The sequence below is a fragment of the Tenacibaculum aquaeponti genome, from assembly GCF_052084715.1.
GTDB lineage: Bacteria > Bacteroidota > Bacteroidia > Flavobacteriales > Flavobacteriaceae > Polaribacter.
Window position 1 is genome coordinate 1574558 of record NZ_CP197288.1, and the last position, 115343, is coordinate 1689900.

Below are 115343 nucleotides of genomic sequence, written 5' to 3' on the forward strand. Positions count from 1 at the left end.
AGAAAAAATTGGAGAAAATCTAAAAAAAGAACTTTTAGGATTTCAAGTTAGTATTCATACTATCGAGCCTGAAATAAATATAGTTAAACTAATAACAGACGAGGAAATTATAAGTAACCAAGACTTCTTCGAACAATGCGCAAAAGATTATAGAGAATTAGGAAAAGATTTACTTTTTAAACTAATTAATAAGCTTAAATTAAAATTGAATGAAGATTTTCCTTTAGACACTTTTAACGTACTAAAATCTGGAAAAAAACAAATAGGAAAAGTAGAAAATTGGAAATACTTTATACACGGGTTTCATTGTGGATTTGAAAATAAAACGACAAAACAAATTATAGAGGTCCCGTTAGTTTTCGGATTAGAATTTGGAGATTTAGATCCATACTTTTTTACAAAATATATTAAATCCACGCCTAACTACAAGCCTTTACCTGTTGAGATTTATGAAGATTATGCTGATGGAGTTAGAATAAACGAGAAAATGATTGCACTCGGCAAATTTGAACGAATAAGCTCAAATGTTGAAAACCATTTTGGAATTGTAGTAACTGATAGAGAAAAAGTAAATATTAAGTCTTTTGAAGAATTGGAAGAACAGTACGAAAAACAAAATAGACAAGTGGAAAACTCTAAATTTAATGTTTGGAAATTCCTTAGACTGAAAAAATAAAACGAACACACAACACGGTGTGTAATTAATAAGATTAAATTTCCTCAACAGAAATTCAATCTTATTAATTATCTTTCCACATCAACGGAAAAGAACTCTCGTCCTTTTCTCGAAAAAACATACATATAAAACATTACAAACAAATCAAATGAAGAAATATAACTTTATGTTAATGCTAATTATAATGATAGGAACTCTATCTTGTTCAACTGAGGAAAACGAATATAGTTCAAATCAAGAATTATTGATAGGGAAATGGAAAAGGTTTAAATATGGTAAAATATGTTCTTCAGGTAGCGAAAATGTAAATGAATACTCAGTATGTCAACAAAAGGGAACGATCACATTTAAGGAGGATGGAACATATATTGATGAGCCGTACATTTTTTATAATAATGTTTGTGAGACAGACGGCATATATAAAGGAAAATGGGAAATTATAGATGGAAATCTGTACATAACAAATGAAAATATGACACCTGAAAAGGTCGATTATTTTAAAATATCTATTAATTTTTTAACAATTGGTTCTAGTTCTTCCCCTTGTGACAATGAAACTTCTAATTCTATAAATTATAGAGAATTTATAAGGATGGAGTAATAATTTGTAACAAAATGTATAATTAATTATCAGGTTTGGTTCACTCTAGAAATTCATCGAAAAAAATAAATATTAATAATTTTAAGTTCCTTTTGGTAAAAATCGCATCTAATCATACACAAAACGTTGTAAAAAATTTAACCTAAGTATTAATGTTCTGGAATAAAAAGAAAAAATTACCTATTACTGAGGAAGACAAAATTTGGGTTGATGAAGACTTAAATTGGTTAAAAACAGAATTTGGTCACGATCATTTTATGGAAATCCGAACAATTACTCCAACAAAGGATTTTTACGAACGAACTTTTGATGGGACAGAAAAAGATGCTGAATTTATCCTTGAACGTACAATGGAATTAATGAATATCCAAAATGTGGATATAAATCTAGAGTTTTTTTCTGACTCACCTATAGAAATGGCTGATGGAACTATTTTAACAACACCAGCAGATTTGGACGGAAGTTGGGAAAGCGCAAGTGGAACTTATGAACAAACAGAAAACGGAACTATAATTTCAATTGAAATAAGACAGTTAAAAAACCCTATTTCTTTAATTGCAACAATTTCTCATGAATTAGCTCATCAAATTTTACTTGGCGAAAAACGAATTGAAGAGAATGACGAATACTTAACTGACCTTACCGCCATTGTTTATGGGTTTGGAATCTTTATTGGAAATTCTCAATTTAATTTTTCGTCATTTAGTACGAATGGAGGATTTGGATGGCAATCAAGTAGCCAAGGATATTTACCTCAACAGATAATCGCCTATTCAATGGCTTGGTTATCGAAAAATAGAAATGAAAAAACCGATTACAGCCAATATTTGAATAAATCAATGAAAAAATATTTTGATCAAAGTTTTGAATGGTTGATTGAAAATGAAAGATAAAAAACTGATCTAAAAACACTTTTGAAATTAATTATTGTTACTATTATATTTATTCACCTACTTCTTAGTTAATTTTAATTTCTCAGTTTGTCATCTATTTACAAGTTTTGTATTTTAATCAACAAAAAATTCATAAACAAAACTCTTAATATTAAAAAAACTTAAAAAATAACTAATGGAAAAAATTATTTTGGGAGGAATGATAATTGTAATTATTTATCAGATTTACTCCACACACAAAAATGTAAATAAGCTAGTTAACCAAATTGAAGAATTAAAAGATAAAATAGACTATTTGCAAAACAAGAACTAAAAATCTTTTGATGAATTTTGAAAATGAAAACAGATTTTTTAACCGACTGTTATCCTCAATTTGAAAAAGAACTTCTTCAAGAAATTGAAAAGTATGCTCAATTGAAAACCTTTAAGGTTAATGAATTTATTGTAAAACAAGGACAATACATAAAATATTTACCTATAATTAAAAATGGATGTATTAAAGTATATTGCTATGAAGAAACAAAAGAATTTTTACTTTATTTCATAGAATCTGGAGAATCTTGTATTTACAGTTTTGCTCATGTAAACAATAATTCTAAAGCTGATTTTTCAGCAATTGCTGAACTAGATAGCACTTTATTATTACTCCCTATTGAAAGAGTTAGACTTTGGATTAAGAAATTTCATTCCCTAAACAATATTATTCTTAACAATTACCAAAAACACTATCAAAAACTCTTAGATTCAACAAAACAAATTATATGTTTTAATTTAGAAGATAGATTACTAAATTATTTAAGGGAAAAATCCGGAATATCTAAAACTAAACTTTTGAATATTTCTCATCAAGATATCGCTAATGATTTAGGAACTTCTAGAGAAGTTATTTCTCGCTTATTAAAAAATCATAAACTCTCTAACTTCATAAAGCAAGAAGGAAGACAATTAAAAATTTTATAAAGTAACATATATCACTGTTTTAAAAATACTACACTAATACTTTTGTTAACTATAATTTTAAAACACTACAACATGTTAGATCAAAAAGAAGTTTGGCTTAATACTCTAAAAACAAGTACACCTCAAGAAGGATTTGAATTAGCTATTAAACTTTCAAGAATGGGTGTAAAATCTACTCAACCTAATATAGAAATATTAAAAAGTTTAAGACCGAAATATGCAAATGATGCTTTAGGTTTAACAACTGCCTCGCAAGTTATTGCTCTAAATTTTCAAACTGTTTCTGCAGCAAATAATTATTGGAAATAAAACAATATTATACAAATAATTCTTTTTTTGATATTTACTCAGGAAAAATGAATATCTCAGTGAAAAAGTAGAAATACAAATAAAAAACTTAAATTAATATGAGCGGAGTTGAGAAATTTTAACTCATAAATTATAAAGCTTATAATTTCTCTCTCCCTTATTTACTTGTTAGTTACAAATCTTATATTTAATCGTTGTAATCATACAATGGAAATAAAACTTCAAGTAAATGACTATAAAATTAAACTTTCTCATTTTTTTAAACACGCTAGTTTTATTTATCTCTTGTTATGAACAAATAGATGAAAAACAAGAAAACACAAGCTAAATTAAAAAAGGTAATATAGCCTCTCAGTTTGGAAATAACATAATGGTTATTTATCAAGATAAGAAGAATATTTATTGGTTTGGTAGTTGAGACAAAGGGATTTATAAATATGATGAAAAAACATTACTTTATTCTCAATTTATAAGGATAGAAAAGGAGATCTTTGGTTAGGAACATACAAAAATGGAGCATTCAAATTCAATAATAAAACATTTGAAAAATTCACAATATAACCAATAAGAAAAGTTCAATAAAACAGATCAATATTTGAGATAAAAATTACAAACAACTTGAAATTAAAATATAATACATTCTTAGGAACAACAAATGAAAAATTCCATTTAGATTTTTGTTCTGTATCTATAGTTAATTATAACAAACCTGTTTCAGAAGAATGGCACTCTCATGAAAACATACACTTATCATTAATTCTACAGGGAGGGAATTTAGAATCTCGAAAACAAAATGAATCTCAAGTTTCTTCAGGAAAAATAATAGCTTATAATGAGGGGGAAATTCATAGAAATAGATTTACCGCATTCCCTTCAAAAAATCTTAATTTAGAATTTGAGAATAGTTTTTTTTCTAAAAATGATTTAAATTTTAATGATTTAAAATTATTAGACAACAAAAATGTTGAAGCCTATCTTGAATTAATAAAAATCTATAACGAGTTACATGTAAATGATGAGTATACTATAGATTCAATTAAACTATCCTTAAAATCTATATTTTCTAATAAAAAAACATCTCCCAAAAAACCCGATTGGATAAAATATCTGAAAGAAATAATTGAAGATCGTTGGAATGAATTTATTCCCTTAAATGAACTTGCTCTGATTTTAAATGTACATCCAGTAACAATTTCTAAATATTTTAAAAAATACTACAATGGTTCTTTAGGAGACTACATGAGAAAAATCAAGGTTAAAAAAGCACTGCATTATTTATTTCACACCAACATGTCTATTACAGAAATAGCTTTTAAATGTGGCTTTTCAGATCATAGTCATATGATTAGGATATTTAAATTATACACCGGATATAACCCTAAAAGTATTCGGAAATTTTAGTTTTTAAAAAAGAGGCTAATTTCATTCTATTTTAAAAAAAACAAGAGACTTATTTTGCAATTAAATTTTTCATCAATTAATTTAATATCAATATAAGTATGCGAAACATCTTCTTTAACTCAAAGGGTAAAATACGACCGATATGGCGTTTATTTATTTTTTTGCTTGTTGTTTTTTTAATGAATATTCCTTTACAAATAGGGCTTCAAAAAATTTTAAACCAAAGTCTTTTAAGAGGTTATTTATCAGCCTCAATATATTTAGTATGCATTTTATTCAGCTTATTTATACAAATAAAATTTCTTGATAAATCTTCATTTAAGAAATACGGTTTAAATATTAATAAAATATGGATACAAGAATTTTTAATAGGAATCGTGATTCCTTTAATCCAATTATCTATATTTTCTTTACTAATGTATAGTACTGGTAATTTAAAAATTATCGATTTTTTCACTACTAACTCATCTGAATATTCTTTTGATTTTTCTTTTTGGGAGGGAATATTTTCTGAAATATTTGGTTTAATTATTGGAAGTAGCGTAGAAGAAATATTTTTTAGAGCTTTTCTATTTTATATCTTTTATGAAGCATTACAAACGATTAAAAAAGATCCTTTTAAAAGAGCTTTTATAATACTCTTTGCTATTGCTCCTTTGTTTGGTCTTGCACATATTGAAAATGAAGGTGCAACTACAATCTCAACTATAAACCTTGGACTTGATGCAATAATAATGTGTTTACCATTCTTAATAACAGGAAGATTAGGTATGTCTATTGGCATGCATTTTTCATGGAATCTTCTACAAGGCGTTATTTTTGGCTTTGCTATTAGTGGTAATATTGCTAAAGCCTCAATAATTAGCGTAGAAATGCCTAACAATTTACTAACAGGAGGAATTTTTGGACCAGAAGGGAGCATCATATTTGTTCTATTAGATATAATAGCTCTTATTTTAATTTTATACTGGAAACGAATTAAAAATTATAATAGTTTCATAAATCCGTATATCATAAAACAAAATTCTAAATGAGATGATAGTCTTTCAATTCGAAAATTGAATTATAAATAACATAAAACCTAAGTAATAACTTTAATTACCTTTAAAAGAGCCTATTAACTTAATTTCAAAAAAAATCTTAATAATAAAGAAACTATAACTTTATATTTACAGAGCTAACTACAATTCATTTAGAAACGATTCTAATTTCAGGCATTACTATTAAATTTATATAATAAATCATATTAAAAAAGTAACATAGAAAAAACAAAATCTTAAAAATGAGAATTAAAAAAACAATAACATTATTTTTTTTATCATTAATATCACTTTGTATAACTTGTTGTAACCCCAAAGAAAAAAGTACTAAAGAATCATCGCCAGCAAATAAGACAGCCTCAATACAAGGAACTTGGAAATTAATTTCAGGAACAACAATAAAAGGTAAAGATACCATAGTAACAGATTATACTAAGGGACAAGAAATGATAAAAATCATAAATAAAACACATTTTACTTTTTTAAGGCATGATTTAAAAAAAGGAAAAGATAGTACTGCGATATTCGTTGCAGGTGGAGGGAAATATTCTATTAAAGGTAAAAAGTACATCGAAAATCTTCAATATTTTAATATAAGAGAATGGGAAGGAAATACTTTTGAATTTGAGTATACAATAAATGTTGACACATTGGTAACACAAGGAATTGAAAAAATTGAAGAGTTAGGTATAAACTATTATAATATTGAAAAGTACCAAAGAATTAAAAATTGAAATTAAATAAACTCTATATCTGTTTTTTAAATAAAAACATCTAATTAACTCAAAATTATTGTCTACAAAAGCAAAAATGAATCTAGTAACAAATTTTATAAAAAAAATAGATCAACAAAATTTATGGGACAATGAATTGGTATTAAACCGTAATGAATATTTAAAAGTTAAAGGTAGTATAGATACAAACCTATATTTTATTGTCAGTGGAAGTTTAAAAATATATGTAGTAGAAGAATTTGAGGAAAATATAATTAGGTTTGGTTATACAAATAATTTTATTGCCTCTTTAGATTCTTTTATTAATGAAAAACCTTCAGATTTATACATTCAAGCAATAAAAAAAACAGAACTGAAAGTAATTAAAAAAACTACATTCATGAGCTTTATTGAAAGCTCTACAGAAAACACAAAAACGTGGCACTTAATACTTCAAGATTTAATATTACAACTCATGGAACGAGAAAGAGACATTTTAACTTCTTCTCCAAAAGAAAGATACAAAAGAGTTTTAGCCAGAAGTCCACAATTATTTCAAGAAATCCCTAATAAACATATAGCTTCTTACCTAAGAATGACACCAGAAACATTATCTAGAATAAAAAAATCTTAATTTAAATCAATGTTTTCATAAATAGAAATAATGATTTTTGAGAAAAAAACAATGGTAATAAACTCTGAAAAATTAATCACAGATTTAATAGGAAAAACTAAAAAAAACATCAAAACTGCCGAAAAATTCAACAATCTTCATATCGAAAAATTAAACTGGAGATTCGATAAAAATAGTTGGAGTATTTTAGAATGTTTTGAACATTTAAATTTATATGGAGATTTTTATATCCCTGAAATTCAAAAAAAAATTGATAGCTCGACAACTAAACCTAAAGAGAATTTTAAATCTGGAATTTTAGGTAATTATTTTGCAAAAAGCTTGCAACCAAAAGAGGAACTTAATAAAATGAAAACTTTTAAAGATAAAAATCCTATTGGGAATGAATTAAATAATCATACTATAGAACGTTTCATTTTACAACAAGAACAAATATTAAAACTTCTAAATAAATCAAAAAAAATCGATTTAAATAAGATAAAAACAGCAATAAGTATATCAAATTTAATCAAATTAAAAATCGGAGATACATTTAGAGTTCTTATATACCATAATGAAAGACATTTAATACAAGCTAATAATATATTATTAAAAATTAATTGTTAAATAATATCTTTTCTCTAATATTGATAAAATTAAAAATCAATAGAATACTTATTTAATGAAAAAGGAAATAGAATACTATTTTGACATGTTCATGCTGCAATTCCCACATATGAGTTTAGAAGCAAGAAAATTCACTCGTTCAATTTTAAAAATAAAAAAATATGACAAAAAAGATTTTGTTTATAAAAATGGTGATGTACAAAAAGAAATAGGTTTTATATGCAATGGCCTTGCTAGAAAATATTATATAGATGATAAAGGAAATAAAATAACAACAGGATTTATAAACGAGAAAGAATACGCTATAGATTACCCTTCTTTTATTAGACAAATAAAAACAAAATATTACATAGAATGTTTAGAGCCATCTATTCTAGTAGTCTTATCTTATGAGAAACTTCAAGAAGCTTATTCTAAATATAAAGATAGCGAGATGTATGGAAGGCTTGTTGCAGAACAAGTTTTAATAAGAGAAATTGATAGAGTTGAAAGTTTCTTATTCGAAACAGCTGAAGAACGTTATTTAAATTTCATTAACAAAAATAAAGATATCATTAATAGGATTAGCCTAACTCATTTGGCTTCTTTTCTAGGTATAAAAAGACAATCATTAACTAGAATACGCAGCAAACTTTCAAAAAAATAATTATGACACTTATGTGTCAGGTTCAAATTAAAATTAATTTTCATTTTTGAAGTATCAAATATTAAATACAATTAAAGTGAAATCAAATATTATTCAAAAAGCCTTATTAGTCTTAATTTTATTGATATTGTCTATAGTTTCTAATGGACAATATGCTGTCTTTTTCGCCATATGGTTTTTTACAGCTCTATTACTCTTTGCTGTTAGAAAATTAAATAGATGGCAAGGTTTTTTACTCGCTTTTTTAGTTATAGGTTCAGGTTATTATATTGGATTTGATGTAGTTCCTTTTTTACCTGTTACAATATCACTTATTATTTCTATTATTTTTAGTGTTTTTGCTAGTTTACCTTATTTAATTGATTCCTTTTTTTCTAAAAAGAGAGATTCTTTTTTAAGTACATTAATATTTCCTACATCTGTAGTTATATTAGAATATTTGTATCATAAAATTAATCAATATGGAACTTGGGGACATTTCGCATATTCTCAACAATCACAACATATTCTACTACAATCTATTTCTATTTTAGGAATGGGATACATTACTTTTCTAATTATGTGGTTTGCATCAGTTAGCAATTGGATATATGAGCAAAGAAGCAAAAAAGAAAACGTAAAAAAAGGAATCCTAATATATAGTTTAGTTATTAGTATAACCTTTATATATGGCGGTTATCGTACAAATTTTCAATCAAGCAACAATAAAACTGTAAAAATAGCATCTATTTCTGCATTAGATAATCTCGCAGTTAGTTTTGATATAGGCGGATTTAAAAAACAAGAAACAAAACATGAAACTAGAACTGAAGCTAAAAAACAAACCACAAAATTAAATCAATATTTATTCGACAAAAGTATTGAAGAAGCTGAAGCTGGAGCCAAAATAGTTTTTTGGGCTGAAGGTAATGCTGTTATATTAAAAGAAGACGAACAAAATCTCTACAAAAAAGCAAGTTTAGTAGCTTCTGATAAGAAAATTTATTTAGGATTAGGTCTTGCAGTTATCAATCATACTAAAGCGAAATTTCTTGAAAATAAATTTGTTGTTTTTAACCCAAATGGAGAAAAGGTTATTGATTATTGGAAAGGCATTTCTGTTCCTGGAGCTGAAGCCCCTATTAGTGACAATAAATATACAGGAATACAAAAAATAGAAACAGAATATGGGATCATCGGTGGAGCAATTTGTTTTGACCTAGATTTTCCTAATTACTTAAAACAAGCTAAAGGTTCAGATATTTTCTTAGCTCCAAGTAACGATTATAGAGAAATAGATCCTATTCATACAGATATGGCAAAATTTAGAGCCATTGAACAAGGGTTTAACTTAATACGACAAACTAGTAATGGTTTATCAATAGGAACTGACTATACAGGAAAAGTAATTAGTCAAATGGATCATTTCACTGATAATAAAAAAATATTAATAACTCAACTACCAACAAAAGGAGTAAAAACTATTTACTCGAAAATAGGAGATTCATTTATTGCTTTATGTTTCTTAATATTAATTTCAGTTATTATCTTACTAAAAAGGCAACCTCTAAAAACTAACTAAAAAATTATAACAAGTAACTAATAAGATATTATTTGGACTTACCTCCTACTTTAGTATATTAAAATTTAATCGAAAATAAATCAGTAACTTTCTCAAAATACATCTATAAAAGTACTTATAGTAACTAAAAACAGAAAATGCTAAGATTTATATACACATGCTTAATCTTAATTTTTACAATTTCATGTAAAACAGAGAAGCACAAGGTAACAACTAAGAACAATGAAATCATTTCAGATATAAATACTGAAAAATATATATCTTTTATTTCAAAAATTGACACAGTTTTTAATTCTAATGCACCTAAAAGAATAACAAGAAATATCAAATTAGATCATGAAGGAAATCTTTTAATTGCTGCTTACGACGATATCATTAGATATAATGGTAAGTCTTTTACTCGATTGAAAAAGCCAAAAAAATTAGAAAGTTGGTATGCTTTTGATGTTTTAGAAGATCGTAAAAAAAACATTTGGATTGCAAGTGATCAATTAGGAGCATTTCGTATAGATTCTAAAACAGGAACTGTAACTAATTTTACAACGAAAAATGGTCTTGGGCATTTGAGGAACATGTGTATTTATGAAGATAAAGCAGGAAATATATGGATAGGCGGACAAGGAGGTTTAAGTAAATACGATGGGAGTCGCTTTGTAAATTTTACAACTGAAGATGGTTTACCTCATAATGATATCAATACTATTTTAGAAGATACTAAAGGAAATATTTGGTTTGGTACTAGAGGAAATGCAGGATTTTATGATGGCAATACTTTTTCCGAAATAATAAATAATGAAGGAAAACCTTTTTTTAATGTATGGTCTATAATTGAAGATAATTCTAAAAATATTTGGTTAGTAGATAGTAGTGGTTTATGGAAGTACAACAACAACTCTTTCAATTATGAATTATCTGATGTATGGAAAATTTATGAAGATATTAAAGGTCATTTTTGGTTTACTGGTATGCCTGAAAAAGGAGCTTCTAGCCTAAAAAAAACAGAGATCAATTCTATTACAGGTCAAAAATTAAAACTAATCGATATTTTCAAATCAGAAAAAATGCTTTTCGGTATAGTAGACGACAAAAAAGGGAATTTATATATAGGTGGAGGAAATGGAATTTGGTTATACGATGGAAAAACTATAAAATATTACACCGGAATAAAAATAAACAAATCTACTAGATAAAAAATAATGAAAAACGATTTCACATTTATAAAAACAAATAGAAAATTCATCAAAATAAAATTTGAAGAAATTGCTTACATAAAAGGGTTAGGCAACTATGTCGAAATCGTAACGATTAACAAACAAAAGTACATATATTATAAGTCATTAAAAGAACTTATAGAAAACCTACCTAATGAATTTTTAAGGATTCAAAATTCTTATATAGTAAATCTCGTTACAATTGATTCATATCAAGACAATCAAATTGTTATTGGAGAGTTCAAAATTTCAGTAGGAAAATCGTATCGTGAATGTTTAAAAGAAACTATAGAAAAACTTTTATTATAAACATAACAAAATACTACTTCTAAATAAAAAGTACATACAAAGAAATAGAAATATTGTTATTAAAAAGAAGAGTAACTTTTTTTGAACTATTGTTTAATAAAAAAATAAAAGTATGAAACCTGTTATTCAATTAATAATTTTAATTTCACTTCTTACAATGTCAAATAACACAATAAATGCGCAAACAAAGTATCCTTTACAGAAAGATGTTTCAACAATTTCTGGATTAATCAATGCTACTTACGAAGTAGTTTCTGGACTTAAAGGAGAAAAAAGGCAATGGGAAAGAGATATTTCATTACATCACCCAAAAGCTATTTACTCTTATAAAAACAATGATGGTTCACAATTAACCATTTCTGTTAGTGATTTTCATAAAGAAACTCAAGAATTGGTGATAAAATCTGATTTCATTGAATATGAAATAAATAGAGAAGTTAAAATATTTGGAAATATTGCTCATGTTTGGAGTACTTATGAAACAAAGTTTAAAGTTGATGGCCCTGTTGAAAGAAGAGGCATAAATAGTATACAATTAATTTATGAAAATGAAAGATGGTGGATCATCTCTTGGGTTTTTGATAAGGAAACAAACGAAAATAAAATTCCTAAATCTTATGATAAAAACTAAAAAAAGGAAATGCAAACTGTTGAAGAAATTTTAAAACTCAAAAAAGTAAAAAATACAGCTGTTCGTTCTATTGTATTAAAACATCTATTAAATCAGCAAAAAGCACAATCTTTAAAAGACATAGAAACTGCTTTAATACATACAGACAGAAGTTCTATCTTTCGAACTTTAAAAACTTTTCAAAAAAACGCTATAATACATAGTATTGAAGATGGTTCGGGCACAATAAAATACGCTGTTTGTGCTGAAGGATGCAACTGTGAACTTGAAGATTTACATTACCATTTTTATTGTTTAAACTGTGATAAAGCTTTTTGCCTTTTTGAAATTCCAATACCAAAAATAAATCTCCCTAAAAACTTTAAACAAACGCAAGCTAATATGGTTATAAAAGGTTTTTGCGACAAGTGTAGTTAATAAAAACTTTGCAATGGAGTTGCACGAAAAGCAAGATACATTTGTAATATATTTTAAAACTATATTATGAAATTTTACACTTCCATTCCTAAAAAATTAAAACCATATTTTAATAATGAAATAAAAAAATATAAAATCGAGTATTCTAATAATCATTTAGAAAAAGCTTGGTTTCATTTAGAAAGAGCTCATATAATAGGCCAAAAATTCCCTTTTCAACATACTTATGTTCATTGGAAAATGTTAGAATTCGGCTTTAAGATTAAAAGTTTAAAAGAGATTAAAGGACAAATTTTTCGTTTAATTTTTGGAGGTATCAAATCATTTGTTGGTAAAATCCCAATTGGTAACCCTGGAGGTTCAAATGTTTCAGCATTACAATCATTTCCAATTGATGAAGATTTGCATATTATTTTCACTAAAGCTGGAATTAAAATATAAAAGCTATTGAAATGTATAAAACAGTTTTTAAAATAGCTAAAATGGATTGTCCGTCAGAAGAAAATCTAATCCGATTAAAATTAAATCATATATCTGGTATTGTCAACTTAGAATTTGATTTAAAAGACAGAAAACTAACTGTTTTCCATAATGAAAAAACTGACCTCATTGAAAAGTCTATTATTGAACTTAAACTTGGCGGGAAAAAAATTTCTACTGAACAAACAAATCAGATAACGTTTAAAAAAAAATCAAGTCAACGAAAGCTACTCTTTACAATTCTTGGGATAAATTTTATTTTTTTTCTAATTGAAATGACATCAGGAATAATCTCTAAATCAATAGGATTAATAGCAGATAGTTTAGATATGCTTGCCGATAGTTTTGTTTACGGAATCAGCTTACTTGCTATTGGTAAAAGTATACTAAGAAAAAGATTCATTGCCAAAGTTGCTGGATATTTTCAAATCATTCTTGCCTTTATTGGACTCGTAGAGGTTTTAAGAAGGTTTTCAGAAGCAACAAATTACCCTAATTATACCACAATGATAATTATTTCTTGTTTCTCTTTAATTGCAAATGGAATTTGTCTCTACCTCTTGCAAAAATCTAAAAGTAAAGAAGAAATACATATTAAAGCAAGTCTTATTTTCACCTCAAATGACGTAATAATAAACTTAGGAGTTATTTCTGCTGGCTTTTTAGTTTACTGGCTTAACTCTAATAAACCTGATTTAATTATTGGAATTATAATTTTTACTTTAGTAATAAGAGGAGCTATTAGAATATTAAAACTTTAAATAACATCTATGCTTTAAAAAAAAGATAGTTTCTATTTTTTTGTATTAGCAGAAAAACTTATTAATAAATTTATATTGAAAAACACCATTGAAAACATCTGAACGTATCATGAAACTATTAAACAAAGTTATTTATACTCTTATTATAGTTACATTTATTTCATGCAAAAAAGAAGCTAAGTTAAATTCTGATACAGATTTTATTAGTAAGTTAACTACTTTAGAAAAATTTAAAAATCATGAAAAGAGAATAGATTCTTTAAAAAAAACAGGAATGAAAATAGATATCAGTTTTAGTATTGTACAAAAATCCTTTTTCCCTGAAGATACATTAAAGAATATTTCTATAGCATTAGTAAATGAAAATTTTGGATTTGCTTCTAATCCTCTATTTATTGTTAAATATGATAATGATATAAAAGAAATTATATCAGTTAAAGATAATTAACAAAAATGAAATCCATTTTGAGCTTATAACATAACGAAAAATGACGACAATTACATTACCTGATGAATTTCAATCTGAAAACTCACAATCTATTCAGATTTTTGATTATCAGAATTCTCAAGAAATATTAAAACAAGAAATTATTTTAAATCAAAATACTTTTAGTTTTTTATTAGATGGAATCAAGGAAGTGTTTTTTGATAATACTACTTTATCAATTAATAAATCAGAATTCTTAATTATGAAATCGGGGCATTGCTTAATGACAGAAAAACTTTCTGAAGTTAAAAATTATAGGAGTTTACTTTTATTTTTTTCAAATGAAATACTCTTGAATTTCATTCACAAAAATAACATTGATCCTAAAAGGTTTTCAAAACAAAAGTCTGTCTATTCTTTTAAATACGATGATTTTATTCGAAGTTTCGTAAAAAACCTAGAAGATATTTCAAAACTTTCTAATCCTGTAAAAAATAAATTACTTCAACTAAAACTAGAAGAAATCTTAGTATATCTAACTGAAATATATGGTACAGATTTTCTATTTTCTCTGACCATAAATAGCGATAATATCACTCAAAAATTCATGAAAACTGTAGAAAGTAACAAACTAAACAAATTAACATTAAAAGAGTTAGCTTTTTTATGTAACATGAGTATATCTACATTTAAAAGAGAATTTGAAAAACATTATTCAGAGTCACCTATTAAATGGTTTCAAAATAAAAGATTAGAACACGCTAATTACTTACTTCATAAAAAACGCAAAAATCCATCTGTAATTTTTAATGAAGTTGGTTATGAAACTTTATCAAGTTTTATACAAGCATATAAATCCAAGTATGGGGTCACTCCTAAACAACATCAAAATAATTGAACTTTTGTCAACACTTTTTGAACGTTTCTCTAAATTAAAAAAGAGATTATAAATTTAATTTTGTCTTTGTAATTTAAAAAACAATTAGATGAAAACAATAAATTTATTCGTAGTATTATTTTTTCTAATTTCAACAACAACCTATGCTCAAAAAACCTTTACCCTATCTAGTGATGATTTAGGTGGTGAGGCTACTAAAGCTCAAGAATTTAATGGATTCGGGTGTTCAGGAGAAAACCAATCACCACAATTATCATGGAAAAACGCTCCAGAAGGCACAAAAAGCTTTGCTATAACAATGTACGATCCTGACGCTCCAACTGGTAGCGGATTTTGGCATTGGGTAATGTTTGATATTCCTGCCGATGTAAATGAATTGGTAACAAACGCAGGAATAACTTCTCTTAAGTTAGCGCCTAAAAAAGCAATTCAAAGTATTACAGATTACGGAATTAAAGGCTTTGGTGGTCCTTGTCCACCGAAAGGACATGGGTTTCACCAATATATCATTACTATTTACGCATTAAAAACTGACACTTTAGGACTTAATGAGAACACAAACCCTGCTGTAGTTGGTTTTTATCTTTGGAATCAAACATTGGCAAAAGCTAGTATTATTGCATATTATAAGAGGTAAAATTTAACCAAGCAAAACATAAATTGCGATTTGAATATAAACTCGAATCGCTTTTATAGTTTAAAAATCGTGTTCTTAAATCAAAAAATAACTAAAAAACTTGAAAAGTCTCATATAAGAATAATAAGGAATTAAAAATCAGCTATTATTAGGTTTAGTATTTAGCCATAATTACAATTTTATGGTAGTATCTCATAAACTGTGTAAGTTTTAAAAATATCGGGGTTGAATTCAACCCCGATATTTTTTTTAAATAATTAATTTTAAAATTTTACGCAAAGATGAAACCAGAAGATTTATTAAACGATGACTTTTTAAAACAATTCAGTAACGGTTCAGAATTAACTAGTTTTCTAGAAGAGCTTCATAAACGTGGTATAGAAAAGATTCTAGAAGGAGAATTAGATGCTCATTTAGACTATGAAAAACATAAGAAAAGTAGCACTGGGAATGTTCGCAACGGATATTCTAAAAAGAAATTAAAAACCTCACTAGGCGAAACAGAGATACAAGTTCCTAGAGACAGAGAAGGCAGTTTTAACCCTATGCTTGTCAAGAAAAGAGAAAGTACCTCTGATGGAGTTGAGAATATCATCATATCCCTATATGCCAAGGGAATGAGTACTAGTGACATTGAAGATCAAATAAAAGAACTTTACGGTTTTAATATCTCTAGTTCTACTATATCTCGAATTACAGATAAAATCACCAATGATATAATAGCTTGGAAGAATAGACCATTAGAAGCTACTTATTTAATTGTTTGGATGGATGGTATTGTTTTTAAAGTTAGAGAAAACTCTAAGGTTATCAATAAAACCATCTATATGGCAGTAGGCTTAAGAACAGATGGTAAGAAAGAAGTGCTAGGCTTATGGTTGGGTAAAAATGAATCGTCTGCTTTTTGGATGACCGTATTAACCGACATTAAAGCTAGAGGAACTCAGGATATATTGATAACAGCTACCGATAATTTAAATGGCTTTACTGATACTATAAAAACAGTTTTCCCTAATTCTACTACTCAAATATGTGTAGTTCATCAAATTAGAAATTCTTGTAGATATGTCGTGTGGAGAGATAAAAAAGCTTTTACTCTTGACATGAAGCAAATCTACACAGCGCCCACTAAAGAAGCCGCTAAAGCAGCTTTAGAAGACTTTAAAATCAAATGGAACTCAAAGTACTCTTATGCCATAAAAAGCTGGGAAAATAACTGGGATGAACTTACGGTGTTCTTTGACTTCCCTGTTGAAATTAGAACTATAATTTATACCACAAACCTAATCGAAAATCTAAATGGGAAAATTAGAAAATACACCAAAAATAAACTCTCATACCCAACAGATGAAGCTGTAATTAAATCTGTGTTCTTGGCTTTAAGACAGAGTACAAAAAAATGGACAATGCCCGTTAGAAACTGGGGGATTATTCTTAACCAGTTTTTGGCTATATTTGAAGACAGGATTAAGATTTAAAACCTTAACCCTGATATTTTGAACTTACACACTTTTTGGGATAGTGTCAATTTTATCATGATCTTTTCATACTTTAAAATTTTAAATTTTGCGGACTTTATTAATATGTTACCCTTATTATTTTTATCCCTTTTTGTAAGGCTTTTATTCAGACATAACAGATTCAATTCTTAAATAATCTCTTAAACTTGGGTCAACAAATCTCTTTTCACCAGTTTCTTTGATTTCTATTTTATTAAAATCATGATTTTTAAAAAACTGGCTATCAAATAAGTCGTGCACGTTAAATCCGAAAACATCCAATTCTCCAACTAAATGAATACACTCGTACTTATCAGTCAATTTTTGCTTTATAATTACATAATTTCCAATTGAGTTAAATAAAGAAGAATATCCAATACAATTGGCTTTTCCAAATTCAGAAACCAAATTCGGATCACTTGAAACCTTTTTAAATGTAAATTTTAGTTTTTCACTCGTTATTCTATTACTCAATGCAATTATTTCTTCAATACTCAGTTTTTTTCCTTCTATTTGGTTATCAATTTCATTAATCAAATTTTGGTTCGTCAAAGTAATACTGTTTCGAACTTCAATTTTTGAATAATTAACAAAAGTTCGATATAGAAATCCACGAAACAAGACTAAGAGAATAATTAAAATTCCGAAATATTTGATAATTTTCTTAAATCGATTCATTTTTATAATGACTTACATTTTCTTTTTCACACTACAAGTAAATTGATTATAGTGAAAATATTATTATACAACCCAAGTTTTACTGAAACAGACCTACAACACTCATAAAAAACCACTTACAAGCAATAGAACACAAAATAAATTAAATTTCTATTTAGCTAAACACTTTGAATTTTCATAAGATTAATGAATTAATCATTACAGGTTGCGCAACTGATTTCTGTGTAGAATCTACGATTCAATCGGCACTTACAAAAGATTATCATATTACTGTAATTGAAGATGGACATACAACTGGAGAAAGACCTCAACTAACTGCTAAACAAGTAATAGATCATTACAATTGGGTTTGGAAAAATATGATTCCAACAAAAGGAAAAATTCAAATAAAGAAAACAGAGGCATTAACAACAATATTTCAAAGTATATAATTGAGAATTAAAACATCTTGTTATAACAATAATTCAATACATTTATACAAATAAGCTTCGAAACAAAACAACCAATAAAACTATGAGAATATTAATTTTAGCTTTAGTCTTAATATCCAATCTTGGATTTTCACAAAATAAACGCACGGACTTAAACTTTACTACTAAATATTTTGATGCTGTTGATAAATGGGTGGCATTTCCTAATAAAGATATCGATTCTTCTTTTGCTTATGGATTTATTTATTTGGACAACCAAGCTGGTTTCACTTTCAATTATGAAGATCGATTTAAAATTGAAAACGGAACTTTAAAAAAAGTAGGAAATAACTTACAAACTGGTGCTGTAAAATATCGCATCGATACAAATGCTAATCCGGTTTCAATTTTAACAAAAGAACAAATTGAAGATTTGAATTTACCTGATACACCAGAATGGTTATCGGTTTATAAACAAGGATCTGAAAACGTTGGTTATTTAAAAAACGAAGGATACCATTATAATCATGCTGGAGCTTGTGAACGCGCTTTATTACCTTTATTAAAAGCCTATAAAATAAAGCCTCATTTCGAAGGTCTTGAGTTTGAATTATCTTACGCTTACAATCATTTGAAACAGTACAAAAAAGCAATTCCTATTTTAGATAAAGCAATTAAAAACAATCCTAAAAACTTCTATTTTTATAGAGAATTAGGTTTTTCTTATGTCAATCTTGATCAAGTAAAAAAAGCTGAAGAAATATATTTAAAAGGAATTTCAGCATCAGATAACGATTTTGAAAAAAGTGAAATGGCTATAAATATGGCACAAGCTTTTTTTAAATTAAAAAATAGAACAAAGTTTGATGAATGGGCTAAGCTGACAAAAAAGTATGCTAAAAAAGACTCGAATTATATGCAATACATCGAGTATTTTGAAAAGAATTGGGATAAGAATTAAAATTACTTTTTCTAATGACTAAACTAAATGTTGCTCATTTTTTAGGAGTTTATCAAATGAGGAAAAAGATGCATGAAGATGGAATAAATAACCCTAGTGAAGAATTCAAAAAGTTCACTAGAGATTTCGTCGAAAAATTATCTAAAATGCCAATGGAAGAAAAAATGAGTTGTAAAAATGGTTCATTTTTCGATTCTAAAGGAAATGTTATTGCAAAACTGCCTTTAAAATAAAATGATTTATCATCTTTCAGTTGAAACTAAAACTGTAATTTGTTGGTTTATTAAAGTTTAATTCATGAAAATAGTTTGTATTTCAGATACGCACGGACTTCACAAATCGGTATCATTACCAAAAGGTGACATGATTATTCATGCTGGTGATGTAAGCAACCGTGGAGAAAAGCATGAAGTTCTAGATTTTCTGAATTGGTTTAAAGCGCTTGATTTTAAACACAAAATATTTATCGCTGGTAATCATGATTTTTTCTTTGAAAAAGCGAGTCCTGAAGAAATTGAAGAACTTATACCTTCCAGTATTATTTATCTTAATGATTCTGGTATAACTATCGAAGGAATCAATATTTGGGGATCGCCTATCCAACCTTGGTTTTACGATTGGGCTTTTAACCGACAAAGAGGTGAAGAAATTCAAAAACACTGGGATAAAATTCCAGAAGAAACAGATATTTTAATAACTCACGGTCCTGCCTACGGAGTTCTTGATTTAACCAATAAAGATGAAACAGTCGGCTGTGAAAACTTACTGAACACAATTAAAAAAATTAAACCTAAAGTTCATTTAGCTGGACATATACATGAAGCTTACGGAACTACTAAAAAATTTGGTGTAAATTTTATTAATGCCAGTATACTAAACATTAGATATGAAGTTACAAATGCACCAATAACAATCGAATATTAAATTATTATGAATAGAATTACAGTTTTTTGCGGTTCAAGTTTTGGAACCGATACTGAATTTAAAATTCAAGCAAGAAAGCTTGGTAATCAATTAGCTCTTGAAAACATCGAACTTGTTTACGGCGGAGCAAATGTTGGATTAATGGGTGAAGTAGCCAACGGAACTTTAGAAAACAAAGGAAAAGTAATTGGCGTTTTACCTAAGTTTTTAGCAACAAAAGAAATTGCGCATACCGAATTAACTCAGCTTATTTTGGTGGAATCTATGCACGAAAGAAAAACAAAGATGAATGATCTTTGCGACGGAGTAATTGCTTTACCTGGTGGTTTTGGAACTCTAGAAGAACTTTTTGAAATGTTAACTTGGGGGCAATTAGGTCTTCATAAAAAACCTATCGGAATACTTAATAGTAACGGATATTACAATGAGCTTATCTCTTTTTTAGATACTATGGTTACAAAAGGGCTTTTAAAAGAAGTAAATAGAAATATGGTTTTAGTTAGTAATGATGTTGATGATCTACTTAGCAAAATGAAAACTTATAAAGCTCCAACAGTAGAAAAATGGATTACGAAAAAAACACTTTAAAAAAATCAACAAAAGAAAAACAGCGAACATTATTATTGGGGTGATCAATGCAGCGGATGGCATTTAGTAAAGTCTAAAAATTTAAGCATTATTGAAGAACTCATGCCTCCGAATACTAAAGAACAAAAACATCATCACAAAAAAGCGCAGCAGTTCTTTAGAATTTTAAAAGGAATAGCAACTTTTGAAATTGAAAGTTCCATTATTATAGTTGAAAGTGGAGAGGGAATTCATATACCGGCAAACGTAAAACATAGAATTTTGAATCAACAAAATAAAAATTTAGAATTCATCGTAATCTCTCAACCAACAACTCGTGGAGATCGCTATAATGAAGTGGATTAAAAATAAATATGTATGTTTGAAAAATAAAAATTGATAAAATAAGTCAAATTTGTGTCAAACTTATTTCAGGACGAGACATAAATATAATATAAATTGTAGCGTAAGATTTACGAATCTTAAATATTGAAATTGAAAAAAATAGAAAAACATATAAAATTTCTTATTTCCTTCCTTCTGATTTTCAGTCTGACGGTAACAGAATGTTCTTCTATATCTACTCCAAATAATAATCCTAGTTATTTTCAAATTTCTTTCGCAAAAAAGCAAAAGAAATTAACTTATGAATATGCTAAATACAATACTAATAATAAGCAATTATTAGTAGATTATTTCCTTGAAAAATTTCTTATTTATCTTAATTTCAAAGAGATTCATAACTTTTCAACTAAGAAGATTTTAGATGTACAACATTTTGAATTTCTAAAAATTAGTCATGCAATTTATAAGCAAACTTTTCTAATCAAAAAGTTTATATCTAACCATCAAATTTCAAGTTTATACATAGCATAGCAGACTTCTAGTTTCTATGCAATATGCAATCTCATTGCATCGGTGATAAAATAAATTTCTAACCTTTTATCCTGAAAAAATGTATAACTCAAAAAATAAAAAAAACGTAAGAAAAAACAATTCATTAATTCATCGAATTAAAAGAAGAATAGCTTTAATTATAACTGCATTCATGTTAGGCATGGCTAACGCTATGCACGATGAGGATAAAATGATTTATGGAAATAAACACAGAATTGAACAAAAAAAGAAAGATTAACACATCTCAATAATAATTAATAATATCTATTTTAATTACTTTTATATTTCTAAAACCTACTGAATGAATATTTCTTTCAAACTAATTATACCTCAACAAATAAATTCTGTTTTAAAGCTATTTAAAGAAACAGCTGAAAAGATTCATCAAAAGAATATAAATCACTGGCAATACTGGAAAAACCCACCTATTGAAAAAATTAATTGGGTGAAAGAAGGAATTCAAAATAAAGAATTCTTTTTCATTGAAAATGGAGATGAAAATATGGGAATGGTTAGAATTATGACTAAAGATATTTTGTATTGGGGTGAACAAGAAGCTCCTGCTAAATACATTCACTCATTAGTAATTAGAGAAAAATATAATGGTAAAGGATTAGGTGCTATAATTATTCAACAAATTAGTGATCAAGCTAAAAAAGAAAACTATAATTACCTCCGTTTAGATGCTGATAGTAATAATAGTAAACTCTGTAGTTATTATGAAAATTTAGGTTTCAAAAATGTAGGAACTAAAAAAGTGGCCTTATCTACAAATACTCTTTATGAAAAACACTTGATTTAAATGATAAAAAGCTAATTAAAAAACTGTAACAAGCTAAAAATTAAAGCGTCATACAAAAAACATTAATTGCTAGACTATGACTTCTGCTAACGAAAAAACTTCTAATTATCGCTATTTCCTTTTTGACTTAATTATTTACCTGAGTGTAATGTTCTTGATAAGAGAAATATACTTTGAAAAAGTTAGTTTTATTGTTAATGGATTATTCTGGAGTTTTTCTACTTTGGCAATCGCTATTTGGCGAATGAGAGTTCGTAATATTTCTTGGTCTGACATAGGACTTAAAAAACCTGAAAGTATTCAAAAAACTATTTTCGTTACCATTGGTATTTTAATTAGCATTGTAATATCTATAATGGTTTTTGAACTTATTAAAGATCATCTTCCATTTTCTATTGAAGAAAAAAACTATGGTGAAAATTCCGCTTCCAAATTTGGAAATTTGAAAGGAAACTGGGTACTATTTTTTACGATTATTCCAGCTGTATTAGTGGAATCTATGCTAGAAGAGTTATTAGACCGAGGTTTTTTAATTAATTGGTTCGAACGTTTATTTTCAAAAACTACTGTAACTACAATTTTAGCCGTTCTTCTTCAAGCATTAATTTTTGGCTTCAGACATTCTTATGACATATCAGATCGATCTATAAGAGTAGCTATAATTGGGTTGATAATGGGAATTGCTTATGTTAAGTTCGGAAGAAATTTATGGCCTTTAATTATTGCACATTGTATTTTAAATACTATGTCGATGATAGACAGGGTAGGTTAATTTAAACTGAAATTGTTATGTAATAAACAAAGCTTTAGTAAAAAAACTAATCTTAGTATTTTTATCAAAAAATTCAACTAAAAATGAATAATCCTATAGTTATACTTTGTGCTATCATTCTAATTTATTTTGTAATTGCTACATTTTTAAAAAATAAAAAAAAGCATCGACGAAAATACTCTTTAGGTTTACAATCTGCTGAAGAAATTGAAAATTGGATAAAAAACAAAAGCTATGATAAAATAGAAAATCATATTCGAAATCAAGCATTGAATGATATTACTCAAATCGTAGATCATTTAGCTTTATCGCTTAATGAAGAAGATATTACAACTTGGCATACTAGTGAGGATACCGATTTTTCTAAACTTACTTTAGGTGTTTTTTACTTACACTTAGCTTGGATTGCTAGAAGTCATAAATTAGCTAAAGATGTTTCTGAAAAAAATGCAGAAAGTTTTTTCGAATATTTAATAGAAGCTAAAGAAATCTTTAGTGAAATTCCTGAAAACTCATTTTTTACTCCAGAATTAAACGCTAGAGAAATTCGCTTATATATGAGTTTAAACAATAGTCATTCTGCAACCAATGCTTTTCATAAAGTTTCAAAAAGTAATCCAGAATTAATTTGGCCTTATTTACATTATACAGAATTCATTCAGCCAAAATGGGGTGGTGATGTAGAAGATTTATTAAATTTTTATGAAAATTTACCAGATCATTTCTTAATTCGATCTATAGTAGAACTAAAATTTATTATGGATTCAATTATTATGGATGATAACTATTTCAAAAAATACAATGCTAATGTTTACAATTTTGCTCATGATAAAGTAATAGCTATAGATAAAGAATTTGACAGCACAAATGTTACCTCTGTTCATAAATACATTTTATTTAATTACATGGAAGCAGTTTGTGAACAATTAAATCTTAATAAGCTTCAAAAAAAGTACAAACGTTTAATGGACAATAATTATACGATTTTTCCATACGGCTTAATTCAATAAGTATTTTTTCAGAAGTATTACTTAAACATAAGTAACTCTCAGGTTTATCATTTTAATTACATTTACAATCCTAAAAAGAAAGCATAGTTATAGTGAGTTTATTTAACTATATCAAAAGAAAATTAAAGAAGAAATCGATAAAGAAAACTTTTAAAGAATACGGTTATGAAATAAAAGATTTTCTTGTATCTCCTTTGGATCATATTCAATATGCACAATGGTTACATCCTTTAGAAAAACCTAAAAAGATTTCGATAGAAAATATTAACTTTTATAAATCTATCACAACTAAAAACAGTTTTATTATAGATATTGGTGCTCATACCGGAGATACAACAATTCCTATGAGTTTAGCCGTTGGTAAACAAGGAAAAGTTTTAGCTATAGAACCTAATCCTTATGTATTTAAAATTTTAAAAAAGAATACTGAACTCAATCCTCAATTAACAACCATAATTCCCGAATGTTTTGCTGTTACAGAAAAAGAAGGCACATTCGTTTTTAACTATAGTGATGCTTCTTTTTGTAATGGCGGTTTTTTGTCTCAGATACAGAAAAAAGAACACAAACATAACTATACATTAGAAGTTAAAGGAAAAAATCTATACAATTATTTAACCCAAAAATATACTACTGAACTTCAACAATTAAGTCTAATCAAAATTGATGCAGAAGGTTACGACAAAGAAATTTTAAAAACTATTCCAGATATTTTAAATACCTATAAACCTGCATTAATGGTAGAATGTTATCGATATTTAGATAGAGAAGAAAGAGACGATCTTTTTAATACTTTATCTAATCATGGTTATCTTATTTTCTCTATCGAGAATTTTGAATCTTTAGATACTTTAAAAGAAATTAAAAGAGAAGATATGATGTACAAAAAACATTTTGAGATTCTTGCTTTACATCAAACTAAAAAAGATCACTATAAATTTCTGAATTAAATTACTTAAAAAGTGACTCTACATAAAAATCATACATTAAACTCTACTGATAAATTAACGCTTTTAGCTAAAGAATTCAATATTCATTCTTGGAATGAATTAACCTCGTTTATTGCAAATTTACCCTATGGTAGAAATGAAAATAGACATGATTTTTCTTTAGTTTTATCTGAAAAAAAAGGAAGTTGTAGTTCTAAACATGCACTTTTAAAAGCTTTAGCAGATGTAAATCAGATTCCTAATGTTAGTTTGATCCTAGGAATTTATAAAATGAATCATAAAAATACTCCTGGTATTGGAAATGTATTAGCAGAAAATAATCTAGACTTTGTACCTGAAGCACACTGTTATTTATCTATACAAGAAAAACGTTTTGATTTCACATCTAGCTCATCTTCAATTACAAGGATTGAGAATGATATTCTTTCAGAAATTGAAATTACTCCAAATCAAGTTGCAGAATACAAAGTTCAGTTTCATAAAGAGTATATGAAAAACTGGGTTAAAAAGAATAATATACCTTTTGATTTTGAAACCGTTTGGAAAATACGAGAACAATGTATTTATAATTTATCTCAGTAATTAATTATATTTATCATAATTAAACTGTTATGGAAATAATTATTACAAAAGGAAGAGATCGAAATACCTTAACATGTCAAAGAGAAAATAAGACTTTTACAAGCTATAATTTAGGTCCGAATCTTCCAAATCATGATATAGCTCATTATGTCATCGAAAAAAAGTTTCAATTCAATAAAGGTTTTTACGGTAATATAAAATCAGGAATGTCTATTGAAGAATTATCTGATAAAGAAATTATTAAAAACTTAGAGCAAGAAGCTTTATTAGCTGAAATCATGACAAGAAATTTACAAGCTATCGGTTCTGGTGCCGCTAAAATTGATGACTATATTTCTTTAGTTACTTGGGAAGCAAATAATTTAAATAATGTTCAAATACCTGAATTAAATCTTAAAATCATTGAAGAGTTAAAAATAGAATTTGATCATTTATGTACTCAATGGGAAGCCATTTCTGAAGGAGATCAATTGAAATTATTTTTTTGAAACAGTAATTTAATTTCAACAATACAGTTTTTTAATATCATTTCTCATCTAAAAAACAATAACATAAACACTTGTTTCAGAAAGTAAAAGTTACAACATAACATTTTTGAAAAAACTAATTCCCCAATAATTAAAATAAAACTATAAACTTACTTTGGTAAAAATTCTAATTTGTTTTTTGATTTTTGAATCTCTTCTTGATTCAATTTCATTTTGATATACTTTCCTTCTAAATATTTCTGTGCTTGATCTTTATAATAAGGACTAAATCTATTTCCACTCTGTCCTGTTGGTAAGATTGAAATACTATTTTCAATATCTGAAAAATCAATAACTCTTCGAGTTGATGGACCTCCAATTACTTTATATATACCTGAAGCATTTAACCTAAAAATATGATTATTAATTACCTCGTTTCCTCCATTAGTTTCAAATGGACCAACATTAAAAAACTCACGTAATAAACCTCCAGCTTTTCCTATAGGATGTTTATGTTCTACAGATAAAACTCGTTTCCATTTCCAAGTATTAAGATCTGTTCCTAATTGTTTCTCTAAAAAGGCAACCGCTTCTTTTAACGATGCTGTTACAATCTGTTTCTTATCTTCTTTTATTTCTTTTGTATTTATGTTATCCCACCAAACCGAAGCTTCTCTATTCATCTGAATAGCAATCATTTTCTTTTGTAATGGTGCGCCGTCTAAAAACTGTAAAAAAGCTTTTTCTCCTAATTCATCTTCATATGTGTTTTCTAAAAACTGATAAATAAACTTTGTATAAATTGTTGGAGCCACACTTTCTTTATAATAATTACCATCCCAAGCTGTTAAAAATTGAACCGCTTCTTTTTCTTTGGTATTTAAATCGTTTTCAGAAATACTTTTTAATGCTTTATGAATAACTTCTTTAACAACTAGAGAGTTAACATTATTCATCATTCTTGATACGTCTTCTTTTGTAAATTTCTCTTTTTCTTCAATATAAGTTACAATACGTTTTGCTCTATCTTCAGGTAAATAATATCCTGGATATAATTTTCCTGCTACAGAATCTGGCTGATTATTTGCAGAATATACATAACCCCAATCTGGATTTATTGCTTGCGGATTTTCTCCAAAATTCAAGAAATTAATAATCTCGTCTTTTCCTGTAGTTCCATCTAAATAAACTTTGGTATTTAAACTATCTCTAAACTGATATAATTTAGCGGCTCCAAACCAAGCGACGTTATCTTTTGCATCTCCGTACATTACATTTAAACCTGGAGCATGAATTTTAGAAACTCCTCTTTTAAATTCACTTAAAGAATTCGCATGAGACATTTCGTAACACACATCTAACAACTGATTAGGTAAATGTGTATAAATCCACTTCATTGCTATTGGACGTTCATCTTGAATTTGTTCTACAATATCATTCATGATAGGTCCATGTTGACTTACTCTAACTTGAAAAGTACTATCCTTCTCTTCCTTAACTTTTATTGTTCTTGAATACGTTTTGTAATTTTTATATCCATCAACAGTTTTATATTGATTTTGATTCTCCGGATGATCTTTTTCTATATAAAAATCAACATCATCATTTTCTAACATTGTTAATCCGTAAGCAAAATTTCTATTATGTCCTAACAAAGGAAAAGGAGTTAATGCTAAATTGAATCCATACAATTCAAAGTCAGGTGTTTTAATATGACTTTGATACCATACAGAAGGTTGAGAAAAGTTAATGTGTGGGTCGTTAGCAAAAATAACTTTCCCATTTTTAGTTTTCTTCGGTCCTAAAACCCATGAATTACTTCCTATAAAACTAGGCACAGGTAACTTTTCATAAATTTTATTAATTGCCGCAGTCATTTGAGCTTGTACAACTGGTTTTCTCGCATTTTTTATTAACTGACCATGTTCCGTTTGAATGCCTAGTTCAGCCAAATAATCAACTCCTAAATTCTGTTTAATTTCATTTAATAACGGATCTGTTTTATGTGCTGCAGCGAAACTAAAAGCCATGTAGCCAAAAACATTATACATGTCTTTTAATGTATATTCTTCTTTTTCAACACCCACTAAATGAAATTCTAACGGAGTAGTTCCTTCTTTTATAAATTGATTAATTCCTTTTAAATAAGCTAATGCTAATTGATAAGCTTTAGAATTCTTATCTAAATTATGAATCGTTTTAACTGCAGCTTCTTCAATACCTAAACTTCCAAAAAACTTATCTGCTCTTATTAATTCTTTGCCAAAAATTTCACTTAATCGTCCAGCAGCAATTCTTCGAATAACTTCCATTTGCCATAATCGATCTTGAGCATGTACATAACCAAAAACTTGGTAAGCATCTTCTTGATTCTGAGCGTTAATGTGAGGTACTCCTGCTTCATCATAAAATACAGTTACTTTGTCTTTTAAACCTTCAACAGAAACTTCTCCTTGGTAAGTAGGTTTTTGAAGATTACTAAAAATAAAATACCCTAAAACAAGTAAGGATGTGATTATTAAAAGAAAAAAAACAAGTTTTTTAAGTACTTTCATTTGTGCTAGTTTTTTATCAAATATAAAGGTTTTAAATTTGTACTTTTGAATACATAAACAAACGTCTAGATGAAAAAAATTCAAATGGTTGACTTACAAAGTCAGTATCAAAAAATTAAAGATATTGTAGATACTTCAATTCAAGAAGTATTAAATTCTTCAGCTTATGTGAATGGTCCTTATGTAAAAGAATTTCAAGCTGACTTAGAAAAATATCTTGACGTTAAACACGTAATTCCTTGTGCAAACGGAACTGATGCGCTACAAATTGCAATGATGGGACTTGGATTACAACCAGGGGACGAAGTTATCACTGCTGATTTCACCTTTGCTGCAACAGTAGAAGTTATTGGTTTATTAAACTTAACTCCTGTTCTAGTTGACGTTGAACCAGATTCTTTCAATATAGACATTGAAGCACTAAAAAAAGCAATTACTCCTAAAACAAAAGCTATTGTTCCTGTACATTTATTTGGACAAGTAGCGAACATGGAAGCTATTTTAGAAATTGCCAAAGAACATAATTTATTTGTTATTGAAGATAACGCTCAAGCGATTGGAGCTAATTATACTTTTAAAGACGGAACAAAGCAAAAAGCTGGTACTATAGGTGATGTTGGTACAACTTCTTTTTTCCCATCTAAAAACTTAGGTTGTTATGGTGACGGAGGTGCAATATTTACAAATGATGACGATTTAGCTCATATCATCAGAGGAATTGTAAATCATGGAATGTACAAACGTTATTATCATGATGTGGTTGGTGTAAACTCTCGTTTAGACAGTATTCAAGCGGCTGTTTTAAAAGCTAAACTTCCAAATTTAGATGCGTATTGCAACGCAAGGAGAGATGCTGCTAGATATTATAACAATGCGTTTGCTAGTAATGAAAATATCATCACCCCTACCTCTTCATCTTGTGGAAGTATCTGTGATACATGCGATTGTCATGTTTTTCATCAATATACTTTACAAATTACAAATGGAAAAAGAAATGAATTACATCAGCATTTGTTAGATAATAATATTCCAAATGCAATTTATTATCCTGTCCCATTACACAAGCAAAAAGCATATGCAGACGAACGCTATAATGAAGAAGATTTCACGGTAACAAATAAATTAATAGATACAGTTATTTCGCTTCCTATGCATACAGAATTAGATGAAGAACAATTAGCATTCATCACAAAAACTGTAAACGATTTTCTAAAATAAAATGAAAAAGATTCTTGTTACTGGCGGCTTAGGTTTTATAGGTTCCCATACTGCTGTTGAATTACAAAATTCAGGCTTTGATGTTATTATAATCGATGATTTATCGAATGCCAGAATAGAAGTATTAGAAAATATCGGAAAAATCACAGGTAAAGTTCCAGAGTTTTTTCAACTAGATCTAAAAAAGAAAGCAGAAGTAACAGATTTTTTTGAGAAAGTTCATGTAGATGGTATTATCCATTTTGCTGCTTACAAAGCAGTTGGGGAAAGTGTACAAAAACCTTTAGATTATTACGAGAATAATATTGGTAGTTTGGTATACATTCTTCAGGAAATGAGAGATAGAAATTTAAATAATTTCATTTTTAGTTCTTCTTGTACAGTATATGGACAAGCAGATGAACTACCAATAACTGAAAATGCTCCAATTAAACCTGCAGAATCTCCTTACGGAAATACCAAACAGGTTGGAGAAGAAATTATACAAGATAGTTGTAAAGCAAATGGCTTAAATGCCATTGCTTTACGATATTTCAATCCGATTGGTGCTCATGAAAGCGCTAAAATTGGAGAGCTTCCTTTAGGTGTTCCTCAAAATTTAATTCCATATGTAACACAAACTGCCGCTGGAATTAGAGAACAATTATCAATTTTTGGTGATGATTATGATACTCCTGATGGAACTGCCATTCGCGATTATATTCATGTTGTTGATTTAGCTAAAGCACACATTGCTGCTTTAAATCGTTTACTACATCAGAAAAATGAAACAGCTTTTGAAGTCTTTAATGTAGGAACAGGAAAAGGTAGTTCTGTTTTAGAAATTGTTAAAGCTTTTGAGAAAGCTACCAATCAAAATTTAAACTACAAAATAGTTGAGCGTAGAGCTGGAGATATTACAGCGGCTTATGCCGACACAAATATTGCTAACGAGAAACTGAATTGGAAAACAGAGAAAAGTTTAGAAGAAGCTCTGTTATCTGCTTGGAAATGGCAGAATACTCAATCTTAAAATTTAGAGAAAATATTAAACTTTTGTTAACTAGTTTGTTATTTCTAACCAATTGTTTAGTTTTGTAAAGTAAATGGCCCGAAAAAAAGAATACATAGAATCTGAAGTAATCGATAAAGCAATGGAACTATTCTGGAAGAATGGTTACGAAACTACTTCTATGCAAATGCTTGAGAAACAAATGGGCATTAATAAATTTTCTATTTATTCTAGTTTCGGAAGTAAGAAAGGTGTTTTTCTAGAATGTGTGAAATCTTATAGAAAAAAGCTTTTAGCTATTACAGATAAATTAAAAGATTCAAATAATGGTATCGTAGGAATCAAAGAATATTTCTATGATTTTTTAGAATTTGCAAAAGATAATAATGACTTTATAAAAGGATGTTTAGTTACCAATGCTGCTAATGAACTAAACGAAGATTCTGATCCGGTAATTAAAAATCAATTATCAAACTTCACTAAAGAAATAAGAAGTTTATTCGAAAATAATATTCGACAAGAAACTGGTTTTACCGAAGTACAAATTCAAGAACAGTCAGATTATTATATTGTTTCTATGTTCGGTTTATCTTCAGCTTCTAGAGTATTTAATAGACACCAATTAGACATTTTTATAGAAAACATTTTTAACAACACATAATTTTTTTAACCAATAACTAACCGATTGTTTAGTTATAAAAATCAATTTTAATATGAGTACATTAACTGTTCACACTATCGAAACTGCTCCTGAAAAAAGTAAAGGACAATTAGAAGAATCTGTAAAAGCATTTGGTATGTTACCAAACTTACATGGTGTATTAGCAGAATCTCCTGCTATTTTAGAAGGATATAAAACATTACACCATTTATTCTCTACACAAACAGCTTTTGACGCTGAAGAATTAACTGTAGTTTGGCAAACTATAAATGTAGAGCATGAATGTCATTATTGTGTTCCAGCACATACAGCTATTGCACATATGATGAAAGTTAATCCTGAATTAATAGATTCGTTAAGAAATAAAAGTGCTATGCCGAATGCTAAATTACAAGCATTATACGATACAACACTTATTATCTTAAGAAACAGAGGAAACATCTCTAAACCAGAATTAGATAAATTTTATGAAGCTGGTTATACGGAAAGACATGTTTTAGAAATTATCTTAGGACTTTCACAAAAAGTAATTAGTAATTATGTAAACCATATTGCAAATACTGAAGTAGATGAACCTTTTAAAAAATTCATGTAGATAAAAAAACTTGATTAGCAATAAAAAGAGACGATTAATAATAATCGTCTCTTAAACTTTTAACAAACTTTAGGGAATTTAGCCCATACTTCATTTTGTATCTTTAAGCCTTAATTTAGAAATGTAATCATGATAAAAAAATTAACTTGGGGATTCCTATTTTGCATTTTAATAGGCTGCACTTCTTCTGAACAAAAGCCTCAAAAAGTCGATTTAAAAATAGATTATGAGAAAATAACATTAGATAATGGTTTAGATGTTATTTTTCATGTAGACAAATCTGATCCTGTTGTTGCCGTAGAACTTATGGTTCATGTTGGTTCTGCAAGAGAAATAGAAGGTAGAACTGGTTTTGCTCACCTTTTTGAACACTTATTATTCTTAGAATCGGAAAATTTAGGTAAAGGTGGACTTGATAAAATGAGTGCACGAATTGGTGGTTCTGGTGCTAATGGATCTACTTCAAGGGATAGAACAAATTATTTGCAAACTGTTCCAAGCGATGCTTTAGAAAAAATGATTTGGGCAGAAGCTGATAAATTAGGCTGGTTTATTAATACAGTTACAGATCCTGTTTTAGCGAAAGAAAAACAAGTTGTAAAAAACGAAAAAAGACAAAGTGTTGATAATAGACCTTATGGACATAGACAGTATGTAATTGGAAAGAATTTGTATCCAAAAGATCATCCATACAATTGGCAAGTTATTGGTTCTTTAGAAGATTTACAGAATGCTACTTTACAAGATGTAAAAAACTTCTTTAAAAAATGGTATGTTCCTAATAATGCTACCTTAGTTTTATCTGGTGATTTAGATGTTACTCAAGCTAAAAAATGGGTTCATAAATATTTTGATGAAATTCCTAAAGGTGAAACAATTGCTCCGATTCAAAAAAGACCTGGAATTGTTAAGGAAACTAAACATTTAGTTTATGAAGATAATTTTGCTCGTTTACCAGAATTAACGTTAACATGGCCAACTGTAGAACAATACCATGAAGATGCATATGCTTTAGATATTTTAGCCGACTATTTAAGTAATGGAAAAAAAGCTCCTTTAAATAAAGTTTTGGTTGATGATTTAAAATTAACATCAGGAACAACAATGTTCAATTTCAATTCTGAAATTGCAGGCCAAACTCAATTGATTGTTAGAGCTTTCTCTAACACAAAATTAAATAAAGTTCAAAAAGGAATTTATACAGCATTTGCTGATTTTGAACAAAATGGAATTCCTCAAAAAGATTTAGATCGTATTAAAGCTGGTTTAGAAACAGATTTTTATAACAGTTTATCTAGCGTTCTTGGTAAAGGTTCTCGTTTAGCTTCTTACAATACATATACCGGAGATCCAGGATATGTGACGAAAGAATTGAATGAAACATTAGCTGTTACTACTGCAGATGTAATGGCTGTTTACAACAAATATATAAAAGACAAAAACTATATCGCTACTAGTTTTGTTCCAAAAACTCAACAAGAATTAGCTTTATCAAACTCGGTAGAAGCTAATGTAATTGAAGAAAAAATAGTTACCGGTGCAGAAGAATCATTCGATTCATCAATAGCAGCAACTTATGAAAAAACACCTTCATCTTTTGATCGTTCTATTGAGCCTCCATATGGAAAAGCTCCAGAATCAAAAACTCCAAATGTTTGGAAAGATGAATTAAAAAACGGATTAAAAGTATTTGGAATTCAAAGTGATGAAGTTCCATTAGTACAATTTAATTTTGTTATTGAAGGTGGACAATTACTTGAAAATATGGACAAATTAGGTGTTGCAAATTTAACAGCTAGTTTATTAGAAAAAGGAACTAAAAATAAAGATGTAAGTCAGTTAGAAGATGAATTAGCTCAATTAGGAGCATCTGTAAGTATTTTTGCTACTAAAAACAACATTCGAGTTTTTGGTAATACCTTAAAACGTAATTACAAGCAAACATTAGCTTTAGTTCAAGAAATGCTTTTGGAACCAAGATGGGATGAAGCTGAATTCGAGTTATTAAAAAAAGGTGCAATTACAAATTTAAGATCACAAGAAGCTAGTCCGACTTCAATAGCTTCTAATCAATATAATGCACTTATTTATGGAAAAGATAATATCCGATCTAAAAATGTATTAGGAGATGTAAAATCTGTTGAGTCTATTACAATCGATGATTTAAAAGCCTATTACAATAATTTCTTTTCTCCTTCAATAACTACAATGCATGTAGTTGGTGATATTGATAAAGAAAATATTATGGCTTCTTTACAAGAACTTGATACAAACTGGGCTGCTAAAGAAGTTACTATTCCAAGTTTTAAAACTCCTGAAGCTCCTGAAAAATCTACAGTATATTTCTATGATATTCCAAATGCTAAGCAATCTCAATTACGTTTTGGAGCACCAGCTTTAGCTTTTAATGATGCGGATTATTATCCTGCTACTGTTATGAATTATATTTTAGGTGGTGGTGGATTTGCTTCTCAATTAACACAACAATTACGAGAAGGAAAAGGATACACTTACGGAGTAAGATCTGGTTTTTCTGGAGGAAAAGATAAAGGTGCATTTACTATTGGTAGTGGAGTTCGCAGTAATGTTACTTTAGAAGCTTCTCAATTAGTAAAGCAAATTTTAGAAAACTATGCTCAAAATTATTCTGAAAAAGATTTAGCTACAACTAAAGGTTTCTTAATTAAAAGTAATGCGAGAGCTTTTGAAACTATGGGAGCTAAACTGAGAATGTTAGAAAATATTAGCACATATAATTTAACTAATAATTATATGAAGGATAGAGAAAAAATAGTTTCTGAAATGACTATTCCTAGAATTCAAGAATTAGCAAATCAATATGTAGATCCGAATAAAATGATTTGGTTAGTTGTTGGAGATGCAGAAACACAACTAAAAAGAATGAAAGAATTAGGTTTTGGAGAACCTGTGCTTTTAAATAAACTTGAAGAAAAAGTAAAACAGTAACAATAAAAAAAGGCTGATTAAAATTAGTTTCAATCGTCATTCTGAATTTATTTAAGAATCTCACTCAAAAGTAATCGTACGATTATAATGAGAACCTGAAACAAGTTCAGGTCGACGCAAATTAAATTTTTAATCAGCCTTATTTTTTATTATTCTCCGAAGCTTGCTCCACTAGCAGCTACACTTCTATCAATCTTACGCATTAAACCTTGTAAAACTTTTCCAGGACCAACTTCAATCACTTCAGTTGCTCCATCGGCAATCATTGCTTGAACACACTGTGTCCATTTTACAGGTGCAGTCAATTGCGCAATTAAATTTTCTTTAATCTCGTTAGGATCTGTAATTGCTTTTGCAGCTACGTTTTGATACACTGGGCAATTTGGTGTATTAAAAGTAGTTTCTTCGATAGCCTTTGCTAACTCTTCTCTAGCTGGCTCCATAAGTGGCGAATGAAAAGCTCCACCAACCGGTAATACTAAAGCTCTTTTAGCTCCTTTTTCTTTTAAAACCTCACAAGCCTTATTAATAGCTTCGATTTCTCCAGAAATTACTAATTGTCCAGGACAATTATAATTTGCAGCTACTACTACTCCATCAATAGATTCGCAAACTTCTTCTACAACTGTATCTTCTAAACCTAAAACAGCAGCCATAGTAGATTCTTGAGCTTCACAAGCTTTTTGCATTGCTAAAGCTCTTTTAGAAACTAAAGTTAAACCATCTTCAAAAGATAATACACCATTTGCAACTAAAGCAGATAATTCTCCTAAAGAATGTCCTGCAACCATATCAGGTTTAAACTCTTCACCTAATACTTTAGCAAGAATAACTGAATGTAAAAATATAGCTGGTTGAGTTACTTTCGTTTGTTTTAATTCATCCGCACTACCTTCAAACATTACGTCGGTAATACTAAAACCTAAAATAGAATTTGCTTTTTCGAAAAGCTCTTGAGCGATAGGTGATTTTTCATATAAATCTAAACCCATTCCTGTAAATTGTGCTCCTTGTCCAGGAAAAACATATGCCTTCATAAATTTCTTTTTGTCATTTGTTTTATAATGCAAACATAATCAATTTTAATTTTGTTATTTTCGCTATATGACTGAGAAAAACAAACTACTTGCTCAAAATATATTTTTAATTTTAGCAGCCTTGTTTATTGCTTCGTTAGTAGCTTCAAATTTAATTTTTCAAAAATTCTTTTATTGGTATCCTTTCGAGTTAGAAGTATTTGGTGTAAAATTATTTGAAGTTTCTGTCGGTTTATTACCTTATCCTATTACTTTTTTAATCACTGATATTTTATCTGAAGTGTATGGAAAGAAAAAAGCCAACCAGGTTGTTATTGCTGGAATTTTCGCATCTCTATTTTCTTTATTAATAATTTATGTTGGAAAATGGACTTCTGCTACTCCATGGTCTCCTGTAAATGATAACACTTTTAACCTTGTATTTGGAGCAGCTCCATTGGCTGTTTTAGCTTCTATGTTAGCTTATTTATTTGCTCAATTCGTTGACATTAGAGTTTATCATTTTTGGAAAAACTATACTAATGGTAAACATTTATGGCTAAGAAATAATTTTTCAACTTTTTCTTCTCAATTTATAGACACTATAACGGTACTTATATTACTTTGTTCTTTCGGAATTATTCCTTGGGAAAAGTTTTTAGGTTTACTAATTAGTGGCGTTGTTTTTAAAGTATTAATAGCTGCTTTAGACACCCCTATTTTATATGGAGTTGTATATTATTTCAGAAAACAATTTAATTTAGCTCCAGGTCAAGAAATAACCGATATTTAAATTTAAAAAATAGTGAATAAATTTTTTTATCATTTTTTAAGAGATAAACTAAGTCTCAATCATAATCTAGCAACTTATTTTAATGTATTTTTTAATCTATTATTTATTGCTGTATTAGGTTATGTATTTTTTAAAATATTACGATACTATGGTAGTAAATTCATAAAAAAGCTTGCTAATAAAACGAAAACTGAATTTGATGATATACTTATTAAAAATTCATTTTTTTTAAATTTTGCTCGTGTATTAGTACTACTTATTACCTATGGAAGTTTACAATATATATTAATCGATTTTCCTCATTTTTTAGAATATTCTAAACGATTTGTAAATCTTTTAATTGTATTAAGTTTTGTTTCTCTAGTTAAAAGTATACTTCAAAGTATAAAAGATTTCTTAAGAACACTCGATGCTTTTAAAGACAAACCTTTAGAAAGTTATGTACAAATATTCATGATTCTTTTATGGATTATAGCTTTTGTAGTTTCTTTTTCTATCATTACAGGAAAACCTTTATTACGTTTCTTTACTGCTCTGGGAGCTTTTTCTGCTGTATTACTTTTAATTTTTAAAGATACAATTCTTGGTTTTGTCGCTAGTATTCAAATCTCTGTTTACGATACTGTTCGTCTTCAAGATTGGATTACTATGGAAAAATTTGGTGCTGATGGAAATGTGATTGAAATCAATTTAACTTCAGTAATTGTGAAGAATTTTGATAATACAATTACAAGTATTCCTACCTACTCTTTAATTTCTGACTCTTTTAAAAACTGGAGAGCAATGAATCACTCTGGTGGAAGACGAATAAAAAGAGCTATTCAAATTAAAATTAATAGCATTCATTTTCTTTCTGAAAGTGAAATTGAACACTTCAAAAAAATTGAATTAATTAAAGATTATGTTACTGAAAAATCAAATGAGGTTAACCTTTACAACTCATCTAATAATATTGACAAGTCTTTATTAATTAATGGAAGAAACTTAACTAACTTCGGAATGTTTAGAAAGTATATTGATATGTATTTAAAAAATCATCCGAAAATAAATCAAGATTTACTCTTTATGAGTAGACAGTTAGCTCCAACTTCTAATGGAGTTCCTTTGGAAATATATGCTTTTAGTAGTGAAAAAGAATGGATTATTTATGAACGAATTATGGCCGATATTTTTGACCATATATTCGCAAGTGTTTCTTTCTTTGATTTAGAAGTTTATGAAAACCCTTCTAGCCTAGATATTACCAATTTGAAAATTAATTCTGATGAAAAGTAATTCAAATTCTTTACATCAGCTCGCCCTTCGAAAATTCAAAAAAAACAAACTGGGGGTTTTTAGTTTAAGTTATATTATTTTTTGTGGATTTATAGCTATATTTTGCTACGTTCTAGCTCCTGACAATTCTAATTCAGCAAATCAAATGCATTTAGAAATTCATTCAAAACCTCCTGGTTTTAATGTTTTAATGCTTAAAATACCTAATCAACAACAAGAAAAAACATCTTGGTTAAACACACTAATACAAGGACATAAAAATAATTTCAAAGAATTACCAATTTCATCTTACACTATAGATAATAATACTTTAAAAGTTATAAAATACTCAGATCAACTTCAAAAATCTTATCCTTTATCTATCTTTAATAACGAGCCTAAAAAGTTCATCAGTACAAATACTTTTGTATTTGGAACAGATAAATACGGAAGAGACTTATTAAGTCGAATACTAATTGGTACTAGAATATCCTTTTTTATTGGTTTTATCGCCGTTTTTATCTCTTTGACTATAGGAATACCAATAGGTGCAATTGCTGGCTACTACGGTCAAAAAATAGATGCATTTGTTATGTGGGTTATAAATGTAACATGGTCAATTCCTACATTACTTTTAGTAGTTGCTTTTATTTTAGTTATGGGAAAAGGCTATTGGCAAGTTTTTATTGCTGTAGGTTTAACCATGTGGGTTGAAGTAGCTAGAATAGTTCGTGGACAAATAATTAGCGCAAAACAAGAACAATATGTAGAAGCTGCTAAAGCTTTAGGTTTTTCTAATTTTAGAATTATTTTCAAACACATTCTTCCTAATATTATGGCTCCTATTATTGTTATTTCAGCAGCTAACTTTGCCGCTGCTATTTTAATAGAAAGCGGGTTAAGTTTCTTAGGTATTGGTGCACAACCTCCTACACCATCTTGGGGAGCAATAATTAAAAATCATTACAATTACATTATATTAGGAAAACCCTATTTAGCGTTAATTCCAGGATTCGCAATTATGAGTTTAGTTATGGCTTTTATGTTGCTAGGAAATGCATTACGTGATGCATTGGATGTAAAAAGTTAAGTTTGTAATTTAGCTCGTACAAATTAAAACATACACATGAGCTTTATTGTAAACTTTACAACTAAATGGGCAGATTTTGATGCCAACATTCACATGAGACATACAGCATATAATGATTATGCTGCTGAATCTAGATTGCGTTATTTTAACCAGTATGGAATAACAATTCATGATTTCACAAAAGAGAAAGTAGGCCCAATCTTATTTGAAGAAAACACAAGGTTTTTAAAAGAGATACATTTAGGAGAGGATATTTCTGTGAATTTGAAGATTACAGGACTTTCAGATAAAGGTGAACGATGGAAAATTCAACATGAAGTATTTAATAGCAATGGAAAACTTTCCGCTGTAATTAATGTTTATGGAGCTTGGTTAGATTTAGAAAAAAGAAAACTAACAGTTCCTCCAGTAAAATTCCAAGAAATTTTTAGTGAAGCAGAAAGAACAGAAGATTTTAAAGAAATTCCATTAAAAAGTGAAGCGTAAAAAAGATATTTTTAGTGTTTTATTAATTATAATTGTTGCTATAGCATATTATTACACTGAAAAAAAGGAAAAACATAAATTTGAAGAAAGTGTTTCTATTGAAGAGAACAACACTAAAAACAATACAGATTTCAAGTATTTGCCTAGCTCTACAACTGGACAAATTATTCATCATAACGGATATTCATTCTCTTACAGTGAAAAACATGAACAAGCAGAATGGGTTGCATATTCTTTGGATAAAAGAGATATTGCATACACTAATTTTAAAAGACCTTTTTTTATTCAAGATCCTAAGGTAAAAACCAAATCTGCAGATTGGAGAAATTATAAGAAATCTGGTTATGATAAAGGACATTTATGTCCTGCTGGTGATAGAAAAACTTCTAAAAAATTATTTACCGAGACATTTTACACATCAAATATTTCTCCCCAAAAACATGATTTCAACGCTGGCATTTGGAATAGATTAGAACAAAAAGTTCGCTACTGGTCTAAAAAATACAAGCATATATATGTTATAACTGGTGGACTTCTTAATGATACTCTTACAAAAACTATAGGTAAAGAAAATGTAACCATTCCTAATTCTTTTTATAAGGTAATTTTAGATTATACTGAACCTGAAATTAAAGCAATTGCATTTTTAATTCCTCATAAAGAAACTTCTAAACCTTTATATAGTTTTGTAATCTCTATTGATGAATTAGAAGAAAAAACAGGAATTGATTTTTTTCCTGAATTACCCGACAAAATTGAAAAACAATTAGAAAGTAATACTAATTATAAAAAATGGTCTTTTAGATAAACAAAAAGGATTCGCAATTGCGAATCCTTTTTGTTTATCTAAAATTATAAAAAATATAATATTATTTTTTAAAGTTTTTTACTCCTTCTTTTAACCAATTGTAATAACTTAATTTATCAGTATACTGCTGTGGTGAGTTTAACACTTCTAAATCTGGACTTAACTGAACATAAAATGGTTGTGAAGCATTTTTAAAGTTTACTGTTTGTAATGTTGCCCATTTTTCACCATAAGTTCTAATTTTCTTAATTTTCCCATTAGGTTTAACAAAATCAAACTGTTGATCTGCTGGTAAAGTATTTTCGTTATCATCTACATATAAAGAAATTAAAACATAATCATCTTTTAAAGTATTGTAAATATTAGTTTCACTCCAAACATTTTCTTCCATCTTACGACAGTTCACACAAGCCCAACCTGTGAAGTCTAATAATACAGGTTTGTTTACGGATTTTGCATAAGCCATTCCCTCATCAAAATCTTTAAAACAATTTAAAGCTAAAGGACATTTATTGTCTTGTAATTCGTAAATACTATAAAATTGCGGAGGAGCAAATCCACTTAATAAATTTTGATTCCATACTGGTTTTTGTGTAACACCTGGTGCCATATAAACAGCAAAACCTAAAACTGCTAAACCTAAAATAATTCGTAAACCTGATACTCTTCTTACTTTTTCTCCTCCAGGGAATTTAATTACTCCAAACATAAATAATGCTGCTAAAACAGTAATTAAAATCCAGATTCCGATAAATATTTCTCTTTTTAAGAAATTCCACTGACCTACTAAATCTGCGTTTGATAAGAATTTAAATGCTAAAGCTAATTCTATAAATCCTAACATTACAGTAATAGCCTTCATCCAAAAACCAGATTTAGGTAGTGCACTTAATAATTTCGGGAAAAGAGCAAAGAATGCAAAAGGTAAAGCTAAAGCTAAACCAAATCCTCCCATACCTGCTGTCAATTGCATTGGACCTCCATCTGAAGTTAAAGAACCTGCTAATAAAGAACCTAAAATCGGCCCAGTACAAGAGAACGATACAATTGCCAAAGTAACAGCCATGAAGAAAATACCAATAATACCACCTATACCAGAAGCACTATCTGCTTTATTTCCCCATGAACTTGGTAATGTAATTGAATAAAACCCAAAGAAAGAACCTGCAAAAAATACTAAAACGATAAAGAAAAATATGTTCAACCACATATTTGTAGAAATCGTATTTAATATTTCTGGATCTAAACTATCTGCGAAGTGGAATGGTAAACTTAAAGCTACATAAATAGCTACAATAAAGAAACCATATAAAATTGAGTTTGTAACTCCTTTAGCTTTTTTCTCAGCTTGTTTTGTAAAGAAAGAAACAGTTAAAGGTATTAATGGAAATACACAAGGTGTTAAGAAAGCTATTAGTCCTCCTAAGAAACCTAATAAGAAAATATTTAACAAATTTCCTTTCCCTTCATCCGTAGTTCCATTTGAGATGTCTGTATTTAACAACTCTTTATTCTTTAAATCTAAAGTTAATGAATTTGTTAAAGCTTTACTATTATCATCAACAGTGGCAACTGTTTCAACAACTTTACCTCCATTCAAAGAAAAAGTAAAATCATTATCATAAGGTAAACAGAACTCTTTACAAACTTGCGCATCTATATTAAGTGATACTTGAGTTAAAGATGTATCATCTAACTTTATGCGTTGTGTAAGAGTAGCTTCTTCTGCAAAAAAGATTTCGTCTACTCCCCATATTTCGCTATACTCTGTTATTGTCTCACTTTCAACAGCTTTACCAACTAAAGTATATCCTTCATCACCTACTGACGGTTTTATCGTCATTGGTAATGATGCATCCTTTGGATTGTACTGCGAATAAAGGTGCCAATCATCTTCAATAAAAATAGTGAAAATTAAATCGTACTCAGTATCTGAGATTTTTTTTACAGAGGTTTCTACTTCTAGGGGATCATCTTGTGCAAAAGACGCAAATGAGAATCCTAGAATAAATAAAAATAGGGTAAAAACTCTTTTCATTGTCATTGGGGTTATTTTAAATACTTATTTTTAATACATCTTTTGAAGAAATTGAAGGAACAAATCTTCTGTCTTGCCTTTTTCCAACAATCCAAACGATCTCATTTTTCTGATTACAAAGCAGCCAAATTCTCTCTTTCTCAAACTTTGACAACTTTTCATCTTTAAAAAACTTACTTACTTTTTTCTTCCCTTTCATCCCTGTAGGGTAGAAAAAATCTCCAACTTCCCATTTCCTTATTATCATCGGGAAAGTTACTAAATTTTTGTTAACTAAAATAGATTTTTTATTTACAGCTTCATTTTTCGTGTTTTTTTCAACGCTTATAGAAAACTCATTATTGACTTTATATGTTCCTAAATTTATTTCATAACTTCTTTTTGAATCTTTATTTAACTTGCGTTTTTGGAGTAATAAAAAATCTCTATCCCTAAGTATTTCATGGGTTTTAGAAGAAATAACTTTCCCAGTCTGAGATTTTAACAAGTCCTTAACATTATTCCATTCTGTGAAATTAAATTCCTTTAATAAATGATATAAATAAGTTTTTGGATTTGACAAATTTAACACTTTTGATATGTTAATTTTTATAAAATCGCCATCTTTCTCTATTAAATCTTCTGAAACTTCTCTTATTTTATCGTCAATTATACTTTTACTCTCTGATAAATTTTTTGATACTTTCCCAAAAGTGTTTAAAATATTAGGTTCTATCTCTTTTAAAACTGGAATAAGGCTATGTCTAATTTTATTTCTCAAGTATTTTTGTTCTGCATTACTAGCATCTTCTCTCCATCTTATCTCTTTTTTTAATGCATATTTTTCTATTTCCTCCCTAGAAAACTTTAATAATGGTCTCAGTATATTCTCATTCTTTTTAGGAATACCAATTAACCCATCTATACCTGAGCCTCTAGTTAAATTTATAAAAAAAGTTTCCAGATTATCATCTGCATGATGTGCTGTTAATACATAAGAAAAGTTTCTTTTTTTAATTAATTTATTAAACCAATTGTAACGAAGTTCTCTTGCTGCAATTTGAATTGATGTTTTTTGTTCTTTAGAATAGTTTTCTGTTTTGAAAGATTCTGTAAAAACTTCAACTTGTAAGGTACTTCCAAGAGTTTTGACAAAATCTTCATCTTCATCACTTTCCTCTCCTCTTAATTTGAAATTACAATGCGCAATAGCAAAACTATATTTTAAAGCATGAAATAGATAACATAAAACAACACTATCTATTCCTCCTGATACTGCTATTAAAAAACGTTTCTCTTTTAAAAAAGAAAAGTTATCTTCTATATGAAGTTTAAAATCTTGTAACACTTATTTTAAATAAATTACACCTGAGTTTTTAACCAAGTAATAATATCTTGAATTACTTGATCTTTACAAAAATCATTATGCAATTCATGATAAGCTTCTTCATATAATTTTAAAGAGACTATTGTATTATTCTTTGAAAACTCTTCACTTCCCAGATAACTAATTAACTTATCCTCTTTTCCGTGAAGCAATAAAGCAGGCTTTTTTAACTTAGATGCATTTTCAATTGCATAAATTCCTTTTTCTATAAAAGCTAAAGAAAAATTAGGACTTACTCTAGAATGCACTAAAGGATCGTCTTTATACCGTTTTACTTCTTTAATATCTCTAGATATAAAATTAGGATCTACCTCATTATCTAAAGTTAATGAAGGTGCTATCTTTTGAACTAATTTTCCTAAAGACAATTTCCATTTTGGAGGCTCAAATGCTAGCTTTAAAAACGGACTAGTTGCAACAACTCCTTTAATATTATTTGTAGAAGAAATCATGTAGTTTAAAACTGCATTCCCTCCCATTGAATGGCCATAAAGAAACATAGGATAATCGCCTAATACCTCTTCCGTTTTCTTTATAAATGCTGTGATACTATTCATAACTGCATTATAACCTGGATTATGACCTCTCTTACCTTTTGTTTTTCCATGGCCATAATGATCGAAAGCAATAACAGCAAAATCATACTTTATCAATTCTTCTGCAACATGAGAAAACCTTCCCGAGTGTTCACCTAATCCGTGAAGAATAATAACTGATGCTTTATAATTCTGAGGTTTCCAGTATTGGCCAAAAAACTCGGTTTCGTTGTGCTTAAATTGAATTGTACTATGCATTCTTAATTACTATTGGTATTTTGTGTTAATACTTGTTTCATTGCTTTTGCCTTTAACAGACATTCTTCATATTCTTTTTCTGGTACAGACTTCGCTGTAATAGCTCCTCCTACGGAATAAGATACATATTTTTTATCAGAATTATATAAAATACTGCGTATCACCACATTAAAATCGAAATCACCTTCTGGAGTAAAATACCCAAAAGCTCCGGAGTATAATCCTCTTTTTGTTTCTTCTAACTTTTCTATAATTTCCATGGCAGAAATTTTGGGCGCGCCTGTCATACTTCCCATTGGAAAAGTCTCTTTAATTATATCTACAGGATGAACATCTTTATTAATTTCTGAAACAACAGTTGATATTAATTGATGTACTTGTTTAAAAGAATATACTTTACAGAGTTCTTCAACTTTTACTGATCCTTTTTTAGCCAATCTTGATAAATCATTTCTAACCAAATCGACAATCATAATATTTTCCGATCGTTCTTTTTCATCTCTAGCCAAATCAAAAGCTATTTTATCATCTTCGATAGAATTAACCATTCTTTTAGCTGTTCCTTTTATAGGTTGAGAAATAATTTTACTTCCTTCTTTTCTCAAATAACGTTCAGGAGAAGCAGACAATAAAAACAATTCTTCATGTTTAAAAAATGTTGCAAAGGGTGGTTCGGAAATTGTATTCAAATTTCTGTAAATCGAATATGGATCGATATTCACATTTTCAGCATAAAATTCTTGACAAAAATTTGCTTCATAAATATCTCCCCTATGTATATGTTTTAATATCTGATCTAATTTTGAAAAATATTCATCTTTATGAATTCGAAGCTTAATTTTTACTGGTGATTTTTCATCTTTTGACTGATCCGATTTTACCGATAAACTAGCCCCTAAAATACTTTCAAAATCATCTTCTATTTCATCATCAAAAGCATTCAAATATAAAAACTTAGCCTCATTTCCTTTTATTGAAATAATCTTTTGAGGTTGAAAGAAATAAATATCTGGAAAAGCTAAACCATCATAATTATTTGAATACAGTTTCTCTACATCATTCTTAACATCATACGACAAATATCCAAACAAATAATCTTTACTATAAGATTGATATTCTTTTAACTTCTCTAAAGCATTATAATAATCTGTTTTTATAGATGTAAATTCTTCTACAGCCAATACACAATCAAAACTCGAGTATTGTTGCTTGTAATTATTGCTATCTAAAAAAACGACAGTTTCATGGGTTTGCCCCCATTTTAACAGTTTTTTCTTGAAATCTTCTATATTTTCAAGGAAAAAGGTATGTTCAGTTCTCAAAAACATTGGACAAAAATAGTAAATGAGAATTATTATTTCATTACATTTTTTAACCTAACCATCCTTCTCTATCTAAGCTTCTGTACTGAATGGCTTCAGCAATATGATTTTCAATTACATCTACAGAATTATCTAAATCAGCAATTGTTCTAGCTACTTTTAAAATACGATCGTAAGCTCTAGCAGATAAATTTAATTGTTCCATAGCTGTTTTTAATAATTTTTTTGAACTTTCATTCAATTTGCAATACTCTCGTATTTGTTTTGTATTCATTTGAGCGTTATAATGTACATTTTCTAAAGATTGAAATCTCTTTGTTTGGATTGCTCTAGCTGCTGTGACTCTTTCTCTTATGATTAGTGAAGATTCACCTCTTTTGGTGTCTGAAAGTTTTTCGAAAGGGACTGGGTTTACTTCAATATGTAAATCTATTCGATCTAATAAAGGACCAGAAATTTTACTTAAATATCGTTGCATTTCAAGAGGTGAAGAATGTATTACATTGTCAGTATCATTAAAGTAACCACCAGGACTAGGATTCATACTTGCAACCAACATAAAAGAAGAAGGATAAGTCACTGTAAATCTAGCTCTAGAAATTGTTACTTCTCGATCTTCAAGTGGTTGACGCATTACTTCTAAAACACTTCTTTTAAATTCTGGTAATTCATCTAAAAATAGCACACCATTATGAGACAATGAAATTTCTCCTGGTTGAGGATAAGAACCTCCACCTACTAAAGCAACATCTGAAATCGTATGATGAGGATTTCTAAAAGGGCGATCTAACATTAAGCCAGAATTAACCACTTTACCTACTACAGAATGAATTTTAGTAGTCTCTAAAGCTTCATCCAAAGTCATAGGAGGAAGAATAGATGATAGTCTTTTACTTAACATTGTTTTACCTGAACCTGGCGGACCTATCAATATTATATTGTGTCCTCCAGCTGCTGCTATTTCCATACAACGTTTAATACTTTCCTGACCTTTAACATCAGCAAAATCAAACTCAGGGTTTTCTAATTGATCGCTGTATTCTTTTTCTATGTCAATTAAAGTCTCTGTAAGTTCATTCTCTTTATCAAAAAAACCGATAACTTCTTTCATATTCTGAACACCATAAATATTCAACCCATTAACAACAGCCGCTTCTTTTGCATTTTGTAATGGTAGAATGAAACCTTTAAAACCTTCTTCTTTGGCTTTTATAGCAATTGGTAAAACTCCTTTAATAGGTTGTAAACTTCCATCTAGAGACAACTCTCCCATTATTAGATAATCGCTAATCTTATCTGCTTTTATTTGATTTGACGCAGCTAAAATACCTATAGCTAAAGTTAAATCATAAGCAGAACCTTCTTTTCTAAGATCTGCAGGCGCCATATTAATTGTAATTTTTTTACCAGGGATTTTGTAACCTATATTTTGTAATGCTGCTGCAATTCTAAAATTACTTTCTTTAATAGCATTATCAGGTAAGCCTACCAAATGATAACCTATTCCTTTATCTATATTTACTTCAACGGTAATAGTGGTAGCATCAACTCCGAACAGAGCTGATCCAAAAACTTTAACTAGCATATTTTTTTCTTTAACAATTTTAGATAAAGAAAATAATTTTCTTTTAAACCAGCAAATACTTAATTTACACAAAAAAAAAGCGCGATATAATCGCGCTTTAATTTTATAATCTTTATTTGGATAAAGTGTAAAATAATCCCCCAATTCTTTTACTAGTTTTTCCCGTAAGAAATCACAAATATTAGATTATATACACAAAGTTAAGTTACTTTTGTTCTTATTAACTTCAATAATGTTACAATTTTAAAAAAAACACACAAGCCTTTAAAAAACAAAAACTTAACCCTAATTACTTTAAAAATGTTACAAAAAAAGTATAATTCTAGTTAGTTTTTCCCTTTTTATATTTTTTAGGCGTGTCTCCATACTTAGCTTTAAATGCTGTAGAAAAGTAATTTGGAGAAGAAAACCCTACTGAATAAGCTATATCTGCTATACTTAACGAATTATCTGTTAACAACATTTCTTTTCCTTTTTCTAATCTAATATTCTGAATATAATCGCTAATTGTAATTCCTAACAAAGCTTTAATCTTTCTATATAATTGTACTCTAGAAATATTTAATTCATCTGCTAGAACTTCAACAGTAAAAGAAGAATCATCTATATTTGATTCGATTAAATTATCTATTTTATTTATAAAATCAGACTCTTTGTCTTTTATTTTTCTTTTTTGTTCTTTAGTTTTTTCTTCTTTTAAATTCTTTGTATTTTCTTTAAAATACTTTTGAAGTTTTTTACGATTATATAATAATGTTTCTACTGATTGAAATAATACTGATAAATTAAATGGCTTAGTTAAAAACATATCTACACCAGATTTTAAGCCTCTTAAATGTGCTTCATCTGTTTTTAACGCCGTTAAAATTAAAACTGGAATATGTGATGTTCTTTCATCTTTCTTTACCATTTCACAGATTTCAAAACCATTTATCTCTGGTAAATTCACATCACTTATAATCACATCTGGAATAGTTTCCAATATTTTATCTTTAACCCTTATACCATCGGAATCATAAACCTCATAAAATTCAGATAATTTATCTTTTAAAAACTCTCTTAAATCATTATTATCTTCAATTATTAACAACCTCTCTTTTTCTGCGCTTGATTTCTTTAAATTAAAATCAACTACTTCTATAAAATCTTTTTTTTGTACTTGAATTTCTTTTAAATCTAAATTAACTACTTCTTCCTTTTTCAAATGTGTTTTTCCTTTTGGAATAGAAATAACAAATTCAGCTCCTTTATCCTTATCTGAAATCACCCTGACATCTCCTTTATGGAGTTTTATATATTCTTTTGTTAAAAACAAACCTATTCCGGAACTAGACTTTTGATTATTGGTACCTTGATAAAACTGATTAAATATTTTTTCTTTTTCAGTACTAGGTATCCCAATACCTGTATCCTTAATAGAAATAAAGAATTTATTAATTGTGTCTTCAATACCAACTTCTATTTTACCTCCTATAGGAGTAAATTTAAACGCATTTGAAAGTAAATTGAACAATATATTATCAAATAAATCTCTATCAATAAAAACCTCTGATTCATTAATTTTTACTTTTAATGAAAAATCTATCTTTTTTTTGTTTGCTTCACTGTTAAATTCTGAAAATATTGAAGTAACAAAAGATTCTATATTAGTTTTAGAAGCTTTTAGCTTAAAACTTCTACTTTCTACTCTTCTAAAATCTAATAATTGATTTATCATTCTTAAAAGTCTTCTAGAGTTATTATAAATCAAATTGAACTCATTAGATTTTTGCTGACTTTCTGACCCTATTAATGATTCTGTAGAAGATAATATTAATGAAATAGGAGTTTTAAAATCATGTGAAACCCCCATAAAAAAGTTATTTGTAGTTTCATTGGTTATTCTTAAGTCTTCTGCTATTTTCTCAATTTCTTTTTTCTGTTTGTCTATTTGATCAATTAATTTCACCAATAATCTTTTTTGCTGTATCAGTTTTTTTCTTGCCAATAATGAAATAACCAATAACGTTATTATTATTGCTAAGAAAATTAATGTCGCTATTAAAAAATCACGTTGAGAATTATACAGTTTAATTTGTTCATTAATTTTTAACTGTTGTCTTTCTATATCTGACTCATGATCTTTAATAAGACTTAATTGTCTACTTAACAATTCTACATTGGTTGCATCAACTATAACAGATGGTAATAATAATTCAGATTTCACTTCAACACCTCTTATAAAGTTCATTGCGACTTGTATAGCCTCTTTCCCTCCTGTTGGACTTAAAATTGTTGCTTCAAAAATCTCTCTTTTAACTAAATCTAGTCCTTCATTTTCGGAGTTTAAACCTCCGACTCCAATAAACTTTACATCTTTGTGTTTTGATGATTTAAAAATATTATAAGCCTTAAGTGCTAAATCATCAGAGTGTGCAAAAACATAATCAATCTGTTCGATTTCATTTAACAAATTCTCTAGCTTTTCTTCAATCCCAGACCCATCATAACTATCTTGAACAGAACCTACAAATTCTAAATCATCATCATCTTTAATTTTTTTTCTAAATCCTAAACTAATATGTTTTGTTGGAGTTGTTCCTGCCCAGCCTTTAATTTCTAAAATTTTAATTTTTTTCTTTAATGATTTCAAGTATTTTGCTGCATTAACTCCAACTTCATAATTATCTACTCCAATAAAAGAATCATAAACATCAATTTTTCTATCTAAAACAATTACAGGTATCTTACTTTTTACAGCTTTTTTAATAATTGGCTTTAGAGGTTTTGGAGCAATTGGTGACACTATAATAACATCAACCTTTTCTTTTATAAAATTTTCGATATCCGAAATTTGCTTGTCTACATCAGCTTTAGAATCTGATACACTTAAAACAATGTTTTTATGAAAACCTGTTTCTATATTCATTGACTGAACAACAGCATTTTTCCTATTTTCACTAGAAGAAAACTGTGAAAATCCAATTATGTTCTTTTTTTGAATCTTAGAATCGTTACAACCAATATGCACCAATATAAGTAACAAAAAAAATAGTATGTTCTTAACTTCCCCCAACTACTACTATTTTAATTTTTAATACACTAACTTAAAAAATAAAAAAAAAACGCAAAGTAAGCTTACTTATCGTAGTCTTATTTGCGTTTTTCATTTGTACGGGTGAAGGGAGTCGAACCCCCACGCCTTTCGGCACTAGATCCTAAGTCTAGCGTGTCTACCAATTCCACCACACCCGCTAATACTAAAATTTGGTGTGCAAATATACACAAACTATTCAAATCTCAAACTTAAAAACGCGTATTTCTAAAATTTTCTTTTTTTATTCTAGTAATTTACTCTTTTACAAACTTGTTCTTAATTATTTTTTCTAGAAAAAAAGTAACTTAGCATAAATAATTAAAGACATAATGCACACCGTTAAAGAATATATTGAAAAAAATAAGAAACGTTTTATTGATGAACTTATTGATCTTTTAAAAATCCCTTCTATAAGTGCTGACACAGCTTTTTCTCAGGATGTTTTAAACACTGCTGATTCTATTATGAAGTCTCTTAAGGAAGCTGGATGCGATAAAGTAGAATTATGTGAAACACCTGGATACCCTATTATTTATGGTGAAAAAATAATTGATACTAATTTACCTACAGTTTTAGTTTACGGACATTATGATGTTCAACCAGCAGATCCATTAGAGTTATGGGATTCTCCTCCTTTTGAGCCAGTTATCAAGAAAACAGAACTTCATCCAGAAGGAGCAATTTTTGCCAGAGGAGCTTGTGATGACAAGGGTCAAATGTACATGCATGTAAAAGCATTAGAATACATGACTTCTGAAGGAAATTTACCTTGTAATGTTAAATTTATGATTGAAGGTGAAGAAGAAGTTGGTTCTGAAAGTTTAGCTTGGTTTGTTCCTAGAAATGTTGAAAAACTAGCCAATGATGTCATCTTGATTTCTGATACTGGAATGATAGCTAACGATATACCTTCTATAACTACTGGATTAAGAGGACTTAGTTATGTGGAAGTTGAAATAACTGGGCCAAATCGTGATTTACATTCTGGTTTATATGGTGGTGCTGTAGCTAATCCTATCAATATTTTAACTAAAATGATTGCTTCATTACATGATGAAAACAATCATATTACTATACCTGGGTTTTACGATAAAGTTGAAGAACTTTCTCAAGAGGAAAGAAATGAAATGGCCAAAGCTCCTTTCTCTTTAGAAGAATATAAAAATGCTTTAAACATAGATGATGTATATGGAGAAAAAGGATATACTACCAATGAAAGAAACTCTATAAGACCAACTTTAGATGTTAATGGAATTTGGGGAGGTTATATTGGTGAAGGAGCAAAAACGGTTATCGCTTCTAAAGCTTATGCTAAAATATCTATGCGTTTAGTTCCTAATCAAGATTGGGAAGAAATAACAACATTATTTAAGTCTCACTTTGAAAGTATCGCCCCAGACAGTGTTAAAGTAAAAGTAACTCCTCATCATGGAGGGCAAGGCTATGTTACTCCTATAGATAGTATTGGTTACCAAGCAGCAAGTAAAGCATATCAAGAAACTTTTGGAGTTACTCCAATACCTCAACGAAGTGGAGGAAGCATTCCAATTGTAGCTTTATTTGAGCAGGAATTAAAAAGCAAAACTATTTTAATGGGATTCGGATTAAACTCCGATGCAATTCACTCTCCTAATGAACATTTTGGAATATGGAATTATCTAAAAGGTATTGAAACTATACCTTATTTTTACAAATATTTCAGCGAATTACACAAATAGCATTTAAAACCCCTTTTTGGGGTTTTATTTTTTTTATTAAATTCGCACCCAAAAAACACTATGAAAAAACTTACTCTTCTTATAATCTGCTTTTTACAATTAAGTATAACAGCACAAGATACTGAATTATCGATACTAACTATACCTGCTGAATTAACAAAAGATGCTAATGCTGTAATACGTGAAAACTACATTGAAGTTAACATTGAAAATTCAAACAGAATGACTGTATACAAAAAAAGGGTTGTTACTGTTTTAAACAAAGAAGGAAATAGCGAAATTGACACTTATGCAAATTATGATGACGACACAAAAATCACTAAACTTTCTGCTAAAGTTTATGATAAATTCGGAAAAGAAATAAAAAAATACAGTAAAGGAAAGTTTATAGACATAAGTGCTGTTGATGGAGGAACTTTATACTCTGATGCTCGTATGAAATACATCAACTACACCCCTATTCAATATCCATACACTGTTGTTTTTGAATCTGAATATTCGACATCTTCTACAGGTTTTATTCCAAGATGGTATCCAATAGGTTCATTTTACACTGCTATTCAAAAAGCTGAATATAAAATTAACAATCCTAAAAACTTAACCTTAAGAAAAAAAGAGAAGAATTTTTCTGGCTACCCAATAGAAAAAGTTTCAGAAAACCAAATCCACTATAAAATAGCAAACCAACCTGCTACTGAATATGAAAGAAGTACAGTTGGTTTTTCTGATCTGTTTCCTTCATTAATGGTTGCTTTAGATCAATTTACTTTAAAAGGTGTTTCAGGTGGCGGATCTAACTGGAATGAATTTGGGAAATGGATGGACAGCAAACTTTTAAATGATAAAATAGTTCTTACTCCTGCTACCATTGCAAAAGCTAAGGACCTTATTAAAGGTTTTGATAATGACATCGATAAAGCCAAAGCCATTTACAACTATATGCAGAACAAAACTAGATATATTAGTGTACAAGTTGGAATTGGTGGATGGGAACCTATTTCTGCTGAAGAAGTAGATAAATTAGGTTATGGAGATTGTAAAGGCTTAACTAATTACACCAAAGCTTTACTGAATGCTGTAGGTGTTGAAGCTAATTATAGTGTTGTTTATGCTAAAGAACGTAGAGACATTGATAAAGACTTTACATCTATGCAAGGTAATCATGTAATTTTAAATATTCCTAATAACAATGGAGAAGATATTTGGTTAGAATGTACTAGTCAAACTATGCCGTTTGGTTTTTTAGGTGATTTTACAGATGATCGTGATGTTTTAGTAATTACTACAGAAGGCGGTGTTATTAAAAGAACTCCTGCTTATAAAAATGATTTTAATTCACAACACACTTCTGCTAATATTATTTTAAATTCTAATGGAAGTTTATCTGGTAAAATTGATATCACATCGAAAGGAATTCAATATGACAGTAAACAAGCTCTAGATAAGAAATCTAAAAGTGATTTAGAAAAGTATTACTTATCTAATCTTTGGGATTACAACAATAACATGAGCATAAATAAAATCGACATCAATAACGATAAAGACAATATTGTTTTTAATGAAAAATTAGATGTCGCCATTAATGATTATGCTACTTTGAACGGAAATGAATTTTTATTTAGAGTTAATGTTTTCAACAGAAACTCTTACATCCCAAAACGATATAGAAACAGAAAACTTCCTTTACAAATAGAAAGAGGTTTTAAAGACACAGATAAATACACTATAACAATTCCTGAAGGTTTTAGCATACAACAACTTCCTGAAGAAAAAACTATCAGTAATAAATTTGGAGAATATAAAACATCAATAAAAAAGATCGATGATAAAACCTTAGAATACAATAAATCGATTTTAATAAAAGAAGGAACTTATCCTAAAGAAGATTATAAATTATATAGGAAATTCAGAAAAAGTATCACAAAATTAGAAAATGCGAGAATTGCTATTTACAAAAACTAACTTATCAATACTATGAAAAACTTAATTTTATCTACGCTATTTTTAATAGCTTTTACAAGTAAAAATTTTGCCCAAGAAATAAAATTTGGAAAAGTCTCTAAAGAAGTCATTCTACAAAAAGAACACCAGAAAGACTCTACAGCTACAGCAGCTTATCTTTACAACAAAAGAAGAACCGCTTATTTGTACGATCAAAACAATGGTTTTATGATGACTACTGATATTCACAAAAGAATAAAAGTGTACTCTAAAGATGCTTTAGAGAAAGGTACTTTTTTAATTACTCTTTATAATAATGGAAGTACAAGAGAAAAAATCATTAAAATAAAGGGATACGCTTTTAACAATGAAAACGGAAAAATTGTAAAAACAAAATTGAAAAGTTCTCACCAATTTAAAGAAAAAATAAATGATAATTTCACTTCTGTAAAAATTGTATTCCCAGATGTAAAAGAAGGAACTGTTATCGACTTAATGTATACGGTTACTTCTCCTTTTATCACAAGTATCGATCCTGTGAATTTTCAATATGACATTCCTGTTGATCTTTTAGATGTTTCTATAGAAACTCCAGAATACTTCAATTTTAGAAAAGCTTCTAAAGGATATTACGCAGTTCCTGTACAGTCGTCTCGTAAAAGAGGAAAAATTAACATTACGTCAAAATCTAGATCTGAAGGAATTGTTAGAACGAGTTTTAGCAACTCTTCTATTGATTACACGAAAAATGTAGACCATTATAATGCTAAAGATATTCCAGCATTAAAAGATTCTGAACCTTTTGTTTCTAATATTAACAACTACAGAGGTGGTATTAAATACGAATTATCTTTTGTAAGAATGCCCGATAGCTCTCCTAAATATTATGCAACAAGTTGGGAAGATGTAAGTAAGAAAATTTATTCATACAGCAGTTTTGGAAACGAATTAAATAAATCTAGCTACTATAAGGATGAATTAGCTGCTGCACTTGGTACAGCTAAAAACGAATACGAAAAACTTGGAGCTATTTTCCAACTTGTAAAATCAAAAGTTAAATGGAATGGGAACTATAATAAATACACAGAATTAGGAGTTAAAAAAGCTTATAAAGATGGAGTAGGGAACGCTGCTGACATCAACTTAATGTTAACTTCAATGTTAAGAAGCGCTGGATTAAATGCTAATCCTGTTTTAGTGAGTTCTCGTTCTAATGGAGTTCCTATTTTCCCTACTTTAGATGGCTTTAACTATGTAATTAGCATGGTAGAATTTGCTAATGGAAAATATGCTCTTTTAGATGCTACAGAACCTTATTCTTTACCAAATTCTTTACCTGTAAGAGCTTTAAATTGGAATGGTAGAAAAGTACTACAGAATGGAACTTCTTCATGGGTAAAATTAAGTTCTTCTTCTCATTCTACTGAAGAAAACAAAGTAAAATTAACTATCGAAGACGATGGAACTTGCTCTGGTTTTGTAATACAATCGAAAACAAAACTAAGCGCTATGCAAAGTAGAAAACGTTATAACCACTTAAAAGAAGATGAACTAATTTCTAAGTTTGAAGAAAATTACAATATAGAAATCGATGACTTTAAAAGTAGAAATGAAAAAAATATTGGAAAGCCATTGAGCAGAATGTTTAAGTTTTCTTCCGAAGACTTAGTAGAAAAAATTAATGGTAAACTGTATATTAATCCACTTTTATTCTTAACAATGGAACAAAACCCATTTAAGAGTGACGAAAGAAATTTTCCAATTGATTTTGCTACACCTTGGAGTGATTCTAATAAAATTTCTATCAAAATACCAGAAGGATACAAAGTAGAATTTATACCAGAACAATTAGCTATTGGTATTCCTGATGATCTTGGCTTTTTTAAATTTATGGTAACAGAAGACGGGAAAACCATACAAGTAAATTCTAAATTACAATTTAACAGTGCTGTGATTTCACCAACTTACTACCCTACAGTTAAAGACTTCTTTAAACAATTAGTAGCGAAACAAAACGAGAAAATCATCATTTCAAAGCAATAGATATTTTCATGAAATATATATCAAGATTATTTCTACTTTTTTTAAGTCTATATGCTAATTCCCAAACTGGTGATATTCAAAAATTGGGTTTAACAGATTTAAAAGAAGTAGAAATGTCTTTTTATCAAAAAGATTCTACTGCCAAAGCTCTTGTTCTAGAAGAAAAAGGTCACGAATACATTGATCAAGAAAATGACTACTATTTTAGACGCGATGTATACAAAAGAGTTAAAATTTTTGATCAATCTGAAGTAGATAGAGCTACCATTTCTATCAATTCGTACAAGAAAGAAAAAGTTTTAAATATTAAAGCCATTTCTTATACTTCTGTAGATGGACTACTAAAAAAGATTTTTCTTTCAGACCAACATATTTACGAAAAGAAACTTTCAGAAAACTGGACTCAAACAAGCTTTACATTACCTAATGTAAAAAAAGGTTCAGTAATTGAATACACCTATAGTCTTATTTCTCCATATTCTAAACTAGATGATTGGGAATTTCAATCTGACATTCCTAAAATAAAAAGTGATTTTACTGCAACGATTTTAGGAAATTGGAAATACAACATTCGTTTGCGAGCTAATAAACCATTAGATCGCAAGAGTAATCACGTGGAAAAAGACTGCGTTCGACTTTCTAATGGTTTAAGTGGTGACTGTTTAATTTATGAATTTGGTTTTGATAATGTCCCTGCTTTTAAAGGAGAAGATTACATGCTTTCCGAAGAGAATTTTAAATCTAAAATCATCTTTGAACCTATTTCATATACAACTATAGACGGAAGAGTAAAGAAGTACACAAAAACTTGGAAAGACGCAGATAAAACTTTAAAAAATAATTTCTTTGACGGACAAACATCTAAGAAAAGTTACTTTAAAAGAAATCTACCTAAAAATCTTTTTACCAATCGAAACGATTTAGAAAGAGCCAAAGCTATTTACAAGCATATTCAATCAGAATTAAATTGGGATGGTAAACTATGGTCTAGTGATAAAATCAAAATTAGAAATGTTTACGAAGACAAAACTGGAAGTGTAGATGGTATAAATCTTTCACTATACAACGCGCTTAAAGCTGCAAAAATTGAAAGTTACTTAGTTGTTTTATCAACAAGAAAAAATGGAATTGTAACTAAACTTCATCCATCTGTTTCTGAGTTTAATTATGTGCTAGTAAAAACTGTAATTAACAATGAAGTTTATTTTTTAGACGCCACAGATAAAGATTTATTATTTGGTGAAATTCCTTTCCGCTGTTTAAACGGTGAAGGACGCGTTTTAGATTTCGACAAAGGAAGTTATTGGGAACTCATAAAACCGAAATTTAAATCTTTTATTTCTCATAACATTAACCTTAGTTTTGAAGAAGGTGGTTTAAAAGGTAAGATAGTAACTTCTCGAAGAGGCTATTATTCCTACAGTGAACGTATGAAACTTTCTTCTAAATCTGAAGATAAATACATTGAAGATTTTGAAACTAAGAATCCTTTTTTAGAAGTTGACGACTTCAACAACATTCCTACACAAGAAGGGAAAGAAACTTTTAAAACTTTTTTATCTGTTAGTATTCCTGATGTTGAAAAAGAAGATATTATTCGCTTCGTTCCTTTTGTAGTTGATCAAATAACAGAAAATCCTTTTAAATTAAACGAAAGAAATTACCCTGTAGATTTTGGTTATGCTTTTACACGCTCCTACATGATTAATATAGATGTACCAGACGGATATAGCATTAGCAAACTGCCAGAAAGTAAAGGTATTTCTTTACCAAATAAAGGAGGAAGAGTTGTATTAAATGTAAAAAGCACAGAAAATAAAATAAAGATATATTCAAAATTCTTTTTGAACAAAGCTATTTACAATCAACAAGAATATCATTATTTAAAAGAATTCTATAACAATATTATTAATATTCATGGAAGTTACATCGAGTTAAAAAGAAATTAAAAATCCGCTGAAAAGCGGATTTTTTTTATAATGAAATGTACATTGTACAACGCATCCATAATTGATTTTTATTTAATTCTCTGACAAAATCTGCAGCTCTATACTCTACTCCAAATTCTATCTTATTACGTTTGCTTAATCGATACCCTAAATTTGGCGCTAATCTTATTTCTAAATTCTCACCATTAAATTGCCATAAATATTCATTAGACAGTTTTAAATACCATTCAAAAACATCAATTTTATCTCCATTCAAAGCGCGTTGGATTGTAAATCGATATCGTCCTCTTAAATTAATCACATCATCGTAAAACTGTTCAAAAGCAAATCGATGTCCCATTTGAAATTGCTCAAGACCATGAATAATATTATAATGTTGTAACGATCTGTACTCAACTTCACCATCTTTAAATCGAAAAATGAATCCAAAATTTAACTTGTTATTCATTTCTGTTTTTAGTGAAAAAATAGTTGAGACATCAACCAAACTATGCGTCAGTTCAAATTCTTTATCATAAAAAAACTCTCTAGATTCTATACTATTCACCCATTTTATTTTAGGCGACATTTTAAATGAAGTAACAACTTTAGGTAAAACTCCCGCAGAAAAATTAGTTTGACTCGTAATCTCCCCTACAAACAAGACAAAAAAGAAAATAAAAATACTACGCATTAAAATTCTAAATTATCTGAATTCAAAACTTTAAATTCAAGTTTTTTAACAATCTCTCCTTTGCCATTCATTAAGATTTCGAATAGTTTTCGCTCCTTTCCTATTTTACCAGAAACCACAAGTTCAAAAAAACAAGTACTGTAATTCCCTTTTGTTTCAAACGCTTTAATTCTTGATAATAACTCTTTTCCTGAAAACTGAAGTTGCAATTTCTTAATCTTATATTTTGAAAAAACCGTTTGTAATCCCTTTTTAATCATTTCTTGGTCAGGTTTGCTCAAACTATTTAACCTTACTTTTATTTCAACATCTAATATTTTCCCTTTAGCATCAAACTCTAAACTATATTTTTTAGCATTGTAATACGTTTTTGCCTCAAAAGTTTTTCCGTCTTGACTTTCTTCTCCATACCATTTTACTTTCTTTTCAAACTGAAACTGCTTAAGAAATTGAACAGCAGATATTGGAACTTCTTCTACATTTAACCTAAATTCTCGCTCATATTTATACTGAGAACTCATTATAAAACAAGTAAACAAGCTTATTAAAACAACTAATTTCATATTGCAAAAATAGAAAGTTGTTACAAAAAAACACATTCTACACTTGTAGAATAAAATTTATTTTCTACATTTGTAGAACAAGTTCTAATTCTGTAGAAATGAAATTATCAAAATCTGAAGAGCAAGTAATGCAATATTTATGGAAACTAAACAAAGCTTTTATGAAAGATTTGTTATTGGAATTTCCTGATCCAAAACCTGCAAACACGACTTTAGCTACGCTTTTAAAGCGTATGAAAGACAAAGGTTTTATTGATTATAAGCTTTATGGAAAATCTAGAGAATATTTTCCTTTGGTAAAGAAAACAGATTATTTCTCTAAACATGTAAATGGTTTGATTAAAAACTTTTTTAATGATTCTGCCAGTCAGTTTGCTTCATTTTTCACTAAAGAAACCGATTTGTCTGTTGATGAATTAAAAGAATTGAGAAAGATTATAGATCATCAAATTAAAGAACAAAACAATGATTAATTACCTTCTAAAGTTTACGATTTGTCTTGGAATACTTTTGATCTTTTATCATTTTGTATTACAAAAAGAAAAGATGCACAACTTCAATCGTTTCTTTTTAATTGGAGGTTTATTGTTTTCTTTTCTGGTTCCTGAGTATACAATTTATGTAGAGCCTACATTAACTACTGAACTTATAATTCCTCAAACATTCGAAGAATCAGTTAGTGCTACCACAAGTAAAATTGATACAGAAACTAATTACTTTGATTTCAATTTACTTTTACAAACGATATACATTATTATAGTTGGTGTTTTGCTATTTCGATTCTCAAAGAATCTTTATAATATTTTTAGCCGAATTAAAAACAACAAAATCATTAGCTATTACAATGCCAAACTTGTATTGGTTGAAGATGAAATAGCTCCGCATACTTTTTGGAACTACATTTTCATTAATAAAGACGAATACCATAATGAAACTATAGAAAAAGAACTTTTTACGCATGAGCTTACTCATGTTACACAAAATCACACTTTCGATATTATTCTTATAGAACTTTTACATGCTATTTTTTGGTTTAATCCGCTTTTTATTTACCTAAAAAAAGCCATAAGATTAAATCATGAGTTTTTAGCAGACGCATCTGTTATCGATACTTACAACAATACTATTACATATCAAGAGCTTTTATTAAAGAGAAGTTCTGATTCAAAAGAATATTACTTGGCCAGTAATTTGAATTTTATTTTAACTAAAAAAAGATTACTTATGATGACTAAACAAAAATCTGGCAAAGCAATTTTGCTAAAAAAGATGAGTGTTATTCCATTGCTATGCGGACTTTTATTTTCACTTGCTGAACGGGCTGAAGCTTATAACAACCCTACTGAAATTGAAACAAAAGAGAAAACAAACTCAGAACTTTTTCTTGCTTCCGTTGAAAAAAATGGCAATGAAATTAAACTAAAATGCTATAACTGTGAAAGATGGGCAAAACTAGCTATACCTTTAAATGAAGAACATATTATTACTGATTTCGGTTTTACAAATAAAAACCGCGTATCAGGAAGTGAATATGCTTTTTCTATAAAAGCAACTGAGAATGATATTACATTTTCTGGATTGAAAAACACTGCTTGGATAAACCTTAAATTTCCACTGCTGAACGGTAAAAAACAATACCTAAATCAAAACGGAATAATTCCTTACGATGAAGCTTCTGTTGAAAAACATCTTGATAAAGAATTAAAAAAAATTAATGATCTTAATCTTGATTTCAAAGAGCAAAAAAACGATACATTACATGGTAAACTTCCTAATGGAGAAACTATAAAAATATGGGAAGACAAAGATTCTATCCCAAAAAAACGAATTGTTAATCAAAAAAAGAAGACACTTACCTACTCAACTAAAGAAGGAAAACGAATAACTAAAAAATTTTCAGAGTTAACTCCAGAAGAGAGAAAAATGTTACCACCTCCTCCACCTCCGATGAAAATTTCGAAAAACAAAGTGAGTACTAAATTGCTAAAAGAATTACAAAACACTAAGAAATATGCTATTTGGATAGATGGGAAAGTTGCTGAAAACTCGGTATTAAAAAACTATAAATCAACAGATTTCAAACATTATTCAGGAGGTTACATAAAGAAAAACGCTAGAAATAAAAAATTTCCTCAGCCGTATCAATTCTATTTAATTACTAAAGGGAACACTAAAAATTACCCAACTGTAAGAAAAGGAGATCAAACAAATATTCCACCTCCTCCTAAACCAAAAAAGAAAGAAGAAGTTTATGATGCTAACGGAGAAAAATTGTTTTTTGTAAAAAACGAGAACGGAATAAAATACTATAATCGTTTCGGACAAGAAGTAACTAAATCTGGAGAATTAATTACATCGGAAAAGAGTTCATCACCTCATGGTGCAGTAGTTAGAAAAGGTGATTCAACCAATATTCCACCTCCTCCAAAAAGAACATATCCTAAAGTTAAAAAAGGTGAAAAAAGCAATATTCCTCCACCACCAAAACCAACAAATGGAAATTATGTAGCAAGAAGAACAGTAAAAACAAAAAATAAATTATCTAGCGAACAAATTAAAAATCTTTTTAACTCAGATAATTCACCTTTAAAAGATAATGGTGAAATAACAAAGTATTATTTAGATAAAAAAGAGATTAGTAAAGAAGACTTTTTCTCCATAAAACATACTCAAATTGAAACATTACATGTCGTAAAAAACAACAATAGTAATAGATCCATTTACGTAGTAAGCAAAAAATAATTCTTGTTAAAAGCCTCTTAAAAGAGGCTTTTTTTTGTAACAAACACCAAGCTAGATCGTTATTAATAGTATGAAACGTTTCTTTCTTTTATGTTCAGGTGTAGATCTCGACCTGATACAAAATTGCTCTAATGGTGAACAAAATAAATATGCTGGTATTGGAGCTACAGTATTTTTTACTGCTTTAATGGCTACAATAGCTAGTAGTTATGCCTTATATACCGTATTTAACAATATGTATACTTCCGTATTCTTCGGAATCATTTGGGGATTGCTCATCTTTAATTTAGATCGATACATTGTTTCTACACTGATAAAAAAAGACAGTTTTATTAAAGAATTCGCACAAGCTTTCCCAAGACTTTTATTAGCTGTAATAATTGCAATTGTAATTTCTAAACCTCTGGAGTTAAAGATTTTTGAAAAAGAAATCAATCAGGTATTATTGACAGAAAAGAATCAAATGACCTTAGATAATAAAAATCAAATTGCAGCTCAGTTTACTCCTGAAATAACAAAGCTTCAAACTGAAATTTCTGATTTAAAAGAAGAAATTAATTTAAAAGAACAAGAAACCAATCAACTTTACGAAACATATATAGCTGAAGCTGAAGGAAGAAAGGGAACCAAACTAAAAGGTAAAGGTCCTGTATATAAAGAAAAAAGAGAAAAACATGATGCTTCATTGGCACAACTTTCTGAATTGAAAAAGAATAACCAAGAAAAAATCAATACTAAAGAATCAGAAATCGCTTCTTTAATTCAAAAACAAAAAGACTCTGAAACAAATTCTCAGCCAATTATTGCAAATTATGATGGATTAATGGCTCGAGTAAATGCTTTAGATCAACTTCCATGGATGCCTTCTTTATTTATTTTCTTATTGTTTTTAGCTATAGAAACATCTCCGATTTTCACAAAACTTATCAGTAGCAAAAGTGAATATGATTATAAATTAGAAAATAGAACTTCAGAGATAAGAACTTGGATTCAACAGCAGATAGATCAGAGACAAAAAATAATGGATACTGATACACATATCAACACCGAAATTTATAACGATTTAAAATCGGAAGAAGAACTTTACAACTACAAACAAAAAATGGCTCAAAACCTAATGAAATTGCAAGCAGATTCCTTTTTTGAAAACCAAAAACGTTTATTGTAAGATAGTTAAAAAATAAAGTCAAAAAAACTCTGATTTACTGAGAATTAAATCTTAAATTGCGGCTTTAATATTTAATACATTTTTTTATAATGAAACAAGGAACGGTAAAGTTCTTTAATGAATCTAAAGGTTTTGGATTTATTACAGAGTCAAATTCAGGAACAGAGTATTTTGTACATATCTCAGGACTAATAGATGAAATCAGACAAGGTGATGAAGTTGAGTTCGAACTTAAAGAAGGAAAAAAAGGATTAAACGCTGTAAGTGTTAGAGTAATTTAATATATAACAACATTTAATTTTTAAAAAGCATCTGTTTTTTCAGGTGCTTTTTTGTGTAAATAAAACTGTGAATGAGCATTTTATTCAAATAAGTTTTATAAATTTGCACACTTAAAATTCGAAATATCTTCGAGTTAAAAATTAATAGTTTAATAATCAAGGTCGTGTACCTTAAAATTTAACAAGTATGCCTGTAAAAATTCGTTTACAAAGACATGGTAAAAAAGGAAAGCCATTTTATTGGGTAGTAGCTGCTGATTCTAGAGCAAAAAGAGACGGTCGTTTCTTAGAAAAGATTGGAACTTACAACCCAAACACTAACCCTGCAACAATTAACTTAGATGTTGATGCTGCTGTAAAGTGGTTACAAAATGGAGCTCAACCAACTGACACTGCAAAAGCTCTTTTATCTTACAAAGGTGCTTTATTAAAGAACCACTTAGCTGGAGGTGTTAGAAAAGGTGCTTTAACAGAAGAGCAAGCTGAAGCTAAGTATAACGCTTGGTTAGAGGAAAAATCTGGTAAAATTGCTGGTAAAGCTGATGGTTTAGCGAAAGCTAAAGAAGATGCTAAAGCTAAAGCTTTAGAAGCTGAAAAAGCTGTTAACGAAGCTCGTATTGCTGCAAAAGCTCCTGTAGTAGATAGCGAAGATGCTGCTACTGAAGAAGGTGGAGATAGCGAAGAGTAAAAAAGTATAACGATAATGCAAACTAAAGATTGTTTTTATCTTGGTAGAATCGTTAAAAAACACAGTTTTAAAGGCGAGGTGATTATAAAGTTAGATACTGATGAACCTCATCTTTATAAAAATTTGGAATCAGTTTTTGTCGAATTAGGCAATAATCTGGTTCCTTTTTTTATAGAAAAATCATCTTTAAGTAAAAGCACGATGTTTCGTGTAAAATTTGAAGATGTAGATTCTGAAGCTGATGCAGATGCGATTATGAAAGCTGGGATTTATTTACCTCTAACTTTACTTCCAAAACTTACTGGAAATAAATTTTATTATCATGAAGTGATTGGTTTTACTATTACCGATAAAAATTTCGGTGACGTAGGAACAATTACAAACATTAATGATTCAGCTGCACAGCCTTTATTTGAAATTGACAGAGATGGAATAGAAATATTTATTCCAATGATTGACGATTTTATTATTAAAGTAGATCGCGAAAATAAAACTATAGCAGTAGAAACTCCAGAAGGACTTATTGATTTGTATTTAGCTGAATAACTATTAATTCAATTTAGTTTTCCTTTTATTTTCTTCTATTTATATAATTTAAAATATCTAATATATCTTGTTCGTCAAGATGAGAATTTTTATGCTCTGATTTGTTAGAATTCCATTCAGCATTTAAAGCTAAAACATCCGGATCTTTTTGTTCAATTAATACTTGTTCATCTTTTATATACTGAATTAACCATTCTTTTGGATATCTGTCTTTTACCCCTGGTAAAGGATGACCATCACGAGCATGGATTTTATGACAATTAGTACAACTATTTTCCCTCCATAATTTCTTCCCTTTTTCCTTTGATTGTTTTAAAGAATTAGAAACACTAACTACTTCTTCTTTTTTAGAGGTAAAATTGTTTATATTACTATCATCAATCGCTGTTTCAATTTGTACTACCCAAGCGATCATTAATACTAAGACAACTGATATTATACTACCTAAAATTATATTCCCAGATAACTTCATATTTCACAACTTTATGAATTAATTCACTTTAAAACTATTTAAGTAACTTAAAATATCATTTAACTGATCATCAGTTAAATGTTTTTTGTCATGCCTTCCATTGGACTGATTAAATCGTTGTCTCAAATACAATACTACCGAATCCTTATCTTCTATTAAACTTTTTTCATCTCTAATAAATTTATACAGCCATTCCTTTGAAACTCTATCAATAACCACACGAAAAAAACCATCTTTTTTATCTGGTTTATGGCAACTATAACAATCTTCTTGAATAAACAAAGTTCTACCTCTAGATATAGATCTTTTCAACACTTTTTCAGAAATCACTTTATCCGTTATATCTTCCTTTTCTTTTTTTGTTTGTATTTCTACCATCCAAAAAATGAAGAATAATAAAACACATGATATTATTACTCCAAGAATAAAATTTTCGCTTATTTTCATCGTCTTTTTATTTAAACTTCATACAATTCAATAGGTAAATAATCAGGATCATTAAAAAAGAGAAAGTGTTTTCCTGTAAACTCATCTACTCGTATATCTTGAACATTTATGTTTTTGTTTTCTAAATACAACTTCCAATTTTCTAAATCTTTTACCGCAAATGCGATATGTCGTAGTCCGGTTGCCTCAGGAAATGAAGGTCGACTCGGAGGATCTGGAAAAGAAAATAACTCTATCAAGTATACACTATTTAGAGCTAAATCTAATTTATATGATTTTCGTTCTTCTCTATATATTTCTTGCTGAATTGTAAAACCTAATACCTCTGTGTAAAAATGCTTAGACACCTCATAATCAGAACAAATAATAGCTATATGATGTAAACGCTCAATTTTCATAATCAAAATTTATATTCATAAACACAATCTTTCTCTCCTTCAAAAACAGTTTCTAATCCAACATATTTAAAACCTAACCTCTTTAATAATTGTTGTGATTTTTCATTCTCTGGAACGGTAAAAGCTAGTACTTTTTCTTGTTGAAACTTTTCCTTTATATAATCCATCATTAACAAAGTAGCTTCACTAGCATATCCCTTTCCTCTTGCTTTAGGTAAAAATGCATAACCTACATCAACAAAATCTAATTTTTCTCGCTGTAAAGCAGAAGACATTCCAATGAATTCATTCGTTTCTTTCAACAATACTGAAAAGAAACCTAATCCATTTAATTTTTCGTTCTTTACTAAAATATCTTTCAAGTATATTTCAGTTTCTTCTACAGATTTTAATCCTTTATCATTAATATACTTAATCCAATCAGGATCGTTAAATAGTTCAAAATAAAATGGAGCTTCACTTACTTCAACTTCTTTAATAATTAATCGTTCACTTTCTAATATCATTTTTTTATTTTTTTCAATATTACGATTTTAAAAAAAGGTTATATCTTATAGATCTAATATTTTTACCATGAAAAAACTACTCCTAATTTTTACCGTAATTATTTGTTCTTGTACTACTTCTAATGAAGAACAAGATAAAAAAGAGATTAGAGCTCTTATGAAACATCAAGCATCAGATTGGTCGAGGCATGATTTAGATTGTTTCATGTTAGGATACTGGAAGTCAGATTCTTTAAAGTTTCAAGGTAGAAATGGAATCACTTACGGCTGGAAAAAAACATTGGAAAAGTATAAAAAAAGTTATCCATATGCAGAAGATTCAGGTAAGTTGAAATTTAAAATTAGAACTATTTCTAAGATTGAAAGTAATAGCTACTATGTAATGGGCGAATATAATTTAACTCGAGAAACAGGAAAATTAGACGGAATATTTATGGTAATTTTCAAAAAAATAAAAGGAGAATGGAAGATTATTGCTGATACTTCATGCTAACTTATTCAAATTAAAGTTTACTTTCGCAAACATAAAGCAAATCGATGAGTTTACTACAAGAATTACAAGATAGAAGCGAACATAAATGTGAATTATGCGCGACTACAACTGATTTAAATATTTATGAGGTTCCACCAATTTCTACTGGTGGTGTAGATGGAAGTATTTTGGCTTGTTCACACTGCATATCTCAAATTAACAATCCAGAAACAACTAACCCAGATCATTGGCGCTGTTTAAACGATAGTATGTGGAGTGAATTTTCTGCTGTAAAAGTTGTCGCTTGGAGAATGTTAAATCGTCTAAAAAAAGAAGGTTGGCCTCAAGATTTACTTGACATGATGTATTTAGAAGCTGATGAACTTCGATTCGCCGAAGCGACTGGCGAGCATTTAGATGAAAGTGAAAAGGTAATTCATAGAGATAGTAATGGAGCAATTTTACAAGCTGGAGATTCTGTAGTATTAATTAAAGATTTAAAAGTTAAAGGATCTAGTATGGTTTGTAAACAAGGTACTGCCGTTAGAAGAATTTCTCTTGATGTTGAAAACGCAGAATATATTGAAGGAAAAGTTGACGGACAAAATATTGTAATCGTAACTAAGTATGTGAAAAAGCTATAAAATGTCTAAACATCAAAAAGAAAAACACTTACAAGCAACAATTTACAAAATTGAAAACGTAAAAAGAGAACAGAACTTTATATTAAAACACTTGTGGAAAATAATTGTTTTAGGAATTGTATTTTCTTTCTGGGCTCCAACATATGGAGGAAGTGATGCTTTACACAGAAGAAAAGATTCTCTTTTAGAAAAAGGAGATTATAATTACATCACATTGGTAATAATTTGTGCTTTAGTATACACTGTCTTTTTTTTTATTATTTCATTTTAACTCAAAATATCAAAACAACAAAGAATTAAAAAAGTTAAGTGATTTAAAAACAGAATTAGAAAACGAAATAAAAGAATATAACTCATAAAAAAACAGCTTTAACAGCTGTTTTTTTTTATTATTTCTCTGCGTTATAATATACTTTGTAAAACTTCATTTTTTTATCCTCATCGTAACCTCTTTCTAAATATTCTGAAGCTGCATCTGGCGCATCAATATCTATTTTAATTTGAATATTAGTATCTAACTTAATTTCTGTTTTAAGCTTTCCTTTTTCTTTCTTTAATACAATATCAGAAACTTCGAAGTTATTTCTTACTAATACATCATTTAATTTCTCGAAGTGTTTTTTATAATCTTCGAACATATCTTTATGCTTTTCATCTTCGAAAACTTCATCTTTAAAAGTGTGATAATCTACACTTTCATGTTCTTTAAAATAATCGACTGTATTGGCTAAAAAGTTTCCTTGTTCATGTTTACCATATTCAGGTTTTATTATCTCCTCAGAAAAATCTCTACATAACTCTAAATAATGCTGTGTATGTAAATTTCTATCATCGGCATATTTTACATTCAAGAAATTCTTAATCCAATATTGTGCATCATAATTATTATTATCTACAGATAACACGACTGTTCCTTCTGTATCTGAAGAATTTAAGATTAAACAACCTTTATCTAATTTTTTAGTAGAAATTCCTTTCTGTACAACCACATCAAAACTATCATCATCTAAATACGTTTGAAAGAAATCAACTTTATTTTCAATTTTAAAAACTCCAACAGCTTCTGTTAATACATCTTTATATTCTAAACCTTCAAATAATACCACTAAAACATCTCCTGTTTTAATTTGTGCTGAATTTGACTGCTCGTACAAATGATTAACAATGTTTTTTGAATGCTCTATAAAAGTTTCTTCGTCTTCGAAAATCTTAGAAACATAGTTGTTAATTTCATTTAATCGAACATCTGCATGATGATTAAAACGATAACTCTGTGTTACAGTTCCAAAAGGTTTTAATAAAAAAGGCATTAACAATTCATAACTTTCTTCATCAAAACGAACTAAACTTTCTGATAATGAGTTTTTACCACTATTGTATTTATTAGCCACCTTGTGAATAATACATTTTGTTAGTTCTGCACGAGTTCTTTTAATCATTTTTCAAAAAAATTAGATCACAAAAATACGTATTTTAGTGTCGTTTAAAATAATTGAAATATGAAATTATTAGGAATTGGATCTAGAATTAACCATTCTGAATACGGTTTTGGAGTTGTTACTAATGTAGACAGTAAACAATATTGGGTAACTTTTCAGGAAAATGGATTAGAAACTATAGAATTAGACTCAGATTTTGAAGTTATTGAAGCCGTAGAAGACGAAGTAGATACCATAAGTTTTTATGAGGTAGAAAGTACACTTAGAGACATTTTAAAAAAATGGAGTGATGTTTCTGAAGTAGTGCCTATTGCTGATAAGTTTAAAGGTGGTAAACTTATTATTGAACCTGCTGACGCTAACTTGGCTTCTAAAGAAATTCCAATCGATACTTTTTTTCATAAAATCGTAATGGTACGTGATAGAATTCGTGTTATGGAACAAAAGATTAACTCTAGTAAAACATTAGACGATCAAGATAAAATTGATTTACAGCAATACATTACAAGAATCTATGGAAGTTTAACCACTTTTAATGTGTTATTTAAATTAAAATCAGACAATTTTGTTGGTGTAAAATCTAAATAAAAACAAAAAAGTGCGATTGAATTTATTTAATTCTTCGCACTTTTTGAGGAAAAAAGGGGACTTAACTTATGGACCAATTACAACGTAAAACTAACTACTATAAGTAATCAATATAATTATTTTAGGTTAACAAAAAGTTACTTTTCAAAATCAATTTTTATTTGCTCTGGTAACAAACGAAATGATTTTCTATGGTACTTTGTTGCTCCAAAATTCCTTATTGCTTCTCGGTGTTCTTTAGTAGGATATCCTTTATTCTTCTTCCAATTATACTCTGGAAATTCTTTATGAATTTTCTCCATAAAATCGTCACGATAAGTTTTAGCTAACACAGAAGCTGCCGCTATACTCATAAATTTAGCATCACCTTTTACAATAGTTTCATAAGGAATCTCTTTGTAAGGTTTGAATTTATTTCCATCGATAATAATAAACTCCGGCTGTGTTTTTAATCTCTCTAAAGATCGATGCATTCCAACAATAGAAGATTGTAAAACATTTAATTTATCTACCTCTTCGTTATCGATAAAACAAACAGCATAAGCAATTGCATTCTCTTCTATAAAAGGACGTAAAATATTTCTCTTTTTCTCAGAAATCTGTTTTGAATCATTTAATAATTCATGATGAAAATCTTCTGGTAAAATAACTGCAGCTGCTACAACAGGTCCAGCCAAACAACCTCTACCCGCTTCATCTGTTCCTGCTTCTAAAACAAAACCACTAAAATTCATTTGTAACATAAAACAAATTAACAGTTTTCATAGATATTATTCACATAAATTTTCGTTTAATTATTTTACATTTGCCCTTATGAAATATATCATTGGTATTCTTTTCGTTATTAGTTCTTTTACTATAAATGCTCAAATAAGATCATTAGGAAGTGGTTTAGGAGGAGTTAATAGGGGAATTAATCGATTAGACACAATTTCTAACGATGAAATCAATGTGAAATTAAGTGGGAAAACAAAATTCACAGATTATAAAATTATTAGTTTTAAAAAAGACACAAGTTATGTAGATACTACATTAACGATAAGAAAAGAATATAAATTTAATTTCAGAAGAAAAGATAATTTCGAGTTATTACCTTTTCAAAATCAAGGACAAACTTTCAATAACCTAGGCTATTCATTTAGAAGTATTTCTCAATATCCTGATATTGGTTTTAACGCAAAGCAATTTAACTACATGAAAATTGAGGATATTGATTACTATCAAGTTCCTACTCCAACTACAATTATTATGTATAGAACTGGACAAGAACAGGGTCAAGTTCTAGATGCTTTATTTACATTTAACCTTTCTAAACGTTTAAATTTAAGTTTTGCTTACCGAGGATTACGTTCCTTAGGTCAGTACAGACGTTCACTTTCTAGTTCCGGTAATTTTAGATCAACTTTATCGTATCGAACCAGAAAAGATCAATATCGTATCCGCGCTCAAGTAACAACACAAGACTTTGTTAATCAAGAAAACGGAGGATTAACAACTCAAGCTTTAGAAAACTATATATCTGAAGATCCAAACTTTAGTAACAGATCTCGACTAGATGTTAATTTAAATGATGCTGAAAGTAATTTTGAAGGTGTTCGTATTTATGCTGATCAAAACTTTAAGCTTTTTTCTAGCAAAAAAGACTCTACCAATACCAAAAACTTCACAAACTTAAAAGTTGGACATATTCTGCATTATGAAAATAAAGAATATAGATTTGGGCAATCTAGTTTAACTACCGACTTTTTAGGAGAAGCTAGTAAAGCATCAGGAGGAATAGATGAAAGAGTAGATTATAAATTAATTAACAACCAAGGTTATTTAGAATTTAATTCAAAATACATTCTAGGAAAATTTAAAGTAAAAGCAAATTATACAACAGTTAATTATGGCTATGATACCATATACAATGGTAATATATTAATAAACAGAAGTCGATTAAATGGTGATGCTGTTACACTTGGTGCAGATTGGAATGGCCGTATAAAAAACTTTAAAGTAAATGCTAGTGCAAATCTTACTCCCGGAAGTGGTTACTTAGCTGGTAATCATTTTAGCGGAGAAGCAATGTATAAAAAAGATAGTTTGTTTACCGTTAAAGGAAGTTTACTTTTAGTTTCTAAAGCTCCAAGATTTAACACTCAATTATTTCAAAGCACATACAATGATTATAATTGGGATAATAATTTTAAGAATATTGATACTAGAAATATTGGTTTTTCTTTTAATTCTAAATGGGGAAATGCTAGTTTAGATTTTACGAATATTGAAGATTATGTTTATTTTGATTCAGATAATTTACCGAAACAATTTGACGAATCGATAACCTATTTAAAAGTAAAGGTAAATAAAGAGTTTAAATTCTTTAGAAATTTTGCTTTTGATAATACTTTAATGTATCAAAACGTATCTAGTGGTAATGCTGTTTTTAGAGTTCCAGAATTTGTAACAAGAAACACATTATATTACACCGGAGAATGGTTTAAAGGAAAACCAATAAAAGTTCAAATTGGTGGAACTTTTAATTTCTTTACCAAATACAAAGCCAATGCATTTAATCCCGTGATTAATGAATTTACTGTTCAAAATGATTCAGAAATTGGTTTCCCTTCTTTAGATTTATTTTTTAACGCACGAGTTAAAAGGACACGTATTTTCTTTAAAATAGACAATATCAGTTCTAACTTTTTACCAAGTAGAAACTTTTTCTCTGCTCCAAATTACCCATATAGAGACATGTCTATCCGTTTCGGATTAGTTTGGAACTGGTTTATATAATATAAAAAATCATTAAAAAATAGCCTTATTTTTCAATAAGGCTATTTTTTATTCTTTTTGCTTAAGCGCATCCACATCTTACAAAATAATGATCTGGATAATATCTATTTCGAGAACATACTTCTCTACAAAATTCTAAACGAGAAAGTCCTCCTGTTATATTTTTTAATTGATCATTTTTTAATGTTGTTCCTAAGTTTGAAATCTGTTTTTTCATGATTAAAATTGTGAGGTTAATATCTTAATTTTAAAGATAAAAAACATTTCTCAAAAAAATAAGCTTAATTATTTGCTGGCTAGCTGTCTTATTTTAATTCTAAAAGCAGCAAAGATTAATGTCATAATCGGGCTTAACCAGTTAAAAATAGCGAATAAAAAATATTCACCAACTCCTACTCCTAAAACCGTACTTTGATAAGCTCCACAAGTATTCCATGGAATTAACACAGATGTAACTGTTCCAGAATCCTCTAAAGTTCTACTTAAGTTTTCAGGAGCCAAACCTTTATCACTAAAAGCATCTTTAAACATTTTTCCTGGAATAACTATTGCTAAATACTGATCTGATGCTGCTATATTTAATCCTAAACATCCAAAAACTGTAGTCAAAAATAAACTGAAAGTTGATTTAGCCAAAGACAACAACTCTTTAGTAATTTTTGCTAATGCTCCAATTCCATCCATAATCCCTCCAAAAACCATAGCACAAATAATCAATAAAATTGTCCACTTCATTCCATTCATTCCTCCAGCACTAAATAATTCCGTTAACTTATCATTATCAGTTGTAATTTGAGTATCAAAGAGTACAGCATTTACAACTGACTGAAATTTCGAATCAGATAAACTTATCAAAACATCTGTTTGAAAAATAAATGCGAAAATAGCTGCTAAAACAATTCCTGTTCCAAGCGCTATTAATGGTTTTGTTTTTAATAAAATTAAAGCCACTACAACCAATGGTACAATAAACAACCACGGTGTAATATTAAATGACTTATCAATTGAACTTAATAAACTAGTTACATCTGAATTTCCTGAAGTATCTATAGTAAAACTTAGTATTGTAAAAACAATTAATGTTACAATTATTGTTGGCACTGTAGTGTAGGCCATATATTTAATATGTGTAAATAAGTCTGTTCCAGCCATTGCTGGTGCCAAATTAGTAGTATCAGACAATGGTGACATTTTATCTCCAAAATACGCTCCAGAAATTACAGCTCCTGCTATCATTCCTGTTGGGATTCCTAAAGCTGTTCCAATACCTACCAAAGCAATACCAACAGTAGCAGAAGTTGTCCAAGAACTACCAGTTGCTATCGAAATAATAGCTGCAATTATAACTGACGCAGGCAAAAAAATTGCAGGACTCAATACCTGTAGGCCATAATATACCATTGCTGGAATTATTCCACTAATCAACCAAGTACCAGCTAGAGCTCCAACTAATAATAAAATTAATATCGGAACAAAAACACTTTTCCAATTCTCCCACACTTCAAGGTACATTTTTTTTATAGTTGTTTTATTCAAAAAACCAACTATTGAGGCAACCAAACCTCCCATCAACAAAATATATTGATTAGAATAATCTCCTAACCAAGCTCCATCTTTAAAAAAGATATTATAAGCTAATAACAACATTAAAACAACTACAGGAATTAAAGCTTCCCATATATTCAATTCTTTATTTTGTTGTAATTTTTGATCTTGGATTTTTATCTCTGAACCGTTGTTAGTTTCTTGCATTGGTAGATTTTTTTGGTTTGTAATGTTACGATTTTGTTAAGACTTACGCAAGTAAAAAGCGTTTACTACATTTGCTAACATATGGACTCGTTAACACAAATAGTTTTAGGTGCTGCATGTGGTGAAATTGCACTAGGTAAAAAGATTGGAAATAAAGCTTTATTATTTGGAGCTATTGGAGGTACAATTCCTGATTTAGATGTTTTTATAGGAAGTTTATTCTATTCAAATTCAATTGACAAGCTTATTTTTCACAGAGGCTTTATGCACTCTATTGTGTTTGCATTTTTAGGAGCTTATGTGTTTGGATACGGAGCTTTCAAATTATATAACACAAAAAAAAGAATTGGAACAACAATCTCTAGAGATTGGATTTGGTTATTTTTTTTATCAATTTTCACTCATCCATTACTAGATAGTTTTACACCTTATGGAACACAACTGTTCTTACCTTTTTCTAATTACCGCGTAGCTTTTAACACAATTGCTGTCGTAGATCCATTATATACAGTCCCATTTTTAATCTCATTGATCCTTTTAATGTTCTATAAGAGAACAAACCCTAAACGTAATTTTTGGTTAAAAACTGGTATATATTTAAGTTCTACATATTTAATTTTTACTGTTGGAAATAAAATATACATCGATCGTATTTTTAAAAATGCACTTTCAGAATCTAAAATTGAGTATCAGAGATATTCTGCTCAACCAACAATTTTCAATAATATACTTTGGTATGCTATAGTAGAAACTAAAGAAGATTATAAAGTGAGTTTTTATTCTCATTTTGATAAAAAAAAACCTACAAATAACTTTATAAGTTTCCCAAAAAATCATCAGGTATTATCTCTCAATAACAATAGTGATTTAAAAAAGCTTGTCTGGTTTAGTAATGATTTCTACTCTTTATCTCGAGATGAAAATGGAATTATTAAATATTATGACATGCGTTATCCTGTTATTGAAAAAAATGGCACTTATAATTATATTTTTGAATTTCGTTTATATCAAAATGGAAACCGTTGGGAATATAAAGATGATCCTGAACGCTTTAAAAACACCTCGTTTATAGAAATAATTAAAGATATTTGGAAACGAATGAAAGGAAAATAAAAAAACTCGCATTAAGCGAGTTTTTCCTATTAAGAGTTCAAAATATCTAGAAGTATTGGTTTTAAACCGCTAAAAAAGAATTCAACAGCAATAACCATTACTATTAATCCCATAAGTCTCATCATTACATTAATACCTGTTTCTCCTAGAATTTTAATTATTCTTGAAGAACTATAAAGTATTATATAAGTTATAATTAGCACTACAAAAACAGCAATAATTAAAACTATTTTCTTATTCAATGAATTAGCATCTTCCATCATTACAATAGCATTTGTTAACGCTCCTGGACCGCAAATCATTGGAATAGCTAAAGGAGTAACAGAGATGTCATTTACATAGGATTTCACTTCTGAATCTTTCAATTTAACTTTTCCTAATCTAGCTTGTAACATATCCATTCCCATTAAAAAGAAAATCACACCTCCTACAACTCTAAAACTATTAACTGAGATTCCAAAAAAATTAAATAATAACTGACCAGAAAAAGCAAAAATGATAATCGTTACAAAGCTTACAACTGATGCTTTTTGTGCTGTTTTAGTTCTATGAATAGAATCTAAATCTGCAGTCATAGTCATAAAAATAGGCATTGTACCCAAAGGATTTATCAATGTAAAAAATGATGTAAAAGATAAAATACCAAAAGACACTACTTCATTCATTTATATCAACTTATAGAACCCCTACTTCTTTCATACACTCAGACATCATTTGATAAGTTCTTTCGATGTCATTATCTAAACCAATAGAGAAACGAATTAATCCGTCTGTTAAGCCCATTTCTGCTTGTTCGTCTTCTGGGATTTCCGAAGATGTTGATGTTCCAGGAGCAGAGAATAATGTTTTATAAAAACCTAAACTTACGGCTAAGTATCCTAAGTTTTTATGTTGCATTAATTCCATTAATTGATTTGCTTTTTCCAATGAACCAACATCTATAGTTAACATTCCTCCGAAACCATATTCTTTATTTAACATTGAAGAAAATAATTCATGAGAAGGATGGGAAGCTAATCCTGGATATACAGTTTTTAATCCGTCTGCTTCAAACTTATTCGCTAAATACATTGCATTTTTGCTATGCTGTTGAATACGAATATGTAAGGTTCTTAAATTTTTTAATATTGAAGAAGCTCTTAAACTGTCCATAGTAGAACCTAGTAACATACAAGCCCCATCATTTACGTTTCTTAAGTTATCAATAAACTCTTGTGTTCCACAAATTACTCCTCCTACTGTGTCAGAAGATCCATTAATAAATTTAGTTAAACTGTGAATTACAACGTCTGCTCCTAACTGTGCTGGTGACACTGATAATGGTGAAAATGTATTATCTACCACTAACTTTAAATTATATTTTTTAGCTAAAGCTGCCAAACCTTCTATATCTGCGACTTCTAACAACGGATTACTCACTGTTTCACAGTATAAAACTTTAGTGTTATCTGTAATAGCTGCTTCAACAACATCTAATTTAGTGATATCTACAAATGTTGTTTGAATATTTAATTTTGGTGTAAAATTCTTTAAGAATGCATATGTACCTCCATAAATAGTTCTACTCGACACTACATGATCTCCTGCACTACATAACTGCAATAAAACTGGAGTAATTGCTCCCATTCCAGAAGCTGTTACTGTAGCAGTTTCTGTTCCTTCCATTTCTGCTAATGCTTCACCTAAATATAAATTTGATGGTGATGTATGCCTTGAGTACAAATAACATCCATCTGCATTTCCTTCGAATGTATCGAACATTGTTTTTGCAGAAAGAAACGTATATGTTGATGAATCTGAAATAGACGGATTTACTCCTCCAAATTCTCCGAAATATTGTAAATCTTGAATTTTATTAGCTGGTTTAAATTTCATGTTGTTTGTTTTTATTTACTCAAAAAAAAACAAAACCATAACAATATTCAATAGTTTTTAAAAATTTAAGATTAAAATTCACTTAATAACAATAATTACAACAAAATAATCTAAGATACCTTGAAATATCTTAAATTTATAGAAATTTTTTCAAAATGAAATTAGATCATATCGACATTAAACTGATTAATCTATTACAAGAAGATAGTAAACGTACAAATAAAAAACTTTCTTTATTATTAAATTTATCTGTTACTGCTGTATATGAAAGGATAAAAAAACTAGAAAAAGAACTAATTATAACGAACTATGTAGCTAGAATTGATCCTAAAAAAATTGACAAATCATTCTTGGTTTTCTGTCAAGTAAAACTAATCCAGCATTCTAGAGAATATTTATCAATTTTTGAAAGTGAAATATTAAAATTAGATGAAGTTGCCGAATGTTTTCATATTAGTGGTGATTACGATTATATTTTAAAAATTTATGTAAAAGACATGGAAGAATATCGTGAATTTATGGTAAACAAACTTACATCTATAAAACATATTGGTAGTACACAAAGCTCTTTTACTATTGGAGCTATAAAGAATTCTTCTAAAATATCGATATAAAACACCTAATTTTAAACACAACAAAAAACCTTTGAAGTTAACTTCAAAGGTTTTTTTTAAAAAAAAATTATAAATCTGTCAACCAATTTTAGGACGACTCAAAACTTATAAGAATAAAGTTATTTCTCATATTTTTTAATTTCTTTTTCTACTTCTTCTTTTGTTCCTTCAACTTTAATTATTTCAGATTCTTTCTTACCATCTTTAACAACTGTAGTAGTTATTGTTGCAACAGCTTGTTTATCTTCTTTGATTTCTTTTTTAACTTTAATTTCTTTTCTAACTTCATTTTGAGCATGAGATTCGGATGAATGTCCGCCTAAAATTGGAGCAATAACCAAACCTACTAAACATGTAAGTTTAATTAAAATATTCATTGACGGTCCAGAAGTATCTTTAAATGGATCTCCAACTGTATCTCCTGTAACCGCTGCTTTATGTGCATCTGAACCTTTAAAAGTCATTTCTCCATTAATTTCTACACCAGCCTCAAAAGACTTTTTTGCATTATCCCAAGCTCCTCCAGCATTATTCTGGAAAATTGCCCACATTACACCACTTACACAAACTCCTGCCATGTAACCTCCTAAAGGCTCAGCTCCGAATAATAAACCAATAATAATAGGAGTAATAATTGTTATTAAACCAGGAAGAATCATTTCTTTCAATGCAGCTTTTGTAGAAATATCAACACACTTCGCATAATCTGGAGTTCCAGTTCCTTCCATAATTCCTGGAATTTCTTTAAACTGGCGACGCACTTCTTGTACCATTTCCATCGCCGCTTTTCCAACAGATTCCATTGCTAACGCAGAAAAAATTACAGGAATCATTCCACCAACAAATAGCATTGCTAAAACATCTGCCTTAAAAATATTAATCCCATCTATTCCCGTAAACGTAACATAAGCTGCGAATAAAGCTAGAGCCGTTAATGCTGCAGAAGCAATTGCAAAACCTTTCCCTACTGCTGCAGTAGTATTTCCTACAGAATCTAAAATATCTGTACGCTCACGAACATGATCTTCTAATTCACTCATTTCAGCAACACCTCCAGCATTATCTGCAATTGGACCAAAAGCATCAATTGCTAATTGCATTGCTGTAGTCGCCATCATTGCTGAAGCAGCTAAAGCAACACCATAAAAACCTGCTAAAGCATAAGATCCATAAATTGCGGCAGCAAATAAAATCACCGATAAAAAAGTAGATTTCATACCTACAGCTAAACCAGCAATAATATTTGTTGCTGCTCCTGTAGAGCTGTTTTGAACTATATCTAAAACTGGTTTTTTACCTAAACTAGTATAATATGCCGTTACTGTAGAAATTAAAGCCCCTACGGCTAAACCAATCATTCCTGAATAAAATACATGACGAGAAGGTATTTCTTGGATTCCTTCTCCAAAAAAACTCATTTTTAATGTTTCAGGTAACATCCATTTAATTAAGAACCAACTTGCGACTAAAGTAATAAATATAGATGCCCAATTTCCTAAATCTAAAGCTTTCTGTACTTCTGCTTCTTTTGCAGAATTATCTTTAATTTTTACTAAGAAAGTTCCAATAATAGAAGCTATGATACCAACACCCGCAATTACTAATGGTAATAAAATAGGTCCCATTCCATTAAAATCATCTGTAAACTGTGTAGTTGTAGACATATCTCGTACTACATAGTTTCCTAGGACCATTGCTGCTAAAACTGTAGCTACATAACTACCAAATAAATCTGCTCCCATTCCTGCAACATCTCCCACATTATCTCCTACATTATCTGCAATTGTTGCAGGATTTCTAGGATCATCTTCTGGAATACCAGCTTCAACCTTCCCCACTAAATCAGCTCCTACATCTGCTGCTTTTGTATAGATACCTCCACCTACTCTTGCGAATAAAGCAATACTTTCTGCTCCTAATGAAAAACCTGCTAAAGCCTCTAAAGCTATTGTCATTTCTTTATAAAAACTACCTTCACCTGTAACAAACATATTAACGAAAAGGAAAAAGAAAAGACTTAAACCCAAAACCGCTAATCCTGCTACTCCAAGTCCCATAACAGTTCCTCCTCCAAAAGAAACCTGCAAGGCTTTAGGCAAACTTGTTTTTGCTGCTTCTGTAGTTCTTGCATTTGCATCAGTCGCAATTCGCATACCTATATTACCCGCTAAAGCAGAAAAAATAGCTCCAATAATAAATGCTACGACGATAATCCAATGTGTAGTATCAACAAGTTGTGATATAATAAAAAGTGCTACTGAGGCTATTATCGAAAATATTAAAAGAAGCTTATATTCTGCATTTAAAAATGCTAAAGCTCCTTCTTTTATACTTTTTGATATTGATTTCATTTTTTCATCACCTGCATCTTGTTTTTTAACCCAAGACATTTTAATGAACATAAAAATCAAGCCTACCACAGCCAATATGACTGGTAAAAACACTGTGTTTGATTCCATAATATTTAATTAATTGATTAGTTTATTGGCTTAAATATAACAAAATCAAACTCTAAATAAAAAAAGCTCACTACATAAGTAATGAGCTTGAATTATTTTTAATATAAAGACTAGACTTTAAAATCTCCGTTAGCCTTATGATCACTGTTCTCATAACGCTCAATACATTTATCAAGAATTGTATATGCTTCATCAGCATTTCCCCATCCTCCAACATCAACTTGTTTCTTTTCTAAATCTTTATAAACCTGGAAAAAATGTGTAATTTCTTCTTTTCTATGAGGATTTAAATCTGAAATATCTTTGTATTTGTTCCAAATAGGATCTGAAATTGGCACACATACGATTTTTTCATCTGGACCTTTCTCATCTGCCATATGGAAAACACCAATTGGTCTTACTTCCATCATACACATTGGAAAACATGGCTCAGCTCCTAAAACTAGTACATCTAATGGATCTCCATCTAAAGCTAATGTTTCTGGTATAAAACCGTAATCCCCTGGATACATCATTGATGAAAATAACATTCTATCGAAACGTATTTTCTTTAAATCAAAATCGTATTCGTATTTATTTCTGCTTCCTTTTGGTATTTCAATTAATACATCAACAGTTTGTTTCTCTTTTGCTGTCATATCTTTTACTTCGTTTCAAAAATCGGAAAGCAAAACTACATATAAAATGCAGTTTGTGCACGAATTTTAGAAGTTATTTTTAGGTTAAATAATCTTTTATAAATCAGGGCGTATACCTATTCTAATTGCAAACTTTGGTGTAGGTACAGCTATACTGTTTGATGGTGGTGTGTAATCACTTCTCCAAATCGCATCAATCCTAAGAAAACGTAAATTTCCATAACCTATATTCTCTATACCAAAACCATACTCATAATACACTTGGTTTGGTGCATTATAGAGGATATTTTCTGTTCTATTTCCGCTAGTATTACGCAATCCGTCATTAATTGCTTTATTTTCATCTGAAATTGTTCCGTATGCTGCTCTAAAAGTAGCTAAACTTCTTAACTTTAATTTCCTAAGTAATGGAATACGATTTAAAATAAAGCCATTAAAATGATGTTCAAAATGTGTAGAAACATATTCATCAGTTACAAAATCATAATAGTTTAATAATGAAAAAGTATTAGGCACCAATGAAAATGATTGATTAGCCGGAATTGCACTTAATAAAGATGATGGAACAGTTCCAAAAATTTTCCCTCCTTCAATTGTAGTATCTAATAATCCAAATTTACCTAATAAAATTGGTTGATTATATTTTATTTGAATTTTATCATACTCATGAGTACCATTCAAAAATCCTTTATAACCATGTCTGTAATTCAACACTATAGATGGAAAAACATTTCTTCCAAAACGCTGTTCTACACCCAAACCGTAAACAAAACGACCTGGAGTAAAAGTTACATAAATATCAGAAGCAACATCTACAACTTTAGATTGTAAATTTCCTAGATCATCCAAATAACTAGCTGAAAAATTTTCAGGACTAGCTGACTCTATTCGAGAATGAGAAAAATTAAATCCGACATGAAAATTATTATGTACTGCATAATCGAAATTTGTTGCATATTTTTCAACTTTAGATAAAAAGAAATTATTCCCTCTTGAAAATAATGCAGTAGAACCAAAAGTTCTTCCTAATAATTGTGTGGTATTTAGTAAAGCACTTCCTAATTGCTCAATATCATTTTGATAAGCAACACTAGTTGAAATTCGAGGTTCATAAGACAACAAATATTGCGCTTCTAAACCATATTTTAATTCTTTATCTTGAAATCCATACGCCAAATGTCCAGATAATCTAAATCGATCATCTTTAGTGTTAAAAGTTCTAAAACCTAATCGAGTTCTAAAACCTTCAACTTCATTACTTGCAAAAGCTGTCCAAAAAGGCCCAGCTTGCATATTAAAAAATGGCATATTTATATAACCACTTGAAATTGTGTTGATGAAGCCAGTTAATCTCTTTATTTGTTTTTTACCTTTAACTGAACTTATTAATTTATATGTACTTTTATTATCTTCAATATTCTGTTTGTTCCAATATTCATCAGAACGAAAATATTGATCTGGTCTAATTTTTTGGATTTGATTTTTATAAAACTCATCTGCCAGTGGTTTATCTAAAACGTAATTACTATAGTTTATAGTTTTTTTTATCGTTAAACCTTTATTTGCTTCATTTTTATCTAAAAAGGTAAAATCGCCCTCATATGCATTTTTTGTAGGAATATATATACTATCATTTCTTACTTCAAACTCTTTCTCAAAAGTTAATCCTCTTACAAAATTTAAATTCGCTCCTTTAACTACTTCCATTCGAAGCTTTTTAAGTGTAAAAGCTTTATCAGCAACCCAAAAATTCCCTTTAAAAGCTAAATCTTGATCTCGAATTGGAAAGAAATATATGTTATATAACTTTGTATTATTTTGTACAACACTATCGTATAAAACATAATCGTAAGTAGCAAAACCATCTGTAGATAACGGACTTACAAATGATTTTCTTAATAAAGTAATATTATTTTTAAAAACATCTATATTTTGAAATGTTCTAGACATACGATCAAAAACAAAACCTTGAGCTCCTAAACCTTCAGATTTTTCAGCTTCTATATCTTCACGCTCATCATTACTTTCATTATTACCATAAACCTTAGCTATCTGTTCATTTATATATATAGGAATATAATAATTAATACCATCCGTATCATACTCAACTTCTTTTATCGTCTGATCATAATCTTTTTTAAAGATTTGCTTAATAAAAGCCGTATCTAAATTATTTAACCCTATTTCAATGGTTGTATGCTTTTTATATTGATAATGATCAACTAAATCAATACCATTTTGTCGTTTACGCTTCCATACTTCTTTTAAAATCCTATAAGCTGGATTTTCCTTTTTCTTTAATCTCTTTTTAGGACGAGTCACCAAGATTACTTCGTCTAAAACATCTGAACCTTCTTTTAAAACAATGTTTAAATATTTTGTTTTAGAAGTAATTGTAATAGTTTGAGTTTGAAAACCTACAAAAGATATTTCTAACACCCCTTTTCTTTTCTTAGTTTGAAAAGCAAATCTTCCTTCATCATCGGTAGTAGTTCCTGTTGTTGTACCTTGAATATATACATTTACAAACGGCATAGGATTATTAAACTCATCTACTACTTTTCCTTTCACTATCAATTGTGCATTTGCGACTATTCCAAACAAAATAGATAGTATAAAAAACTTAAATCTCATAGGCTTTTTTACACATCAAAATCCTTTCAACACTAAGTATTGAAAGGATTTAATTAACTGTAATATAGTTTATTATTATTTTATGTATAATACTTCTTTAACTGCCTGCACAACATCCCCCGAGTTAGGCAACCACTTCTCTAATAATACAGGAGAATACGGAGCAGGTGTATCTGCTGTTGTAATTCTCTTAATTGGAGCATCTAAATAATCAAATGCCTCATCTTGTACTCTGAATGTAATTTCGGAAGATACACTTCCAAAAGGCCATGCTTCTTCTAAAATTACTAATCTATTAGTTTTTTTAACCGATTCTAAGATCGTTTTGTGATCCATTGGTCGTACAGTTCTCAAATCAATTACTTCTACAGAAATTCCTTCTTCTGCTAATTGATCTGCTGCTTTATATGCTTCTTTTATTATTTTCCCAAAAGAAACAACAGTTACATCAGTACCTTCTCTTTTAATATCTGCAACTCCAATTGGTAAAACATATTCTCCTTCAGGAATTTCCATTTTATCTCCATACATCTGCTCAGATTCCATGAAAATTACCGGATCATCATCTCTAATAGCAGCTTTTAATAAACCTTTTGCATCATATGGGTTAGATGGTACAATTACTTTTAATCCTGGACAGTTAGCATACCAACTTTCAAAAGCTTGTGAATGCGTAGCTGCTAATTGACCTGCAGATGCAGTTGGTCCTCTAAATACAATAGGACAATTAAACTGACCTCCACTCATTTGACGAATCTTCGCCGCATTATTGATTATTTGATCAATTCCAACTAAAGAGAAATTAAATGTCATATATTCTACAATAGGCCTGTTCCCATTCATCGCAGAACCTACAGCAATACCACCGAATCCTAATTCTGCAATAGGAGTGTCTATGACTCTCTTAGCGCCAAATTCATCTAGCATTCCTTTACTTGCTTTGTAAGCTCCATTATATTCTGCTACTTCCTCCCCCATTAAATAGATGCTCTCATCACGACGCATCTCTTCACTCATTGCTTCGCAGATTGCTTCTCTAAATTGAACTGTTTTCATGTGTTTTATTAAGTAGTTGTTGTTTATTGATTTGCAAAAGTATGAAATTCTTTACTAAAGAAATTAATACTATGTTAAAATGTATACATTTTAATAATAAAATTTACTATGCACGCATAATAAATCAAAAAAAATATGTAAATTCGTGGCACAAAATAAGCGTACAAAAAAACAATCCATATGAAAATATTAGTTTGTATCAGTCATGTACCTGATACCACTTCAAAAATTAACTTCACTGATAACGATACTAAGTTTGACAAAAATGGAGTTCAGTTTGTTATAAACCCATATGATGAATTCAGTTTAACTCGTGCAATGTGGTTTAAAGAAAAACAAGGAGCGTCTGTAACCGTAGTAAATGTAGGAGGACCAGAAACTGAACCTACTTTACGTAAAGCATTAGCTATAGGAGCAGATGAGGCAATCCGTGTTAATGTAGAACCAACTGATGGTTTATTAGTAGCTAAAGAATTAGCTGAAGTTGTAAAATCTGGAGGTTTCGATTTAGTATTAGCAGGAAAAGAATCTGCTGATTATAATGGACAAATGGTTCCTGGTATGTTAGCATCGTTATTAGATTTCAATTTCGTTAACGGATGTGTAGGAATAGAAGTTGATGGAAACAATACCACTTTAGAAAGAGAGATTGACGGTGGAGAAGAGAAAGTAACCTCTACTTTACCTTTAGTTGTAGCAGGACAAAAAGGTATTGTTGAAGAGAAAGATTTAAGAATACCTAACATGAGAGGTATTATGATGGCTCGTAAAAAGCCTTTAAATGTTGTTGAAGCAACAGGTAGCAATGCCTCTACAAGCACAAAGAATTTCGAGAAACCTGCTCCTAAAGGAGAGGTAAAATTAGTTGATAACGTAGATGATTTAATTAATCTTTTACACAACGAGGCTAAAGCAATTTAAATTTAAAATCAAATCTTTTTAATGGGTGTTGAAACATACACCCATTTAAAAACTTAAAAAATTAAAAATTATGTCTGTATTAGTTTTTGCCGATTCTTCGGAAGGAAAATTTAAAAAAACAGCTTTTGAAGTTGTTTCATACGGAAAAAAAGTAGCTGAACAATTAGGAACAAATCTTGTAACTTTAACTATTAACGGTGGAGATGCAAGTGAATTATATACTTACGGAGCAGATAAAGTAATAGAGGTTAAGAACGATTTAAGTTCATTTAACGCTAAAGGTTATGCAGCTGTGGTTAAACAAGTAGCTGAAGCACAATCTTCAGATGTTGTTGTAATAGATTCTAGTGTTGATGGTTTAACACTTGCACCATTAGTAGCTGTAGGATTAGAAGCTGGTTATGCATCTAATGCAGTTGCTTTACCTGATACTTCAAGTTCATTTGTTGTTAAACGTAAAGCTTTTTCTAATAAAGGATTTAATAACACTGAAATATTAACAGATAAAAAAGTAATAGGTGTAGCTAAGAACTCTTATGGTGCTCATGAAAGTTCAGTTTCAGGTGCTACTGAAAGTTTTGACGCTACTTTACCTGAATTAGGTGTATCATCTGTTTCTATTGACAAAGCGAGTGGAACTGTTACTATTGCTGATGCTGATGTTGTAGTATCAGCTGGTCGTGGTTTAAAAGGACCTGAAAACTGGGGAATGGTAGAAGAGTTAGCTGATGTTTTAGGTGCTGCTACTGCTTGTTCTAAACCAGTTTCTGATTTAGGATGGAGACCTCATAGCGAACACGTTGGACAAACTGGTAAACCGGTAGCCTCTAATTTATATATCGCTATCGGAATCTCTGGAGCTATTCAACATTTAGCTGGAGTTAATGCTTCTAAAGTAAAAGTAGTTATTAATAACGACCCTGAAGCTCCTTTCTTTAAAGCTGCTGATTATGGTATTGTAGGAGATGCTTTTGAAGTAGTTCCACAATTAATTGAAAAATTAAAAGCTTTTAAACAAGCTTAATTCATTAAAATACATTTTTAAAAACTCTAGAAATCAAATGTTTTTCTAGAGTTTTTATTTTTTAAAATTTAATCTTTCCGTAGTCATATTTTTTATTAAATTGTGGCACCCTAAAGGCTGTCTAATTAAAGACCGCTTTTTTTGTATGAAGATAGATACATGAGCCTAGTAAGACTAACTATTAAAGGAATTTCATATAGCCAAACACAGAGCGGAGCTTATGCTTTAGTGCTTAGCGAAATGGAAGGAACTAGAACTTTACCAATTATTATTGGAGCATTCGAAGCACAATCAATTGCCATAGCATTAGAAAAAGAGATTCGACCTCCAAGACCACTTACACACGATTTATTTAAATCTTTTGCAGAACGATTCAGCATAACTGTAAAACAAATAATTATTCATAAATTAGTTGATGGAGTTTTTTTCTCTAGTTTAATTTGTGAAAGAGATGGTACAGAAGAAATCATTGACACCAGAACCTCAGATGCTATTGCATTAGCTGTACGCTTTCAAGCACCAATTTTCACTTACGAAAACATACTAGATAAAGCAGGTATATATTTAAAGTCTGAAGAAGAATTAGGTGATGCAAACGAACATGACACTAGTGAAATAGAACTAACTTCTGAAATTGAGTTTACAAGCACAGCTGATTTTTCTGACCTTTCTTTAAGTGAATTAGAGGAACAATTACAAGAAGCTGTAAATAATGAAGATTACGAATTAGCTGCTAAAATAAGAGACGAAATTAGCAAGCGTTCATAAAAACATAATATTCTTTGAATGAAAAAATTGATCACACTACTTCTGTGTGTGTTTTCTTTTGCGTTGTTTTCGCAAAATATTAATAAAACATGGAAGTTCAAGTCTATAGAAAACAATTCTGGAACATCATTAGTTGAAATAAATGAAAATGATTATTTCACATTAAATAATGGTGAGTTCACTTACTTTTTAACAGCTAAAGATAGTTTAGTTGCCAATGGAAACTATATCCATCAGAATAATTTACTAATCTTTAATTATAAAACACCTAAAGATACTGTACGTTATTATAATATTGTAAAACACAATGACTCTATACTAACGATTTCTGAAAAAGATATTTTATATAACTTTTCTACCAAATCTTTAGTACCAAATCAAACTCTAGAGACTGTAAATCTTACTTCTACAGATGAAGAAAGTAAAATTATTCCTAGCCAAGGATTTTCTATGAATAGCTTATGGAGAGGAGTATTAGGTATGATTGTTTTACTTATTATCGCTTTTTTATTTAGTTCTAATCGTAAAGCTATTGATTGGAAAACCGTTAGTTTAGGTCTATCTTTTCAATTAATAATAGCAATAGGAGTTTTAAAAGTATCTTTCGTACAAAAAGCTTTCGAATTTGTAGGTGCTATTTTTGTTAAAGTGCTTGACTTTACGAGAGCTGGTAGTGAATTCCTATTTAGCGGATTAGTATCTGACATGAGTTCTTTTGGATTTATTTTTGCCTTTCAGGTATTACCAACAATAATATTCTTTTCAGCTTTAACTTCTTTATTATTCTACCTTGGTGTTATTCAATGGATTGTAAAAGGATTAGCTTGGTTACTCTCTAAAGTATTAAAAATATCAGGAGCAGAAAGCTTATCTGTAGCTGGAAATATTTTTCTAGGACAAACAGAAGCCCCTTTATTAATAAAAGCTTATTTAGAGAAAATGAACCGATCAGAAATTTTATTAGTTATGATCGGTGGAATGGCTACTGTAGCTGGAGCAGTTTTAGCTGCTTACATTGGTTTCTTAGGAGGTGATGACGAAACTTTACGTTTATTATATGCTAAACATTTATTAGCAGCTTCTGTAATGGCTGCGCCTGGAGCTATTATTATTTCTAAGATTTTATATCCACAAACAGAGGAAGTTAATACGGATGTAAAAGTATCTTCTGAAAAAATAGGTTCTAACATTTTAGATGCTATCGCAAACGGAACAACTGAAGGTTTAAATTTAGCGATGAACGTGGCCGCTATGTTATTAGTTTTTATAGCTTTTATAGCCATGTTAAATCACGGATTATACCTTTTAGGAGGAATAACTGGTTTAAATGAGTGGATTGCAGGTAATACTTCTTATGAAAACTTTTCTCTTGAATTTATTCTGGGATATATTTTTGCTCCCTTAATGTGGTTAATTGGTGTTGCTAGTGAAGACACTGCTTTAATGGGACAATTATTAGGTATAAAATTAGCGGCTAGTGAATTTGTCGGTTACATTCAATTAGCTGAACTAAAAAATGCAAGTAACGCTACACACTTAACATATAACAAATCTGTTATAATGGCTACATATATGTTATGTGGTTTTGCAAATTTCGCTTCTATTGGTATTCAAATTGGTGGAATAGGCTCTCTTGCACCTGGACAAAGAAAAACACTATCTGAATTTGGTATTAAAGCTTTAATTGGAGGTACTATTGCTTCTTTGATGTCTGCAACAATTGCAGGAATGATAATAGGATAAACGTAATAAATTAACCTTTATAATCCTCGTTTGGAATCACTATTTATAATATTGATTGGATTTGCTGTCATTATTTTTTATGACATCATTTGCTCTGTACTATCTAGAGTATTAAACTTTGAATATGTATGGTTTGCTTTTGGTTCATTTATTATTTATGGAATAATAGCGATCTATTTAAAACTTCAAGGAAATTTTGTTAGCGCAATTATCGGCTGTTTTATTATCGGTGTATTTGACACTACAGTAGGACTTACAATTGCACGCCTTTTTAAAGCAAAAATTTCAGATCAAGATAAAGAGCTAGTTAAAATCACTCCCATGTTAATACTTCAAATGGGAGTAATAGCTTCAATTGTTGGAGCCATTTCAATAATTGCTTTTATATAATATAGTTAGTTTTCTTTTAAAATTTTCAGAAGTAATTATCGTTATAATAATAACTATAATATTGTGTGCTTTATGAAAAAGGTTATTTTCTTACTATTATTTTCTGTATTCGTTTTTAAAACCTACTCACAAACAAAAACAATTCATGTATTTGTGGCTTTATGTGATAATGAATTTCAAGGTATTGTTCCTGTTCCTAAAATACTAGGAAATGGAAAAGATCCAAGAAACAATTTATATTGGGGAGCAGCTTATGGAATAAAATCTTTCTTCAAATACAAAACAAAGGAATGGAAATTTATCTCTAAAATAGAAACGGATCAATCAAACATTCTTGAAAGAATTCTTTTTAAACATAAAACAAAAGATGTATACCTTTTAGCGGATGCTTACGATGGAGAAAAAATATTAAACTGTATCAAAGATTTTCTATTAGCTTCAAACCAACAAAATAAAATAAATTTAAAGTTCAAAAATGAAACTTTGAATTTTGGCGGAGCATCTGATTTACAAGTCTACATTGGGCACGATGGGTTAATGGATTTTCAGATTGATGTTAATTATAAAAAAACTTCAAAAATTAAAAATGATGTTATCATTTTAGCTTGTTTTAGTAAAAATTATTTTTCAGAACACATTCAAAAAGCTAATGCAAATCCAATACTGTGGACAACAAATTTAATGGCTCCGGAGGCATATACTTTAGACGCTTCTATAAACGCCTGGCTAAACTCATCAAGTCAAAACAGTATAAAAGAACATGCAGCCAAAGCTTATCATAAATATCAAAAATGCGGATTGAAAGCAGCTAGAAATTTATTCACAACCGGATTTTAAACTAACCCCACAAAAAAAACTATTTTACCTCAAAAAAAGCAAAAAACAATAAGTTTTTTTATTATATTTACAAACAACCTCTATATTAATCAAATAAATAAAAAGAAAAACTTATTCAAAACTTATGATATAATCACTTCAATTATTACCTCTAGAAATTTTCTATTTAAAGTTATGATAATTCGTAACTAATCATTTTATTTATCGAAGATCAAACTAGTTAATTTGGTGTAATATCTATCTTATCCCCTTTTCTTTCTATTTTATTTAATCACTGAGGTATATATCAATTTTGAGTATTAACCAAAAATTAAATAAATAATGAAAAATTTACTAAACTTAGATGGTGTTCAAGTTTTAAACAAAGAACAACTAAAACAAATCAAAGGATCAATAAGAACTTACTGTAAAGGTTCAAACAGATGTTGCTTTATAATTAATGGAACAGAGTTTTGTGAGCCAGGTCGTTGTACCATTTACGGTTGTATGTTCTACTAACATATATTCTAATCTTTTTTCAAACACAATTTTATTAACCTTTAAACCTAAATTTCATTCTTATATGGGATATAGGTTTACAAAAACATTTTATTATGAAAAACTTAAAGAACCTTAAAGGATTAAAAGTATTATCAAAAAAAGAATTAAGTGAAATCGGTGGTGCTAATTACAACAGACCTTATTGCAAAGGTAATAGACAATGTTGTGTTATGGTTAATGGTTTCGAATTCTGTGACTACGGGTACTGCGTTCGCGGTGGATGCATTTGGGCATAACAATATACACTGTACATTGGCATGTATTTAATTTATTCAACCTCTCAATATATTATCATCCCTTTAAACAAGTAAATTATTATTCTATAGAGTCTAATTCTGATAAAAATAATTTACCACGATAATAAATTAAAAAATTAATCAATAATCCTTTCTTAAGTTGGTTAATAACTTGCTGAAAACAATTTTTAAAGCATCAACATGTTTTGTTGATGCTTTTTTATTTTTGCTTGTATAATTCATATAATAAATGCAACAATATTTAGATTTAGTTAAACACGTTTTAGAAAACGGAAATGAAAAGGGAGATAGAACAGGAACAGGAACTAAAAGTGTTTTTGGCTATCAAATGCGTTTCGATTTAAGTGAAGGTTTTCCAATGGTAACAACTAAAAAACTTCACCTTAAATCTATCATTTATGAATTATTATGGTTTATAAAAGGAGACACAAATGTAAAATACCTACAAGAAAACGGAGTACGCATTTGGAATGAATGGGCAGATGAAAATGGAGATTTAGGCCCGGTTTATGGACATCAATGGCGAAACTGGAATAGCGAAGAGATAGATCAACTTAAAGAAGTTATAAACACTTTAAAAAAGAACCCTAATAGTAGGAGAATGTTAGTTTCTGCATGGAATCCTAGTGTAATGCCAGATACATCTATTCCTTTTTCAGAAAATGTAGCTAATGGTAAAGCTGCTTTACCACCATGTCATGCTTTCTTTCAATTTTATGTTGCTGACGGAAAACTCTCTTGTCAACTATACCAAAGAAGTGCAGATATTTTTCTGGGTGTACCTTTCAACATTGCTAGTTATGCTTTATTCACTATGATGATGGCACAAGTTTGTGGTTATGAAGCAGGAGAATTCATTCACACTTTTGGAGATGCTCATATTTATAACAACCATAGAGAACAAGTAGAATTACAATTAACTAGAGAACCAAGACCGTTACCTAAAATGAAATTAAATCCTTCTATTAAAAATATAGAAGACTTTACATTTGAGGATTTCGAATTACTAGATTATAATCCTCATCCACATATTAAAGGAACTGTAGCAGTTTAGTTTTTTTAACGTTCTTTTATTTGTGTAAAGCTTTCAGATTTCTAAAATCTGATTAAATTAGTAACCTAAACCTATTAAGTTTTATTAAAAATGATAGCAGAAATCGATACGATAAAAGAAGACATTTACGATATAGTGGCAGAAATTGATGATGAAAATGTATTATTAGCTATTAAAACCATCATTCAAAACATACACTCGAATACAAAAGATAATGATGTAACCGACAAAAGAGATTTAGTTGGTTATATTAAAGAATGGGTTAAAAACATGTAAACCCTTTATACATTTATGATCACCATAATTGCGGCCATTGGCCAAAACAACGAATTAGGAAAAGATAACGATTTAATTTGGCATTTACCTGCCGATTTAAAACGTTTTAAAAAAGTTACTTCTGGCCATCATATTTTAATGGGTAGAAATACCTTTGAAAGTATTGGAAAACCTCTTCCTAACCGAACTAGTGTAATTATTACTAGAAACAACGATTATTTTAAAGATGGTTGTTTAATTGCTGATAGTATTGAAAAAGCTATTGAATTAACCGAAGGTAAAGACGCTTTTATTATTGGTGGGGCTCAAATTTATGAACAGACTTTACAGCAAAAATTAGCTGATCGCTTAGATATTACCATTGTTCATGAAACATTTGAAGCAGATGTTTATTTCCCTGAGATAGATCTTTCTATTTGGAAAGAAGTATCTCGTGAAGATTTTAAAGCAGACGAAAAAAATAAATACGATTATAGTTTCGTTTCTTACGAAAGAAAGTAATGGAAATTATAAAAGTTACCACTTTACAATACAACGAAATACAATCTTTAAGAGAATTATGGAATGCTGAATATCCTAGCTGTATTCAACATGATTCTATAAGTGAATTTAATAATTATCTAGGCACACTAGATAAAGCTAATCATATTCTAATTAAAGATAGCAATACCATTATTGGTTGGTTTGCTGATTTCGAACGAGAAAAAGAACGTTGGTTCTTAATGATTCTCAGTCAGAAATCTCAAGGAAAAGGAATTGGAAGAAAACTGATTTCTATGATCAAACAAGATCATTCAATTTTAAATGGCTGGGTGGTTACCAATAACAATTATAAAAAAATAGACGGTACTTTATATAAATCTCCAGTAGGTTTCTATAAAAAATTAGGCTTTACTTTTTGTGAAGATATTACATTAGATTCTTCAGGATTGAAAGCTATTAAAATTCAATTAAAAAGTTAATTATGTCAATTCAACTTTCAGAAATAACTAAAACATACGGAACACAAAAAGCAGTAGATAACATTTCTTTTTCAGCAAAAAAAGGAGAAATCGTTGGTTTTTTGGGGCCTAATGGAGCCGGAAAATCTACTACAATGAAAGTTTTAACAGGTTTTTTACAGCCTGATGGAGGAACGGTTTTGGTTGACGATATTGATGTAATTAAAAACCCTATTGATGCTCAAAAAAAAGTTGGATACCTACCAGAACATAATCCACTGTATTTGGATATGTATGTGAAAGAATATTTACAGTTTCATGCAAATATTCATAATATTTCAAAAGATGATATTCCAGATTGTATCTCAAAAGTTGGATTAGATAAAGAATCACATAAGAAAATAGGTCAATTATCTAAAGGTTATCGTCAACGTGTAGGATTAGCAGCAGCAATTTTACACAGTCCATCTGTATTAATTTTAGATGAACCTACAACAGGTTTAGATCCTAATCAATTAATTGAAATTAGAGCTTTAATTAAAGAATTAGGCAAAGATAAAACTGTATTACTCTCTACGCATATTATGCAAGAAGTAGAAGCTGTTTGCGATCGTGTCGTTATTATTAATAATGGAAAAATTGTAATTGATAAAAAACTAGTTGACTTAAAAGAAGGTAACAAACAAACTATTAAAGTTGGTTTCGATTATAAAATTGAAGAGCAATTTTTACAGCGTTTAGCTAATATTACAACGATTAAAAATAATTACGACAATTCTTGGACACTTACATTTGAAACAGAAGAAGATATGCGTCCAAAATTATTTGATTTTGCTCAAGAATATGGTTTAAAAATCTTGGAATTGAATTCTGAAAATAAAAATTTAGAAACACTATTTAGAGAACTAACGTCTTAGTAATTTTCTAAAATTTGTTTCATTATTTGTCTTATCTCTGGATCATTGTAGTTTTGAACATCTTTACCTCTTAATTCAGCTTCCTTTTTAGAAGCATTAAGATACATATCAACATCAACTATTCTTCTAACATTATCTTTGGTTGAAAACATACCACAATAATGCAATGTTTTAATAATTCCATCTTGTTTATCTAAAACAAACGCAAAATTCTTCTTAGAAATATTCCCTGATAAATTAAACACACAACAATCAGGATAGCAATTTGTCTTACATTTACCTACTTCCAAATTAATTGCAGTATCATTACTCTTTTTAAAATCTAAAAACAAATCTCTTAAAATAGCTAATGCAGCATATTTACCAAGCTTTTCTCCATCTTCATTTTTATAATCTTCATTTAGATCTTCATCTATATGAGGTTCAATTATTGAAGCATTCATTTCTTTAAAAAGATTTAAAATTTCTTCTAATTGATTTTGATGTGATTCTGAAAGTTTCTCAATATTAATATCAGATACTACTTTTAATTCATTCATAACTATAAATATTCAAAAGTGTTAACTCAATAAAGTTACTAATAATAGTTAAAAGAACAGAAAAACAATAGCTTAAATATTATCATTTGCTTTTTATTTTTTCACCTTTACTATTCCTCTATCAATAATATCTAATGCTGTTGTAATATTAGATAGATCTGTAAATAATTCTCCTGTTTGTCCAGAATGATGACTATGCCCTATAACTTCAAATAAATAGTTTTTAGAGTTTCTTATTTTTTTTAAATCTATAGTAACTGCATATACAATAGCTGGTTGCCCTACCCTACCTGAACCATTATAAATACTATCATTAGGAAAACGATTCTTATTATAATAAGTATTCCAATTAAAAGATTGATTTACTTCCATTAAAATTCTAAACTGCTTTAAATTTACATTTTTAGCTTTAGAATGAATAATAAAGTCATCTGAAGGAGTTGCGCCAGATACCGCATCTATATCGTATGCTTTTCCTAACGGAATATACAACCCATCTGAAGCTTTTATACCTCTTTTATGTGCCCAATATGGTAATGATTCTGGACGCCTAACAATTGCTGGTTTCCAAATACCATTTTTATCAGGTTTACCATTGTGATATTCGCTTGTTGCTATTGATTTTGGTACAAATAAACTCTCTATGTAATTTCCATCCATATCTTCTACCCAAATAACCATCATTGCATATCGAAAGGCTTCTCCTATTTTTACATCAATCTCAATATTTACATTACTTATATCCTCATTTACAGTTATACTTTCGGTTCCATCTGCCAATATCTTTTTGCCTTCTAAACTATTGCGATATTCATTGCCATACTCATAAACTGTATTAAACCCCGAAATATTAAGTAGTATTCCAGTAATTAAAACTCCCATAACTACTAAAGATGTAATTAAAGGTATACTTAAAAAATTATTTTTCTTATTTACACTATACATTTTTAATGGTTTTATATTATTACGCATATGAATTATAGCCATTAGGGTAAATAAAAATCCAAATACCGTATGTATAGATGCTGTGATTTTATAAAATGGTTTTGTATACATTAAAATCCCAGTAATACATAACACCATAAAACTTATAGCTATACTTATACTAATTATCTTTCTTAATTTCATAATTAATTAAAAATCGAATCGATGGTTTATTTTTAAAGAAATTCCCCAGTTATTTCTAGAGATATATTGATTAAAGTTATCGGTGATTACAAAATAGAAATACGATAATGGCTTATATTCCCATTGAACTCTACTATTCACATTAAAATTATTTTGCTGAGTATTATACTGTATATATGTAGTCCAATTCAATCGATTGTTAAAAAAGACTTCTCCTGTAAATCTTGCTAAATGGAAGGGTTTAATACCTAGTTCTTTTAAATTAAGATAATTTATCTCATAATCTGCACCAATTTTAGCGAAAGGCAACAATCGAAATGTAGAAAAAGTATAAAACCGAGTTCTTGTTCCTTGATAATAATCTCCATATTGTACTCCTACACTATAAGAAACTTGTTTGTTAAACGGTGAATTGTATCCTAATTGTAATGCTCCAAAACTATACTCATCTGGCTGAATAGAATTTCCATTATTAAGAGGATCAAAACCATATTGTAAATCAACATACTGATGGCTAAAATCAACAAATACAGAAGCTGTATTCCTAAAGAACAACGCCTGATTCACAAATGTTAAAGATTGGGTTATTTCTCCTTTTTCATTCCAATAAGTAGTATTACTAGGAAAGAAATAACGAATGGTTTGTATTTTTTTTGATTTTTCGGGAAAAGCTAATAAGCTAACCTCAGATTTAGCAGACCAATATCCTTCTCTAATTACCTCATTATTTACAGCATCGTAATTATACAATCTAGGCACAAAACCTATATCTGTAATATAATTCTCATCAACTTTTGATATAGAAAAACTACCTTCAATTTTTTTAGTTGTATAATCTACTCCCAAATTATAAAACTGATTTTTGTTTTTAACGTCAGAGGTAAAACTCTTACCTAAATTAACGACTCCTGTCCATTTATTATTTTGAGATTTATAATTTATGTTTACTCCTGCAACTCTATTAAAATTATCTGTAAAATTAAATCGATCTGTTTCTTGTCTATTTAACATAAAAACTGTGCTCGTAAAACTTTTAGTCAACTGATTCTGTATCACTAAAGCTCCATAATTCTGGGCTTTATTTTCTTCTCTCTTATTGGTTTGCACGTTTAAAAAACCTAATCTAGTTTTTGGTGTAATATTTCCTGATAATTTTAATCCAAACTGCATATTTCCAGAAGCTCCAATTCTTCTAGAGTAAAATGGGTTTACTTCATTAGTTCCTAAGTTTGAAAAAAGATCACTATTCTCAATAAAGAAATTACGACGTTCTGGAAAATTAACAGCAAATCTAGTCAGATTCGTTACTTGCTGATCTACGTCTACTTGTGAAAAATCAGGATGAATAGTTGCATCTAACTTTAATGATGAAGTAATACTATATTGCGCATCTAAGCTTGGTACAAACTCTGATGTTGTTTTATTATCCATCACATTTTTTTGATGGTTATAAGTCGTTGATGGGATTACAATAAACTTAGCATTATTTTGTTTTGGTAATTTTTCTAATTTAAAAGGAACTGTATTTCGTAAATCGTATTGAATAAAATTTCTAGACATATCTGTGAAAGACATCCAGTTATTTGGATTCATATCTCTATACACAAAATTAATTCCCCAAACGGCATCATTAATAGTATATGCGAATGCTTTTAAAGGAATTGCTATTTCAAAAAATTGCATCCCATTTTTCTTAGTTTGAGCAGATTTCCATATTGTATTCCAACTTTCATTAAAAGAAAAACCATTCCCGTTAAATCCAACTAAAGCATCAAACTGTGCGTTGCTTGAATTCACACCAAATAAATATCCGTTCGTTTTCTTATTGTAGGTATCAATTATTAACTGAAAACATTCACTTTCTACAATTACCCCTCCATAATCATCTCGTTTTAATGAACTAATAACAGCTTTATCCTCCTCTTCTTTATACGCTACCGCCACATACAAAAACTCTCCATTATGATATAGTTTTACTGTTGTTTGATTTTTAGCTTTTCCAACATCATCTGGATAAAAATTATGAAATCCAGAATAACTAGGAGCTAGCTTCCAAACAGATTCCTTTAAATTTCCATCTACTTTTACAGAAGTATTCAAAAACGGAATGGTATACTCTTGCGCCTGTATCACTATGGAAAAAAACAATAAGAAAACAACACCTTTCATCCTACAACTCTAATTTATATGCCATTAACTTATGTTGTAACATTGCTGGTACCAATACCATTTGTAAACTTGGAATGTATGTAATATCCGCAGCATTTATTTTTTCTTTTCTAGTATCTAACAGCACTTTTTTATCTCCATTAGCAGTAACATAATGAATCATTCCTTCCCAACTAGAAATTAAATAACTTCCATTATCAAGTGCTACAATTCCATCTGGATTTGAAATATTAGATGTTATAGTAGTTAGTTTTTTACTTTTTAAATCATAGCTTTTTACGGTTTTATCGCCTAAGCCAATTATCACCTTATTCTCTTCATATAACAATCCATTAGGCCAATCTAAATTTTCTTTTACAACACTTACTTTATCTTTTTCTATAGCAAATAATTTCCCACTTTTAGTTCCACTTCCAAAAACAATCCCTTCTTTACTAACACATAAATCATTTATACGTGTAGCTCCTTTAATATTATGAACCTTTTTTATTTTCTCTTCATTTAAATCAATTTCTAAAATCACATTGAAATCTGCAACAAATAACTTATCATTATACATTGCTGTACCAGTAGGACCATCAATGTTTTCAATCCATTTCCGTTCAATAATTTCACCGTTTAAAGCTAGTTTACTAATAAATCCTTTTCCATTAGGTTTTAGCCAATGCCCATTAATATTAGTTACATAAAACACTTTCCGTTTTGCATCATAAATCACAGATTCTAAATCATTAAGTACAGCTTCTGTTTCCCACAGAAATGTAAGTTTAGGCATTCCTTTTTTTTGAGCTAATCCACTTAGTGAAAACAAGACTGCAAAACAACTTAAAACAAAAGTTCTCATCATAATTCATTTTATATTTACCACGAATGTAACTGAGATTAAAAAGCTATTTATAGAAAGTAGACGAACTAGTTTTTTTAGAAGGTGTACACTAAATTTTTCGCCAAATAAGAATTATTAAGGGTTCATAGACGAAAAACAGATATTGGTAGATAAAAATATTTTTAAAAACTTAGAAGTAGTAATTTTAAGGCCTATGATGAATACACTTTTTACATATTTAAACAAACCAATTTACAAACACGTCTTATTCTGGTTAGCTGTATTCTCTTTCTACTTAGCAATTGACAGAGTATATTATAACTCTACTCAAAAATTACTTGAAATTAAATTTGTTTACCTTTTATTTCAAATAATAACGGCCTACTCCATAATTTACGGGATATACCCTTTATATAAAAAAAGAAAAAACATTTTAGAATTTGCAATACTCATAAGTCTTCTATTTGTTTTTCTTAATAGCATTTATGTTACATGGCATGCAGTTATAGATACTATGGATAGTGATACTTGTTATACTCGGTTTAAATCAAAATATGGGCACCTCTCTTTTTTCGAACAAGTATTAAGTTGGAAAAAAGATTTTATTATACTTACATGGTTATTTATACAGCCTACATTTTTTTTAATTCCTTTTCTGTGGTATGATAAAAATTTGAAACTTTCTATTTCAAACGAACAAAAAAAAATTGCGGAACTTAATGCTTTAAAAAATCAGTTGAACCCTCATTTTTTATTCAACACATTAAATAATTTATATTCGCTTGCTCTTGAAAAATCAGACAAAACACCATTAGTTATTGAAAAACTATCGGATATTTTAGATTATATCTTGTATCGATGTAATGACAAATACGTTTCTTTAGAAAAAGAAATTGAACTCATAGAAAACTACCTCGCTTTAGAAAAATTACGCTATGGAAAACGAGTAGAAATAACATTTAACAAAGAAATAAGTACCTCAACAAAAGTAGCTCCTTTAATCTTTTTAACTTTTATTGAAAATGCTTTTAAACATGGTGTTAAACAAGAATTACATCAAGCTAAAATTATAATTGAATTATACGCAAACAACGATATTCTTAAATTTAAGGTCGAAAACACGAAACCCGATGCAGTTCTAAAATCAAACCAAAAGAAATTAGGTTTAATAAATATTAGAAAACAATTAGATTTATTGTACACTGAAGATTACGATATAAAAATCTCAGATACACCAAATCTTTATTCTGTAACTTTACTATTAAAATCATAACATGTATACCTGCGTAATAGTTGACGATGAAGAATTTGCAAGAAACTTAATTAAAAATCATTTAAATCAATTAAATGATTTTAAAATTGTTGCTATATGTGAAAATGCCATAGAAGCCAGCAAAGTTTTGAAACAACAACAAGTTGATCTGCTCTTTTTAGATATAGAAATGCCTGTATTACGAGGCACAGATTTTTTTAAAAATTTAATTGAAAAACCTAAAGTAATTTTTACAACAGCCCATAGAGATTATGCTATAGATGGCTTTGATTTAAATGCTATAGATTACCTTTTAAAACCAATTACTTTTGAACGATTTTTTAGGGCTGTAGAAAAGTTTTTAGATCAACATAATAATGCTACACACAAATCAAACACAACTTTAACTTCAATCAATTCTTCTCCAAACTATATTTATGTGAGAAAAAATCGTAAACAAGTAAAAGTTTTTTTTGATCGTATTTTATACATTGAAAGTGTAAAAGATTACATTAAAATTCATTCTGAAAACGAAAGCCATATAGTAAAATATAGCTTAACTGCTTTTGAAAAACAATTAGATAACCGTTTTTTACGCACACATCGTTCTTATATAGTTAATAAAGATAAAATTACAGCTTATACAAAACAAGATGTAGAAATTGGAGTTTTTGAAATTCCTATTGGAGAGAGTTATAAAAACACCATAGCTAAACTACTTTAAAAACATTAAATCAAACTATCAAAAGCTTCCTTTAAATTTTTAAAGACTTGTATACTACCTGCCGCTTTCATTTCTTCTGCTGTATATTTAGATAATATTCCAATCGGTTGCATTCCAGCGGATTTTGCTGCTGATATTCCTGTTAAACTATCTTCAAAAACCCATAAATCTTTAAATTCTTCTTCAGAAAATTCTAAAGCTGTAGCTAAAGTTATATAAGCTTCTGGTGCTGGTTTTGGTTTCTTATAATCTTCTACTCCAAAAACTACAGGAAAATTTAAATCTAAATGTTTTATCGATTGTTTCAAGAATAATTTTGTTGCATTACTCGCAATTCCATAAGGCACTTTATTCGTAGATAAATAATCTGTAAACTCAGTAACTCCTGGTAATAAATTCGGAACTTTAAAATACAGTTCTAAATGTTTATCCTTCAGAAAAAACAAATCTTCAAACTGTTCTCCTTTACCTATTTGTTCACAAAAATATCTCGCTATTTTTTTTGGTGATTTACCAACATGACTTTTCGGATAAGGAGCTATTTCTTCATTAAACAACTCTTTAAACGCTGATGACCAAGCAGAATAATGGCTTTCAAAACTATCTACCACTACTCCATCAAAATCAAATAAAATTCCTTTAGGCGTAGGCATGTTCAACTTCTTTTTCGTTAAATAATTCTGTTAAATACGAATTTAAAAATTTATTAGTTGGGTCAAATGATTTGCGTAGTGTTTTAAAATCATCCCATTTTTCATACACTTGAGAAAGTTCGGTATCTTTTGCTTTAAAACGCTTTCCCCAATGTGGTCTTCCTCCATATTTTAAGAAAATTCTTTCTACACTTCTAAACGCTTCGTAAGAATCTGCAGTGGCTGCATTTCTAGAAACACATCCCATAGTCACCGTATCTTGTCCGTAGGCATAACTCAACCAAGATTTGTCTTTATATACAAAACGAACATCCATAGGAATATGAATAAAAGATTTGTTCGACCATTTATTGATTTCTCTTTTTAACTCTTCGAATACCTTTGGAAAAACATCTAAACTGATTGTCCATTCTGCTAACTCTAACGTAGAACCTCGAGATTTAGTAACCGTTGCTTGATACAACGATCCTTTATGTTCTTTTGTCGCTCTGAAAAAACCTCTATACAACAGTTTATTTGCTACAGCAGTAAACCAAGGGAAAAGATGTGTGTATTTGTATAAAATTTTAGAAGCTTTTCTTCTGTGCTTTAAATATTTTGGACCTAAATCTTCTTGTACTTCTGTATTTGGATCGATTTTATCTCCAGTAATCACATAACCTTTATCTGTATGCGGTAACCATAATACTCTTAAAAAGTCGTGTTGTTTTAAACGTTCTTTAATTTTTGGCAACCACTCTGCATCACTTTCTGGATGTTCTTTTACATGAAGCGTATAAATTTCTTCACAAGAAAAAGTTACCGTAGAAAATACGCCTAAAACTCCTAATGAAACACGAACAGCATCCATTAACTCTTCTCCTTCATGAATTTCTTTTACAGAACCATCAGCTAATATTAATCTACATTGCGTAACATATTCACTTAATAATTTTCCGCTTGTGCCATGTGTTCCTGTAGCTAAAGCTCCACCAACAGTTACAGTATTAATATCTGGCAAACAAGGAATACACCAACCTTTGGCCTCAACAGCTTCTAATAAATCTTTTAATAATACTCCAGATTGTACCGTGATAGTTTTATCAGTATCATTAAATTCTAATATCTTGTTGTAGGCAGTAATATCAATTAAGGTTTCTGTTCCTGCTGCGATATCTGCAGAAGATTGTTTACTTCCAAAAAAACGTATCTTTTCACTTTTAGCAATAACCTCTTGTAATTCCTCTTCTGTTTTAATCGTGTATAACGATTTATAGTTGTACTTTAAGTTTTCATTCCAACTAACCCAAACTCCATTTTTATTTTGTTTCATGAACATTAAAAAATAATAAAATACAATGTTTACATTTTAGTTTGCAAAAATACTGTAAACTAAAGGACATTTAATTCTTTATGATTTGTATTTTCTATAGTGCTATTGACATAATACTTTGTGTTCACCTGTCCTTAGCTTGTTTCAAAATAGACGTCAAATGTCAGTTCGAGTGAATTTGACGAATATTAATGAGGTAAAATTAGTATCGAGAACTATTTATTATAACTACTTCTCGATACAAAACAAATCCTTCGCTATGCTTTGATTTATTTTACTCGAAGTGACAATAGAAAACCTACTTGTCAGTTCGAGTGAATTTATGAATGTTAATGAGATCAAATTAGTATCGAGAACGAATTTAGAACTCCCAAGCACTTCTCGATACACACTTCATTCTTACGCGCACTCGAAGTGACAATAAAAAACCTACCTGTCAGTTCGAGTGAAATTGATTAGAACAAAGAGGAAAACAATTTTGTATCAAGAACGAATTTAGAACTCCTAAGCACTTCCCGATACACGCTCCATTCTTACGCGCACTCGAAGTGACAATAGATATCATGAGAACCTGAAACAGTTCAGGTTGACGGATTCTTTTACTTGTATTTAACAACAGTATTTAGTGAGAATATTTATTCTTAAAATAAACTTTTTTCCTAACTCTTTTTAGGATTAAAAAAGCTACTTCTTCTGAATAATAATCAATTTCTGATATGTTTATACCTTTTAATGAAGCTTCAGAAACATCGATACGATACAGTAAATTGTAATACCCATCGGAATCATTCAATAATAAATACTTTACAGTTTCTTGCAGTTTAGTTTTTAACGCTAGAGGTGTACTTTCTTTATGAAAAACCACATCTAAACCAACAAGCTGGAAGTCTTTATTTAATTGATATATCAATTGTTCGTATAACTTCTTATCAACAACTTGATTTAATAAGGCTAAACTATTTTGATAATTTTGAGACATTTAATTCAACTTATAATCAATATGCTCTTCATCTAACTTTGCTAAAAACTCACTGGTAATGTTAATCTTGGTAGTTCTACTAGGTATATCTATTTCTAATTTTTCTTCTACATCATAAATTACAAAACGTAAAGAATGTGAACCAGAATTTAATACACATAGATGTTGGAAATCTTTTATAAAATCTTCTTTAACATCTTTCAGTGCCAATTTTATGGTTAACTTCTTACACATCTTTTCCATGATATCGTGTAAGAGTAAGAACTCTGTAAATCCGACTCTAGGATCACCTTTTACACCTTCTTTATTCACCCAACCTGGCTTTACCATAGTTTTTACATATAAGAAAGAATTTGGTACTAAAAAGTGTTTGAAACGTAGATATTCTTCTCCAAAGATTCTAAACTCAAAACTATCGTTATAATCTTCAATAATAAATGAAGCCCAACCTTTTCCTGCTTTAGAAATACGATGCTGAACATCTGTAAGAATACCACCGAAGGTTATTGCCATACCTTCATATTTTGCTAAGTCTTTAAAGTAACTCACATTTCCATTGCAAAACTTTAATTCGTTTTTAAAATCATCTAACGGATGTGCAGAAATATACATTCCTACAACTTCTTTTTCTCTCGCTAATAACTCCATAGTTCCCCAAGTGTCGCACTCAGGAATAATTGGTTCCGGCAAATCTACTTCACTTGCTTCTCCAAATAAAGATACTTGAGAAGAATTCTGATTTTCTTGATATTTATTTCCGAAACGAATCGCTTTTTCTAAAAACGTTTGTTCTTTTTCATCTTTAACATAATACTGAGCTCTATGTGTATTTGTAAACGAATCGAATCCTCCTGCTAACACCAAACCTTCGAATGCTTTTTTATTCGCTACACGTAAATCTACTCGTTTGGCAACATCAAAGATTGAATTATAATGTCCGTTTTCTTTTCGTTCATCGATAATTGCTTTTACCGCTGAAGCTCCTACTCCTTTAATAGCAGCCATTCCAAAACGAACTGCGCCTTCTTTATTTACAGAGAATTTAGAATACGATTCATTTACATCTGGCCCCAATACTTCTAATCCCATACGCTTACACTCTTCCATAAAAAACGATACTGTTTTAATATCATTCATATTGTTGGAAAGTACCGCAGCCATATATTCTGCAGGATAATGTGCTTTTAAATATGCAGTTTGATAGGCAATCCAAGCATAACATGTAGAGTGCGATTTGTTAAAGGCATACGATGCAAATGCTTCCCAGTCTTTCCAAATCTTCTCTAAAGCTTTTTCATCGTGTCCATTTGCTTTTGCCTGATCTACAAATTTTGGTTTCATCTTCGCTAGAACCGCCGCCTGCTTTTTACCCATCGCCTTACGAAGTACATCGGCTTCACCTTTGGTAAAATCTGCTAGTTTTTGCGACAGTAGCATTACTTGCTCCTGATATACCGTAATTCCGTAAGTCTCTGCTAAATATTCTTCCATCGCAGGAAGATCATATTCAATTTCTTCATCTCCGTGCTTTCTTCGGATAAAAGAAGGAATATATTCTAACGGCCCTGGACGATATAATGCATTCATGGCAATAAGATCGGCAAATACTGTAGGCTTTAATTCACGCATGTATTTTTGCATTCCAGGAGATTCGTACTGGAAAATACCAACGGTTTCTCCTCTTTGGAATAACGCATATGTTTCTTCATCATCAATAGGAAAATTCTCTGGATCGAGTTCTACTCCATGACGTGCTTTTACAATCTTAACTGTGTCTTTAATTAGGGTTAATGTTTTTAACCCCAAGAAATCCATTTTTAGTAATCCTGCACTTTCCACAACCGAGTTATCGAATTGTGTTACATACATATCAGAGTCTTTAGCTAAGGATACTGGAACGAATTTCGTGATATCATCTGGAGTAATAATTACCCCACAGGCGTGAATACCTGTATTACGAACCGAACCTTCTAATACAACTGCTTGATTAATTGTATTAGCTTCTAATCCTGTTCCTTGTGCTATGGCTTTTAGCTCATTTACATTCTCTTTCTCTTCTGCACGTAAACCTGCTACTTTTCCTTTACTTTTTTCATCTTCACCGAAAATGTTTTTCAGCTTAATTCCTGGGACAAGTTTTGCAATTCTATCAGCTTCAAATAATGGTAAATCTAACACTCTGGCTGTATCACGTAACGAAGATTTCGCCGCCATGGTACCATAAGTAATAATTTGTGCTACCTGATTGGCTCCATACTTTTCGATTACATAATCCATTACACGACCACGACCTTCATCATCAAAATCAATATCGATATCGGGCATGGATACACGTTCAGGATTTAAGAAACGCTCAAAAAGTAAATCATACTTAATAGGATCTATATTGGTAATCCATAAACAATATGCAACTACGGAACCGGCAGCAGATCCACGACCTGGACCTACGGAAACTCCCATTTCACGAGCTGCACGAATAAAATCTTCTACAATTAAGAAATATCCAGGATATCCTGTTTTTGCAATTACATCTAACTCAAAATCTAGTCGTTCTGTAATCTTTTCAGTAAGTTCACCATAACGAATTTTAGCTCCTTCGTAAGTTAAATGACGTAGATAGTTATTCTCTCCTCGTTTACCACCATCGACTTCATCTTGTGCATCTTGAAATTCTTCACCAATTTCAAAGGCTGGTAATAATACATCACGTGCTAAAGTGAATGCTTCTACTTTATCTACAATTTCTTGAATGTTGCTAATTGCTTCAGGAATATCAGCAAAAAGCTTTTTCATTTCTTCTGTAGATTTGAAATAATATTCATCGTTAGGCAAACCATAACGATAACCTCTACCTCTACCTTTTGGAGTTGCTTGTTTTTCTCCGTCTTTTACACACAATAAAATATCATGTGCATTCGCTTCTTCTTTTCCTAAATAATAAGTGTTATTGGTTGCTACAATTTTAATCTCATGTTTTTTAGCAAACTCTAATAACGTACGGTTCACGGCATCTTCATCTTCTTGTCCGTGTCGCATTAACTCTATGTACAGATCATCTCCAAACTCTTCTTTCCACCATAACAAAGCTTCCTCAGCTTGTTTTTCACCAACATTTAAAATCTTACTTGGAACTTCACCGTATAAGTTTCCTGTTAAAACAATAACATCTTCTTTGTATTGTTTTACAATCTCTTTATCAATTCTAGGCACATAATAAAATCCATCGACGAAAGCCGTTGATGACATTTTAGCTAAGTTATGATACCCTCGTTTATTTTTCGCTAATAAAACAACCTGATAACCGTTGTCTTTTCTTGTTTTGTCTTTATGATCTTCACAAATAAAGAACTCACAACCTACAATAGGCTTTAATGGTGTTTCAGCAGATTTATTATGATTGGCAACTGCAGAGGTAAAATGGAATGCCGCCATCATATTTCCTGTATCTGTTAAAGCAACTGCACTCATATTATCTTTTGCAGCCGCAGCAACTAATCCATTAATTTGAATGGTAGATTGTAATACAGAGAATTGAGAGTGGTTATGTAAATGCGCAAACTGAACTCCTTCTAATTGAGCTAAACCTTCTGAAGTTGATTGTGCATTTCCTTCACTTGAAGCAGCAGCTTGACGCTTTCTAATTTTATCACTTTCTGCCTTTAAGTTTAAATGTTTTAAACCTATTAGCTGAATTGGCATTGGATTCGTTTCAGAATACTTTGCGTAGTAATCTTCTGGAACATCTAATACTTCTAACGGATAATGTTTTAAACGTAATAATTCTAAGAAACAACGTGTTGTTGCCTCAACATCGGCCGTTGCGTTGTGCGCTTCGTTAAATCCGACACCAAATAAATGTTGATGTAACTCTGTTAAGGTTGGTAATTTAAATTTACCTCCTCTACCTCCAGGAATTTGACACATGGAAGCTGTTAGCTCCGTACAGGTATCTAAAACTGGTAATTCTGTTAAATTATTTTCAATACCTAATCGATGGAATTCACATCCCATAATATTCACATCGAATCCTACATTCTGACCAACAACAAACTTTGTCTTTTTTAAGGCTTTATTAAATAAATCTAATCCTTCAGCAAGACCAATTCCTTGTTCATTAGCTAACTCTGTAGAAATACCATGTATACGTTCAGCATCAAACGGAATATTAAATCCATCTGCTTTAATTAAGAAATCGTTGTGCTCAATTAACCTTCCCATTTCATCATGCAACTGCCAAGCAATTTGTATTGCTCTAGGCCAGTTATCAGTATCTGTAATTGGAGCATTCCAACTCTTAGGTAAACCAGTAGTTTCTGTATCAAAGATTAAATACATTCCGTAAAATTGATGTGATTTTTAGAGTGTAAATTTACGATTTATTTTAGCAATAGGTTTTTATTTTTATTCACTATGATTTGAAAGAAATCTTATATGTAAAGTTTTTCTCTTATTTTTACTACTCCAAAATACTTATAGCCCTAATCTCATGAAAAAAGTTATTTACTTACTGTGTTCAGCAACTTTATTTTTTTCTTGTAAGAACAACGATTTTGTTAGTTTTTCTGGAAAAATAGAAAATAAAAACTCTGATTCATTAGTAGTAGCAAATCCTCAAAAAGGATATCAAAAAACAATAAAAGTAAATGAAGACGGAACTTTTAAAGATACTTTAAAAATAAGCAACGGTTTCTTTTCTCTTTACGATGGAACAAATTATGCTACTGCATATTTTAGAAATGGAGATGAAATCACAATGAATATTAATGCTGCCGAGCCTAGAAAATCAATTTTATTTGCTGGTAAAGGAGCAGCTGAAAGTAACTTCTTATCTATAACAGCTCAAAATCAGATTGAGTTTAATGCAGGAGTAAAAGAAATGATAGAATTACCAAAGAATGAGTTTGATTCTAAATTGAATACTTACGTTTCTGCATTTAATACTAGATTAGAAAATAAAATTTTAGATACAGCTTTTGTTAGTATTCAAAAAAAGAACATTGAAAATTTAGAAGCACAACTTGTGAAAATACACAGTGATAAACTATATTTTAAAACAACTTTAGGAAAAGGACAACCTTCACCTAAATTTACTGGTTATGAAACACCTGATAGAACTCCAAAATCTTTAGATGATTTTAAAGGAAAATATGTATACATAGATGTTTGGGCAACTTGGTGTCCTCCTTGTTTAGCTCAAATTCCTTTTTTACACAAAATTGAAGAAGAATATAAAGATAAAAATATTGAGTTTGTTAGTATTTCTGTTGATAAAAGAGACGATTATTTTACTTGGAGTGATATGATTGAAGAGAAAAACTTAGGTGGTGTTCAATTATTTGCCAATGAGAATAAAGATTTTACAAATGCTTATCGCATTAACGATATTCCTCGTTTTATCTTAATTGATCCAGAAGGAAATATTGTAAGTCCTGATGCTCCAAGGCCTTCTGACCCTGCTCTTAAAGATTTATTTACTGAGAACGGAATTTAATCAATTAATAAATATACAATATTGACACTCCATTTTTAATGGGGTGTTTTTATTTTAAAACGTATTGTATCTTGAGTAGTTTTCTGTGCTAGTTGGTTTATTGCCTCTGATGTTAATTGTAAAACTCTCGGATACCCACCTGTAACTTGACAATCGCGCATTAATACAATTAATTTTCCTGAAGGTGTTAATTGTACTGTTCCTGGTACAACACCTGAAGACAACATCGGTGGAAAATTATTTTCTATTGTTTCTTCTAAGAAATAACCCATTCTACTATTATTAACTGATATTTTAAAGTCTTTTTCTAAGAGCTTTTCTCTTTGTTTTAATGAAAGCAAATCGAATTCAGGTCCTTTATAGCAATTCAATATTGGACTTGTAAAATGAGCTGTATTTACATGTATTCTGGCATGAGTCTCATAGTTTCCTTCATCACTTTCAAAAAATGGAATTTCATTTCCTTTTCTTAACACGTTTTCCGCGGTTATTCCTTTATAAAAACTTTTACTTCCCAAAACTGTATCAACTTCAAAACCATTTAAAACAGCAAGATATGTTCTCAATCCGTATTCTCTTTTTCCGAAAGATAAAACATCACCTACATTAACTGTAATTCTTTTATTTGTTTCAATAGAGCTTCCATTGATTTTTGGATTAAAATCTGCTCCTGTAATACTTATTTGAGTTCGTTTTAAAAATTGAAATTTCGCACCTCCGAAGGTAATTTCAATAGTACTTGCATTCTGATTATTATTTAGAATTGCATTAGCTAATTGATGTGCATATAAATCCATTGCTCCAGAAGTTGGAACTCCATAATGTGCATAACCAAATCTTCCTTGATCTTGAATTGTAGAAAAAAAACCTGGATGTAAAACTTTAAGCATACCATTCGGTTTTATGTAATTCGTAACTTCCTTCTGATATGCTTTGCGCTAACGAAATAAATTCTTCTTTCGTTATAGATTTAAAACGAATTTTATCTCCCGCTTTTGCAAAACAAGGAATCGTTTTATTTGCATTAAAAAAGTTAATCGGAGTTTTTCCTATAATTTGCCAACCTCCAGCACTTTCTTCAGGATATATCCCTGTTTGTTTTCCGCCAATTGCAACTGCTCCTTTTGGGACTTTTAGTAAAGGTGTTGCTTTTCGTTGTATGAAAAGTTTAGTATTCAATCCTCCTAAATATAAGAAACCAGGTAAAAAACCAATAAAATGCACGGTATACAATGTTGTGCTATGAATATCGATTAATTCTTTAATCGATACATTTAATTGTTTACTCATTTCTGGTAAATCAAATCCGAAATCGACATGATAACACACGGGAATTTCCCATATAAATTTAGTTTCTTTTCTTACTTCCTCTTTTTCAGAATAGATTTTTTGGAGTGCTACTATTTCATCTGAAAAACCTATAATTTCTTCTTTGTATTTAATAACTAAAGAAGTATAGCCTATGATAAAATCTTGAATTTGATCTATTTTTTTATCGAGAATTTCATTTTTAAAACTTGTGATTTCATCTATCAAAGAAGGTTGCACTTCGCTATTCCATTCAATTAAAATTGCTTTTTCTCCTAGTCGTTTAAATATTAAATTATCTTTCAAACTCATTCAACATAGCATTTATGTATATCAACATTTGAATTGCATGATCGTTATCTCCATGCACACAAAAAGTATCTGCTTTAATATTTACCACTTCTTCTTGAATTGAAATTACCTCCTCTTTTTGAATCATTCTTTGTAGCTGTTCCCAAGCTTTATGTTCGTTTGAAATTAAAGCTCCTGGTAAATTTCTAGACACTAACGATAAATCGTTATTATAAGCTCTATCTAAAAATGCTTCGAATTTTACCTTAATATTTCTTTCTTCGGCTAAGTTTGAAATTACAGAATTGTATGGTGCGTACAAAAATGCTTTAGGTAATTTTTTTTCTATAGCATTTAAAACAATATTAGCATAGTATTCATCTTTAGCTGCGATATTATATAAAGCTCCATGAGGCTTCACATGATGAATTTTTACACTTTGTTTTTTTGATCTTTCAATTAATAATTCAAGTTGATCTTCTATACTTTTTTGAAGTTTTTCCTCGGAAATATCCATTAACTTTCTTCCGAAGTTTTCCCTATCAGGAAATGAAGGATGTGCTCCAACTTTTACTTTATATTTTTTTGCTAAAGCAATTACATGATCTATAATTTCAATACTTCCCGCATGAGCATTACAAGCGATGTTACATGAAGAAATTAACGGCATTAATTTATCCTCATTATTTACACCTTCACCTACATCACAATTAATATCTATCATTTTAAAATACCTGAAATACTTTTAAAATACTCTTCAATCCTAAGAAAATAGTAAAAGCTAAAATACACAGTCCAATAAAATTCTGGAATTTCGTGTTTTTAAACTTTCCTAAAATATTTTCTTTATTCATTACCCATAATAAGATTCCTGCTATTAACGGTAACAACAAGCCATTTGCTACTTGAGCTACTTTAATAATTTGAATTGGTTTTACCCCTAAAGAAGAAAATAAAATCCCTAATACTAGAATGAAAATCCAAACTCCTCTAAACTCTTTCGATTTTAAATTTACATTCCAACCTAAACAACCTTTAGTTACATACGCTGCGGCCAAAGGAGCTGTAATTGCAGAAGTAATTCCGGCAGCAAACAAGCCAATCGCTAAAAAGTATTTGGCCAAACTACCATATAAAGGTTCTAAACCTTTAGCTAAATCAGCAGCATTAGTAATTGTATTAGATTGAATTGCCGCAGCAGAAATAATAATAGCTATAGACACTAAGCCGCCTAAAAAAATAGAAATCACAGTGTCTTTTTTAGCAGCTCTAATATCTTCTTTGTTTTTCCATTTTTCTTTTACCAAAGAAGCATGTAAAAAAATATTATAAGGAACTACAGTTGTGCCAATTAAACCTATAACTGTAAGTAAACCTTTGTCTGGAACCTTAAAAAGAAACATTCCCTTTATAATTTCAAGTACATTAGGTTTGGTAATTATTGCTGTTGTAACAAAAGAAATACTCATTAATATCACGAGACTTACCAAAGCTTTTTCTAAAAACTTATAGTTTCCAATATATAACAATATAAACGCTATTACACCAATTAAAACACTTATAAAATTAATAGAAAAAGTTCCGCTAGAAAACCTCCATTGCCCTAAAACTGTTTCTAATCCAAGTACGCCTCCACTAATATTTCCAGCTTCATATAATGAATTCCCTATAACAATAGCCACAAGAATTAAAACTATAAGAATATTTTTTACAACAGGATTTTCAATTTCATTTCTAATAACTTCAGATAATCCTTTTTGAGAAATGATTCCTAAACGAGCTGCCATTTCTTGTAAAAAAATAGTTGCTAGAATAGAAATTACCATGGCCCATAATAAGCTGAACCCAAAATTTGCTCCAGCTATGCTGCATAAAGTAACTGTTCCTGGGCCAATGAAAGCTGCAGCAACTAAAGTACCAGGACCAATATTCTTAAACCATTTTTTAATCATGATTTACGGAGTTTAAAGCATAAATAGCGAAGCTACCTAACCAATGTCCGCCTTCATAACTATCACCTACAAGGTTTGGCAATGAATAATCAATGTGCTCTTTAATTAATACTTTTAAGTGATTGTATTCTGATAAATCTCTAATTATAGTAGACAATGCCCAAGCTCTTGAGAAATTCACTCCATCTAAATGCACTAATTTTCCGTCCTTTCTATCTGAAACTTCTCCAACTGGAAATTTAAAATTCTCATCTGATAATTGAGGTAAAAATTTATTCAACCAGTCTTTAAATAAGTCTTTAGATAAAACTCGTTTCATGATTGCCGCTTCTTGTAAACATGGCGACAAAAAATCAAATCCGCTAGGTTCCCAAGAGATCGGACAATTTTGATCTTTTAAATAAAATTCTTTTGCTCTGGTTTCAATTAGTAATTTTAACTCAGTATTATTTACTGTATTCGCATAATCCCAAGCAAAAGTTAAACCGAATGCCGTATTTGTATGCTCTCCTACTCGAATCGGATATCTTAATTTTGGTAAAAACTCCATATATTTTTTCACCATTAAATTAGTTAACGGTTGTAAATTTTGTTCTAGTTTTTTGGCTACCGGATCGTTCCATGTATATAATTCTTCTGCAAGTTTAAGTAACCAAGCCCAGCCATAAGTTCGTTCGTAACTCTTATTGTATTTCCCATCGAAATAAGCCACTTCTCTTTCTATATTTTCTTTTGAAATATTCTGAAGTAATTGTTGTTTGATAGATGCTGCATTATCTAAATCCGGAAATTGTTTTAACAAAGAAACCAAACTCCAGTGTCCATGAACCGAAGAATGCCAATCGAAACATCCATAAAAAGCTGGATGCAATTCTTTTGGTGATTGTAAATCTCTACCACTTCCAATAGTTTGATTCAATTTATTGGGATATTCAACATTTATACAGTGAACTGGTAATGTTGCTAGTTTATTTGCTTGTTGCAAATTCAATTTGGGTAAATCGAGCACTTTTACTTTTTTCTTTTTTGGAATTACTTCTTTCTTGATATCGTTCTGTGAGTTACACGAGCTAAAAATTAAAAAGACACTTAAAATTATGAAGGGTTTCATGTATAATTAATTTGAATGTTATAAATGTAATAAAATCTATCTAGTTTTATTTTAACTTCTAATTTTCATGTTAAAAATTATCTTTCAATTATTTACATGTTACCTTAACAAATCTTATATTTTTTTAACAAAAAACGGTGTTATTTTCATTCAATTCTGTATATATTGCGTAAAATTAATTGCAATAAATTTTATAAGTCATAAAGCTATGAATGACTTTCAAAATAAATAATCATAGATTTAATAACCTTCTATTCTTGGGATATTTTATTGGCGCCAATAGAGTGACCAAACAATAGAACTTGAAAAAACATTTTAACATGAAAAACCAATTTTTAAACTTAGGAAAAACTTTAAACAAAGCAGAACAATTAGAAATTTATGGAGGAAGACCTTCTGAAAGAAGATGTGATCGTTTATTAAGAAGAGCTGAAAGATATTTAGATAATGGTAATATAGATGGTGCTGATAGAGTTTTAGACACTTATGATAGAATTTGCTAATAGTTAGTAAAAACAAAAAACCTCGTCGATGACGAGGTTTTTACTTTTACATTTAATTCAATGATTTTTGAATTGCTGAATCTATTCCTGTTATTACTTTATTACCACTTCCTATAGAAAAGTAACTGATCTTAGATTTTTTATCAATTACATAATGTGTAGGATAAACACTTACCTCGTAAAGTTCACTTAGCTTTGTTCCATTTGAAACTAGATTATACGTAAATTTATAATCTTTAATAAATTCTTTAATCGCATTTTTATTATCTAAGGCTATTCCTAAAAAAACTACATT

At 29.2% G+C, this 115343-nt stretch carries 119 protein-coding genes and 1 tRNA gene (2 of these 120 running past the window's edge); 80 read left to right on the forward strand and 40 right to left on the reverse strand.

Annotated elements, in window-relative coordinates; translation table 11 throughout:
• From ACSIGC_RS06885 to ACSIGC_RS06995, 23 genes are all read left to right on the forward strand, one after another.
• Positions 1 to 676: the 3' portion of a DUF6896 domain-containing protein gene (locus tag ACSIGC_RS06885; RefSeq protein ID WP_442267394.1), read on the forward strand. Its footprint begins 128 nt before the window's first position; 676 of the gene's 804 nt are visible here — the last part of the coding sequence; its start codon lies beyond the left edge, outside the window; its stop codon occupies positions 674 to 676.
• A 148-nt stretch (positions 677 to 824) separates the two neighbouring features.
• Complete coding sequence (locus ACSIGC_RS06890) at positions 825 to 1277, forward strand: lipocalin family protein (RefSeq protein WP_442267395.1); 453 nt, start codon at positions 825 to 827, stop codon at positions 1275 to 1277.
• Between the two features lie 152 nt (positions 1278 to 1429).
• On the forward strand, positions 1430 to 2170 hold the full coding sequence (locus ACSIGC_RS06895; RefSeq protein ID WP_442267396.1) for a hypothetical protein: 741 nt from the start codon (positions 1430 to 1432) through the stop codon (positions 2168 to 2170).
• A gap of 336 nt (positions 2171 to 2506) precedes the next feature.
• Complete coding sequence (locus ACSIGC_RS06900; RefSeq protein ID WP_442267397.1) at positions 2507 to 3130, forward strand: Crp/Fnr family transcriptional regulator; 624 nt, start codon at positions 2507 to 2509, stop codon at positions 3128 to 3130.
• A gap of 72 nt (positions 3131 to 3202) precedes the next feature.
• On the forward strand, positions 3203 to 3439 hold the full coding sequence (locus ACSIGC_RS06905; RefSeq protein WP_442267398.1) for a hexameric tyrosine-coordinated heme protein: 237 nt from the start codon (positions 3203 to 3205) through the stop codon (positions 3437 to 3439).
• A gap of 450 nt (positions 3440 to 3889) precedes the next feature.
• Entirely contained in the window at positions 3890 to 4000 is a 111-nt protein-coding gene (locus tag ACSIGC_RS06910; protein WP_442267752.1) for a two-component regulator propeller domain-containing protein, read from the forward strand.
• A gap of 57 nt (positions 4001 to 4057) precedes the next feature.
• Entirely contained in the window at positions 4058 to 4840 is a 783-nt protein-coding gene (locus ACSIGC_RS06915; RefSeq protein WP_442267399.1) for a helix-turn-helix domain-containing protein, read from the forward strand.
• Between the two features lie 377 nt (positions 4841 to 5217).
• Positions 5218 to 5874, forward strand: coding sequence for a CPBP family intramembrane glutamic endopeptidase (locus ACSIGC_RS06920; protein ID WP_442267400.1), 657 nt, complete (start codon positions 5218 to 5220; stop codon positions 5872 to 5874).
• A gap of 248 nt (positions 5875 to 6122) precedes the next feature.
• Positions 6123 to 6614 (forward strand): hypothetical protein, encoded by a 492-nt coding sequence (locus ACSIGC_RS06925; RefSeq protein ID WP_442267401.1) that lies wholly within the window; start codon positions 6123 to 6125, stop codon positions 6612 to 6614.
• Positions 6615 to 6690: 76 nt separating this feature from the next.
• The gene (locus ACSIGC_RS06930; protein ID WP_442267402.1) at positions 6691 to 7227 is read left to right on the forward strand and encodes a Crp/Fnr family transcriptional regulator; all 537 of its coding nucleotides are present in this window, start codon (positions 6691 to 6693) and stop codon (positions 7225 to 7227) included.
• Positions 7228 to 7257: 30 nt separating this feature from the next.
• The gene (locus ACSIGC_RS06935; RefSeq protein WP_442267403.1) at positions 7258 to 7833 is read left to right on the forward strand and encodes a DinB family protein; all 576 of its coding nucleotides are present in this window, start codon (positions 7258 to 7260) and stop codon (positions 7831 to 7833) included.
• 55 nt (positions 7834 to 7888) lie between these two features.
• Positions 7889 to 8479 (forward strand): Crp/Fnr family transcriptional regulator, encoded by a 591-nt coding sequence (locus ACSIGC_RS06940; protein WP_442267404.1) that lies wholly within the window; start codon positions 7889 to 7891, stop codon positions 8477 to 8479.
• A 76-nt stretch (positions 8480 to 8555) separates the two neighbouring features.
• The gene (locus ACSIGC_RS06945) at positions 8556 to 10040 is read left to right on the forward strand and encodes a nitrilase-related carbon-nitrogen hydrolase (protein WP_442267405.1); all 1485 of its coding nucleotides are present in this window, start codon (positions 8556 to 8558) and stop codon (positions 10038 to 10040) included.
• A 137-nt stretch (positions 10041 to 10177) separates the two neighbouring features.
• Complete coding sequence (locus ACSIGC_RS06950) at positions 10178 to 11230, forward strand: ligand-binding sensor domain-containing protein (RefSeq protein WP_442267406.1); 1053 nt, start codon at positions 10178 to 10180, stop codon at positions 11228 to 11230.
• A gap of 6 nt (positions 11231 to 11236) precedes the next feature.
• Entirely contained in the window at positions 11237 to 11560 is a 324-nt protein-coding gene (locus ACSIGC_RS06955) for a LytR/AlgR family response regulator transcription factor (RefSeq protein WP_442267407.1), read from the forward strand.
• Positions 11561 to 11672: 112 nt separating this feature from the next.
• Positions 11673 to 12191 (forward strand): hypothetical protein, encoded by a 519-nt coding sequence (locus ACSIGC_RS06960; RefSeq protein WP_442267408.1) that lies wholly within the window; start codon positions 11673 to 11675, stop codon positions 12189 to 12191.
• A 9-nt stretch (positions 12192 to 12200) separates the two neighbouring features.
• Positions 12201 to 12608 carry a Fur family transcriptional regulator gene (locus ACSIGC_RS06965; RefSeq protein WP_442267409.1) on the forward strand — a complete coding sequence of 136 codons (408 nt, stop codon included), beginning with the start codon at positions 12201 to 12203 and terminating at the stop codon, positions 12606 to 12608.
• A gap of 66 nt (positions 12609 to 12674) precedes the next feature.
• Positions 12675 to 13049 (forward strand): DUF3703 domain-containing protein, encoded by a 375-nt coding sequence (locus tag ACSIGC_RS06970; RefSeq protein ID WP_442267410.1) that lies wholly within the window; start codon positions 12675 to 12677, stop codon positions 13047 to 13049.
• Positions 13050 to 13060: 11 nt separating this feature from the next.
• On the forward strand, positions 13061 to 13849 hold the full coding sequence (locus ACSIGC_RS06975; protein WP_442267411.1) for a cation transporter: 789 nt from the start codon (positions 13061 to 13063) through the stop codon (positions 13847 to 13849).
• 109 nt (positions 13850 to 13958) lie between these two features.
• Positions 13959 to 14297 carry a hypothetical protein gene (locus ACSIGC_RS06980; protein ID WP_442267412.1) on the forward strand — a complete coding sequence of 113 codons (339 nt, stop codon included), beginning with the start codon at positions 13959 to 13961 and terminating at the stop codon, positions 14295 to 14297.
• Positions 14298 to 14337: 40 nt separating this feature from the next.
• Positions 14338 to 15174 (forward strand): helix-turn-helix domain-containing protein, encoded by an 837-nt coding sequence (locus tag ACSIGC_RS06985; protein ID WP_442267413.1) that lies wholly within the window; start codon positions 14338 to 14340, stop codon positions 15172 to 15174.
• A gap of 88 nt (positions 15175 to 15262) precedes the next feature.
• Complete coding sequence (locus ACSIGC_RS06990; RefSeq protein ID WP_442267414.1) at positions 15263 to 15811, forward strand: YbhB/YbcL family Raf kinase inhibitor-like protein; 549 nt, start codon at positions 15263 to 15265, stop codon at positions 15809 to 15811.
• A 281-nt stretch (positions 15812 to 16092) separates the two neighbouring features.
• Positions 16093 to 17289 carry an IS256 family transposase gene (locus ACSIGC_RS06995; protein ID WP_442265948.1) on the forward strand — a complete coding sequence of 399 codons (1197 nt, stop codon included), beginning with the start codon at positions 16093 to 16095 and terminating at the stop codon, positions 17287 to 17289.
• Between the two features lie 144 nt (positions 17290 to 17433).
• Here ACSIGC_RS06995 and ACSIGC_RS07000 read toward each other — a convergent pair whose 3' ends face one another.
• The gene (locus tag ACSIGC_RS07000) at positions 17434 to 17862 is read right to left on the reverse strand and encodes a hypothetical protein (RefSeq protein ID WP_442267415.1); all 429 of its coding nucleotides are present in this window, start codon (positions 17860 to 17862) and stop codon (positions 17434 to 17436) included.
• 293 nt (positions 17863 to 18155) lie between these two features.
• Between ACSIGC_RS07000 and ACSIGC_RS07005 the strand changes: the two genes are divergently transcribed.
• The 14 genes from ACSIGC_RS07005 (at position 18156) to ACSIGC_RS07070 (ending at position 26351) form a co-directional block, all read left to right on the forward strand.
• Positions 18156 to 18419, forward strand: a complete 264-nt coding sequence (locus ACSIGC_RS07005) for a cysteine hydrolase family protein (protein ID WP_442267416.1) — start codon at positions 18156 to 18158, stop codon at positions 18417 to 18419.
• 82 nt (positions 18420 to 18501) lie between these two features.
• Entirely contained in the window at positions 18502 to 19359 is an 858-nt protein-coding gene (locus ACSIGC_RS07010; RefSeq protein ID WP_442267417.1) for a tetratricopeptide repeat protein, read from the forward strand.
• A 14-nt stretch (positions 19360 to 19373) separates the two neighbouring features.
• Positions 19374 to 19592, forward strand: coding sequence for a hypothetical protein (locus ACSIGC_RS07015; RefSeq protein WP_442267418.1), 219 nt, complete (start codon positions 19374 to 19376; stop codon positions 19590 to 19592).
• 64 nt (positions 19593 to 19656) lie between these two features.
• Positions 19657 to 20283: a metallophosphatase domain-containing protein gene (locus ACSIGC_RS07020; protein WP_442267419.1), complete on the forward strand. Its 627-nt coding sequence runs from the start codon at positions 19657 to 19659 to the stop codon at positions 20281 to 20283.
• Positions 20284 to 20289: 6 nt separating this feature from the next.
• Positions 20290 to 20871 (forward strand): TIGR00730 family Rossman fold protein, encoded by a 582-nt coding sequence (locus ACSIGC_RS07025; RefSeq protein WP_442267420.1) that lies wholly within the window; start codon positions 20290 to 20292, stop codon positions 20869 to 20871.
• Positions 20872 to 20973: 102 nt separating this feature from the next.
• The gene (locus ACSIGC_RS07030; RefSeq protein ID WP_442267421.1) at positions 20974 to 21216 is read left to right on the forward strand and encodes a cupin domain-containing protein; all 243 of its coding nucleotides are present in this window, start codon (positions 20974 to 20976) and stop codon (positions 21214 to 21216) included.
• A 129-nt stretch (positions 21217 to 21345) separates the two neighbouring features.
• Positions 21346 to 21726, forward strand: a complete 381-nt coding sequence (locus ACSIGC_RS07035; protein WP_442267422.1) for a hypothetical protein — start codon at positions 21346 to 21348, stop codon at positions 21724 to 21726.
• A gap of 79 nt (positions 21727 to 21805) precedes the next feature.
• Positions 21806 to 21985 (forward strand): hypothetical protein, encoded by a 180-nt coding sequence (locus ACSIGC_RS07040; RefSeq protein ID WP_442267423.1) that lies wholly within the window; start codon positions 21806 to 21808, stop codon positions 21983 to 21985.
• A 63-nt stretch (positions 21986 to 22048) separates the two neighbouring features.
• A complete protein-coding gene (locus tag ACSIGC_RS07045; RefSeq protein ID WP_442267424.1) occupies positions 22049 to 22549 on the forward strand; it encodes a GNAT family N-acetyltransferase in 501 nt (166 codons plus the stop codon).
• A gap of 76 nt (positions 22550 to 22625) precedes the next feature.
• Complete coding sequence (locus ACSIGC_RS07050; protein ID WP_442267425.1) at positions 22626 to 23321, forward strand: CPBP family intramembrane glutamic endopeptidase; 696 nt, start codon at positions 22626 to 22628, stop codon at positions 23319 to 23321.
• 83 nt (positions 23322 to 23404) lie between these two features.
• A complete protein-coding gene (locus ACSIGC_RS07055) occupies positions 23405 to 24331 on the forward strand; it encodes a hypothetical protein (protein ID WP_442267426.1) in 927 nt (308 codons plus the stop codon).
• A 92-nt stretch (positions 24332 to 24423) separates the two neighbouring features.
• On the forward strand, positions 24424 to 25281 hold the full coding sequence (locus ACSIGC_RS07060) for an FkbM family methyltransferase (RefSeq protein ID WP_442267427.1): 858 nt from the start codon (positions 24424 to 24426) through the stop codon (positions 25279 to 25281).
• A 12-nt stretch (positions 25282 to 25293) separates the two neighbouring features.
• Positions 25294 to 25863 carry a hypothetical protein gene (locus tag ACSIGC_RS07065; protein WP_442267428.1) on the forward strand — a complete coding sequence of 190 codons (570 nt, stop codon included), beginning with the start codon at positions 25294 to 25296 and terminating at the stop codon, positions 25861 to 25863.
• Between the two features lie 29 nt (positions 25864 to 25892).
• The gene (locus tag ACSIGC_RS07070; protein WP_442267429.1) at positions 25893 to 26351 is read left to right on the forward strand and encodes a hypothetical protein; all 459 of its coding nucleotides are present in this window, start codon (positions 25893 to 25895) and stop codon (positions 26349 to 26351) included.
• 149 nt (positions 26352 to 26500) lie between these two features.
• On the opposite strand, the gene ACSIGC_RS07075 is transcribed toward ACSIGC_RS07070, so the two are convergent.
• A complete protein-coding gene (locus tag ACSIGC_RS07075; protein WP_442267430.1) occupies positions 26501 to 28885 on the reverse strand; it encodes a penicillin acylase family protein in 2385 nt (794 codons plus the stop codon).
• A 69-nt stretch (positions 28886 to 28954) separates the two neighbouring features.
• On the opposite strand from ACSIGC_RS07075, the gene ACSIGC_RS07080 reads away from it, so the two are divergent.
• The 5 genes from ACSIGC_RS07080 to ACSIGC_RS07100 all read left to right on the forward strand — a co-directional run bounded on the left by ACSIGC_RS07080 (position 28955) and on the right by ACSIGC_RS07100 (position 35317).
• Positions 28955 to 30103 carry a DegT/DnrJ/EryC1/StrS family aminotransferase gene (locus ACSIGC_RS07080; RefSeq protein WP_442267431.1) on the forward strand — a complete coding sequence of 383 codons (1149 nt, stop codon included), beginning with the start codon at positions 28955 to 28957 and terminating at the stop codon, positions 30101 to 30103.
• 1 nt (position 30104) lies between these two features.
• Positions 30105 to 31115 (forward strand): UDP-glucose 4-epimerase GalE, encoded by a 1011-nt coding sequence (gene galE / locus ACSIGC_RS07085; RefSeq protein WP_442267432.1) that lies wholly within the window; start codon positions 30105 to 30107, stop codon positions 31113 to 31115.
• A gap of 73 nt (positions 31116 to 31188) precedes the next feature.
• Positions 31189 to 31755: a TetR/AcrR family transcriptional regulator gene (locus ACSIGC_RS07090; protein WP_442267433.1), complete on the forward strand. Its 567-nt coding sequence runs from the start codon at positions 31189 to 31191 to the stop codon at positions 31753 to 31755.
• 52 nt (positions 31756 to 31807) lie between these two features.
• Complete coding sequence (locus ACSIGC_RS07095) at positions 31808 to 32350, forward strand: carboxymuconolactone decarboxylase family protein (RefSeq protein WP_442267434.1); 543 nt, start codon at positions 31808 to 31810, stop codon at positions 32348 to 32350.
• 129 nt (positions 32351 to 32479) lie between these two features.
• Positions 32480 to 35317: a M16 family metallopeptidase gene (locus ACSIGC_RS07100; protein WP_442267435.1), complete on the forward strand. Its 2838-nt coding sequence runs from the start codon at positions 32480 to 32482 to the stop codon at positions 35315 to 35317.
• Between the two features lie 149 nt (positions 35318 to 35466).
• Here ACSIGC_RS07100 and fabD read toward each other — a convergent pair whose 3' ends face one another.
• Positions 35467 to 36354 (reverse strand): ACP S-malonyltransferase, encoded by an 888-nt coding sequence (gene fabD / locus ACSIGC_RS07105; protein WP_442267436.1) that lies wholly within the window; start codon positions 36352 to 36354, stop codon positions 35467 to 35469.
• 67 nt (positions 36355 to 36421) lie between these two features.
• Between fabD and ACSIGC_RS07110 the strand changes: the two genes are divergently transcribed.
• The 5 genes from ACSIGC_RS07110 to ACSIGC_RS07130 are packed head-to-tail and all read left to right on the forward strand — an operon-like array spanning position 36422 to position 40764.
• Entirely contained in the window at positions 36422 to 37126 is a 705-nt protein-coding gene (locus ACSIGC_RS07110; protein WP_442267437.1) for a queuosine precursor transporter, read from the forward strand.
• 12 nt (positions 37127 to 37138) lie between these two features.
• Positions 37139 to 38401, forward strand: a complete 1263-nt coding sequence (locus ACSIGC_RS07115) for a mechanosensitive ion channel family protein (protein ID WP_442267438.1) — start codon at positions 37139 to 37141, stop codon at positions 38399 to 38401.
• A complete protein-coding gene (locus ACSIGC_RS07120) occupies positions 38391 to 39470 on the forward strand; it encodes an ABC transporter permease (RefSeq protein WP_442267439.1) in 1080 nt (359 codons plus the stop codon). Before ACSIGC_RS07115 ends, ACSIGC_RS07120 begins: the two co-directional genes overlap by 11 nt.
• 36 nt (positions 39471 to 39506) lie before the next feature.
• Complete coding sequence (locus ACSIGC_RS07125; RefSeq protein ID WP_442267440.1) at positions 39507 to 39956, forward strand: acyl-CoA thioesterase; 450 nt, start codon at positions 39507 to 39509, stop codon at positions 39954 to 39956.
• Positions 39946 to 40764 (forward strand): DNA/RNA non-specific endonuclease, encoded by an 819-nt coding sequence (locus ACSIGC_RS07130; RefSeq protein ID WP_442267441.1) that lies wholly within the window; start codon positions 39946 to 39948, stop codon positions 40762 to 40764. Before ACSIGC_RS07125 ends, ACSIGC_RS07130 begins: the two co-directional genes overlap by 11 nt.
• A gap of 61 nt (positions 40765 to 40825) precedes the next feature.
• Here ACSIGC_RS07130 and ACSIGC_RS07135 read toward each other — a convergent pair whose 3' ends face one another.
• The 7 genes from ACSIGC_RS07135 to ACSIGC_RS07165 form a co-directional block, all read right to left on the reverse strand.
• Positions 40826 to 42802 carry a cytochrome c biogenesis protein CcdA gene (locus ACSIGC_RS07135; RefSeq protein WP_442267442.1) on the reverse strand — a complete coding sequence of 659 codons (1977 nt, stop codon included), beginning with the start codon at positions 42800 to 42802 and terminating at the stop codon, positions 40826 to 40828.
• Positions 42803 to 42818: 16 nt separating this feature from the next.
• Positions 42819 to 44129, reverse strand: a complete 1311-nt coding sequence (gene tilS, locus ACSIGC_RS07140; RefSeq protein ID WP_442267443.1) for a tRNA lysidine(34) synthetase TilS — start codon at positions 44127 to 44129, stop codon at positions 42819 to 42821.
• 14 nt (positions 44130 to 44143) lie between these two features.
• Positions 44144 to 44962: an alpha/beta hydrolase gene (locus tag ACSIGC_RS07145; protein ID WP_442267444.1), complete on the reverse strand. Its 819-nt coding sequence runs from the start codon at positions 44960 to 44962 to the stop codon at positions 44144 to 44146.
• Between the two features lie 2 nt (positions 44963 to 44964).
• Complete coding sequence (pabB, locus tag ACSIGC_RS07150; protein WP_442267445.1) at positions 44965 to 46290, reverse strand: aminodeoxychorismate synthase component I; 1326 nt, start codon at positions 46288 to 46290, stop codon at positions 44965 to 44967.
• A gap of 43 nt (positions 46291 to 46333) precedes the next feature.
• Positions 46334 to 47869 (reverse strand): YifB family Mg chelatase-like AAA ATPase, encoded by a 1536-nt coding sequence (locus ACSIGC_RS07155; RefSeq protein ID WP_442267446.1) that lies wholly within the window; start codon positions 47867 to 47869, stop codon positions 46334 to 46336.
• Positions 47870 to 48191: 322 nt separating this feature from the next.
• Complete coding sequence (locus tag ACSIGC_RS07160; RefSeq protein WP_442267447.1) at positions 48192 to 50894, reverse strand: hybrid sensor histidine kinase/response regulator transcription factor; 2703 nt, start codon at positions 50892 to 50894, stop codon at positions 48192 to 48194.
• A 127-nt stretch (positions 50895 to 51021) separates the two neighbouring features.
• Positions 51022 to 51103 (reverse strand) — tRNA-Leu (locus ACSIGC_RS07165).
• 171 nt (positions 51104 to 51274) lie between these two features.
• On the opposite strand from ACSIGC_RS07165, the gene ACSIGC_RS07170 reads away from it, so the two are divergent.
• From ACSIGC_RS07170 to ACSIGC_RS07185, 4 genes are read left to right on the forward strand one after another with little or no spacing between them, the layout of a single operon-like run.
• Positions 51275 to 52663, forward strand: coding sequence for a dipeptidase (locus ACSIGC_RS07170; RefSeq protein WP_442267448.1), 1389 nt, complete (start codon positions 51275 to 51277; stop codon positions 52661 to 52663).
• A gap of 60 nt (positions 52664 to 52723) precedes the next feature.
• A complete protein-coding gene (locus tag ACSIGC_RS07175) occupies positions 52724 to 54625 on the forward strand; it encodes a DUF3857 domain-containing protein (protein ID WP_442267449.1) in 1902 nt (633 codons plus the stop codon).
• Positions 54626 to 54637: 12 nt separating this feature from the next.
• Positions 54638 to 56647, forward strand: coding sequence for a transglutaminase domain-containing protein (locus tag ACSIGC_RS07180; protein WP_442267450.1), 2010 nt, complete (start codon positions 54638 to 54640; stop codon positions 56645 to 56647).
• Between the two features lie 8 nt (positions 56648 to 56655).
• Entirely contained in the window at positions 56656 to 58596 is a 1941-nt protein-coding gene (locus tag ACSIGC_RS07185; RefSeq protein WP_442267451.1) for a hypothetical protein, read from the forward strand.
• A 25-nt stretch (positions 58597 to 58621) separates the two neighbouring features.
• Here the strand turns inward: ACSIGC_RS07185 and ACSIGC_RS07190 are convergent, their stop codons facing one another.
• Entirely contained in the window at positions 58622 to 59269 is a 648-nt protein-coding gene (locus ACSIGC_RS07190) for a DUF2490 domain-containing protein (protein WP_442267452.1), read from the reverse strand.
• Positions 59269 to 59790, reverse strand: coding sequence for a hypothetical protein (locus ACSIGC_RS07195; protein WP_442267453.1), 522 nt, complete (start codon positions 59788 to 59790; stop codon positions 59269 to 59271). Before ACSIGC_RS07195 ends, ACSIGC_RS07190 begins: the two co-directional genes overlap by 1 nt.
• Before the next feature lie 140 nt (positions 59791 to 59930).
• Here ACSIGC_RS07195 and ACSIGC_RS07200 point away from each other — a divergent pair, with 140 nt between their 5' ends.
• The 6 genes from ACSIGC_RS07200 (at position 59931) to rimM (ending at position 65257) form a co-directional block, all read left to right on the forward strand.
• Positions 59931 to 60305 carry a BlaI/MecI/CopY family transcriptional regulator gene (locus tag ACSIGC_RS07200; RefSeq protein WP_095069754.1) on the forward strand — a complete coding sequence of 125 codons (375 nt, stop codon included), beginning with the start codon at positions 59931 to 59933 and terminating at the stop codon, positions 60303 to 60305.
• A 73-nt stretch (positions 60306 to 60378) separates the two neighbouring features.
• Positions 60379 to 62574 carry a M56 family metallopeptidase gene (locus tag ACSIGC_RS07205; RefSeq protein ID WP_442267454.1) on the forward strand — a complete coding sequence of 732 codons (2196 nt, stop codon included), beginning with the start codon at positions 60379 to 60381 and terminating at the stop codon, positions 62572 to 62574.
• A gap of 70 nt (positions 62575 to 62644) precedes the next feature.
• Positions 62645 to 63742, forward strand: coding sequence for a DUF4407 domain-containing protein (locus ACSIGC_RS07210; RefSeq protein ID WP_442267455.1), 1098 nt, complete (start codon positions 62645 to 62647; stop codon positions 63740 to 63742).
• Between the two features lie 89 nt (positions 63743 to 63831).
• Positions 63832 to 64023 (forward strand): cold-shock protein, encoded by a 192-nt coding sequence (locus tag ACSIGC_RS07215; RefSeq protein WP_442267456.1) that lies wholly within the window; start codon positions 63832 to 63834, stop codon positions 64021 to 64023.
• A gap of 187 nt (positions 64024 to 64210) precedes the next feature.
• Complete coding sequence (locus tag ACSIGC_RS07220) at positions 64211 to 64711, forward strand: 30S ribosomal protein S16 (protein ID WP_442267457.1); 501 nt, start codon at positions 64211 to 64213, stop codon at positions 64709 to 64711.
• Between the two features lie 15 nt (positions 64712 to 64726).
• Positions 64727 to 65257 carry a ribosome maturation factor RimM gene (gene rimM, locus ACSIGC_RS07225; protein WP_442267458.1) on the forward strand — a complete coding sequence of 177 codons (531 nt, stop codon included), beginning with the start codon at positions 64727 to 64729 and terminating at the stop codon, positions 65255 to 65257.
• 25 nt (positions 65258 to 65282) lie between these two features.
• Here the strand turns inward: rimM and ACSIGC_RS07230 are convergent, their stop codons facing one another.
• From ACSIGC_RS07230 to ACSIGC_RS07245, 4 genes are read right to left on the reverse strand one after another with little or no spacing between them, the layout of a single operon-like run.
• Positions 65283 to 65729 (reverse strand): c-type cytochrome, encoded by a 447-nt coding sequence (locus ACSIGC_RS07230; protein WP_442267459.1) that lies wholly within the window; start codon positions 65727 to 65729, stop codon positions 65283 to 65285.
• An 18-nt stretch (positions 65730 to 65747) separates the two neighbouring features.
• On the reverse strand, positions 65748 to 66176 hold the full coding sequence (locus ACSIGC_RS07235; protein WP_442267460.1) for a c-type cytochrome: 429 nt from the start codon (positions 66174 to 66176) through the stop codon (positions 65748 to 65750).
• An 11-nt stretch (positions 66177 to 66187) separates the two neighbouring features.
• Positions 66188 to 66574 carry an SMU1112c/YaeR family gloxylase I-like metalloprotein gene (gloA2, locus tag ACSIGC_RS07240; RefSeq protein WP_442267461.1) on the reverse strand — a complete coding sequence of 129 codons (387 nt, stop codon included), beginning with the start codon at positions 66572 to 66574 and terminating at the stop codon, positions 66188 to 66190.
• A gap of 2 nt (positions 66575 to 66576) precedes the next feature.
• Positions 66577 to 67080, reverse strand: coding sequence for a GNAT family N-acetyltransferase (locus ACSIGC_RS07245; protein WP_442267462.1), 504 nt, complete (start codon positions 67078 to 67080; stop codon positions 66577 to 66579).
• A gap of 67 nt (positions 67081 to 67147) precedes the next feature.
• Between ACSIGC_RS07245 and ACSIGC_RS07250 the strand changes: the two genes are divergently transcribed.
• The 3 genes from ACSIGC_RS07250 to ACSIGC_RS07260 are packed head-to-tail and all read left to right on the forward strand — an operon-like array spanning position 67148 to position 68467.
• Positions 67148 to 67573, forward strand: coding sequence for a YybH family protein (locus ACSIGC_RS07250; protein ID WP_442267463.1), 426 nt, complete (start codon positions 67148 to 67150; stop codon positions 67571 to 67573).
• 44 nt (positions 67574 to 67617) lie between these two features.
• On the forward strand, positions 67618 to 68196 hold the full coding sequence (locus ACSIGC_RS07255) for a PhnA domain-containing protein (RefSeq protein WP_442267464.1): 579 nt from the start codon (positions 67618 to 67620) through the stop codon (positions 68194 to 68196).
• Position 68197: 1 nt separating this feature from the next.
• Entirely contained in the window at positions 68198 to 68467 is a 270-nt protein-coding gene (locus ACSIGC_RS07260; RefSeq protein WP_442267465.1) for a hypothetical protein, read from the forward strand.
• 118 nt (positions 68468 to 68585) lie between these two features.
• On the opposite strand, the gene ACSIGC_RS07265 is transcribed toward ACSIGC_RS07260, so the two are convergent.
• On the reverse strand, positions 68586 to 69635 hold the full coding sequence (locus ACSIGC_RS07265) for a nucleoid-associated protein (protein WP_442267466.1): 1050 nt from the start codon (positions 69633 to 69635) through the stop codon (positions 68586 to 68588).
• Between the two features lie 60 nt (positions 69636 to 69695).
• On the opposite strand from ACSIGC_RS07265, the gene ACSIGC_RS07270 reads away from it, so the two are divergent.
• Positions 69696 to 70223, forward strand: coding sequence for a hypothetical protein (locus ACSIGC_RS07270; RefSeq protein WP_442267467.1), 528 nt, complete (start codon positions 69696 to 69698; stop codon positions 70221 to 70223).
• A 137-nt stretch (positions 70224 to 70360) separates the two neighbouring features.
• Here ACSIGC_RS07270 and ACSIGC_RS07275 read toward each other — a convergent pair whose 3' ends face one another.
• Positions 70361 to 70966: a ribonuclease HII gene (locus tag ACSIGC_RS07275; protein ID WP_442267468.1), complete on the reverse strand. Its 606-nt coding sequence runs from the start codon at positions 70964 to 70966 to the stop codon at positions 70361 to 70363.
• 70 nt (positions 70967 to 71036) lie between these two features.
• Here ACSIGC_RS07275 and ACSIGC_RS07280 point away from each other — a divergent pair, with 70 nt between their 5' ends.
• Positions 71037 to 73001: a putative porin gene (locus ACSIGC_RS07280; protein WP_442267469.1), complete on the forward strand. Its 1965-nt coding sequence runs from the start codon at positions 71037 to 71039 to the stop codon at positions 72999 to 73001.
• 61 nt (positions 73002 to 73062) lie between these two features.
• Here the strand turns inward: ACSIGC_RS07280 and ACSIGC_RS07285 are convergent, their stop codons facing one another.
• Both ACSIGC_RS07285 and nhaC read right to left on the reverse strand, forming a co-directional pair.
• Positions 73063 to 73218, reverse strand: coding sequence for a hypothetical protein (locus ACSIGC_RS07285; protein ID WP_442267470.1), 156 nt, complete (start codon positions 73216 to 73218; stop codon positions 73063 to 73065).
• A 68-nt stretch (positions 73219 to 73286) separates the two neighbouring features.
• Positions 73287 to 74753: a Na+/H+ antiporter NhaC gene (gene nhaC / locus ACSIGC_RS07290; protein WP_442267471.1), complete on the reverse strand. Its 1467-nt coding sequence runs from the start codon at positions 74751 to 74753 to the stop codon at positions 73287 to 73289.
• An 81-nt stretch (positions 74754 to 74834) separates the two neighbouring features.
• Here nhaC and ACSIGC_RS07295 point away from each other — a divergent pair, with 81 nt between their 5' ends.
• Positions 74835 to 75866: a metal-dependent hydrolase gene (locus ACSIGC_RS07295; RefSeq protein WP_442267472.1), complete on the forward strand. Its 1032-nt coding sequence runs from the start codon at positions 74835 to 74837 to the stop codon at positions 75864 to 75866.
• Between the two features lie 29 nt (positions 75867 to 75895).
• On the opposite strand, the gene ACSIGC_RS07300 is transcribed toward ACSIGC_RS07295, so the two are convergent.
• Entirely contained in the window at positions 75896 to 76531 is a 636-nt protein-coding gene (locus ACSIGC_RS07300) for a MarC family protein (RefSeq protein WP_442267473.1), read from the reverse strand.
• Positions 76532 to 76541: 10 nt separating this feature from the next.
• Complete coding sequence (locus ACSIGC_RS07305) at positions 76542 to 77741, reverse strand: aminotransferase class I/II-fold pyridoxal phosphate-dependent enzyme (protein WP_442267474.1); 1200 nt, start codon at positions 77739 to 77741, stop codon at positions 76542 to 76544.
• A 155-nt stretch (positions 77742 to 77896) separates the two neighbouring features.
• On the opposite strand from ACSIGC_RS07305, the gene ACSIGC_RS07310 reads away from it, so the two are divergent.
• Positions 77897 to 78355, forward strand: a complete 459-nt coding sequence (locus ACSIGC_RS07310; RefSeq protein WP_442267475.1) for an Lrp/AsnC family transcriptional regulator — start codon at positions 77897 to 77899, stop codon at positions 78353 to 78355.
• Between the two features lie 119 nt (positions 78356 to 78474).
• On the opposite strand, the gene ACSIGC_RS07315 is transcribed toward ACSIGC_RS07310, so the two are convergent.
• From ACSIGC_RS07315 to ACSIGC_RS07330, 4 genes are all read right to left on the reverse strand, one after another.
• On the reverse strand, positions 78475 to 80814 hold the full coding sequence (locus ACSIGC_RS07315) for a sodium-translocating pyrophosphatase (protein WP_442267476.1): 2340 nt from the start codon (positions 80812 to 80814) through the stop codon (positions 78475 to 78477).
• A 110-nt stretch (positions 80815 to 80924) separates the two neighbouring features.
• Positions 80925 to 81452 (reverse strand): inorganic diphosphatase, encoded by a 528-nt coding sequence (locus ACSIGC_RS07320; protein ID WP_442267477.1) that lies wholly within the window; start codon positions 81450 to 81452, stop codon positions 80925 to 80927.
• Positions 81453 to 81548: 96 nt separating this feature from the next.
• Positions 81549 to 84086 (reverse strand): DUF5686 family protein, encoded by a 2538-nt coding sequence (locus tag ACSIGC_RS07325; RefSeq protein ID WP_442267478.1) that lies wholly within the window; start codon positions 84084 to 84086, stop codon positions 81549 to 81551.
• Positions 84087 to 84161: 75 nt separating this feature from the next.
• Complete coding sequence (locus tag ACSIGC_RS07330; RefSeq protein WP_442267479.1) at positions 84162 to 85142, reverse strand: pyruvate dehydrogenase complex E1 component subunit beta; 981 nt, start codon at positions 85140 to 85142, stop codon at positions 84162 to 84164.
• Between the two features lie 180 nt (positions 85143 to 85322).
• Here ACSIGC_RS07330 and ACSIGC_RS07335 point away from each other — a divergent pair, with 180 nt between their 5' ends.
• The 12 genes from ACSIGC_RS07335 to gldA all read left to right on the forward strand — a co-directional run bounded on the left by ACSIGC_RS07335 (position 85323) and on the right by gldA (position 94810).
• On the forward strand, positions 85323 to 86063 hold the full coding sequence (locus tag ACSIGC_RS07335) for an electron transfer flavoprotein subunit beta/FixA family protein (RefSeq protein ID WP_442267480.1): 741 nt from the start codon (positions 85323 to 85325) through the stop codon (positions 86061 to 86063).
• 70 nt (positions 86064 to 86133) lie between these two features.
• Entirely contained in the window at positions 86134 to 87087 is a 954-nt protein-coding gene (locus ACSIGC_RS07340; RefSeq protein WP_442267481.1) for an electron transfer flavoprotein subunit alpha/FixB family protein, read from the forward strand.
• A 159-nt stretch (positions 87088 to 87246) separates the two neighbouring features.
• Entirely contained in the window at positions 87247 to 87855 is a 609-nt protein-coding gene (locus ACSIGC_RS07345) for a bifunctional nuclease domain-containing protein (protein WP_442267482.1), read from the forward strand.
• 18 nt (positions 87856 to 87873) lie between these two features.
• Positions 87874 to 89598, forward strand: a complete 1725-nt coding sequence (locus tag ACSIGC_RS07350) for a NupC/NupG family nucleoside CNT transporter (RefSeq protein ID WP_442267483.1) — start codon at positions 87874 to 87876, stop codon at positions 89596 to 89598.
• A gap of 30 nt (positions 89599 to 89628) precedes the next feature.
• Complete coding sequence (locus ACSIGC_RS07355) at positions 89629 to 89988, forward strand: hypothetical protein (RefSeq protein ID WP_442267484.1); 360 nt, start codon at positions 89629 to 89631, stop codon at positions 89986 to 89988.
• Positions 89989 to 90060: 72 nt separating this feature from the next.
• A complete protein-coding gene (locus tag ACSIGC_RS07360; protein WP_442267485.1) occupies positions 90061 to 90825 on the forward strand; it encodes a hypothetical protein in 765 nt (254 codons plus the stop codon).
• A 321-nt stretch (positions 90826 to 91146) separates the two neighbouring features.
• Positions 91147 to 91323, forward strand: coding sequence for a hypothetical protein (locus ACSIGC_RS07365; protein WP_442267486.1), 177 nt, complete (start codon positions 91147 to 91149; stop codon positions 91321 to 91323).
• 528 nt (positions 91324 to 91851) lie between these two features.
• On the forward strand, positions 91852 to 92676 hold the full coding sequence (locus ACSIGC_RS07370; protein ID WP_442267487.1) for a thymidylate synthase: 825 nt from the start codon (positions 91852 to 91854) through the stop codon (positions 92674 to 92676).
• A 90-nt stretch (positions 92677 to 92766) separates the two neighbouring features.
• Positions 92767 to 92952 carry a hypothetical protein gene (locus ACSIGC_RS07375; RefSeq protein WP_095069702.1) on the forward strand — a complete coding sequence of 62 codons (186 nt, stop codon included), beginning with the start codon at positions 92767 to 92769 and terminating at the stop codon, positions 92950 to 92952.
• A gap of 15 nt (positions 92953 to 92967) precedes the next feature.
• The gene (locus ACSIGC_RS07380) at positions 92968 to 93453 is read left to right on the forward strand and encodes a dihydrofolate reductase (protein ID WP_442267488.1); all 486 of its coding nucleotides are present in this window, start codon (positions 92968 to 92970) and stop codon (positions 93451 to 93453) included.
• Positions 93453 to 93914: a GNAT family N-acetyltransferase gene (locus ACSIGC_RS07385; RefSeq protein WP_442267489.1), complete on the forward strand. Its 462-nt coding sequence runs from the start codon at positions 93453 to 93455 to the stop codon at positions 93912 to 93914. Before ACSIGC_RS07380 ends, ACSIGC_RS07385 begins: the two co-directional genes overlap by 1 nt.
• Before the next feature lie 2 nt (positions 93915 to 93916).
• Complete coding sequence (gene gldA / locus ACSIGC_RS07390) at positions 93917 to 94810, forward strand: gliding motility-associated ABC transporter ATP-binding subunit GldA (protein WP_442267490.1); 894 nt, start codon at positions 93917 to 93919, stop codon at positions 94808 to 94810.
• Here the strand turns inward: gldA and ACSIGC_RS07395 are convergent.
• From ACSIGC_RS07395 to ACSIGC_RS07410, 4 genes are all read right to left on the reverse strand, one after another.
• The gene (locus tag ACSIGC_RS07395) at positions 94807 to 95349 is read right to left on the reverse strand and encodes a hypothetical protein (RefSeq protein WP_442267491.1); all 543 of its coding nucleotides are present in this window, start codon (positions 95347 to 95349) and stop codon (positions 94807 to 94809) included. The two genes, gldA and ACSIGC_RS07395, sit on opposite strands and share 4 nt — an antisense overlap.
• Before the next feature lie 93 nt (positions 95350 to 95442).
• A complete protein-coding gene (locus tag ACSIGC_RS07400; RefSeq protein ID WP_442267492.1) occupies positions 95443 to 96477 on the reverse strand; it encodes a DUF4405 domain-containing protein in 1035 nt (344 codons plus the stop codon).
• 6 nt (positions 96478 to 96483) lie between these two features.
• Positions 96484 to 98646 (reverse strand): DUF5916 domain-containing protein, encoded by a 2163-nt coding sequence (locus tag ACSIGC_RS07405; protein WP_442267493.1) that lies wholly within the window; start codon positions 98644 to 98646, stop codon positions 96484 to 96486.
• Between the two features lies 1 nt (position 98647).
• A complete protein-coding gene (locus ACSIGC_RS07410; protein WP_442267494.1) occupies positions 98648 to 99493 on the reverse strand; it encodes an SMP-30/gluconolactonase/LRE family protein in 846 nt (281 codons plus the stop codon).
• A 142-nt stretch (positions 99494 to 99635) separates the two neighbouring features.
• Here ACSIGC_RS07410 and ACSIGC_RS07415 point away from each other — a divergent pair, with 142 nt between their 5' ends.
• Together ACSIGC_RS07415 and ACSIGC_RS07420 are read left to right on the forward strand one after the other, a co-directional pair.
• Positions 99636 to 100745: a sensor histidine kinase gene (locus tag ACSIGC_RS07415; protein WP_442267495.1), complete on the forward strand. Its 1110-nt coding sequence runs from the start codon at positions 99636 to 99638 to the stop codon at positions 100743 to 100745.
• A 1-nt stretch (position 100746) separates the two neighbouring features.
• The gene (locus ACSIGC_RS07420) at positions 100747 to 101448 is read left to right on the forward strand and encodes a LytR/AlgR family response regulator transcription factor (RefSeq protein ID WP_442267496.1); all 702 of its coding nucleotides are present in this window, start codon (positions 100747 to 100749) and stop codon (positions 101446 to 101448) included.
• A gap of 5 nt (positions 101449 to 101453) precedes the next feature.
• On the opposite strand, the gene ACSIGC_RS07425 is transcribed toward ACSIGC_RS07420, so the two are convergent.
• From ACSIGC_RS07425 to dnaE, 4 genes are all read right to left on the reverse strand, one after another.
• Complete coding sequence (locus tag ACSIGC_RS07425; RefSeq protein ID WP_442267497.1) at positions 101454 to 102101, reverse strand: HAD family hydrolase; 648 nt, start codon at positions 102099 to 102101, stop codon at positions 101454 to 101456.
• Positions 102088 to 103413, reverse strand: a complete 1326-nt coding sequence (locus ACSIGC_RS07430) for a D-arabinono-1,4-lactone oxidase (protein WP_442267498.1) — start codon at positions 103411 to 103413, stop codon at positions 102088 to 102090. Before ACSIGC_RS07430 ends, ACSIGC_RS07425 begins: the two co-directional genes overlap by 14 nt.
• Before the next feature lie 622 nt (positions 103414 to 104035).
• Positions 104036 to 104392: a hypothetical protein gene (locus ACSIGC_RS07435; RefSeq protein WP_442267499.1), complete on the reverse strand. Its 357-nt coding sequence runs from the start codon at positions 104390 to 104392 to the stop codon at positions 104036 to 104038.
• Positions 104393 to 108727 carry a DNA polymerase III subunit alpha gene (dnaE, locus tag ACSIGC_RS07440; protein WP_442267500.1) on the reverse strand — a complete coding sequence of 1445 codons (4335 nt, stop codon included), beginning with the start codon at positions 108725 to 108727 and terminating at the stop codon, positions 104393 to 104395. It lies immediately after the preceding gene.
• Positions 108728 to 108878: 151 nt separating this feature from the next.
• Here dnaE and ACSIGC_RS07445 point away from each other — a divergent pair, with 151 nt between their 5' ends.
• Entirely contained in the window at positions 108879 to 109883 is a 1005-nt protein-coding gene (locus ACSIGC_RS07445; protein WP_442267501.1) for a TlpA family protein disulfide reductase, read from the forward strand.
• 35 nt (positions 109884 to 109918) lie between these two features.
• Here the strand turns inward: ACSIGC_RS07445 and ACSIGC_RS07450 are convergent, their stop codons facing one another.
• Genes ACSIGC_RS07450 through ACSIGC_RS07470 form a run of 5 tightly spaced genes read right to left on the reverse strand, consistent with a single transcriptional unit; the run spans position 109919 to position 114545 of the window.
• Positions 109919 to 110773 carry a biotin-dependent carboxyltransferase family protein gene (locus tag ACSIGC_RS07450; protein WP_442267502.1) on the reverse strand — a complete coding sequence of 285 codons (855 nt, stop codon included), beginning with the start codon at positions 110771 to 110773 and terminating at the stop codon, positions 109919 to 109921.
• On the reverse strand, positions 110766 to 111503 hold the full coding sequence (gene pxpB / locus ACSIGC_RS07455; protein WP_442267503.1) for a 5-oxoprolinase subunit PxpB: 738 nt from the start codon (positions 111501 to 111503) through the stop codon (positions 110766 to 110768). The genes ACSIGC_RS07450 and pxpB overlap by 8 nt, the downstream gene beginning before the upstream one ends.
• Positions 111487 to 112206 carry a 5-oxoprolinase subunit PxpA gene (gene pxpA / locus ACSIGC_RS07460; RefSeq protein WP_442267504.1) on the reverse strand — a complete coding sequence of 240 codons (720 nt, stop codon included), beginning with the start codon at positions 112204 to 112206 and terminating at the stop codon, positions 111487 to 111489. The genes pxpB and pxpA overlap by 17 nt, the downstream gene beginning before the upstream one ends.
• A 1-nt stretch (position 112207) precedes the next feature.
• Entirely contained in the window at positions 112208 to 113434 is a 1227-nt protein-coding gene (locus ACSIGC_RS07465) for an Nramp family divalent metal transporter (protein ID WP_442267505.1), read from the reverse strand.
• The gene (locus ACSIGC_RS07470; protein WP_442267506.1) at positions 113427 to 114545 is read right to left on the reverse strand and encodes a DUF2891 domain-containing protein; all 1119 of its coding nucleotides are present in this window, start codon (positions 114543 to 114545) and stop codon (positions 113427 to 113429) included. Before ACSIGC_RS07470 ends, ACSIGC_RS07465 begins: the two co-directional genes overlap by 8 nt.
• Before the next feature lie 320 nt (positions 114546 to 114865).
• Here ACSIGC_RS07470 and ACSIGC_RS07475 point away from each other — a divergent pair, with 320 nt between their 5' ends.
• Positions 114866 to 115048: a hypothetical protein gene (locus tag ACSIGC_RS07475; RefSeq protein WP_442267507.1), complete on the forward strand. Its 183-nt coding sequence runs from the start codon at positions 114866 to 114868 to the stop codon at positions 115046 to 115048.
• Between the two features lie 52 nt (positions 115049 to 115100).
• Here ACSIGC_RS07475 and ACSIGC_RS07480 read toward each other — a convergent pair whose 3' ends face one another.
• Positions 115101 to 115343: the 3' end of a TlpA family protein disulfide reductase gene (locus tag ACSIGC_RS07480; RefSeq protein ID WP_442267508.1), read on the reverse strand. The gene runs 699 nt beyond the window's last position; 243 of the gene's 942 nt are visible here — the last part of the coding sequence; its start codon lies off the right edge, out of view; it ends in the stop codon at positions 115101 to 115103.

Bases quoted from the DNA above. Each gene is read 5' to 3' on its own strand.
- ACSIGC_RS07375 (WP_095069702.1), top strand. From the start codon at position 92,767: ATGATAGCAGAAATCGATACGATAAAAGAAGACATTTACGATATAGTG.
- ACSIGC_RS07425 (WP_442267497.1), bottom strand. From the start codon at position 102,101: ATGCCTACGCCTAAAGGAATTTTATTTGATTTTGATGGAGTAGTGGTA.
- ACSIGC_RS07275 (WP_442267468.1), bottom strand. From the start codon at position 70,966: ATGTTACAAATGAATTTTAGTGGTTTTGTTTTAGAAGCAGGAACAGAT.
- ACSIGC_RS07325 (WP_442267478.1), bottom strand. From the start codon at position 84,086: ATGAGATTTAAGTTTTTTATACTATCTATTTTGTTTGGAATAGTCGCA.
- ACSIGC_RS07100 (WP_442267435.1), top strand. From the start codon at position 32,480: ATGATAAAAAAATTAACTTGGGGATTCCTATTTTGCATTTTAATAGGC.
- ACSIGC_RS06955 (WP_442267407.1), top strand. From the start codon at position 11,237: ATGAAAAACGATTTCACATTTATAAAAACAAATAGAAAATTCATCAAA.
- ACSIGC_RS07385 (WP_442267489.1), top strand. From the start codon at position 93,453: ATGGAAATTATAAAAGTTACCACTTTACAATACAACGAAATACAATCT.
- ACSIGC_RS07340 (WP_442267481.1), top strand. From the start codon at position 86,134: ATGTCTGTATTAGTTTTTGCCGATTCTTCGGAAGGAAAATTTAAAAAA.
- ACSIGC_RS07025 (WP_442267420.1), top strand. From the start codon at position 20,290: ATGAATAGAATTACAGTTTTTTGCGGTTCAAGTTTTGGAACCGATACT.
- ACSIGC_RS07205 (WP_442267454.1), top strand. From the start codon at position 60,379: ATGCACAACTTCAATCGTTTCTTTTTAATTGGAGGTTTATTGTTTTCT.
- ACSIGC_RS07080 (WP_442267431.1), top strand. From the start codon at position 28,955: ATGAAAAAAATTCAAATGGTTGACTTACAAAGTCAGTATCAAAAAATT.
- ACSIGC_RS06940 (WP_442267404.1), top strand. From the start codon at position 7,889: ATGAAAAAGGAAATAGAATACTATTTTGACATGTTCATGCTGCAATTC.
- ACSIGC_RS06995 (WP_442265948.1), top strand. From the start codon at position 16,093: ATGAAACCAGAAGATTTATTAAACGATGACTTTTTAAAACAATTCAGT.
- ACSIGC_RS07040 (WP_442267423.1), top strand. From the start codon at position 21,806: ATGTATAACTCAAAAAATAAAAAAAACGTAAGAAAAAACAATTCATTA.
- ACSIGC_RS07120 (WP_442267439.1), top strand. From the start codon at position 38,391: ATGAAAAGTAATTCAAATTCTTTACATCAGCTCGCCCTTCGAAAATTC.
- ACSIGC_RS07430 (WP_442267498.1), bottom strand. From the start codon at position 103,413: ATGAAACAAAATAAAAATGGAGTTTGGGTTAGTTGGAATGAAAACTTA.
- nhaC (WP_442267471.1), bottom strand. From the start codon at position 74,753: ATGCAAGAAACTAACAACGGTTCAGAGATAAAAATCCAAGATCAAAAA.
- ACSIGC_RS07070 (WP_442267429.1), top strand. From the start codon at position 25,893: ATGGAAATAATTATTACAAAAGGAAGAGATCGAAATACCTTAACATGT.
- ACSIGC_RS07075 (WP_442267430.1), bottom strand. From the start codon at position 28,885: ATGAAAGTACTTAAAAAACTTGTTTTTTTTCTTTTAATAATCACATCC.
- pabB (WP_442267445.1), bottom strand. From the start codon at position 46,290: ATGTTTTTGAGAACTGAACATACCTTTTTCCTTGAAAATATAGAAGAT.
- pxpB (WP_442267503.1), bottom strand. From the start codon at position 111,503: ATGAGTTTGAAAGATAATTTAATATTTAAACGACTAGGAGAAAAAGCA.
- ACSIGC_RS07095 (WP_442267434.1), top strand. From the start codon at position 31,808: ATGAGTACATTAACTGTTCACACTATCGAAACTGCTCCTGAAAAAAGT.
- ACSIGC_RS07050 (WP_442267425.1), top strand. From the start codon at position 22,626: ATGACTTCTGCTAACGAAAAAACTTCTAATTATCGCTATTTCCTTTTT.
- ACSIGC_RS06925 (WP_442267401.1), top strand. From the start codon at position 6,123: ATGAGAATTAAAAAAACAATAACATTATTTTTTTTATCATTAATATCA.
- ACSIGC_RS07180 (WP_442267450.1), top strand. From the start codon at position 54,638: ATGAAAAACTTAATTTTATCTACGCTATTTTTAATAGCTTTTACAAGT.
- ACSIGC_RS07265 (WP_442267466.1), bottom strand. From the start codon at position 69,635: ATGATTAAAAGAACTCGTGCAGAACTAACAAAATGTATTATTCACAAG.
- ACSIGC_RS07010 (WP_442267417.1), top strand. From the start codon at position 18,502: ATGAGAATATTAATTTTAGCTTTAGTCTTAATATCCAATCTTGGATTT.
- ACSIGC_RS06950 (WP_442267406.1), top strand. From the start codon at position 10,178: ATGCTAAGATTTATATACACATGCTTAATCTTAATTTTTACAATTTCA.
- ACSIGC_RS06960 (WP_442267408.1), top strand. From the start codon at position 11,673: ATGAAACCTGTTATTCAATTAATAATTTTAATTTCACTTCTTACAATG.
- ACSIGC_RS07380 (WP_442267488.1), top strand. From the start codon at position 92,968: ATGATCACCATAATTGCGGCCATTGGCCAAAACAACGAATTAGGAAAA.
- rimM (WP_442267458.1), top strand. From the start codon at position 64,727: ATGCAAACTAAAGATTGTTTTTATCTTGGTAGAATCGTTAAAAAACAC.
- ACSIGC_RS07350 (WP_442267483.1), top strand. From the start codon at position 87,874: ATGAAAAAATTGATCACACTACTTCTGTGTGTGTTTTCTTTTGCGTTG.
- ACSIGC_RS07465 (WP_442267505.1), bottom strand. From the start codon at position 113,434: ATGATTAAAAAATGGTTTAAGAATATTGGTCCTGGTACTTTAGTTGCT.
- ACSIGC_RS07170 (WP_442267448.1), top strand. From the start codon at position 51,275: ATGCACACCGTTAAAGAATATATTGAAAAAAATAAGAAACGTTTTATT.
- galE (WP_442267432.1), top strand. From the start codon at position 30,105: ATGAAAAAGATTCTTGTTACTGGCGGCTTAGGTTTTATAGGTTCCCAT.
- ACSIGC_RS07300 (WP_442267473.1), bottom strand. From the start codon at position 76,531: ATGAATGAAGTAGTGTCTTTTGGTATTTTATCTTTTACATCATTTTTT.
- dnaE (WP_442267500.1), bottom strand. From the start codon at position 108,727: ATGTATTTAATCTTTGATACAGAAACTACTGGTTTACCTAAGAGTTGG.
- ACSIGC_RS07175 (WP_442267449.1), top strand. From the start codon at position 52,724: ATGAAAAAACTTACTCTTCTTATAATCTGCTTTTTACAATTAAGTATA.
- ACSIGC_RS07045 (WP_442267424.1), top strand. From the start codon at position 22,049: ATGAATATTTCTTTCAAACTAATTATACCTCAACAAATAAATTCTGTT.
- ACSIGC_RS07395 (WP_442267491.1), bottom strand. From the start codon at position 95,349: ATGAATGAATTAAAAGTAGTATCTGATATTAATATTGAGAAACTTTCA.
- ACSIGC_RS06980 (WP_442267412.1), top strand. From the start codon at position 13,959: ATGAAACTATTAAACAAAGTTATTTATACTCTTATTATAGTTACATTT.
- fabD (WP_442267436.1), bottom strand. From the start codon at position 36,354: ATGAAGGCATATGTTTTTCCTGGACAAGGAGCACAATTTACAGGAATG.
- ACSIGC_RS07305 (WP_442267474.1), bottom strand. From the start codon at position 77,741: ATGAAATTTAAACCAGCTAATAAAATTCAAGATTTACAATATTTCGGA.
- ACSIGC_RS07090 (WP_442267433.1), top strand. From the start codon at position 31,189: ATGGCCCGAAAAAAAGAATACATAGAATCTGAAGTAATCGATAAAGCA.
- ACSIGC_RS06900 (WP_442267397.1), top strand. From the start codon at position 2,507: ATGAAAACAGATTTTTTAACCGACTGTTATCCTCAATTTGAAAAAGAA.
- ACSIGC_RS07285 (WP_442267470.1), bottom strand. From the start codon at position 73,218: ATGAAAAAACAGATTTCAAACTTAGGAACAACATTAAAAAATGATCAA.
- ACSIGC_RS07345 (WP_442267482.1), top strand. From the start codon at position 87,247: ATGAGCCTAGTAAGACTAACTATTAAAGGAATTTCATATAGCCAAACA.
- ACSIGC_RS07215 (WP_442267456.1), top strand. From the start codon at position 63,832: ATGAAACAAGGAACGGTAAAGTTCTTTAATGAATCTAAAGGTTTTGGA.
- ACSIGC_RS07220 (WP_442267457.1), top strand. From the start codon at position 64,211: ATGCCTGTAAAAATTCGTTTACAAAGACATGGTAAAAAAGGAAAGCCA.
- ACSIGC_RS06990 (WP_442267414.1), top strand. From the start codon at position 15,263: ATGAAAACAATAAATTTATTCGTAGTATTATTTTTTCTAATTTCAACA.
- ACSIGC_RS07250 (WP_442267463.1), top strand. From the start codon at position 67,148: ATGAAAAAACTACTCCTAATTTTTACCGTAATTATTTGTTCTTGTACT.
- ACSIGC_RS07125 (WP_442267440.1), top strand. From the start codon at position 39,507: ATGAGCTTTATTGTAAACTTTACAACTAAATGGGCAGATTTTGATGCC.
- ACSIGC_RS07155 (WP_442267446.1), bottom strand. From the start codon at position 47,869: ATGCTAGTTAAAGTTTTTGGATCAGCTCTGTTCGGAGTTGATGCTACC.
- ACSIGC_RS07195 (WP_442267453.1), bottom strand. From the start codon at position 59,790: ATGAGTTCTCAGTATAAATATGAGCGAGAATTTAGGTTAAATGTAGAA.
- ACSIGC_RS06975 (WP_442267411.1), top strand. From the start codon at position 13,061: ATGTATAAAACAGTTTTTAAAATAGCTAAAATGGATTGTCCGTCAGAA.
- ACSIGC_RS07280 (WP_442267469.1), top strand. From the start codon at position 71,037: ATGAAATATATCATTGGTATTCTTTTCGTTATTAGTTCTTTTACTATA.
- ACSIGC_RS07210 (WP_442267455.1), top strand. From the start codon at position 62,645: ATGAAACGTTTCTTTCTTTTATGTTCAGGTGTAGATCTCGACCTGATA.
- ACSIGC_RS07405 (WP_442267493.1), bottom strand. From the start codon at position 98,646: ATGAAAGGTGTTGTTTTCTTATTGTTTTTTTCCATAGTGATACAGGCG.
- ACSIGC_RS07310 (WP_442267475.1), top strand. From the start codon at position 77,897: ATGAAATTAGATCATATCGACATTAAACTGATTAATCTATTACAAGAA.
- ACSIGC_RS07435 (WP_442267499.1), bottom strand. From the start codon at position 104,392: ATGTCTCAAAATTATCAAAATAGTTTAGCCTTATTAAATCAAGTTGTT.
- ACSIGC_RS07320 (WP_442267477.1), bottom strand. From the start codon at position 81,452: ATGACAGCAAAAGAGAAACAAACTGTTGATGTATTAATTGAAATACCA.
- ACSIGC_RS07315 (WP_442267476.1), bottom strand. From the start codon at position 80,814: ATGGAATCAAACACAGTGTTTTTACCAGTCATATTGGCTGTGGTAGGC.
- ACSIGC_RS07245 (WP_442267462.1), bottom strand. From the start codon at position 67,080: ATGATATTAGAAAGTGAACGATTAATTATTAAAGAAGTTGAAGTAAGT.
- ACSIGC_RS07260 (WP_442267465.1), top strand. From the start codon at position 68,198: ATGTCTAAACATCAAAAAGAAAAACACTTACAAGCAACAATTTACAAA.
- ACSIGC_RS07360 (WP_442267485.1), top strand. From the start codon at position 90,061: ATGAAAAAGGTTATTTTCTTACTATTATTTTCTGTATTCGTTTTTAAA.
- ACSIGC_RS07135 (WP_442267442.1), bottom strand. From the start codon at position 42,802: ATGAAAAGAGTTTTTACCCTATTTTTATTTATTCTAGGATTCTCATTT.
- ACSIGC_RS07110 (WP_442267437.1), top strand. From the start codon at position 36,422: ATGACTGAGAAAAACAAACTACTTGCTCAAAATATATTTTTAATTTTA.
- ACSIGC_RS07255 (WP_442267464.1), top strand. From the start codon at position 67,618: ATGAGTTTACTACAAGAATTACAAGATAGAAGCGAACATAAATGTGAA.
- ACSIGC_RS06935 (WP_442267403.1), top strand. From the start codon at position 7,258: ATGATTTTTGAGAAAAAAACAATGGTAATAAACTCTGAAAAATTAATC.
- ACSIGC_RS07020 (WP_442267419.1), top strand. From the start codon at position 19,657: ATGAAAATAGTTTGTATTTCAGATACGCACGGACTTCACAAATCGGTA.
- ACSIGC_RS06930 (WP_442267402.1), top strand. From the start codon at position 6,691: ATGAATCTAGTAACAAATTTTATAAAAAAAATAGATCAACAAAATTTA.
- ACSIGC_RS07200 (WP_095069754.1), top strand. From the start codon at position 59,931: ATGAAATTATCAAAATCTGAAGAGCAAGTAATGCAATATTTATGGAAA.
- ACSIGC_RS07475 (WP_442267507.1), top strand. From the start codon at position 114,866: ATGAAAAACCAATTTTTAAACTTAGGAAAAACTTTAAACAAAGCAGAA.
- ACSIGC_RS07270 (WP_442267467.1), top strand. From the start codon at position 69,696: ATGAAATTATTAGGAATTGGATCTAGAATTAACCATTCTGAATACGGT.
- ACSIGC_RS07370 (WP_442267487.1), top strand. From the start codon at position 91,852: ATGCAACAATATTTAGATTTAGTTAAACACGTTTTAGAAAACGGAAAT.
- ACSIGC_RS07410 (WP_442267494.1), bottom strand. From the start codon at position 99,493: ATGATGAGAACTTTTGTTTTAAGTTGTTTTGCAGTCTTGTTTTCACTA.
- ACSIGC_RS07445 (WP_442267501.1), top strand. From the start codon at position 108,879: ATGAAAAAAGTTATTTACTTACTGTGTTCAGCAACTTTATTTTTTTCT.
- ACSIGC_RS07190 (WP_442267452.1), bottom strand. From the start codon at position 59,269: ATGCGTAGTATTTTTATTTTCTTTTTTGTCTTGTTTGTAGGGGAGATT.
- ACSIGC_RS07400 (WP_442267492.1), bottom strand. From the start codon at position 96,477: ATGAAATTAAGAAAGATAATTAGTATAAGTATAGCTATAAGTTTTATG.
- ACSIGC_RS06890 (WP_442267395.1), top strand. From the start codon at position 825: ATGAAGAAATATAACTTTATGTTAATGCTAATTATAATGATAGGAACT.
- ACSIGC_RS07145 (WP_442267444.1), bottom strand. From the start codon at position 44,962: ATGCATAGTACAATTCAATTTAAGCACAACGAAACCGAGTTTTTTGGC.
- ACSIGC_RS06985 (WP_442267413.1), top strand. From the start codon at position 14,338: ATGACGACAATTACATTACCTGATGAATTTCAATCTGAAAACTCACAA.
- ACSIGC_RS06965 (WP_442267409.1), top strand. From the start codon at position 12,201: ATGCAAACTGTTGAAGAAATTTTAAAACTCAAAAAAGTAAAAAATACA.
- ACSIGC_RS06905 (WP_442267398.1), top strand. From the start codon at position 3,203: ATGTTAGATCAAAAAGAAGTTTGGCTTAATACTCTAAAAACAAGTACA.
- ACSIGC_RS07230 (WP_442267459.1), bottom strand. From the start codon at position 65,729: ATGAAGTTATCTGGGAATATAATTTTAGGTAGTATAATATCAGTTGTC.
- pxpA (WP_442267504.1), bottom strand. From the start codon at position 112,206: ATGATAGATATTAATTGTGATGTAGGTGAAGGTGTAAATAATGAGGAT.
- gldA (WP_442267490.1), top strand. From the start codon at position 93,917: ATGTCAATTCAACTTTCAGAAATAACTAAAACATACGGAACACAAAAA.
- ACSIGC_RS07470 (WP_442267506.1), bottom strand. From the start codon at position 114,545: ATGAAACCCTTCATAATTTTAAGTGTCTTTTTAATTTTTAGCTCGTGT.
- ACSIGC_RS07235 (WP_442267460.1), bottom strand. From the start codon at position 66,176: ATGAAAATAAGCGAAAATTTTATTCTTGGAGTAATAATATCATGTGTT.
- ACSIGC_RS07295 (WP_442267472.1), top strand. From the start codon at position 74,835: ATGGACTCGTTAACACAAATAGTTTTAGGTGCTGCATGTGGTGAAATT.
- ACSIGC_RS07185 (WP_442267451.1), top strand. From the start codon at position 56,656: ATGAAATATATATCAAGATTATTTCTACTTTTTTTAAGTCTATATGCT.
- ACSIGC_RS07450 (WP_442267502.1), bottom strand. From the start codon at position 110,773: ATGCTTAAAGTTTTACATCCAGGTTTTTTTTCTACAATTCAAGATCAA.
- ACSIGC_RS07335 (WP_442267480.1), top strand. From the start codon at position 85,323: ATGAAAATATTAGTTTGTATCAGTCATGTACCTGATACCACTTCAAAA.
- ACSIGC_RS07420 (WP_442267496.1), top strand. From the start codon at position 100,747: ATGTATACCTGCGTAATAGTTGACGATGAAGAATTTGCAAGAAACTTA.
- ACSIGC_RS06895 (WP_442267396.1), top strand. From the start codon at position 1,430: ATGTTCTGGAATAAAAAGAAAAAATTACCTATTACTGAGGAAGACAAA.
- ACSIGC_RS07365 (WP_442267486.1), top strand. From the start codon at position 91,147: ATGAAAAATTTACTAAACTTAGATGGTGTTCAAGTTTTAAACAAAGAA.
- ACSIGC_RS07055 (WP_442267426.1), top strand. From the start codon at position 23,405: ATGAATAATCCTATAGTTATACTTTGTGCTATCATTCTAATTTATTTT.
- gloA2 (WP_442267461.1), bottom strand. From the start codon at position 66,574: ATGAAAATTGAGCGTTTACATCATATAGCTATTATTTGTTCTGATTAT.
- ACSIGC_RS06970 (WP_442267410.1), top strand. From the start codon at position 12,675: ATGAAATTTTACACTTCCATTCCTAAAAAATTAAAACCATATTTTAAT.
- ACSIGC_RS07330 (WP_442267479.1), bottom strand. From the start codon at position 85,142: ATGAAAACAGTTCAATTTAGAGAAGCAATCTGCGAAGCAATGAGTGAA.
- ACSIGC_RS07015 (WP_442267418.1), top strand. From the start codon at position 19,374: ATGACTAAACTAAATGTTGCTCATTTTTTAGGAGTTTATCAAATGAGG.
- ACSIGC_RS07030 (WP_442267421.1), top strand. From the start codon at position 20,974: ATGCCTCCGAATACTAAAGAACAAAAACATCATCACAAAAAAGCGCAG.